Annotated in this window: 92 protein-coding genes and 6 pseudogenes (2 of these 98 running past the window's edge); 56 read left to right on the forward strand and 42 right to left on the reverse strand. The window is 60.1% G+C overall.

Going from position 1 to position 115,343, the window contains the following annotated elements:
• Together AYR47_RS21975 and AYR47_RS21980 are read left to right on the forward strand one after the other, a co-directional pair.
• Window positions 1-740: the 3' portion of a hypothetical protein gene (locus AYR47_RS21975; RefSeq protein WP_061436845.1), read on the forward strand. It extends 2,314 nt beyond the left edge of the window; the window shows 740 of its 3,054 coding nt (coding positions 2,315-3,054); the start codon falls outside the window, past its left edge; it ends in the stop codon at window positions 738-740.
• A 33-nt stretch (window positions 741-773) separates the two neighbouring features.
• A complete protein-coding gene (locus AYR47_RS21980) occupies window positions 774-2,921 on the forward strand; it encodes a TonB-dependent receptor (protein WP_061436846.1) in 2,148 nt (715 codons plus the stop codon).
• Window positions 2,922-3,040: 119 nt separating this feature from the next.
• Here AYR47_RS21980 and AYR47_RS21985 read toward each other — a convergent pair whose 3' ends face one another.
• Window positions 3,041-5,095 carry a TonB-dependent receptor gene (locus AYR47_RS21985; protein WP_082781523.1) on the reverse strand — a complete coding sequence of 685 codons (2,055 nt, stop codon included), beginning with the start codon at window positions 5,093-5,095 and terminating at the stop codon, window positions 3,041-3,043.
• Between the two features lie 232 nt (window positions 5,096-5,327).
• On the opposite strand from AYR47_RS21985, the gene AYR47_RS21990 reads away from it, so the two are divergent.
• Window positions 5,328-6,317 (forward strand): helix-turn-helix domain-containing protein, encoded by a 990-nt coding sequence (locus AYR47_RS21990; RefSeq protein ID WP_237142499.1) that lies wholly within the window; start codon window positions 5,328-5,330, stop codon window positions 6,315-6,317.
• A gap of 76 nt (window positions 6,318-6,393) precedes the next feature.
• Here the strand turns inward: AYR47_RS21990 and AYR47_RS21995 are convergent, their stop codons facing one another.
• Window positions 6,394-7,308, reverse strand: a complete 915-nt coding sequence (locus AYR47_RS21995) for a LysR substrate-binding domain-containing protein (protein ID WP_028616088.1) — start codon at window positions 7,306-7,308, stop codon at window positions 6,394-6,396.
• Window positions 7,309-7,555: 247 nt separating this feature from the next.
• Between AYR47_RS21995 and AYR47_RS22000 the strand changes: the two genes are divergently transcribed.
• The 4 genes from AYR47_RS22000 to pgm all read left to right on the forward strand — a co-directional run bounded on the left by AYR47_RS22000 (window position 7,556) and on the right by pgm (window position 13,849).
• Window positions 7,556-8,578 (forward strand): zinc-dependent alcohol dehydrogenase family protein, encoded by a 1,023-nt coding sequence (locus AYR47_RS22000; protein WP_033902139.1) that lies wholly within the window; start codon window positions 7,556-7,558, stop codon window positions 8,576-8,578.
• Window positions 8,579-9,286: 708 nt separating this feature from the next.
• The gene (locus AYR47_RS22005; protein WP_061436849.1) at window positions 9,287-10,696 is read left to right on the forward strand and encodes a hypothetical protein; all 1,410 of its coding nucleotides are present in this window, start codon (window positions 9,287-9,289) and stop codon (window positions 10,694-10,696) included.
• Complete coding sequence (locus AYR47_RS22010) at window positions 10,693-12,099, forward strand: aminotransferase-like domain-containing protein (RefSeq protein WP_061436850.1); 1,407 nt, start codon at window positions 10,693-10,695, stop codon at window positions 12,097-12,099. Before AYR47_RS22005 ends, AYR47_RS22010 begins: the two co-directional genes overlap by 4 nt.
• Before the next feature lie 106 nt (window positions 12,100-12,205).
• Complete coding sequence (pgm, locus tag AYR47_RS22015; protein ID WP_061436852.1) at window positions 12,206-13,849, forward strand: phosphoglucomutase (alpha-D-glucose-1,6-bisphosphate-dependent); 1,644 nt, start codon at window positions 12,206-12,208, stop codon at window positions 13,847-13,849.
• 41 nt (window positions 13,850-13,890) lie between these two features.
• Here pgm and AYR47_RS22020 read toward each other — a convergent pair whose 3' ends face one another.
• Window positions 13,891-14,586, reverse strand: coding sequence for a pirin family protein (locus AYR47_RS22020; RefSeq protein ID WP_061436853.1), 696 nt, complete (start codon window positions 14,584-14,586; stop codon window positions 13,891-13,893).
• 218 nt (window positions 14,587-14,804) lie between these two features.
• Between AYR47_RS22020 and AYR47_RS22025 the strand changes: the two genes are divergently transcribed.
• A complete protein-coding gene (locus tag AYR47_RS22025; protein WP_061436855.1) occupies window positions 14,805-17,252 on the forward strand; it encodes a UvrD-helicase domain-containing protein in 2,448 nt (815 codons plus the stop codon).
• Window positions 17,253-17,263: 11 nt separating this feature from the next.
• Here the strand turns inward: AYR47_RS22025 and AYR47_RS22030 are convergent, their stop codons facing one another.
• Window positions 17,264-17,536 carry a DUF1652 domain-containing protein gene (locus AYR47_RS22030; RefSeq protein ID WP_014718395.1) on the reverse strand — a complete coding sequence of 91 codons (273 nt, stop codon included), beginning with the start codon at window positions 17,534-17,536 and terminating at the stop codon, window positions 17,264-17,266.
• 257 nt (window positions 17,537-17,793) lie between these two features.
• On the opposite strand from AYR47_RS22030, the gene AYR47_RS22035 reads away from it, so the two are divergent.
• From AYR47_RS22035 to AYR47_RS22050, 4 genes are read left to right on the forward strand one after another with little or no spacing between them, the layout of a single operon-like run.
• Window positions 17,794-18,603, forward strand: a complete 810-nt coding sequence (locus tag AYR47_RS22035) for a helix-turn-helix transcriptional regulator (protein WP_033902144.1) — start codon at window positions 17,794-17,796, stop codon at window positions 18,601-18,603.
• 49 nt (window positions 18,604-18,652) lie between these two features.
• On the forward strand, window positions 18,653-20,059 hold the full coding sequence (locus AYR47_RS22040; RefSeq protein ID WP_033902145.1) for an NAD(P)/FAD-dependent oxidoreductase: 1,407 nt from the start codon (window positions 18,653-18,655) through the stop codon (window positions 20,057-20,059).
• Window positions 20,060-20,086: 27 nt separating this feature from the next.
• Window positions 20,087-20,428 carry a cupin domain-containing protein gene (locus AYR47_RS22045; RefSeq protein WP_033902146.1) on the forward strand — a complete coding sequence of 114 codons (342 nt, stop codon included), beginning with the start codon at window positions 20,087-20,089 and terminating at the stop codon, window positions 20,426-20,428.
• 60 nt (window positions 20,429-20,488) lie between these two features.
• Complete coding sequence (locus AYR47_RS22050) at window positions 20,489-21,568, forward strand: polyamine ABC transporter substrate-binding protein (protein WP_061436857.1); 1,080 nt, start codon at window positions 20,489-20,491, stop codon at window positions 21,566-21,568.
• Window positions 21,569-21,637: 69 nt separating this feature from the next.
• Here the strand turns inward: AYR47_RS22050 and AYR47_RS22055 are convergent, their stop codons facing one another.
• The gene (locus AYR47_RS22055; RefSeq protein ID WP_033902148.1) at window positions 21,638-22,423 is read right to left on the reverse strand and encodes a helix-turn-helix transcriptional regulator; all 786 of its coding nucleotides are present in this window, start codon (window positions 22,421-22,423) and stop codon (window positions 21,638-21,640) included.
• Between the two features lie 199 nt (window positions 22,424-22,622).
• Between AYR47_RS22055 and AYR47_RS22060 the strand changes: the two genes are divergently transcribed.
• The 8 genes and pseudogenes from AYR47_RS22060 (at window position 22,623) to AYR47_RS22095 (ending at window position 33,277) form a co-directional block, all read left to right on the forward strand.
• A complete protein-coding gene (locus tag AYR47_RS22060) occupies window positions 22,623-23,987 on the forward strand; it encodes an APC family permease (protein WP_033902149.1) in 1,365 nt (454 codons plus the stop codon).
• 9 nt (window positions 23,988-23,996) lie between these two features.
• Window positions 23,997-25,100: a DmpA family aminopeptidase gene (locus AYR47_RS22065; protein ID WP_061436859.1), complete on the forward strand. Its 1,104-nt coding sequence runs from the start codon at window positions 23,997-23,999 to the stop codon at window positions 25,098-25,100.
• 366 nt (window positions 25,101-25,466) lie between these two features.
• A complete protein-coding gene (locus tag AYR47_RS22070) occupies window positions 25,467-26,915 on the forward strand; it encodes a serralysin family metalloprotease (protein ID WP_033902151.1) in 1,449 nt (482 codons plus the stop codon).
• Between the two features lie 49 nt (window positions 26,916-26,964).
• Complete coding sequence (locus AYR47_RS22075) at window positions 26,965-27,333, forward strand: AprI/Inh family metalloprotease inhibitor (RefSeq protein ID WP_033902152.1); 369 nt, start codon at window positions 26,965-26,967, stop codon at window positions 27,331-27,333.
• A gap of 102 nt (window positions 27,334-27,435) precedes the next feature.
• Window positions 27,436-29,187, forward strand: coding sequence for a type I secretion system permease/ATPase (locus tag AYR47_RS22080; RefSeq protein WP_061436861.1), 1,752 nt, complete (start codon window positions 27,436-27,438; stop codon window positions 29,185-29,187).
• Window positions 29,184-30,497: an HlyD family type I secretion periplasmic adaptor subunit gene (locus AYR47_RS22085; protein ID WP_061436863.1), complete on the forward strand. Its 1,314-nt coding sequence runs from the start codon at window positions 29,184-29,186 to the stop codon at window positions 30,495-30,497. The genes AYR47_RS22080 and AYR47_RS22085 overlap by 4 nt, the downstream gene beginning before the upstream one ends.
• 2 nt (window positions 30,498-30,499) lie before the next feature.
• Window positions 30,500-31,829: pseudogene (locus tag AYR47_RS22090) on the forward strand (TolC family outer membrane protein).
• Between the two features lie 35 nt (window positions 31,830-31,864).
• Window positions 31,865-33,277: a polyurethane esterase gene (locus AYR47_RS22095; protein ID WP_061436865.1), complete on the forward strand. Its 1,413-nt coding sequence runs from the start codon at window positions 31,865-31,867 to the stop codon at window positions 33,275-33,277.
• A gap of 40 nt (window positions 33,278-33,317) precedes the next feature.
• On the opposite strand, the gene AYR47_RS22100 is transcribed toward AYR47_RS22095, so the two are convergent.
• Window positions 33,318-33,542 (reverse strand): YgdI/YgdR family lipoprotein, encoded by a 225-nt coding sequence (locus tag AYR47_RS22100; protein ID WP_033902158.1) that lies wholly within the window; start codon window positions 33,540-33,542, stop codon window positions 33,318-33,320.
• Window positions 33,543-33,728: 186 nt separating this feature from the next.
• Between AYR47_RS22100 and AYR47_RS22105 the strand changes: the two genes are divergently transcribed.
• From AYR47_RS22105 to AYR47_RS22115, 3 genes are all read left to right on the forward strand, one after another.
• Window positions 33,729-35,375, forward strand: coding sequence for a VRR-NUC domain-containing protein (locus tag AYR47_RS22105; RefSeq protein WP_061436867.1), 1,647 nt, complete (start codon window positions 33,729-33,731; stop codon window positions 35,373-35,375).
• Window positions 35,372-37,627: an ATP-dependent DNA helicase gene (locus tag AYR47_RS22110; RefSeq protein WP_061436868.1), complete on the forward strand. Its 2,256-nt coding sequence runs from the start codon at window positions 35,372-35,374 to the stop codon at window positions 37,625-37,627. The genes AYR47_RS22105 and AYR47_RS22110 overlap by 4 nt, the downstream gene beginning before the upstream one ends.
• Before the next feature lie 80 nt (window positions 37,628-37,707).
• On the forward strand, window positions 37,708-38,640 hold the full coding sequence (locus AYR47_RS22115; RefSeq protein ID WP_061436869.1) for an alpha/beta fold hydrolase: 933 nt from the start codon (window positions 37,708-37,710) through the stop codon (window positions 38,638-38,640).
• Here AYR47_RS22115 and AYR47_RS22120 read toward each other — a convergent pair.
• Together AYR47_RS22120 and AYR47_RS22125 are read right to left on the reverse strand one after the other, a co-directional pair.
• Window positions 38,603-40,069 (reverse strand): sensor histidine kinase, encoded by a 1,467-nt coding sequence (locus AYR47_RS22120; RefSeq protein ID WP_061436870.1) that lies wholly within the window; start codon window positions 40,067-40,069, stop codon window positions 38,603-38,605. The genes AYR47_RS22115 and AYR47_RS22120 overlap by 38 nt on opposite strands.
• The gene (locus AYR47_RS22125) at window positions 40,066-40,776 is read right to left on the reverse strand and encodes a response regulator transcription factor (protein WP_033902163.1); all 711 of its coding nucleotides are present in this window, start codon (window positions 40,774-40,776) and stop codon (window positions 40,066-40,068) included. The genes AYR47_RS22120 and AYR47_RS22125 overlap by 4 nt, the downstream gene beginning before the upstream one ends.
• 141 nt (window positions 40,777-40,917) lie before the next feature.
• Between AYR47_RS22125 and msrB the strand changes: the two genes are divergently transcribed.
• The 3 genes from msrB to msrA are packed head-to-tail and all read left to right on the forward strand — an operon-like array spanning window position 40,918 to window position 43,880.
• Window positions 40,918-41,418, forward strand: coding sequence for a peptide-methionine (R)-S-oxide reductase MsrB (gene msrB / locus AYR47_RS22130; protein WP_061436871.1), 501 nt, complete (start codon window positions 40,918-40,920; stop codon window positions 41,416-41,418).
• A gap of 32 nt (window positions 41,419-41,450) precedes the next feature.
• Window positions 41,451-43,169, forward strand: coding sequence for a cytochrome c biogenesis protein DipZ (locus tag AYR47_RS22135; RefSeq protein WP_061436872.1), 1,719 nt, complete (start codon window positions 41,451-41,453; stop codon window positions 43,167-43,169).
• A 15-nt stretch (window positions 43,170-43,184) separates the two neighbouring features.
• Window positions 43,185-43,880: a peptide-methionine (S)-S-oxide reductase MsrA gene (gene msrA / locus AYR47_RS22140; RefSeq protein ID WP_061436874.1), complete on the forward strand. Its 696-nt coding sequence runs from the start codon at window positions 43,185-43,187 to the stop codon at window positions 43,878-43,880.
• On the opposite strand, the gene AYR47_RS22145 is transcribed toward msrA, so the two are convergent.
• The 3 genes and pseudogenes from AYR47_RS22145 to AYR47_RS22155 form a co-directional block, all read right to left on the reverse strand.
• A complete protein-coding gene (locus tag AYR47_RS22145; RefSeq protein WP_033902167.1) occupies window positions 43,881-44,309 on the reverse strand; it encodes a nuclear transport factor 2 family protein in 429 nt (142 codons plus the stop codon).
• Window positions 44,310-44,417: 108 nt separating this feature from the next.
• A pseudogene (locus tag AYR47_RS22150) lies at window positions 44,418-45,369 on the reverse strand (alpha-E domain-containing protein).
• A gap of 2 nt (window positions 45,370-45,371) precedes the next feature.
• Complete coding sequence (locus AYR47_RS22155) at window positions 45,372-46,781, reverse strand: circularly permuted type 2 ATP-grasp protein (protein ID WP_061436879.1); 1,410 nt, start codon at window positions 46,779-46,781, stop codon at window positions 45,372-45,374.
• A 417-nt stretch (window positions 46,782-47,198) separates the two neighbouring features.
• Between AYR47_RS22155 and AYR47_RS22160 the strand changes: the two genes are divergently transcribed.
• The 3 genes from AYR47_RS22160 (at window position 47,199) to AYR47_RS33160 (ending at window position 48,127) form a co-directional block, all read left to right on the forward strand.
• Window positions 47,199-47,744: a hypothetical protein gene (locus tag AYR47_RS22160; protein WP_033902169.1), complete on the forward strand. Its 546-nt coding sequence runs from the start codon at window positions 47,199-47,201 to the stop codon at window positions 47,742-47,744.
• Between the two features lie 69 nt (window positions 47,745-47,813).
• A complete protein-coding gene (locus AYR47_RS32720; RefSeq protein WP_016975683.1) occupies window positions 47,814-47,981 on the forward strand; it encodes a hypothetical protein in 168 nt (55 codons plus the stop codon).
• 11 nt (window positions 47,982-47,992) lie between these two features.
• Window positions 47,993-48,127 carry a hypothetical protein gene (locus AYR47_RS33160; protein WP_256348987.1) on the forward strand — a complete coding sequence of 45 codons (135 nt, stop codon included), beginning with the start codon at window positions 47,993-47,995 and terminating at the stop codon, window positions 48,125-48,127.
• Window positions 48,128-48,130: 3 nt separating this feature from the next.
• Here AYR47_RS33160 and AYR47_RS22165 read toward each other — a convergent pair whose 3' ends face one another.
• Entirely contained in the window at window positions 48,131-49,051 is a 921-nt protein-coding gene (locus tag AYR47_RS22165) for a LysR family transcriptional regulator (RefSeq protein ID WP_033902170.1), read from the reverse strand.
• Window positions 49,052-49,164: 113 nt separating this feature from the next.
• Between AYR47_RS22165 and AYR47_RS22170 the strand changes: the two genes are divergently transcribed.
• From AYR47_RS22170 to AYR47_RS22200, 7 genes are all read left to right on the forward strand, one after another.
• The gene (locus AYR47_RS22170) at window positions 49,165-50,148 is read left to right on the forward strand and encodes an aldo/keto reductase (protein WP_061436881.1); all 984 of its coding nucleotides are present in this window, start codon (window positions 49,165-49,167) and stop codon (window positions 50,146-50,148) included.
• Window positions 50,149-50,208: 60 nt separating this feature from the next.
• Window positions 50,209-50,958 carry a CDP-diacylglycerol diphosphatase gene (locus AYR47_RS22175; protein ID WP_033902172.1) on the forward strand — a complete coding sequence of 250 codons (750 nt, stop codon included), beginning with the start codon at window positions 50,209-50,211 and terminating at the stop codon, window positions 50,956-50,958.
• Between the two features lie 158 nt (window positions 50,959-51,116).
• Entirely contained in the window at window positions 51,117-53,111 is a 1,995-nt protein-coding gene (locus tag AYR47_RS33195) for an aminotransferase class I/II-fold pyridoxal phosphate-dependent enzyme (protein WP_061436883.1), read from the forward strand.
• Between the two features lie 25 nt (window positions 53,112-53,136).
• Complete coding sequence (locus tag AYR47_RS22185) at window positions 53,137-53,991, forward strand: transporter substrate-binding domain-containing protein (RefSeq protein WP_025999693.1); 855 nt, start codon at window positions 53,137-53,139, stop codon at window positions 53,989-53,991.
• On the forward strand, window positions 53,991-54,695 hold the full coding sequence (locus AYR47_RS22190) for an ABC transporter permease (RefSeq protein WP_033902177.1): 705 nt from the start codon (window positions 53,991-53,993) through the stop codon (window positions 54,693-54,695). The genes AYR47_RS22185 and AYR47_RS22190 overlap by 1 nt, the downstream gene beginning before the upstream one ends.
• A gap of 7 nt (window positions 54,696-54,702) precedes the next feature.
• Window positions 54,703-55,401: an ABC transporter permease gene (locus tag AYR47_RS22195; protein WP_061436885.1), complete on the forward strand. Its 699-nt coding sequence runs from the start codon at window positions 54,703-54,705 to the stop codon at window positions 55,399-55,401.
• The gene (locus AYR47_RS22200) at window positions 55,398-56,396 is read left to right on the forward strand and encodes a DMT family transporter (protein ID WP_061436886.1); all 999 of its coding nucleotides are present in this window, start codon (window positions 55,398-55,400) and stop codon (window positions 56,394-56,396) included. Before AYR47_RS22195 ends, AYR47_RS22200 begins: the two co-directional genes overlap by 4 nt.
• Here the strand turns inward: AYR47_RS22200 and AYR47_RS33045 are convergent.
• Window positions 56,352-56,891 (reverse strand): annotated as a pseudogene (locus tag AYR47_RS33045) (TetR/AcrR family transcriptional regulator); the annotation flags it as partial. The gene AYR47_RS22200 and the pseudogene AYR47_RS33045 sit on opposite strands and share 45 nt — an antisense overlap.
• 90 nt (window positions 56,892-56,981) lie before the next feature.
• Between AYR47_RS33045 and AYR47_RS22210 the strand changes: the two are divergent.
• Window positions 56,982-57,980 (forward strand): succinylglutamate desuccinylase/aspartoacylase domain-containing protein, encoded by a 999-nt coding sequence (locus AYR47_RS22210; protein ID WP_061436888.1) that lies wholly within the window; start codon window positions 56,982-56,984, stop codon window positions 57,978-57,980.
• On the opposite strand, the gene AYR47_RS22215 is transcribed toward AYR47_RS22210, so the two are convergent.
• The gene (locus AYR47_RS22215; protein WP_033902180.1) at window positions 57,942-58,799 is read right to left on the reverse strand and encodes an AraC family transcriptional regulator; all 858 of its coding nucleotides are present in this window, start codon (window positions 58,797-58,799) and stop codon (window positions 57,942-57,944) included. The genes AYR47_RS22210 and AYR47_RS22215 overlap by 39 nt on opposite strands.
• Before the next feature lie 142 nt (window positions 58,800-58,941).
• Between AYR47_RS22215 and AYR47_RS22220 the strand changes: the two genes are divergently transcribed.
• Window positions 58,942-59,742 (forward strand): alpha/beta fold hydrolase, encoded by an 801-nt coding sequence (locus AYR47_RS22220; RefSeq protein ID WP_061436889.1) that lies wholly within the window; start codon window positions 58,942-58,944, stop codon window positions 59,740-59,742.
• Between the two features lie 32 nt (window positions 59,743-59,774).
• Here AYR47_RS22220 and AYR47_RS22225 read toward each other — a convergent pair whose 3' ends face one another.
• Together AYR47_RS22225 and AYR47_RS22230 are read right to left on the reverse strand one after the other, a co-directional pair.
• Window positions 59,775-60,563, reverse strand: a complete 789-nt coding sequence (locus tag AYR47_RS22225; protein WP_061436890.1) for an aldolase — start codon at window positions 60,561-60,563, stop codon at window positions 59,775-59,777.
• 3 nt (window positions 60,564-60,566) lie between these two features.
• Entirely contained in the window at window positions 60,567-61,271 is a 705-nt protein-coding gene (locus tag AYR47_RS22230; RefSeq protein WP_061436891.1) for a haloacid dehalogenase type II, read from the reverse strand.
• A 114-nt stretch (window positions 61,272-61,385) separates the two neighbouring features.
• On the opposite strand from AYR47_RS22230, the gene AYR47_RS22235 reads away from it, so the two are divergent.
• The gene (locus AYR47_RS22235; protein WP_061436892.1) at window positions 61,386-62,231 is read left to right on the forward strand and encodes a LysR family transcriptional regulator; all 846 of its coding nucleotides are present in this window, start codon (window positions 61,386-61,388) and stop codon (window positions 62,229-62,231) included.
• Here AYR47_RS22235 and AYR47_RS22240 read toward each other — a convergent pair.
• From AYR47_RS22240 to AYR47_RS22250, 3 genes are read right to left on the reverse strand one after another with little or no spacing between them, the layout of a single operon-like run.
• Complete coding sequence (locus AYR47_RS22240) at window positions 62,217-63,413, reverse strand: EAL domain-containing response regulator (protein ID WP_061436893.1); 1,197 nt, start codon at window positions 63,411-63,413, stop codon at window positions 62,217-62,219. The genes AYR47_RS22235 and AYR47_RS22240 overlap by 15 nt on opposite strands.
• Window positions 63,414-63,423: 10 nt before the next feature.
• On the reverse strand, window positions 63,424-63,807 hold the full coding sequence (locus AYR47_RS22245; RefSeq protein ID WP_016975699.1) for a response regulator: 384 nt from the start codon (window positions 63,805-63,807) through the stop codon (window positions 63,424-63,426).
• Window positions 63,792-65,132 carry a sensor histidine kinase gene (locus AYR47_RS22250; protein WP_033902189.1) on the reverse strand — a complete coding sequence of 447 codons (1,341 nt, stop codon included), beginning with the start codon at window positions 65,130-65,132 and terminating at the stop codon, window positions 63,792-63,794. The genes AYR47_RS22245 and AYR47_RS22250 overlap by 16 nt, the downstream gene beginning before the upstream one ends.
• A 281-nt stretch (window positions 65,133-65,413) precedes the next feature.
• Here AYR47_RS22250 and AYR47_RS22255 point away from each other — a divergent pair, with 281 nt between their 5' ends.
• Genes AYR47_RS22255 through xylB form a run of 5 tightly spaced genes read left to right on the forward strand, consistent with a single transcriptional unit; the run spans window position 65,414 to window position 71,369 of the window.
• The gene (locus tag AYR47_RS22255; RefSeq protein ID WP_061436895.1) at window positions 65,414-66,946 is read left to right on the forward strand and encodes a sugar ABC transporter ATP-binding protein; all 1,533 of its coding nucleotides are present in this window, start codon (window positions 65,414-65,416) and stop codon (window positions 66,944-66,946) included.
• A complete protein-coding gene (locus AYR47_RS22260) occupies window positions 66,939-67,916 on the forward strand; it encodes an ABC transporter permease subunit (RefSeq protein ID WP_016975702.1) in 978 nt (325 codons plus the stop codon). Before AYR47_RS22255 ends, AYR47_RS22260 begins: the two co-directional genes overlap by 8 nt.
• A gap of 29 nt (window positions 67,917-67,945) precedes the next feature.
• Entirely contained in the window at window positions 67,946-68,878 is a 933-nt protein-coding gene (locus AYR47_RS22265; RefSeq protein ID WP_028616135.1) for an ABC transporter substrate-binding protein, read from the forward strand.
• Between the two features lie 22 nt (window positions 68,879-68,900).
• Window positions 68,901-69,902 (forward strand): LacI family DNA-binding transcriptional regulator, encoded by a 1,002-nt coding sequence (locus tag AYR47_RS22270; protein ID WP_061436897.1) that lies wholly within the window; start codon window positions 68,901-68,903, stop codon window positions 69,900-69,902.
• 6 nt (window positions 69,903-69,908) lie between these two features.
• Window positions 69,909-71,369 (forward strand): xylulokinase, encoded by a 1,461-nt coding sequence (gene xylB, locus AYR47_RS22275; protein WP_061436899.1) that lies wholly within the window; start codon window positions 69,909-69,911, stop codon window positions 71,367-71,369.
• A gap of 98 nt (window positions 71,370-71,467) precedes the next feature.
• On the opposite strand, the gene AYR47_RS22280 is transcribed toward xylB, so the two are convergent.
• Window positions 71,468-72,319, reverse strand: coding sequence for an NmrA family NAD(P)-binding protein (locus tag AYR47_RS22280; RefSeq protein WP_061436901.1), 852 nt, complete (start codon window positions 72,317-72,319; stop codon window positions 71,468-71,470).
• Window positions 72,320-72,418: 99 nt separating this feature from the next.
• Window positions 72,419-72,859 (reverse strand): Lrp/AsnC family transcriptional regulator, encoded by a 441-nt coding sequence (locus tag AYR47_RS22285; RefSeq protein WP_061436903.1) that lies wholly within the window; start codon window positions 72,857-72,859, stop codon window positions 72,419-72,421.
• 109 nt (window positions 72,860-72,968) lie between these two features.
• Here AYR47_RS22285 and AYR47_RS22290 point away from each other — a divergent pair, with 109 nt between their 5' ends.
• The gene (locus AYR47_RS22290; RefSeq protein ID WP_061436905.1) at window positions 72,969-73,871 is read left to right on the forward strand and encodes a DMT family transporter; all 903 of its coding nucleotides are present in this window, start codon (window positions 72,969-72,971) and stop codon (window positions 73,869-73,871) included.
• On the opposite strand, the gene AYR47_RS22295 is transcribed toward AYR47_RS22290, so the two are convergent.
• From AYR47_RS22295 to fabF, 3 genes and pseudogenes are all read right to left on the reverse strand, one after another.
• On the reverse strand, window positions 73,849-75,828 hold the full coding sequence (locus AYR47_RS22295; RefSeq protein WP_033902198.1) for a peptidase U32 family protein: 1,980 nt from the start codon (window positions 75,826-75,828) through the stop codon (window positions 73,849-73,851). The two genes, AYR47_RS22290 and AYR47_RS22295, sit on opposite strands and share 23 nt — an antisense overlap.
• Window positions 75,829-75,898: 70 nt before the next feature.
• Window positions 75,899-76,279, reverse strand: coding sequence for a RidA family protein (locus AYR47_RS22300; RefSeq protein WP_061436907.1), 381 nt, complete (start codon window positions 76,277-76,279; stop codon window positions 75,899-75,901).
• A gap of 65 nt (window positions 76,280-76,344) precedes the next feature.
• Window positions 76,345-77,614 (reverse strand): annotated as a pseudogene (gene fabF, locus AYR47_RS22305) (beta-ketoacyl-ACP synthase II).
• A 107-nt stretch (window positions 77,615-77,721) separates the two neighbouring features.
• Between fabF and AYR47_RS22310 the strand changes: the two are divergent.
• On the forward strand, window positions 77,722-78,204 hold the full coding sequence (locus AYR47_RS22310) for a winged helix-turn-helix transcriptional regulator (protein ID WP_016975712.1): 483 nt from the start codon (window positions 77,722-77,724) through the stop codon (window positions 78,202-78,204).
• Here the strand turns inward: AYR47_RS22310 and AYR47_RS22315 are convergent, their stop codons facing one another.
• A complete protein-coding gene (locus AYR47_RS22315) occupies window positions 78,205-79,527 on the reverse strand; it encodes an OprD family porin (RefSeq protein WP_033902202.1) in 1,323 nt (440 codons plus the stop codon).
• Between the two features lie 373 nt (window positions 79,528-79,900).
• On the opposite strand from AYR47_RS22315, the gene AYR47_RS22320 reads away from it, so the two are divergent.
• Window positions 79,901-80,815 carry a LysR family transcriptional regulator gene (locus AYR47_RS22320; protein ID WP_033902211.1) on the forward strand — a complete coding sequence of 305 codons (915 nt, stop codon included), beginning with the start codon at window positions 79,901-79,903 and terminating at the stop codon, window positions 80,813-80,815.
• Here AYR47_RS22320 and AYR47_RS22325 read toward each other — a convergent pair.
• Window positions 80,800-81,573, reverse strand: a complete 774-nt coding sequence (locus AYR47_RS22325) for an SDR family NAD(P)-dependent oxidoreductase (protein WP_033902203.1) — start codon at window positions 81,571-81,573, stop codon at window positions 80,800-80,802. The genes AYR47_RS22320 and AYR47_RS22325 overlap by 16 nt on opposite strands.
• A gap of 215 nt (window positions 81,574-81,788) precedes the next feature.
• Between AYR47_RS22325 and AYR47_RS22330 the strand changes: the two genes are divergently transcribed.
• Window positions 81,789-84,398, forward strand: a complete 2,610-nt coding sequence (locus AYR47_RS22330; protein ID WP_061436909.1) for a hypothetical protein — start codon at window positions 81,789-81,791, stop codon at window positions 84,396-84,398.
• A 15-nt stretch (window positions 84,399-84,413) separates the two neighbouring features.
• Here the strand turns inward: AYR47_RS22330 and AYR47_RS22335 are convergent, their stop codons facing one another.
• On the reverse strand, window positions 84,414-85,448 hold the full coding sequence (locus AYR47_RS22335) for a D-cysteine desulfhydrase family protein (RefSeq protein ID WP_061436911.1): 1,035 nt from the start codon (window positions 85,446-85,448) through the stop codon (window positions 84,414-84,416).
• Window positions 85,449-85,742: 294 nt separating this feature from the next.
• On the opposite strand from AYR47_RS22335, the gene AYR47_RS22340 reads away from it, so the two are divergent.
• Window positions 85,743-86,624, forward strand: coding sequence for a LysR family transcriptional regulator (locus tag AYR47_RS22340; RefSeq protein WP_061436913.1), 882 nt, complete (start codon window positions 85,743-85,745; stop codon window positions 86,622-86,624).
• Window positions 86,625-86,638: 14 nt separating this feature from the next.
• Here AYR47_RS22340 and AYR47_RS22345 read toward each other — a convergent pair.
• From AYR47_RS22345 to AYR47_RS22355, 3 genes and pseudogenes are all read right to left on the reverse strand, one after another.
• Window positions 86,639-88,325: pseudogene (locus AYR47_RS22345) on the reverse strand (peptidoglycan D,D-transpeptidase FtsI family protein); the annotation flags it as partial.
• Window positions 88,326-88,334: 9 nt separating this feature from the next.
• Entirely contained in the window at window positions 88,335-88,598 is a 264-nt protein-coding gene (locus AYR47_RS32725; RefSeq protein WP_061436915.1) for a peptidoglycan-binding domain-containing protein, read from the reverse strand.
• 235 nt (window positions 88,599-88,833) lie between these two features.
• Complete coding sequence (locus AYR47_RS22355) at window positions 88,834-89,736, reverse strand: LysR substrate-binding domain-containing protein (RefSeq protein WP_208603909.1); 903 nt, start codon at window positions 89,734-89,736, stop codon at window positions 88,834-88,836.
• Between the two features lie 105 nt (window positions 89,737-89,841).
• Between AYR47_RS22355 and AYR47_RS22360 the strand changes: the two genes are divergently transcribed.
• Window positions 89,842-90,741 carry an alpha/beta fold hydrolase gene (locus tag AYR47_RS22360; protein ID WP_061436918.1) on the forward strand — a complete coding sequence of 300 codons (900 nt, stop codon included), beginning with the start codon at window positions 89,842-89,844 and terminating at the stop codon, window positions 90,739-90,741.
• Window positions 90,742-90,844: 103 nt separating this feature from the next.
• Here AYR47_RS22360 and AYR47_RS22365 read toward each other — a convergent pair whose 3' ends face one another.
• Window positions 90,845-91,714 (reverse strand): isocitrate lyase/PEP mutase family protein, encoded by an 870-nt coding sequence (locus AYR47_RS22365; RefSeq protein ID WP_033902205.1) that lies wholly within the window; start codon window positions 91,712-91,714, stop codon window positions 90,845-90,847.
• 190 nt (window positions 91,715-91,904) lie between these two features.
• Here AYR47_RS22365 and AYR47_RS22370 point away from each other — a divergent pair, with 190 nt between their 5' ends.
• Window positions 91,905-92,516, forward strand: coding sequence for a dTMP kinase (locus tag AYR47_RS22370; RefSeq protein ID WP_061436920.1), 612 nt, complete (start codon window positions 91,905-91,907; stop codon window positions 92,514-92,516).
• Window positions 92,517-92,899: 383 nt separating this feature from the next.
• Here AYR47_RS22370 and AYR47_RS22375 read toward each other — a convergent pair whose 3' ends face one another.
• The gene (locus tag AYR47_RS22375; RefSeq protein ID WP_061436922.1) at window positions 92,900-98,356 is read right to left on the reverse strand and encodes a WGR domain-containing protein; all 5,457 of its coding nucleotides are present in this window, start codon (window positions 98,354-98,356) and stop codon (window positions 92,900-92,902) included.
• Window positions 98,344-99,546 (reverse strand): M48 family metalloprotease, encoded by a 1,203-nt coding sequence (locus tag AYR47_RS22380; protein ID WP_061436924.1) that lies wholly within the window; start codon window positions 99,544-99,546, stop codon window positions 98,344-98,346. The genes AYR47_RS22375 and AYR47_RS22380 overlap by 13 nt, the downstream gene beginning before the upstream one ends.
• A 300-nt stretch (window positions 99,547-99,846) precedes the next feature.
• Here AYR47_RS22380 and AYR47_RS22385 point away from each other — a divergent pair, with 300 nt between their 5' ends.
• On the forward strand, window positions 99,847-101,538 hold the full coding sequence (locus tag AYR47_RS22385; RefSeq protein WP_061436926.1) for a DUF262 domain-containing protein: 1,692 nt from the start codon (window positions 99,847-99,849) through the stop codon (window positions 101,536-101,538).
• A 73-nt stretch (window positions 101,539-101,611) separates the two neighbouring features.
• Window positions 101,612-102,553, forward strand: a complete 942-nt coding sequence (locus AYR47_RS22390) for an SMEK domain-containing protein (RefSeq protein WP_061436928.1) — start codon at window positions 101,612-101,614, stop codon at window positions 102,551-102,553.
• Between the two features lie 445 nt (window positions 102,554-102,998).
• Here the strand turns inward: AYR47_RS22390 and AYR47_RS22395 are convergent, their stop codons facing one another.
• The 4 genes from AYR47_RS22395 to AYR47_RS22415 form a co-directional block, all read right to left on the reverse strand.
• A complete protein-coding gene (locus AYR47_RS22395) occupies window positions 102,999-104,207 on the reverse strand; it encodes a hypothetical protein (RefSeq protein ID WP_061436930.1) in 1,209 nt (402 codons plus the stop codon).
• Window positions 104,208-105,076: 869 nt separating this feature from the next.
• On the reverse strand, window positions 105,077-106,213 hold the full coding sequence (gene gapS4b, locus AYR47_RS22405; protein WP_061436931.1) for a GapS4b family protein: 1,137 nt from the start codon (window positions 106,211-106,213) through the stop codon (window positions 105,077-105,079).
• Window positions 106,214-106,217: 4 nt separating this feature from the next.
• Window positions 106,218-107,141 (reverse strand): GapS4a family protein, encoded by a 924-nt coding sequence (gene gapS4a / locus AYR47_RS22410; protein ID WP_061436932.1) that lies wholly within the window; start codon window positions 107,139-107,141, stop codon window positions 106,218-106,220.
• Between the two features lie 325 nt (window positions 107,142-107,466).
• Window positions 107,467-108,216 carry a glucose 1-dehydrogenase gene (locus tag AYR47_RS22415; RefSeq protein WP_033902871.1) on the reverse strand — a complete coding sequence of 250 codons (750 nt, stop codon included), beginning with the start codon at window positions 108,214-108,216 and terminating at the stop codon, window positions 107,467-107,469.
• Between the two features lie 104 nt (window positions 108,217-108,320).
• On the opposite strand from AYR47_RS22415, the gene AYR47_RS22420 reads away from it, so the two are divergent.
• Entirely contained in the window at window positions 108,321-108,680 is a 360-nt protein-coding gene (locus tag AYR47_RS22420; protein ID WP_033902872.1) for a winged helix-turn-helix transcriptional regulator, read from the forward strand.
• A 60-nt stretch (window positions 108,681-108,740) separates the two neighbouring features.
• Here AYR47_RS22420 and AYR47_RS33465 read toward each other — a convergent pair whose 3' ends face one another.
• Both AYR47_RS33465 and AYR47_RS33470 read right to left on the reverse strand, forming a co-directional pair.
• Window positions 108,741-109,604 (reverse strand): methyl-accepting chemotaxis protein, encoded by an 864-nt coding sequence (locus AYR47_RS33465; protein WP_420492073.1) that lies wholly within the window; start codon window positions 109,602-109,604, stop codon window positions 108,741-108,743.
• A 42-nt stretch (window positions 109,605-109,646) separates the two neighbouring features.
• Window positions 109,647-110,354, reverse strand: a pseudogene (locus tag AYR47_RS33470) (MCP four helix bundle domain-containing protein); the annotation flags it as partial.
• 157 nt (window positions 110,355-110,511) lie between these two features.
• Here AYR47_RS33470 and AYR47_RS22430 point away from each other — a divergent pair.
• Window positions 110,512-111,720, forward strand: a complete 1,209-nt coding sequence (locus AYR47_RS22430) for a multidrug effflux MFS transporter (protein ID WP_033902874.1) — start codon at window positions 110,512-110,514, stop codon at window positions 111,718-111,720.
• Window positions 111,721-111,773: 53 nt separating this feature from the next.
• On the opposite strand, the gene AYR47_RS22435 is transcribed toward AYR47_RS22430, so the two are convergent.
• From AYR47_RS22435 to AYR47_RS22445, 3 genes are all read right to left on the reverse strand, one after another.
• Window positions 111,774-112,388 carry a hypothetical protein gene (locus AYR47_RS22435; protein ID WP_033902875.1) on the reverse strand — a complete coding sequence of 205 codons (615 nt, stop codon included), beginning with the start codon at window positions 112,386-112,388 and terminating at the stop codon, window positions 111,774-111,776.
• A 39-nt stretch (window positions 112,389-112,427) separates the two neighbouring features.
• Complete coding sequence (locus tag AYR47_RS22440; RefSeq protein WP_061436934.1) at window positions 112,428-113,342, reverse strand: site-specific integrase; 915 nt, start codon at window positions 113,340-113,342, stop codon at window positions 112,428-112,430.
• 108 nt (window positions 113,343-113,450) lie between these two features.
• Window positions 113,451-114,263, reverse strand: a complete 813-nt coding sequence (locus tag AYR47_RS22445; protein WP_033902877.1) for a M949_RS01915 family surface polysaccharide biosynthesis protein — start codon at window positions 114,261-114,263, stop codon at window positions 113,451-113,453.
• Window positions 114,264-114,664: 401 nt separating this feature from the next.
• Here AYR47_RS22445 and arnC point away from each other — a divergent pair, with 401 nt between their 5' ends.
• Window positions 114,665-115,343, forward strand: partial view of an undecaprenyl-phosphate 4-deoxy-4-formamido-L-arabinose transferase gene (arnC, locus tag AYR47_RS22450; protein ID WP_061436935.1) — the 5' portion only. The gene runs 347 nt beyond the window's last position; 679 of the gene's 1,026 nt are visible here — the first part of the coding sequence; it begins with the start codon at window positions 114,665-114,667; its stop codon lies beyond the right edge, outside the window.

Consider the following 115,343-nt stretch of genomic DNA (forward strand, 5'->3'; position numbering starts at 1 on the left):
GGCAATGGCACGTCGAGATTGATGGACAGGACATCAACGGTCACAGCGCGGCGCCCTTGGATTTTGCTTACAGCTTGCAGGCAAAGGCGGATGCCAGTCGCCAGCAAACGGCTGTTGAAGTGCGCGAAGACCTGGACCTGATGAGCGCCTGTGTGGCGCGACGCCTGGGCAGTCGCCCGGTGGTGGAGGGCGTGAACCAGTGGCCGACCGGCATGGGCGACAGCCGCTTGAGCCACGGTCAGCTGTTGCTCGCCCAATCGCCGGATTGGGACGTGGCCGCGACCGGCGTCGGGCGTTCGGCACGCCGTGCGCATATTGCCGAGTTGCTTGCCCGCCGGGTGTTGATTGACGCCAGCGACCTGCGCCAGGTGCCGGGTTATCTGTGGTTGAGCCAGGGCGTGGCGGGCGCGATCGGCTTGCTGTGTGTGGCGGATGTAGACGGTCCTGAAGCGCGCGCGGCACTGGTGAAACTCATGGCCGATGACCTGACCCGTGCCCTGGGCAATGACGGCGAACCCGTCGGCACCCTGGCCGATGCCCGCGAACACGGCTGGGCCGCCACCTATGCAGCGCTGGCAAGCCTGGCATGGACTGCCGAACAAAGCCCCGAACAACTGACGGCAATGACCGCCGCCATCCGAAACGGCCAGGGATGGCCGGCTGCGATCCAGCCCATGTTGGGCGCGCCTGATCCTCACGCGATTGCCGCTGCGCTCGAGCGCTGGGGCCCTGCGCAATGAATTCGAACCATCCCTGCCTTTTGGAGCTTTGTCATGTCACCTGCACTGTTTATCCAACCGCTGCGCCGTCCCCTCGGCTGGCGGGCCAACGTCCTGACCCAGGCTATGGCGCTGGGCTTGTCCAGCCAGATGTGTACGGCCTATGCCGCTGACTATCAGCCGGAGGCCCCCGCGGAGGCCATCGAACTGGCACCGCTGACGGTCAGCGCACGCTTGAGCCAGGAGAGTGCCAAGGACATCCCCTTTGGCCTCTCGGTAATCGATGGGAAAACCCTGGAGACCAGGCGCCTGCGCACCCTTGAGGACGCGCTGCGCACCACGCCGGGGGTGGATGTGAACTCCTGGGGCGGTGCCAATGACGCCAATGTGCGTATCCGAGGCGTCGGCTCACTGAACCAGATGAGCATGGATGACGGCTCGGTGGTGTTGAATGTGGACGGCGTGCCGATGTCAGTGCGCAATGCCGCGCTGGCGACGCTCGACGTGCAGCAGGTGGAGGTGCTCAAGGGCCCGCAGGGCACATTGCTGGGGCGCAACAGCGAGGCGGGCGCGATCAACGTCACCACCCGCAAGCCGACGCGCGAGCTGGAGGGGTATGTGCGTGGCGAAGTCGGCAACCAAGGCCAGTTCATGACGGAAGGCGCCGTGGGCGGGCCTTTGACCGAATCGCTGGCCGGGCGTATCGCGGTGCGGCGCAGCGGCTTTGATAACTGGATCGATGACCAACAGGACGGCGACCCGCTGACCAAACCCCGGGACCTGGCCCTGCGCGGCAGCCTGCTGTGGGACAACGACCAGGGCACTACCGGCCTTTTGACCGCCGAGCGCCAGCGCGCCGAGCACTATGCGGGCCTGGAACTGTTGCGTCCGTTTGGCAATCGCCCGAGCCTGGACTACACGCCAGGCACCTTCGATGGCAACCAGAAGACCAACGAGCGTTACTCCTTCGAACTCAACCACGACCTGGCGCAGTCGCGCATCACCTCGATCAGCGCCTACACCAGCACCGACTTCAATGCCGTCAAAGGCTACGATCGCAACATCACGCGCGCGTTGTACGGTTCCCCGTTCGAATACCTGATCGAAGACTCGGCCCATGAGCGCGTGTGGAGTCAGGACCTGCGCCTGGGATCATTGGCGGATGCCGATGTGTTTTGGGTGACGGGGCTCAACTTGTCGCGCTCCGAGCGCAGTTTCGATTCCAACAACTTCACCAATGGCGCGCAGCAGATGCGCGACTTCAGCACCAACAGTTATGCGGCCTATGGCGAGGTGACGTACCCGATTGCCGAAGACTGGAAACTCACCACCGGCCTGCGCCACACCTGGGACCGCAAGACCTATGGTGCCGATTATTCCAGTGGTGGCGCACAGGTCAGCGACAGCCGGCGTTTGCAGGACAACTACAGCACTGGACGCGTGGCGCTGAGCTACGCGCTGACGCCGCAGACCAATGTGTATGCGGTTCTGTCACGGGGCTACAAATCGGCGGGGTTCAACGACTACGCCACGTCGATCAAGGACAGCGAGCCCTACAAGGCCGCCAAGGTGAATTCCGCCGAGCTGGGTTTCAAGCATGAAAGTGCCGGGGGCGAGTTGAGTCTGGAAGGCGCGTTGTTCATCACGCGCGTGCAGGACGACCACCTGCTGGGCTACGACTTCAACACCCTGGCGGTCAGCGCGGTGAATGCCGACACCCGCAGCAAGGGCGCCGAGCTGTCGACCACCTGGCACGTCACCGATGAACTGACCTTGGGCAGTGCCGTGAGCTACACCAATGCGGTGGTGACGTCGGATGCGCCGGGTGTGTCCGGCGGTGACGTGGCGGCGGGCAGCCGCGTGCCGGATGTGCCGCTGTGGAGCGGCAACTTCAGCGTCGCTTGGCAAAAGAACCTGGGGGCCTTGCTCGGGTTGCCGGCGCCACGCCTGAACACCTTGCTCAATTACCGCGTACAGAAAAACCGCCCGGCCGACCCGCAGAACCACTACGACCTCAAGGGCTACGCCAAACTGGACCTGCACCTGGGCCTGGAGAGTGGCGGTTCGGAGATCTACCTGTGGGGCGACAACCTGCTGGATGCACGCTACGACTTGTACGGCTCGTACTCCACCGACCAGGTACTGACCGGAATGCCAGGACGCGGGCGGTCGGCAGGCGTGGGATATAGCTACCAGTTCTGACCGACCTGTAGGAGCGAACTTGCTCGCGAAGAGCGCCTACGATGACGCACGCATCCAGAACAAATGCGGTGCCTGAGCGTTCTTCGCGAGCAAGCTCGCTCCTACAGTGAGGGGTGGGGTCAGAACTGATAGGTGTAGCCCACGCCCAAGGTACGACGGCGTGCCGGTGCACCGTAGGCCACCGGGTCACTGTAGAAACCGTAGGTGTCGTAGGTCTGGTTCAGCAGGTTGTCGGCGAAGGCATAGACTTCGCCAAACTTGCTTTCCAGGCCCGCGCGCAGGTCGAGTTTCTCGTAGTTGTCCAGGTTGAAATGGTTTTGCGGGTCGGCTGCGCGCTCGCCCACCAAGTGATAGTTCAGGCTGGTGTTGAGGGTGGTTTCGCCGAGTCTGGCGAAGGTGCCCAGCGGGTGTTTCCAGCTGGCGTTGAAGTTGCCACTCCAGCGCGGAACATCCGGGGTACGGTTGCCGGCAGCGACGTCACCGGCCTGGATGCCTTGCACGCCGCTGGTGATCCTGGCATCGAGGTAGGTGGCGCTGGCGGCCAGGGTCAGGCCGTAATCGAAGCGCCAGCTGCCTTCCAATTCGGCACCACGGGTGCGCGTGTCGGCGTTGAAGGCATTGGTGGCGAAGGTCGCCGCGTCATAGCCGAGCAGGTGATCGTCGTGCACACGGGTAAAGAACAGCGCGCCGTTGAGGCTGCCGCGACGGTCTTCGGTCTCACTCTTGAAGCCCAGTTCTGCAGCTTTGCTAACGGCAGCGTTATAGGGTTCGCTGTCGCTGACCTGCGAGGCGTAGTCATTGAACCCACCGGATTTGTAACCCCGCGCCAGTTGCACGTAGACATTGGTTTGCGGCGTGAGAGCGTAGCTCAGGGCCACGCGGCCGGTGCCGTAGTTGTCGGTCAGCTTGCGCGAGTCTTGCACCGCATTGCTGCCGGAGAAGTACTGACCGTCGTAGGTCTTGCGGTCCCAGGAGTGGCGATAGCCGGTGGTGAGTTTCAGGCGCTCCGTGACGGGGAAGGTGACTTCGCCGTAGCCGGCGTAGGTGGTAGTGGTGAAGTCGCGGTATTTGGCGCCGGAGGTGCCATAGGTATTGCGTGGCGTGTCGTAGCTGCGCTCGTTGCGGCTGGCGGCGAGGCCCGCCACCCAGAACACGTCGGAGTCAGGCAGCGAGCTCAGGTGCAGGTCCTGGCTCCAGCTGCGCTCGAAGGATTTGTCCACCACCCAGAATTCGCTGGGAGTGCCGTACAAGGCGCCCATGAGTTTGCTGTCGTAGGCGATCAGGCCTTCGAAGTCGGCGGTGCCGGTGGCGGTGGTGGAGGTCAGGCGACTGTTGGCGAAGTCGTGATCGACCTTGAGCGTATAGCGCTCGGTGGTCTTGTAGTTGTCGTCGAACAGGCCTGGGGTCAGGTCCAGGCTGGGGTCGTTGCCGTAAGGGCGCAACACCAGCGAGTTGGTGGCGCGCTCGGTTTTCTGGCGTTCGGCGCTGACCAACACATGGGTGTCATCGTTGAGGTCCCAGAGCAGGCTGCCTCGGTAGGCTTCGTTACGCGGCTTGGTGATGGGGTGGTTAGTCTGGTCGTTGTCGATCCAGCTGTCATAGCCGGCACGACGCACAGCCAGGCGACCGCTGAGGCTGTCGCTGATCGGACCGCCGATGGCGCCTTCGGTGAGGAACTGGCCTTCCTGGCCCACTTCGCCGCGCACATAACCTTCGAGTTCGCGGGTGGGTTGGCGTGTGGTGATATTTACCGCGCCTGCCTGGCCGATCGCACCGGACAGCGTACCCTGAGGCCCCTTGAGCACTTCGATACGATCGACGTCGAGGGTGCCGAAACCGAGGCTGCGCGACGACGCGGGCACACCGTCGATATTGAACGCCACCGAGCTGTCATCCATCGACATCTGGTACAGCGAGCCGACGCCACGGATCAGTACATTGAAGTCATTCGGCCCCCCGGACGAATTGACGCTGACCCCGGAAGTGTTGCGCAGTGCGCTTTCCAGCGTGTCGAGCCGCTGCGTGCGCAGTTGCTCTCCGCTGATCACGCTGAGGCTGATGGGCACTTCCTTCGGGTCTTCCTGCTCCATGCGCGCAGTCACTGTCGAGGCCGGCAGTTGCACAGGCTCGCTGGTGGCGGCGGCAAGCGCCGAATTGGCCAGTGTCAAACTCATGGCTATTGTTATAGTATTACGTTTATAGCAAGATTGGCGGGTAGCGGTCGTGTTGCATCGTGCAGACATGATGGGACCTTGACTGAGGATTCTGATCGGCGCGCGTTGCGGGGTGGCAGCGGCGATTTGGCGGAGCCTGTGCAGCGCGCCAGATGCTAATAATTATCAATTGCGCACTTCCACCCCGATGTGATCTGATTCGAGCCGTATCCGGTCAGCCAGGAGATTTACGATGTCAGCCGTTCAAGGAGGCGCAGGGGAGCCGATGCCGGTCTCGCGAATCATTACGGGAGGATATGGATGCGACCTCGGGCCAGGGGCGCACTGTCGCGTCACCCGCGTGTCGCTGCAGGACGGGCTGGACATCGTACGGTGGCAAAGCACCTTCGATCAGCCAATCGAATTACCCTTGCAGGACGACAGCGACTGCATCCATTTCAGCTTCACCAACCTGCTCAAGGGCAAGGCCTCGTGCAGTTTTCAAGAGGGGCGTCGGCAACGGCGCTATTCGATTGACGAGGGCGCCGGCAGTATCAGCTTTGGTCGTTGCCGCCACGGTCTTTACCACCAGCACGGCGAGATCGATAACATCACCGTGATGATTCGTCCTGAAGTGCTTGAGCAATGGGAGCTGAAACTCGACCCGCGGCTGAACAAAGCGCTGGCCTGTGACCATTGCTTTCTCGATGGTCACCGCAGTGGCGAAATGAGCGCGACTGCGCACCTGCTAGGCGCCGCCATGGACCAAGGTGCTGGCCTGACAACGGCCCAGCCGCGCAGCAACCTATGGCTTTACGGGCAGAGCGTTACACTGGTGAGCTTGTTCCTGGAAGTACGCCAGGACGCCGAATGCACCTGCCGCGTCAGCAACACCGACCGCCAACGGCTGGTACGTGCCCGTGAGCGTCTGCTTGAAGACCTGGGCAAGGCGCCGAGCCTGTCGGAGCTGGCGCGTGAGTCCGGGTTGAGCCAACCCAAGCTGACGCGCGGGTTTCGGCAACTGTTCTTCAACAGTGTCTACGGCGTATTCCAGCAAGCACGCATGATCCAGGCACGCAGCCGCTTGATGAGCGGCGATGAATCCGTGATGCGCATCGCCTCGGACCTGGGCTACGCCAATGCCAGTCATTTTGCGACGGCGTTTCGTAAGCAGTTCGGAATCAACCCGTCGACACTCAAGCACGGGGGGAGGAGCAAATCACTGGGTATTAATGCGTCATAAACGAAGATGTGCCTAAGCGCTCTGATTTCGTTGGACGCACAGGTGGGTGCGGCATGGAGCTGAGGCCAAGCATTTACTAGAGGCTGTCGGGGTCGCCAAAGAACATCTGGATTCTCGACCGCAACCACCGTTCTCCCGGATCATTATCCTGAGACCCCCGCCACGCCATATGCAGCTCAAAGCTGCGCACCGGCAACGGCGGATCCTCCGCACGCAAGCCACCCGCCGAGGTCAGCGCCTCGGCCGCATAGTCTGGCACGGTCGCCAGAATATCCGTGCCTGCCAGCAAAGTGCCCAAGCCGTTGAACTGCGGCACGGCCAATACCACGTGGCGTTTGCGGTCGAGTTTCTCGAGTTCTTCGTCAATAAACCCGCTCAAGTCACCGGCAAACGACACCAGCGCGTGGGGGCGGGCGCAGAAGTCGTCCAGGCTGAGGGAGCCCGGTACGCTGTCGGCGCGCAGCAGTTTTGGCAGGCTGCGACGCAGCACTTTGCGTTTGGCGTTGGCCGGCAGGTCGGCGGTGTAGCTGACGCCGATGGAGATTTCGCCGGAGGCCAGCAGGCCAGGCATGAGGATGTAGTTGACGCGACGCACCACCAGCACGATGCCGGGGGCTTCGGCACGAAGGCGTTTGAGCAGTTGGGGCAGCAGGGCGAATTCCACGTCATCGGACAGGCCAATGCGGAACACTGCCGTGCTGGTGGCCGGGTCGAACTCGGCGGCGCGGCTGACGGCGGTGGAAATCGAGTCCAGGGCCGGGGAGAGCAGGGCGAAGATTTCTACCGCCCGGGCCGATGGCTCCATGCTGCGGCCGGTGCGCACGAACAAAGGGTCATCAAACAGCCCGCGCAGGCGTGACAAGGCCGCGCTGATGGCCGGCTGGCCGAGGAACAATTTCTCGGCGGCGCGGGTCACACTGCGCTCATGCATCAAGGTTTCGAATACGATCAAGAGGTTAAGGTCGACACGACGCAGGTCGTTACGGTTCATCTTGTGTCCTGGAAGAGTCAGCAAACTTGACGAGAGCGGCCATATGTAAACAATGACCGGCATGAATCTTACGGGGAAAGGCTGGTACTCTGCACAGGATAATTGAGTTTTCCTACGATAGCTGAGGTCTATTCCTCACATGCGGAATCAATGACAGGCATGTCGACTATTAATGGCGACCGGTGGTCTTACCCGGAAAGCCCAGATAGAGTTCATGGCATTAGAGGTTACTTTGACGAGGTTTGCGATGTCCCGCACGATCCGTTTTCACAAGTTTGGTCCGGCCGAGGTGCTCAAATGCGAAGAGCATGCAGCCGCGCAGCCCGCACCGGGCGAAGTGCAGGTGCGTGTCGAAGCGATTGGCATCAGCTGGTATGACATTCTGTGGCGCCAGAACCTGGCGTCTTCCCATGCACGCCTGCCGTCTGGCCTTGGCCATGAGATGGCCGGTGTCGTGGTCGCCGTAGGCGATGGCGTGGATGATTTGACCGTGGGCGATAAAGTGGCCAGTTTTCCGGCCGAGAGCCCCAATGATTACCCGGTGTATGGCGAACAGATCGTCCTGCCCCGTTCGGCCCTGACCCGGTACCCGGATGTCTTGAGCCCTATCGAGGCGAGCGTGCACTACACGCCGCTGTTGATTGCCTACTTTGCCTACGTCGACTTGGCACGGGTCAAGCCGGGGCAGTTTGCCTTGGTGACTGACGCCAGCCACTGCGCCGGCCCATCCTTTGTGCAACTGGGCAAAGCCCTGGGTGTGCGGGTGATTGCCGCGACCAAAGACAGTGATGAGCGTGAATACCTGCTGTCCCTTGGTGCCGAGAAAGTCATCGTCACTGAAGAACAGGACCTGCTGATGCAAATCAACAAGTTCACCGACAACCGCGGCGTCGACGTGGTGTTCGACGGTTTGGGCGGCCCGCAGATGTCGTTGCTCGGCGATGTGCTGGCGCCCCGTGGCAGCCTGGTGTTGTATGGCTTGCAGGGCGGTAACCAGACGCCATTCCCGGCGTGTGCGGCGTTCCAGAAGAACATTCAGTTCTTCGTGCATTGTATCGGTAACTTCACCGGCAAGCCTGAACTGGGCATTATCCAGGACCAGGTCGCCTTGCAGCGGGCCTTGCGAGATATCAACCAACTGACCGCCGACCGCGTGTTGGTGCCGCTGAAAACCACGGTGTTTCCGTTCAATCAGTTCGTGGAAGCGCATCGCTACATGGACGAATGCCCGTGCCGCGAGCGCGTTGCGTTGCAGGTTGAGGCTGTTTAGGGTGTAGGAATATTCTCAAATGAGTATTCCTCGCTCCTACCTTGTGGGGCATATGCGCCATTTGAAAGGGCTGAAACTGTAGTGTTCCTCCACGATAAGGCTGGTGTTTTAACGCCTGAATCCTGACTTTTTCCCCCACGCCGCGCTGGATTCCAGCGCGGCGTTTTCGTGTGAGCGTGATTCAGGGAGTGTCCGCAAGTCATCTGCACTGGTTTTCGGCAGGGTTCTGTATCTATTAATCATTATTCCAGCACTGATAATTGCGCCTTCACTTTCATCTCAAGGACTGAGCAATGATTGAATATCCGACACCACCATTGCGAGTAGTTGAAACTAATCTCGTGGTAAGCGTCGGGCGCCAGGGAAATACATGCGCCCATGAAAAGACGCAATGCAACAAGTTGGAAAGTTGGTCGCAGTTATTTGTAAGACGCTTCCTTGAATAGTTGGTTAGATGCGTGCAAGGGTTTGTCGGAAAGATCCTAGGATCACGATTATGTTCGCCAGGCCCCAGCAAATACGGCGCTTCCGTGTGTTTGCAGGGCGTGCCCCCCCAATCCGATGGCACTGATGTCATTTTATTGCGTGGTGCTAGTGTCTAGTTATAACCGCACAGGCTGCGCGCATATTTCTTACACGTGTAATAGGTCGAGCAAATACTGTCAGCAGTTGCTTGAAACTGAATATCCAAACTCAGGTAATAGAACGATGAGCACTATTCACGAACAGGCTATGACTTATGTGTATCAGCAAGTTCTACAGCGCTTGATCGGGCACTTCGCTCGCGAAGAGCGCACGGCACTCCAGTTGTTGGTCCAGCGAATCGTTGTGGCGGCAGGTGGCATGGAGCAAGTGGGGGGCTACAAAGTGCTGGTAGTCCATGGCGGTGGCAAAGTGAGTAGCTACACGCTGGCCTTGTTGCGGGCCGCGCAATTGACCATCGCTGGTCGATCCCCCCGCACCTTTCAACTGCGTGTCGCGACATTACGCCATGCGGGAATGACCGAGGGCATGCTCGACGGCATCAACCAGGGCTACGGTCGCCTGTTTCTGCACGATGACCCAAGGGTTGACCTGCTGATGGTGGAAAACCAGGAAGTGTTGCCCTTCAACCACTTGCGACCTGTTTCCAGCGTTGGGCGAGAAATCAGCCAGCGCAACATGTTGATGGTGGGCCATTTGAGTTCAGGCGACTGCCGCGCCACCCTGTGCAGTGATACGTACCTGGCGCTGGGGGATTTCTACCAGCGCATCACGACCTGGAATGGTGGGGTGCACGCACTGGTGAGCGGTGACTCCCCGCGCAAGCAAAGTCAGTTCCTTGCCTGGCTCAAGAACACCGCGTTGGGCGCTGGTATCGCTATACCGCAAGGCTGGCCGTCGTCACTCACCGGTTTGTTCGCGCGCATGGATGAGTGGAGCGACGGGTATTACCGTGATGTGTATGGGGAGCATTATGTTGCAAGTGACAACCCCAGCAGAAACGGTCATCGCCACTTGGCTTACATTGGCGTTGCCGATTTGCTGGACGATGTCGACCTTTCATCCTCGGCCATGCTCAACGAATTCATGGCCTTCGCACCCGACCCGCAGGAATTTCACTTCAGTCATCCCGCGTATTCCAACCCTCGGCTTATGGCACATCTACGTGGGCTGCAAGCCCAGTGCTTGCGGGACCTGGATTACGAGGAGGGGGTACAGCGCTTTATCCAGCAGGTCCCACACTGCATGCCCGATGAACTGCTTGCGCAGGTGGGGGGGCGCGAAGGTCGCATCCAGTCAGGCGCCTACGCCCAGCAGTTCTTTGGCTTGGACGAGACTCAATTGATTTGCCTGCTGTTTTCGCCGTTTATCCATCACGGTGAACGCCTGGAAGGCTATTTGCGCCAATGCCACCCAGGCATGCTGGTGGCCTTGCCCGAATTGCACAAGGTCCTGCAAGGCAAGCCGTCCGCCGACATGCTGCAACAGTGGGTCACTGACACCAGCGGCTTGCCGATGACTTTGTTGCAACACCTCTATCGCAAACGTCCGCTGGGCTATGCAGGCGGCAAATTGCGCAATGTCGGTACTACGGCCCATGACAGCGCGCAGGCCTGTCAATTGTCCGGACGATGACGCTGCGCGGCGAGCGGCAGGCAGATTTCGCGTATCAGGCGGTCTATCGCTACATGATCAGCCTGATCAACGAAGTCAGTACTGACGCACGGGTAAAACTGCCCTCCCTGCGACAATTGGCGGGGCGCTTGAATGTGTCGATTTCAACCGTCCAGTATGCCTACTCGCTGCTTGAAAAAGAGGGCCGGGTCTATTCGGTGGCCAAATCGGGTTATTACGCCTGGCCGCTCTCGGCAAATCCGCTGGCAGGTGCCAGCGGTGACCTATTGGATCGGCTCTACGCAGCGGCACGGCGCCCAGGCATGGTGGTGCTCAGCGGCGATGAGCCTGCGCTGCTGGCTTCGCTGGATGGCACGCTGTTGCGCTTGGAGCGAGAACTGGTCCGCCAGTATCCGCAATATCTTCAACCCTGGTCCCAGCCTTGCGGGGTCTGGGAGCTGCGTGCAGCGCTGGCGGCGCGTTATACGTCGTCGCCGACCCGCTGCTGGCATGCCGATGACGTCTATATCGGCGCCGACCTGCGCGGCGTATTGGACATCCTCATCGAAGTGTTGGGCCTGAGGGGGGCTGCGGTGATTGTGGAGTCGCCGTGTGATTGGCTGGTCCTGCGCCTGCTTCAGGATGCCGGGGTGCGTATTATCGAGTTGCCCTGGACGCCAGAAGGGCGACTCGATCTGGTGTGCCTTGATCAATTGTTATGCGCCGAGTCGGTGCATCTGGTGTTGCTGTCATCCAGGGTCAGTGTGCCAGCCGGAGTTTCCATGCCGCCCCAGGATCGAGTGGCCATCGCGCACATGCTGGATCAGTACGGTTGCTGGTTGCTGGAGAACGACACCTTTGGCGAACTGGGTTTCCACGAGCCACAGCTCGCGCTGCGCGAGTTGGTGAACCCTGAGCGATTGATGGTGTTTTCCTCGTTCGAGAAAGTACTGGGCTCGGAAGCGCCCTATGGTTACCTGCTGTCTCGGCGTATGAACAGCGAACTGCAGCGCCATTTCCTGCTGCGCTCCTTTCGCTTGTCGCCGATTCGCCAGCGTGCCATTGCCCGTCTTTATCACAGCGGGCGAATCGACCAGCACCTGCGTGGGCTGCGCCTGCAGCTACGTCAGCAGGCAGACGAAATGTGCGAGCGCCTGGAACAGCATCTGGGGGAGCAAATGGCCTATCGTGCACCCGCTGCGGGAGCGGCGTTCTGGTTGAACGCCACACGACCCGTGGATATGCGCCAGGTCTTCGAGCGTCTGCTCTCCCAGCAAGTGGTGATTGCCCCTGGCGAACTGTTCAGTATCAGTGGCCTGCATCAGCAGCATTTGCGCCTGAGCCATACCTTTCAGGGGCAGCCGAACTTGGATATTGTCCTGGCGGCTCTCAGCGAAGCGTTGCGTAAGGCACAGATAGGATGATCGCGTGAAGTTTCTCTTACTGCTGTAGGATCGATAACGTCGCGCAGCAGTCCAACTCTCAGTAAACTGCCAATTTATTCCAAATCCTTCTTTCCGAGGTTTATGCATGACAATCAGTCCTTTTGCGGGCAAGCCGGCGCCAGCCCAACTGCTGGTGGATATCCCGCGACTGGTCACGGCCTACTACACGGGCCAGCCTGATGCAGCAATCTCCACCCAGCGCGTGGCATTCGGTACTTCCGGGCACCGTGGTAGCTCGTTTGAACTGAGCTTCAACGAATGGCACGTACTCGCCATCAGCCAGGCCATCTGCCTGTATCGCGAAGCCCAGGGCATCAACGGCCCGCTGTTCGTCGGCCTGGACACCCACGCACTGTCGACACCTGCTGGTGCCAGCGCCCTGGAAGTGCTGGCTGCCAATGGTGTGCATGTGATGCTGGCCGAAGGCGATGAGTACACGCCAACGCCTGCGATTTCCCACGCCATCATCTGCTACAACCGTGGCCGCACCAGCGGCCTGGCCGACGGTATCGTCATCACGCCGTCGCACAACCCGCCGCAGAGTGGCGGCTACAAGTACAACCCGCCGAATGGCGGCCCAGCCGATACCCACGTCACCAAGTGGATCGAAGCCAAGGCCAACGAACTGTTGGCCAACAAACTCGCCGGGGTCAAGCGCATCACCCACGCCCAGGCACTCAAGGCGGATACCACGCATCGCCATGACTACCTCAACAGCTACGTGGCTGACCTGGTCAATGTGATCGACATGGACGCCATCCGCAGCGCCGACCTGCGCCTGGGCGTGGACCCGCTGGGCGGAGCAGGGGTGCGCTACTGGTCGGCGATTGCCGAGCATTACCGCCTGAACCTGGACGTGGTGAATACCGAAGTCGATTCCACCTTCCGCTTCATGAGCGTCGACTGGGACGGCCAGATTCGCATGGACCCGTCCTCCAGCTACGCCATGCAGGGCCTGATTGGTCTCAAGGAACGCTTCGATGTGGCGTTCGCCTGCGATCCAGATCACGACCGCCACGGCATCGTCACGCCGTCCGGGGGCTTGCTTGCACCCAACAACTACCTGGCGGTGTCCATCGACTACCTGTTCCAGAACCGTCCTGACTGGCGCGCAGACGCCGCCGTGGGCAAGACCGTGGTCAGCAGCGGCTTGATCGATCGCGTCGCTGCGCGCATTGGCCGTCGTCTGTATGAAGTGCCGGTTGGCTTCAAGTGGTTTGCTGATGGTCTGTTCGAAGGGTCGTTGGGCTTTGGTGGCGAAGAAAGCGCCGGTGCTTCGTTCCTGCGCAAGGACGGCACTGTCTGGAGCACTGACAAGGATGGCCTGATCCCGGCGCTGTTGGCCGCGGAAATGACCTCGCGCAAAGGCCAGGATCCGAGCCAGATCTACCGTGGCCTGACCGACGCATTGGGCGAGCCGTTTGCAATTCGTGTGGATGCCAAGGCTACTCCGGCGCAGAAAGCCCTGCTGGGCAAGCTGTCGCCAGACCAGGTAACGTCTACCGAATTGGCCGGTAAAAGCATCCAACAGATCCTCAGCCATGCGCCAGGCAATGACCAGGCGATCGGCGGGTTGAAGGTGATGACTGAAAACGGCTGGTTTGCCGCACGGCCATCCGGTACTGAGGATATCTACAAGATCTACGCCGAGAGCTTTATTGGTGAGGATCACCTCAAGCAACTCGTGGAAGAGGCGCAGGTGCTGGTAGACGGTGCTATCAGCCAATAAGTAGCCCTTGCAGGAGCTGGCAAGCCAGCTCCTGCATACATTCAGGCGAGGTCGACCAACACAATTTCGCTGTCTTCAATTGCCGTTACTCGCAACACCTGCTCATCTTCAACCGCGACACCATCTTGAGCTTGTGCACGCAAGCCATTGATTTCAATCACCCCGGTCGCCGGCACCAAGTAAGCTCGACGCCCGCTGTCCAACCGGTATTCAGCGCTTTCCCCCGCCTTCAGGTTCGCCGCCACCAGGCGTGCATCCGCACGAATGCGCAAGCTCTCGCCGTCCCCGGCCTTACCACTCGCCAGCGTCACAAAACCCTCCCGGTCACCCTTGGGAAACGGCTTGGCGCCCCAGGAAGGTGGCAAACCGGCTTCGTTCGGATTAATCCAGATCTGGAAGATTTTGGTCGGCGTGTCCTCAAGGTTGTACTCGCTGTGGGCAATCCCGGTGCCTGCGCTCATCACTTGCACATCACCGGCTTCGGTACGGCCTTTATTGCCAAGGTTGTCGGCATGGCTGATCGCGCCTTCGCGCACATAGGTGATGATCTCCATGTCGCGGTGTGGGTGCTGCGGGAAGCCGGTGCCCGGCGCGATAATATCGTCGTTCCACACCCGCAGGTTGCCCCAGTGCATGCGCTTGGGGTCGTGGTACTCGGCAAACGAAAAGTGGTGATGAGCGTCAAGCCAGCCGTGGTGGGCGCCGCCCAGGGAAGTGAAAGGTCGAAGTTCAAGCATGATCGTCTCCTGTGAATGGCCCTATGATCCTGCAGCTCATGATCGATAAAAAGCGTAAAAACTGCCTGATTCCTATCAGTCGATTAGATTGGTTAGTGGCGCTTTGACTTTCAGTTCATCGCCTAACTGCATGACGGCAAAGCAATTGGCTGGAACTGAGCGTCGATTCCGGCGACCATGGCGCACTTGTTTGAACCCAGCTCATCGCAGGAGTCCGCGTGTCGCAACAAAAGCCTGATCTTCCTCCCGAACTGCGCCCTTTGGCAGACATGCCGCTATTCAAACGCCTGGCTGCGCGCCTGTTTGGCCACGGCTTGACCCGTTTGCGCGCCCAGCACCGGTTTTCCTGGCTGCACGGGCAGGCGGACGGTTTTCGCAGCGGGCATGAGGCGGGTGTGGAGTACGGCTATCGCGAAGGGAAAGCCGATGGCATCGAAGAAGGTCGCCAGGTGCTGTTGATTCGTGACTTCCGCCCGGATGAGCACCGTGCACCGGGTGTGGATGACAGCCTGTTCGATGATTGGCGCCTGCCGCTCACCGCCGAGCTGAAGAAACGCATGAAGGCCGACGTTGCGCGATTGCTGCCGGCTCATGCCCAGCCGAGCGCGGCGCAATGGAAGATGATTTTCAGCGAGACGCCCTCGACCTCCGTGATCGCCGGGGCCGGTGCGGGTAAATCCACGTCGCTGGTGCTGCGCATTTTGCTGCTCACCCATTACCTGGGCTTTGAGCTGAGTTCGATGACGGTGGTGACCTTCACCCGCGAATCGCGCAAGGACTTCATCAACAAGCTCATGGAGATTCTCAACCTTTGGGGCCAACCCCTTGGTATGAAAGAAGCGCAAGCCGTGGTGCGGACCTTTCACTCGCGCATTCTGCCCATGGTACGCAGCCTGCCGGGCTTTGAGCGCCTGCAAGCCTTCGAGAACCTGAATTCGGGTTTTGAAGACGCTGACAGCAACCCCTTTGACCTGCGTATCAACGACGCCCAGCGCCAGCAGATGAATGCCTGCTATCACCGGTTGCAGGGGCAGCACCCGCGTTTCCGTGAGCTGATTGCGCCACTGGCGCGCCACGGGCTGCAGCTCAAGGAGCTGGAGCGCGATCATCCGGACGTGCAAAAACGCGTGGCTGTGACCGAACTGGCGGCCAAACGCGACGAAGAACTCTGCGATGTGATCGAGGACCTGTGGTTTCGCGCAGGCGCGTGGCCAATCAAGGGCATTGAACCCAACCGCCAGACCGTGGAAATCAACGGTGCGCAATTTCACTGCCATGGCTACATTCCCGAGCTGGGTGCCTGGGTGGTGCTGGGCTTCGACTCACGGGAAAACGCGCAGACCAGCCGGCCAAACTCGAAGCTGTCGGTGCGCGCAGAATGGGCGGTAAAGCGCACGTTGTTTCAAGCTTTCTGTCGTAAGCCTTTGATATGGCTAGATAGCTACGAATCATCAAAGCGCCTGCTAAGCAGCCTGGCCGGCGATGCCACCGCCGGCCCCGGCTTTGATTACAAGGTCAAAGGCGAGTTGGCTTCAGCGCCGCTGCTGGACAGTTTTGTGATGGCCGCCGGATTCATCGAAAACCTCGGCCTGGACGTACCCACCGCCGTTGGGCAGATGAGCTTTGCCAAGGATGACCCGGACCGCTTCTTCTTCGAAGCCCTGAGTATTTTCTGGAAAGCCCTGGAAGATCACTTGCTGGACCAATCGCCACCGATCATGACCTATAACCGGATGTTCTCGCTGTTTGGCGAAAACACCCCGGAAAATTTGAAGCTGCTGAGCGATCCGCTACTGCGTCCCCTGTCGCACTTGATGATCGACGAGTTCCAGGACGTTTCGCCGCAGATCGTCTCGTGGATCCGTGCCAGCCTGCGCGAGATCCGCAGCCGTGGCCCAGCCATGCATGTGGGGCGCGGGGCGCAGCGCTCATCCTTGCTGTGTGTGGGGGATGATTGGCAGTCGATCTATGGCTGGCGCGGCAGTTCGCCCAAGTACTTCATGGAGTTCGACAAGGAGTTCCCATCGCCGTCGACCACCCGCGTGATGCTGGGCGAGAACTACCGCAGCCACCAGCACATCATCGATGCGGCCGAGCACATCGTGCGCGCCGCACCGGCGATTCCTGGCAAGAAGGCCAAGGCCAGTGGCGCGCCCAAGACATTGGTGCCGGTCAAGGTGTTGGAGCGCGACGATGCGGCATTGGGGCGGCAGTTGTCGGAGCACTATCAGAAGGGTGAATCGATCTTGATGCTTTATCGAAAAAGTAGCGATAAGCTATTGATTCAAGAGCATATTCAATCTGTAGTTAATGTGGATTCTAGCTTGCAACCGCAGGCGCGCAGGTTGAAGCAGTTGACCTATCACAGTGCCAAGGGGCTTCAGGCAGACGCGGTGTTTCTGCTTGGGGATTGCCAGCATGTCACCAGCTCGCCGTACAAAAATCAGGTCTACCGCATGGCGGGCCTGGGCAAGGCTGGCGACAGCGAGCCCTATGACAATGCGCAACGGGACGAAGTGCTGCGCCTGGCGTACGTGGGCATAACCCGCGCCGTGAGCCATTGCTACTGGTACGTGGAAAAGCCTGAAGGCCAGGCCGTGAACGTGCCGAGGGCCTCGGAGCGGGTGGATGGCAAGAAGGCGTTTTTCGATGATCAGCGCGTTTAGGCGCTGATCACTCAGGCCCGCAATGATACCGGCGGCACAAACGACTCCAGCTCATCCTCCACTGCCTCAATGATGCGCTCCACATCGGCGGCATTCATCACGGTGGCGCAGGGGATGCCGGCGATGGCGATCAGCGTCTCGCCGCTGGCGCGGTCGAACAATCGGGCGATCATACTGCCAGGCGCATCCATGCTGCCCTCAAAACCCATCGGATGAAAATGCCAGCGCATCAGCTGGCAGGCGTTGGGGAACGTCACTTTGTTCATGTTGCCCACCTTGTTCATTGAGCGCTTCCTTTAGCTCGCGGCAGGGGGCCAAGACCTTCACTGGTCGTGGCATCTAAGAACTTAAAAATAGCATCCGTTCGCACACGCAAGGTGACTTTTTTGGGCCCGTTCGGCGGTTGTTTTTCATAAGTTTGATGTGGGTCATGTCCTACTAGGAATTGGGCAAAAGGCCATTAGTCAGAAGTACCAATTCGCCATTGAAGCCCCCAGCAAAATTCGGCAATCTCCAAGGTTTACCCGCCGCAGAGCCTTCCATGCCCGACATCGCCCAAGACGATGAGCCCCAGCAGTCCCACGCCACACGCGAATTGGTGCTGCGTCACCACCTGTGTTGGCGTCATCGGGATCTGGAGGGCGTCATGTCCTACTACCATCCGGACATCCAGTACCACGACTTTTTCCAGAACCGTGTCGTCGGTTACGCCGAGCTGCGTGATTACCTGCAAGCTAGCATGCCGCGCGAGGCCGATGAAGCCATCGAGCACAGCGACCGCATCCGCGCCGATGGTGATACGGCCTTCATCCAGTACCGCATCACCTTGCGTGGCGGCCACGGCCTGGTGTCATTCCGCACCAGCGAAGCCATCACGGTGCGCGATGGGTTGATCTGGCGTGTCAATGAATACGCCTCCCTGGTGCACGAGCAACCTATCCAGGCCGCGCGGCCTTCGGTCAGCCGCTTGGGCTTGTCGCCCCAGCAATTGGGGCATATGGCCAATGACCTGCAGCAGTATTTCGAACGCAAGCAACCTTATCTGGACCCGGAACTGGACCTGCAGCGCGTCTCCAAGGAGTGCGGCTACAGTCGTAATCAGATTTCCTACCTGCTGAACCAAGTGCTGGGGCAAAGCTTCTATCGCTACGTCAACCAGGCCAGGCTCCAGCACCTGCTGGCCGCACTGGACAAGGCAGCACCGCCGATAAAGGTCGACGACCTGGCCTTTGCCGCCGGTTTCAACTCACTGTCAGCGTTCTACAGCGCATTCCGTCAGCACACGGGCCAGTCACCCAAGGCCTACGTCAAACAAATTTCCCTGCGTGCACGCGCGCAAGACAGCTCCTGACACCGCGCTCTAGGATCCACCCTATCGAAACGAGGTAGGGGAACCCGGCATGCCGGCATGGCGCAACATCAGCTTATGGATGGACCAGTTGGATGACCCGCTGCTCGCGCGGCCATCGCTGGAGCAGGACCTGGACGTCAACGTGGCCATCATCGGCGCCGGTTATACCGGGTTGTGGACCGCGTATTACCTGAAACGCCAGGCGCCCGAACTGAACATCGCGATCATCGAGGCGCAAACCGCCGGCTTTGGCGCCTCCGGCCGCAATGGGGGTTGGCTGATGGGCAACCTGCTGGGCGAGGACCGCTTGTTGGCAGGCCTGAACCCCGAACAGCGCCGCGCCTCGTTTGACCTGCTGCATGCGATCCCTGATGAAGTCGCCCAAGTGCTGGCGCGTGAAGGTATCGACTGCGACTACCGCAAGGGCGGCGCGCTGTACTGCGCCGCGCGTTACCCCGAGCAGGAAGGCAGCCTGCGCAGTTACCTCGACAAACTCTACGCCCAGGGCCTGACCGAAGCCGACTATCGCTGGCTCAGCCCGCAGCAACTGGCTGAACAGATTCGTATCGCCAAGCCTTATGGCGGTATCTATGCACCCCACGTGGCGACCATTAACCCTGCCAAGTTGGTGCGTGGCCTGGCGCGGGTGGTTGAGAGCATGGGCGTGACGATCTACGAAAACAGCCCCGTGACCCATTGGCAATCCGGCGGCCTACGCACGGCGAAGGCCGGTGTTCGTGCCGCTTGGGTGGTGCCGGCAGTGGAGGGCTACGCCAACACCTTACCGCCCCTGGGCCGTTATCAACTGCCGGTGCAAAGCCTGATCGTCGCCACCGAGCCGTTGCCGGCCAGCACCTGGGATGAAATCGGCCTGAGCCACGGCCAAGCCTTTGGCGAAAGCAGTCGCCAGGTGACCTACGGCCAGCGTTCGGCGGACAACCGCCTGGTGTTCGGCGCCCGTGGCGGCTACCAGTTTGCCGGAAAGCTACGCCACAACTTCGATCTGACTGACAGCGAAGTGGAGCTACGTCGCTACCTGTTCGGTGAGCTTTTCCCACAGCTCAAGCACGTGAAGATTACCCATTCCTGGGGCGGCAACCTGGGCATGTCGCGCAATTTCCGACCGCACATGCTGTGCGACCACAAGACCGGCATCGCACTGTCCGGCGGATATGGCGGGGAGGGCGTCGGCGCCACCAACCTGGGTGGCCGCACCCTGGCCGACCTGATCCTCGGCCGCGACACGCCGCTGACCCATCAACCCTGGGTAATCCGCGAACGCGGCCTGGACGCCCTCAAGCCCTGGGAGCCCGAACCCTGCCGCTGGCTGGGCTACAACGCGATCATTCGCAGTTTTGTCCATGAAGACCAAGTGTTGGCCAACCCCAATACCGCCCCTTGGCGCCGCAAGCTGGCGACCGGCGTGGCCGGGTTCATGGAAGGTTTCATGCACTAAGTCGTTTCACTCACACGGGAAAACCCCATGAGCATCACGCAATTCAAAGACACGCTGAACGCCCACCTGCCGGACTCGTCGCCCGTCGCCGTGCCGTTGGGCGAGCCCATTGCCGTGGCCTCGACCCTGAGCGTCGAGCGCAACGATGGCGTCGAAACCGGCATCTGGGAATGCACCCCAGGTGTCTGGCGTCGACAGATCAAATCCCAGGAGTTTTGCCACTTTATCCAGGGCCGCTGCACCTTCACCCCTGACAGCGGTGAAATCGTCCACATACAAGCCGGTGACGCACTGATGTTGCCGGCCAACAGCACCGGCATCTGGGACATCCAGGAAACCGTGCGCAAGACCTACGTATTGATCCTGTAACGCTTTGATCCTTGATCGCCTGCCATAAAAACAGCCCTAAAACCGCCAGGAAATCGAACCATGAAAGCCATTGCCCTGTTGCCCTTGATGTTGGTGGCCTCTATCAGCCAGGCCGCTGAGACGGTGAAAATCTACAACTGGTCGGACTACATTGCGCCGGACACCACCAAGAACTTCCAAAAAGAAACCGGCATTGGTTTCACCTACGACGTGTACGACAGCAACGAAACCCTCGACGGTAAGTTGATGACCGGTAAATCCGGCTACGACGTGGTGTTTCCGTCCAACCATTTCATGGCCCGGCAGATCCAGGGCGGCGCGTTGAAGAAGCTCGACAAGAGCCAGTTGCCCAACTGGAAGAACCTGAACCCGGTGCTGCTCAAGGCCCTGGAAAACAACGATCCGGGCAATGCCCATGGTTTCCCGTACCTGTGGGGCAGCACCGGCATCGGCTACAACATCGACAAGGTCAAGGCGGTGCTGGGCGACAATGCGCCGGTCGATTCCTGGGACCTGATCTTCAAGCCGGAGAACATGGCCAAGCTGCAAAAATGCGGCGTGGCCATTCTGGACAACGGCCCGGAACTGCTGCCGGCGGCACTCAATTACCTGGGCCTGCCGCACCACAGCAAGAAGCCTGAGGACTACAAGAAGGCTGAAGACTTGCTGATGAAAGTGCGCCCTTACGTCGCGTACTTCCACTCCTCGAAATACACCGCCGACCTGGCCAACGGCGATATCTGCGTGGCGGTGGGCTTCTCCGGCGACATCCTGCAGGCGGAAAGCCGTGCCAAGGAAGCCAACAACGGCGTGAACATCGGCTACAACATTCCCAAGGAAGGCGCCGCGATCTGGTTCGACATGGTCGCCATGCCTGCGGACGCCCCGGATGAAACAGCCGGGTATGCCTTCATGAACTACCTGTTGCGCCCGGAAGTGATGGCCAGCATCACCAACTATGTGCATTACGCCAACGGCAACCAAGCCGCCGACAGCCTGGTGGAGCCCGCAATCAAGGCAGATACCAAGGTGTATCCGAGCCCGGAAATGATGGGCAAGTTGTTTGCGCTGGAGGCGATGCCATTGAATATCGACCGGGTGCGTACGCGGGTGTGGAACACCATCCGCACCGGTAAATAAACGTTACGCATCACTCATGTGGGAGCGGGCTTGCTCGCTCCCACATTTAAACCGAGTGCAACCTCGGGCTCAGGGGTGTTCCAAATCATGCCCCAACGACTGGATAAACAACGAAAACAACTCTGGCTGTGACGATATATCCAGCTTGGCGTACAAATGCCGACGGTGCACCTTCACCGTGTCCGGCGAGATATTCAGCCGCTCGGCCATAGCCTTGGACGAGAACCCGCGCAACACCAACCGGGCGATTTCCAGCTCGCGGTCCGACAGCACACCACAACCGAACTGGCTCAACGCGTCCCTGATCTGACTGTCCATCGCCGGCGCACGCTGGGTGCTTTGCTGCCAGTGTTGCTGCATCAGCGGCAATACCCAGGCGGCCACGGTGGTCATCAGCCCGGTCTCATCAAAACTGAAACGCCGCTGCATGCCCAACGACAGCGACAACGTCCCCGCGCCCGGCAATTGCAGGATGAACTGCACCTCGTCTTCCAGCACGTTGTCATGGAAGTAATTGAGGAAGTATTCACTCTGGCGAAAATGATCCGGTGCCACTTCCTCCAGGCGGTACACGCCGCTGGCATAGCCCTCGCGACAGGCCTGGAAAAACGGGTCGAGCAAATACAAGCCATTGAGGTACACCAGCATCGACGCAGGTTTGCTGCTGGGCTGCGCGTCGTATTCTTCCAAGGCCTGGGGCGGGCCATCCACCGGGTAGAAGATCGCCAAGGCGTTATCGAACGGCAGGCACTGGTGCAGCAACAACACCAACTGTTTCCAGAAATGCTCGGTGCCGATGTGTGCGACGGTGCGGCCCAGGCCGGCGTGCATGCCGACTTCGCGAAACAGGCTCATGTGGCAGGCTCCCACCCGCAAAAGATCGGCCAAGGGTTCGGCTTTTGCCCGGTGGCGTCAAGGGGAGTACGCCAATAGGGGAATTGGCTGACATGAACGCCCTGTTTATGGTTGCCATTATTCAGCGGGAAATATATCCCGCGATATTCAGACGTTTCGTTTCTGCCTCACACCAAGAACAACGACAGAGGATAACGATATGAGCACTTCCCCCACGCTCGACGGCGTGCTGAAACCCACCTTGAGTGTCTTTGATGTGGTCGCCATCACCGTGTCGGCGGTGACGCCGGCCAGTTCCGTGTTTGTGATTGCGCCCTTTGCCATCCAGCAGGCCGGCAGCGGCGTGTTCCTGGCGTTTGTGATGGCAGGCTTGCTCGCGCTGATGTTTGCCTTTTGCTACGCCGAACTGGGCCGCGCCCACAACAGCGCCGGGGGCGAGTATGTGTACGCCAAGCGCGTGTTTGGCGGCATGGCCGGCTATGCGACATTCCTGACGGTGCTGGTGATGTTGCTGTTTATCCCGCCGGTGCTGGCCACAGGCGCCGCGACTTATCTGAATAACGCCTTGGGCACGAAGTTCGACTCCCAGACCGTCGCGCTGGTAATCGTGGTGTGCAGCTACGCCTTGGGCATCCTCAATATCAAGCTCAATGCCTGGATCACCGGTACGTGCCTGCTGCTTGAAGTGGCTGCGCTGCTGGTGATCGTGGTGATCGGCTTCGGCAACCCGGTGCAACCGGCCAGTGTGTTGTTCCAGCCGCAGATCGTCGAAAACGGCGTGCTGCACCTGGCGCCGTGGGCGCTGGTGATCGGCGCGGTGGGTATCGGTCTGTTTTCCTACAATGGTTACGGCCCGGCAGTGTTGCTGGCCGAGGACATGAAATGCGGCGGCAAAGGCGTACACAAGGCGGTGCTGTGGTCCCTCGGCCTGGTGGTGATCATCGAGCTGGTGCCGATCACTGCGCTGTTGATCGGTGCGCCATCGCTGAGTGAGATGATCAGCAGCCCGGACCCTATCGGCTACCTGTTGACCAGCCATGGCAATGAGACCTTGTCGCGGCTGGTCAGCGCCGGGATCTTCCTGTCGGTGTTCAATGCGATTGTCGCGATCGTGATCCAGATCGGCCGCGTGGTGTTCAGCAGCGGGCGCGACGCGCTGTGGACGCCGAGCATCAACAAACTGTTCACGCGTATTCATCCACGCTGGGATTCGCCCTGGTTGGCTACGCTGTTCCTGGCGATTCCTTCGGCGCTGTTGAGTTTCAGCTCCAACCTGGCCGACCTGACCTCGTTCAGCGTGTTGCTGATCATGCTGGTGTACCTGGTGGTGGCGTTGAGCGCGTTGATGAGCCGGGTGCTGCTGCGTGATCGCGAGCATCCCTATCGCATGCCGCTGTGGCCGCTGCCGGCGTTGGTCGCGGTACTCGGGGCGGGTTATCTGTTGGTCACCCTGGTGGCGGCGGCTTCGATCCGCGACATCATGATCATCATCGGTTTGCTGGCGCTGTCGGTGATTCTGTATTGCATCAGTGGCCGGTTGAGTCCGGTCTTCCAGAAATTGTAAGGAGTGGTTATGCGCGCACGTCAATTGGGCATCACGTTGGGGCTCGGCACGCCCGGTGAATGGAACGCCATTACCGATGTGCCCGGTGTCCGGGTCGGGCACAGCACGATCAAGACGCTGGTCGACGGCAAGCACGTGCGCACTGGCGTCAGCGTGATCCAGCCGCGCGCCGGCGAAGCCCGCCAGCAACCGTGCTTCGCCGGTTATCACGTGCTCAATGGCAATGGTGATGCCACCGGCCTTGAATGGATCAACGAAGCGGGGCTGTTGACCACGCCGTTGGCCATCACCAACACCCACAGCATCGGCATTGTGCGCGACAGCCTGATCGCCCTGGAACGCGAGCGCCTGGCAGACCCGGCGGTGTACTGGTGCATGCCGGTGGTGATGGAAACCTATGACGGCCTGCTCAACGACATCTGGGGCCAGCACGTCGGCCCCGAGCATGTGCGCGAAGCCGTGGACAACGCCGAAACCGGCCCGGTGCAGGAAGGCGCGGTCGGCGGCGGCACCGGCATGATCTGCCATGAATTCAAAGGCGGCATCGGCACGGCCTCGCGGCGCCTGCCGGCGGAACAGGGCGGCTGGACTGTCGGCGTGCTGGTGCAGGCCAACCATGGCAAGCGCCAGGAGTTGCGGGTGGATGGCTACCCGGTGGGGCGCCAGTTGATGGAGATTGCGTCGCCCTTTGCCGAGCAAGGCACGCCGGGCATGGGCTCGATCGTGGTGATCCTGGCCACCGACGCGCCGCTGTTGCCGCACCAATGCCAGCGCCTGGCGCAGCGCGCGTCCATCGGCATCGCCCGCACTGGCGGCGGCACCGAGGATTCCAGCGGTGACCTGTTCCTGGCCTTTGCCACCGGTAACCAGGATCTGCCGCCAGCGGATTATGGACGCAAGGGGCTGCCATTCAGCAGCGCGTTGCAGATGGTCAACAACGATCATATTTCACCGCTGTTCAGCGCGGCGGCGGAGGCGGTGGAAGAGGCGATCATCAATGCGATCCTGGCCGGTGAGGACATGCTCACCGATCAAGGTGTGCAGGTACCCGGATTAGACGGTGAAACGCTGTTGGCGGTATTGCACAAGACGGGTTGGAGTGTGTCCCGGTAATAGGGGGCACCTTAAGTTATTAATACAAGTAGTGGCTGTTTAATGTTGCTAATGACACCCTGCCAATATATTGGATCCATTAATTAGCGACGCCGCTCTACTTGAGCGGCGTTAGTGCTATTTAATATTTAAATATGAGCCAGCTGTTTTTTGTCGGACAAAACCGCTGCCACCCAATAAACACGGCACAGGACTTAACTAAGTTGTTGTTCGAGTGGTTTAGAGTGCTGGAAAAGATGTAGACGAAAGATTTCAAGTTGTGTCAGTTTTCTTACGCCTTCAAAAGAGGCGAGTGATAGGACGATCTCGCCCGCGAGGTTCCTATCGAACAAAGACTGATGCACTTGCAAACAAGGAAGTACGTTTATGTCAAAAGTTAAAGACAAGGCTATCGTGTCGGCGGCGCAAGCCAGCACCGCTTACTCGCAAATCGATAGCTTCAGCCACCTGTATGACCGTGGCGGCAACCTCACGGTCAACGGTAAACCTTCGTTCTCGGTGGATCAGGCAGCTGACCACCTGTTGCGCGAGAACGCGGCTTATCGTGACCTGGATGGCAACGGCAAGATTGATCTGACCTACACCTTCCTCACCTCGGCGTCCTCGGCAACCATGAACAAACATGGCATCACCGGGTTCAGCCAGTTCAACACCCAGCAAAAAGCACAGGCCGTATTGGCCATGCAATCCTGGGCGGATGTGGCCAATGTGACCTTCACCGAGAAAGCCTCGGGCGGTGACTTCCACATGACGTTTGGCAACTACAGCGGTGGCCAGGACGGCGCGGCCGCGTTTGCCTACCTGCCGGGCACCAACGACAAGTACCACGAAAGCGGCCTGGACGGCACCTCCTGGTACCTGACCAACAGCAGTTACACGCCGAACAAAACGCCGGACCTGAACAACTACGGCCGCCAGACCCTGACCCACGAAATCGGCCATACCCTGGGCCTGGACCACCCTGGCGACTACAACGCCGGGACCGGTAACCCTTCCTACAAAGACGCGGACTATGGACAGGACACGCGTGGCTACAGCGTCATGAGTTACTGGAGCGAGAGCAACACCAACCAGAACTTCAGCAAAGGCGGCGTCGAAGCCTACGCGTCCGGCCCGCTGATCGATGACATCGCAGCGATCCAGAAACTCTACGGCGCCAACTACAACACCCGCGCCGGTGACACCACCTACGGCTTCAACTCCAACACCGGGCGTGATTTCCTCAGCGCCACCTCGAATGCCGACAAGCTGGTGTTCTCGGTGTGGGACGGCGGTGGTAACGACACCTTGGACTTCTCCGGTTTCACCCAGAACCAGAAGATCAACCTCAATGAAGCGTCGTTCTCCGACGTTGGCGGCCTGGTGGGCAACGTGTCCATCGCCAAGGGCGTGACCATCGAGAACGCCTTCGGCGGCGCCGGCAATGACTTGATCATCGGCAACAACGCGGCCAACGTGATCAAGGGTGGGGCCGGCAACGACATCATCTACGGCGGCGGCGGTGCGGACCAACTATGGGGCGGCGCGGGCAACGACACCTTTGTGTTCGGTGCCAGTTCCGATTCCAAGCCAGGCGCTGCGGACAAGATCTTTGACTTTATCTCGGGTTCGGACAAGATCGATTTGTCGGGTATTACCAAGGGCGCAGGCCTGACCTTCGTCAATGCCTTCACCGGACATGCCGGCGATGCTGTACTGACCTATGCCGCAGGCACCAACCTGGGCACCTTGGCAGTGGACTTCTCCGGGCACGGCGTGGCGGACTTCCTCGTCACCACCGTCGGCCAGGCAGCTGTCAGCGACATCGTGGCGTAATGCACGGGCGCGGCGCTTCGGCGCCGCGCTTTAGCGATGGAGCGTGAAGATGCAGCGTTTTTTCAAAGTGATCACCGGCGTGTTGCAGGTGATGTTCGTATCGGCAGGAGCCCACGTGATGGCGAGCAGTCTTGTATTACCCACCAGCGCCCAGTTGGCTGGCCACTGGCAATTGCACCAGCAGGATCAGGTGTGCGCACTGGACTTGCTGGAACAGGCGAATGCCTTGGGCGGCGACGTCGCCTGCGCGGCGCAATGGCTCGGTGAAAAACCACTGACCTGGACGCCGACACCGGATGGCATCTGGCTGATGAATGCCGAAGGCAGCGGGATAACCCACCTCAACCGAGAGCAAGAGGGCGAATATAAAGGTCGCACGCCTACCGGCCTGGAAGTTGTATTGCAACGCACACCTTAGTTGTCGCTATAAGTTTATAACTGAATTTATTAGTTGACCGCTCCGTTGTTTGGGGCTGGGGAAACTATTGCGCGAAATTTGTTTCAGGGAAGATCAGAAGCCATGGCGAAGTCCCATGCCGTCGCGCCGTTATTCAAGGCGTTGGGTGAGTACAAAAGTATCTTGATCAGTGTGGGTTGTTTCACCGCATTGATTAACCTGCTGATGCTGGTGCCATCGATTTACATGCTGCAAGTGTATGACCGCGTGCTGTCCTCCCAGAATGAAACCACCCTGGTGATGTTGACGCTGATGGTCGTCGGCTTCTTTGCGTTTATTGGCACGCTTGAGGTGATCCGCAGCTTTATCGTGATCCGTATCGGCAGCCAGCTGGAGCGGCGTTTCAACCTGCGCGTGTACAAAGCCGCCTTCGAACGCAACTTGAAAAGCGGGCAGGGGCATGCAGGGCAATCCCTGGGCGATTTGACCCACATCCGCCAATTCATCACCGGGCCGGCGCTGTTCGCGTTTTTCGACGCGCCGTGGTTTCCCATCTACCTGTTTGTGATTTTCCTGTTCAACGTGTGGCTCGGCCTATTGGCCACCGCGGGCGCGGTGCTGTTGATCGGCCTCGCCTGTCTGAACGAATACCTGACCAAAAAACCGTTGGGCGAGGCCAGTGGTTATTCCCAACAATCCACGCAACTGGCCACCAGCCACTTGAACAATGCCGAGACCATCCAGGCCATGGGCATGCTCGGTGCGCTGCGCCAGCGCTGGTTTGCGGTGCATTCGCAGTTTCTCGGTTTACAAAACAAGGCGAGTGACACCGGCTCGGTGGTGACGTCTTTGAGCAAATCCCTGCGCCTGTGCCTGCAATCGCTGGTGCTGGGCCTGGGGGCGTTGCTGGTGATCAAGGGCGATATGACCGCCGGGATGATGATCGCCGGTTCCATCCTGATGGGCCGGGTGCTCAGCCCCATCGACCAGTTGATTGCGGTGTGGAAGCAATGGAGTTCGGCCAAGCTGGCCTACCAGCGGCTGGATGATTTATTGCGTGAGTTTGCGCCAGAAGTCGAGCAGATGAAGCTGCCGGCGCCCAAGGGCCAGGTCAGCTTCGAACAGGTCAGTGCAGGCCCGCCGGGGCGTCGGGTGGCGACCTTGCATCAAGTCAGCTTCAACCTCGGCGCGGGTGAAGTGCTCGGCGTTCTGGGTGCATCAGGCTCAGGCAAATCCACGCTGGCCCGTGTGCTGGTGGGCGTGTGGCCGACGCTGGCCGGGACGGTGCGCCTGGATGGCGCGGATATTCACCGCTGGGACCGCGATGACCTCGGCCCCCACATCGGCTATCTGCCCCAGGACATCGAACTGTTCAGCGGCAGCATCGCCGACAACATCGCGCGTTTTCGCCAGGCTGATCCCGAACTTGTAGTACATGCCGCGCAGCAGGCTGGCGTGCATGAGCTGATCCTGCGCTTGCCCCAAGGCTACGACACGCTGTTGGGTGACAACGGCGGCGGCCTGTCCGGCGGCCAGAAACAACGGGTGGCGTTGGCCCGCGCCCTGTACGGCGGGCCGCGCCTGATCGTGCTGGATGAGCCCAATTCCAACCTCGACACCGTCGGCGAAGCCGCGCTGGCCAGTGCCATCGTGCAGATGAAAGCCCAGGGCAGCAGTGTGGTGCTGGTCACCCATCGCTCGTCGGCGCTGGCCCAGGCCGACAAATTGCTGGTGCTCAGCGAAGGGCATTTGCAGGCATTCGGCCCGAGCCAGGAAGTGCTGCGGGCGTTGTCCGGCCAGCAGGAGCCGCCCAAGGAGAAACCGGGCGTGAGTTTCAGTCGTCATTACCAGGCCGGAAGGAATCCAGGCGCATGAGCAGCCTCACTGTTGAACCTCGCTTCAAAGAACACGACGCCAATTTCTTCGCCCGCATGGGCTGGCTGCTGACGGTGGTCGGCGCGGGTGGCTTCTTCCTGTGGGCCAGCCTGGCGCCCTTGGACCAGGGCATTCCGGTGCAGGGCACGGTGGTGGTGTCGGGCAAGCGCAAGGCGGTGCAAACCCTGAGCCCCGGCGTGGTCAGCCGGATTCTGGTGAAGGAGGGCGAGCTTGTGAAACAAGGGCAGCCGTTGTTCCGCCTCGACCAGACCCAGCACCAGGCCGACGTGCAATCCTTGCAAGCCCAGTACCGCATGGCTTGGGCCAGCGTGGCGCGCTGGCAGAGCGAGCGCGACAACCAGGCCAGCATCCGCTTTCCGGCTGAACTGAGTGCCAATCCCGACCCGGCCCTGGCGCTGGTGCTGGAAGGCCAGCGCCAATTGTTCAGCAGCCGTCGTGAGGCCTTTGCCCGTGAGCAGGCGGGTATCCGTGCCAATATCGACGGCGCCACCGCGCAGTTGGGCGGCATGCGCCGCGCCCGCAGCGACCTGACCGCCCAGGCCCAGTCCCTGCGTGATCAATTGAGCAACTTGCAACCCTTGGCCGACAACGGCTACATCCCGCGCAACCGGCTGATGGACTACCAACGGCAGTTGTCCCAGGTGCAACAGGACCTGGCGCAGAACACCGGTGAAAGTGGCCGGGTCGAACAGGGCATTCTTGAATCGCGTCTGAAACTGCAACAGCACAGCGAGGAATACCAGAAGGAAGTGCGCAGCCAGTTGGCCGACGCGCAATTGCGCAGCCTGACCCTTGAACAGCAACTCACCTCCGCCGGGTTCGACCTGCAACACAGTGAAATCAATGCCCCGGCGGATGGCATCGCGGTCAATCTCAGCGTGCACACCGAAGGCGCCGTAGTGCGTGCCGGTGAAACCCTGTTGGAGATCGTGCCCCAGGACACGCGCCTGGAAGTGGAAGGGCGTTTGCCGGTGCATTTGGTCGACAAGGTCGGCACGCACTTGCCGGTCGATATCCTGTTCACCGCCTTCAACCAGAGCCGCACACCGCGTGTGCCGGGGGAGGTCAGCCTGATTTCCGCCGACCAGCTGCTCGATGAAAAAACCGGCGCGGCCTACTACGTGCTGCGCACCACGGTCAGCGAAGCGGCGTTGGAAAAACTCCACGGTTTGGTGATCAAACCCGGCATGCCCGCCGAGATGTTCGTTCGCACCGGCGAGCGCTCGCTGCTCAATTACCTGTTCAAGCCGCTGCTCGACCGCGCCGGCTCCGCGTTGACCGAGGAATAGACATGAAGTACATGTTTATCGCCTTGCTGTTGACCAGCGCCAGTGCCCAGGCCGCCATGGGCCCGTTTGATGTGTACGAACAGGCTTTGCGCAACGACCCGGTGTTCCTCGGAGCGATCAAGGAGCGCGACGCCGGCCTGGAAAACCGCGCCATCGGCCGCGCCGGGCTGTTGCCCAAGCTCTCGTACAACTACAACAAGGGCCGCAACAATTCACAGGCCACCTTGCCGGACGGGCGCGGCGGCAATTACCACGATGACCGCAACTACAACAGCTACGGCTCCACCTTCAGCCTGCAACAACCGCTGTTCGACTACGAGGCCTACGCCAACTACCGCAAAGGCGTGGCCCAGGCGCTGTTTGCCGACGAAAGCTTTCGCGACAAGAGCCAGGCGTTGCTGGTGCGCGTGCTGACCTATTACACCCAGGCCTTGTTTGCCCAGGACCAGATCGACATCGCCCGCGCGAAGAAGAAGGCGTTCGAGCAGCAGTTCCAGCAGAACCAGCATTTGTTCCAGCAAGGCGAGGGCACTCGCACCGACATCCTGGAAGCTGAATCACGCTATGAACTGGCCACCGCCGAAGAGATCCAGGCCTTGGATGAACAGGACGCGTCCCTGCGGGAGCTGGGCGCACTGATTGGCGTGCAAAGCGTCAACATCCACGACCTGGCCCCGCTGAATCAGGGCTTTGCCGCCTTCACCCTGACGCCGGCCAACTACGACACTTGGCATGAACTGGCGATCAGCAATAACCCTACGCTCGCCTCCCAGCGCCAGGCGTTGGAAGTGGCGCGTTATGAAGTGGAACGCAACCGCGCCGGGCACCTGCCCAAGGTCACGGCCTATGCCAGCTCGCGCCAGCAGGAGTCCGACAGCGGCAACACCTACAACCAGCGCTATGACACCAACACCATCGGCGTCGAAGTCAGCCTGCCGCTGTATGCCGGTGGCGGTATCTTCGCGTCCACGCGCCAGGCCAGCCGCGCCATGGAGCAGGCCCGAGTACGAACTGGAGGGGAAGACCCGCGAAACCCTGATCGAACTGCGTCGGCAGTTCAGCGCCTGCCTGTCGGGGGTAAGCAAGTTGCGTGCGTATCAGAAGGCCTTGGTGTCGGCCGAAGCGCTGGTGGTGTCGACCCAGCAAAGCATCCTGGGGGGCGAGCGGGTCAACCTGGATGCGCTGAACGCCGAACAGCAGCTCTACAGCACGCGGCGCGACCTGGCCCAGGCGCGGTACGACTACCTGATGGCCTGGACCAAATTGCATTACTACGCCGGCAACCTGCGCGATACCGACCTGGCCAAGGTGGATGAGGCGTTTGGGCGTTGATTTTGGGTGTTCACAACAATAAGAGAGGCACTGACATGGGTATCTTTGACTATAAAAACCTCGGCACCGAGGGTTCCAAGGCGTTGTTCGCCGACGCGATGGCGATCACGCTGTATTCCTATCACAACCTGGACAACGGCTTTGCCGTGGGTTACCAGCACAATGGCCTGGGGCTGGGCTTGCCGGCCACGTTGGTCGGCGCGTTGCTCGGCAGTACGGATTCCCAGGGCGTGATCCCCGGCATTCCCTGGAACCCGGATTCGGAAAAAGCCGCGCTGGACGCGGTGCAAAAGGCCGGTTGGACGCCTATCAGCGCCAGCACCCTGGGCTACGGTGGCAAGGTCGATGCGCGAGGGACGTTCTTCGGTGAGAAGGCCGGCTACACCACGGCCCAGGTCGAGGTGTTGGGCAAGTACGATGACGCCGGAAAACTGCTGGAAATCGGCATCGGCTTTCGCGGAACCTCAGGGCCTCGGGAAACCTTGATCAGCGATTCCATCGGCGACCTGGTCAGTGACCTGCTGGCCGCACTGGGCCCCAAGGATTACGCCAAGAATTATGCCGGGGAGGCCTTTGGCGGTTTGCTCAAGAACGTTGCTGACTATGCCAGCGCCCACGGTTTGAGCGGCAAGGACGTGGTGGTCAGCGGCCACAGCCTGGGCGGGCTGGCCGTCAACAGCATGGCGGATCTGAGCAACAGCAAATGGGCCGGCTTCTACAAGGATGCCAACTACGTGGCCTATGCGTCACCGACCCAAAGTGCCGGCGACAAGGTGCTGAATATCGGTTATGAAAATGACCCGGTGTTCCGTGCGCTGGATGGCGCGTCCTTCAACCTGTCCTCCCTGGGCGTGCATGACAAGCCTCATGAGTCGACCACCGACAATATCGTCAGCTTCAACGACCACTACGCCTCGACGTTGTGGAATGTGCTGCCATTTTCCATTGTCAACTTGCCGACCTGGATCTCGCACCTGCCCACGGGTTATGGCGATGGCCTGACGCGGGTGCTGGAGTCAGGTTTCTACGAGCAGATGACCCGTGATTCCACGGTGATTGTCGCCAACCTGTCGGACCCGGCGCGGGCCAATACTTGGGTGCAGGATCTCAACCGCAATGCCGAACCGCACAAAGGTAATACTTTCATCATTGGCAGCGACGGCAATGACCTGATCCAGGGCGGCAAGGGCGCGGATTTTATCGAGGGCGGCAAGGGCAATGACACGATCCGCGATAACAGCGGGCACAACACCTTTCTGTTCAGCGGGCATTTCGGCCAGGACCGGGTGATTGGCTATCAATCGACGGACACGCTGGTGTTCAAGGATGTGCAGGGCAGTGTGGATTACCGTGAGCACGGTGGGGATACGGTGATCAGTGTGGGCGGGGATTCGGTGACACTGGTTGGGGTGAGCGGATGGTCGGGGGAGGGTGTTGTCATCGTCTGACAGACACATGTGGGGGCCAGGCCCCCACATGATTGCTCAATCAGTCTTCCTTGCGCACGGTGGCCACATCGTCGGCCTTAACCCGTACACGCTTGCCGGCGATATCAGTGAATTCGTAGAAACCGTCGGCGGTCTTGGTTTTCGGGGTGTCCTTGGTCAAATACTGTGTGCCGTTTTGCAGCGTCACTACGGTCTGCGTCGCGCAACCGGCCAATACCAGAAAAGTGAGTGCAACCAGTGGCAGACCCAAATTCTTCATGTTCATAACCCTTACCTTTAACCTTGAAAAGTCCCACGCCAGAGGCGCGGGCAACAAATGTTACGCCATCGGCTCACCCATCTGATCACTTTTATGTGAAAAGTTGCAGGCGCCATTTATCTATTAGCCATTGCAACCTGGCCTTGGTGACGGCACTCTGTATGCATAACCAGTATTTGAACGCTGCACGCCATGGCCAACCCCCTCGAAGACCCGCTCTATTACCTGCATAACTTCCGCCAGGTCCTGCATTGGCTGGGGCAACGCTATGCGGACCTGCTGGATGCGGACGAACAGCATTTCATTCAGCGATTTGACAGGTTGCCGCAGGCGTCCCAGGCGCTTTTGGTGCGCATGGTGATGCGCAAGGGTGTGCATTTTCGGGCAGGCAAGCTCAATTACTTGGAGATCGGCTGCACCCATGCCGCGGCGGCACCATTGCTTGAATTAGGCTGGGTCGACAATCAGTCCCCACTGGCCTTTGAAGCGCTGTTCGGCTTGCTGCAAAAAGGCGAGATACTCGGCGCGTTCAAGCCCTGGATCGACCAGCCCAAGGGCAAGAAGTCCGATTGGTTGGAAGGGCTGGCGGCGCAATTCACCGACAGCCGCAGTTTTGCCAACTGGTGTCCGGACCTTGCGGACACCCTGTACAGCCTCACCGTCATGGAGTTGTGCGATCGCCTGCGCCTGATGTTCTTCGGCAACCTGCATCAGGACTGGTCGGAATTCGTGCTGGCCGACCTGGGCATCTACACCTACGAAAAAGTCGAATTCTGCGCAGAATCCCGTGGGCTGCGCAGCCGTGACGATGTGCACGGCTTCCTGTTCCTGCACCAGTGCCAGCAGGCCTTTGAAGCCGGTGAAGCGTTGGAGGAGGTACTTGTCAGGGTCGCAACCCTGAGTACCGACAACCCCTGGCTGGAAAAACGTCGGGCCAAGTTGTTGTTCCAGGTCGGTCAATACTGCGAGCGCATTGCCGAGTTGGTGTTGGCGGAACAGATTTACCGCGCCTGTACCTATCCTGGTGCTCGCTCACGACTGATTCGCGTGCTGGAGCGCCAGGAGGACTACGGCCAAGCCATGGCCCTGGCAACTGCCGCCCAACAGGCCCCGGAAAGCGCCGCCGAGCAGCAACACTTATTGCGTGTCGTGCCACGCCTGCGCCGCAAACTGGGTGAACCTGCGTTGCCCAAAACGAAGCCACGTCCGGTCACCCGACTGGACCTGGCCCTTGCACTGCCCGAGCCGCTGATGTCGGTGGAATACTGCGTGCAGGCCCACCTCAGCGAGCCCGATGGGCCAGTGCACTACGTTGAAAACGGGCTGATCAATTCACTGTTTGGCCTGTTGTGCTGGGACGTGATCTTTACGCCGCTGCCGGGCTCATTTTTCCATCCGTTCCAACGCGGTCCAGCGGACCTGCACAGCGAAGACTTCCACCAGCGTCGTGCACCGCTGTTCGCCGCGTGTTTCGAGCAATTGCAGGACGAACGCTACAAAGCCACCATTCGCCAGCGTTACCTCGACAAGTGGGGGATCCAGTCACCTTTCGTGTTCTGGAACCTGCTCAGCGAAGAGCTGCTGGAACAGGCCCTGGCCTGCCTGCCCGCCGAACACCTGCGCTACTGGTTTGAACGGCTGCTGCTGGACATCCGCGCCAACCGCGCCGGCATGCCCGACCTGATCCAGTTCTGGCCAGCGCAAAAAACCTACCGCATGATCGAGGTCAAGGGACCTGGCGATCGCCTGCAGGACAACCAGTTGCGCTGGCTGGAATTCTGCGGCGAATACCAGATGCCGGTGACGGTCTGTTATGTGCGTTGGGCAGAGTCCGCTTGAGCTACAACGTTGCCGTGCGTGCACTGTGTGAGTTCACGGCCAAGGTCGGTGACCTGGACCTGCGTTTTACGCCGTCGCCCAGCGCCCAGGAAGGCATTGTCGGCCACCGCACCGTCGCCTCGCGGCGCAGCGCGCACTACCAGAATGAAGTGGCGCTTGAGGGCGAGTACCAGCAGCTCAAGGTGCGGGGCAGGGCAGACGGTTACGACCCTGACGCGAACCGCCTGGAAGAAGTGAAGACCTATCGCGGCGACCTCGACGCCCAGCCGGCCAACCATCGGCAGCTACACTGGGCCCAAGTCAAAGTGTATGGCTGGCTGATGTGCCAGAAGCTCAACCTCTCGGAAATCGACCTGGCGCTGGTGTACTTCGACATCGTCGGCGAAGGCGAGACAGTGCTCAACCAACACTTTCAAGCCGCCGAGCTGGAACCTTTCTTCAACCAGCAATGTGCGCTGTTCCTCGGTTGGGCCGAGCAGGAAATGACACACCGCGAAGCGCGCAACAGCGCCGCGCAAACCCTGGCGTTTCCCCATGCTGGTTTCCGTCCTGGCCAGCGTTCGCTTGCCGAATCGGTGTTCAAGGCGGTCAGCACCGGCCGTTGCCTGATGGCCCAGGCACCGACCGGTATCGGCAAGACCATCGGTACGATTTTCCCCTTGATCAAGGCCCTGACGCCCCATCAACTGGACAAGCTGTTCTTCCTCACCGCCAAGACCCCCGGTCGTAAGCTTGCCCTGGATGCCGCTCAAGTGCTGCATGCCAGCAGCCCGGAGCTGCCACTGCGTGTGCTGGAGCTGGTGGCGCGGGACAAAGCCTGCGAACACCTGGACAAGGCCTGTCATGGCGATTCCTGCCCTTTGGCCAAGGGTTTCTACGACCGTTTGCCCGCCGCACGCATCGCCGCCGCCAAGGTGCGCCTGCTCGATCAGCGCAACCTGCGCGAGGTGGCCCTGGCCCATGACGTCTGCCCCTATTACCTGAGCCAGGAAATGGCGCGCTGGGCCGACCTGGTGGTCGCCGACTACAACTATTACTTCGATTTTGGCGCCATGTTGTTCGGCCTGGCCCAGCTCAACCAGTGGCGCGCAGCCGTGCTGGTGGACGAGGCGCACAACCTGGTCGAGCGGGCCCGCTCGATGTACAGCGCCAGCCTCGACCAGTACCACCTCAAGACCCTGCGCGACACAGCCCCGGAGCCCTTGAAGAAACCCTTGCAGCGCCTCAACCGTGAGTGGAACGCGCTGCATAAAGACCAACTTGCGCCGTACCAGGCCTACAGCGCCCGCCCCGAGAAACTGCTGCAGGCCCTGAGCCTGTGCGCGAGCGCCATGGGCGAATACTTCAACGATCACCCCGAATCCCTCAGCGGCGACCTGCAAAATTTCTACTTCGAGGTGCTGCAATTCGGCAAGGTCGCCGAGCTGTTCAACGAACACTTCATTTTCGACATCAGCAAGCGCCAGCTCGGCGGCAAACGCAGCAGCTCGACCCTGTGCCTGCGCAACGTGGTGCCTGCCGAGTTCATCCGCCCACGGTTGACGGCGGCCCGTAGCAGCGTGTTGTTTTCCGCGACCCTGAGCCCCCGTCATTACTACGCGGATTTGCTGGGCCTGCCGACGGACACGGCGTGGATCGATGTGGAGTCGCCGTTCAAGGCCGAGCAGTTGCAGGTGCACATCGTCGACGCAATCTCCACGCGCTTCGTGCACCGCGAGGCCTCGCTGGAGCCGATCGTTGCGTTGATCGCTAGCCAGTACCGGCAACAGCCGGGCAACTATCTGGCGTTTTTCTCGAGTTTTGATTATCTGCAGCAGGTGGCGCAGTTGCTGGCCGAGCGACATCCGGAGGTCGCGCTGTGGCAACAGTCACGCGGCATGGCGGAGGGCGAGCGCCAAGCCTTTCTGGACCAATTCACCGAGCACAGCCAGGGCATCGGGTTTGCCGTGCTGGGCGGCGCGTTCGGCGAGGGCATCGACTTGCCCGGAACCCGTTTGATCGGCGCATTCATTGCCACCCTTGGCCTGCCCCAGTTGAACCCGGTCAACGAACAGATGAAGTTGCGCATGGGCGCGATCTTCGGCGCGGGCTACGACTACACCTACCTGTACCCCGGCATCCAGAAAGTTGTGCAGGCGGCGGGTCGGGTGATCCGCAGCCAGCAGGACCAGGGCGTGGTGATGCTGATCGATGATCGATTTGGTGAGGCTCGGGTACGTCAGTTGTTGCCGCGTTGGTGGGCGGTGGCTTGAGTCATTCCTGCCATCAATGATGCTGGTGGCTTCAGCCGCCATGGTCCACGCTGGAGAAAACCTTCAAATAGGTCATGCCCATGCGCCAGCACCTCATCAGCGTCAACGGTATTGAGTTAAGCGTTCATATTGCGGGCCCAGAACAGGGGACGCCGATCTGGTTGCTTCACGGTTTCCCTGAGTGCTGGCACTCCTGGCGCGAACAGATTCCCGCACTGGCAGCGGCGGGTTATCGCGTATTTGCCCCGCAAATGCGTGGTTATGGCCAGACAAGTTCGCCCAGTGAAATTGCCGACTATGACCTGTTGACCCTATGCGGCGATATCCAGCAAGCCATGGACCATTTTGGGCATACGCAGGTGGTGATGGCCGGCCATGACTGGGGCGCTGTGGTGGCGTGGCACCTGGCGTTGCTTGAGCCTGAGCGTGTCACACACTTGATCACGATGTCAGTCCCGTTCGCTGGGCGCGCACGGCGGCCGGTGATCGAAATCATGCGCGAGCTGTACGCCGGCCGCTTCAATTACATCCTGTATTTCCAGGCGCCGGGCGTTGCCGAGCAGGAGTTGAATGCTGATATCGAACGGACTTTGCGCCTGTTCATGCAGGACCAGGATGTGTTTCTACAGCGCAAGCCAGCCAGCGCCACCTTGCTCGAAGGCGTGTCGGCGCCCGGTGCATTGCCGCATTGGTGTTCCCAGGCGGACTTGGACGTGTATGTGAACACTTTTGCCGAGCACGGTTTTCGTGGCCCGCTGAACTGGTATCGCAACTTTGAACGCAACTGGCAACGCACTGAGTGCCTTGCGGGGCAGCAGGTCCTGCAACCCACGTTGTTCCTGATCGGCGACCGCGACCCGGTCGGGGTCTTCGAGGCCCACACGCTCAAGCGCATGCCGGATTCAGTGCCGCAGCTTGAGCAGCACGTGCTGGCCAACTGTGGTCACTGGATCCAGAACGAACAAGCCCAACAGGTCAACGCGCTGATGCTCGGGTTTCTAGGGAAAACGTAAAGGTCGCGCCTCGACCCGGTTGATCCACCAGGCGGATGCTGCGCCCATGCAATTGCAGGATGCGGTGCACGATGCGCAGGCCCAGGCCACCGTCGCGACGGGCACCGCCAATGGTAAACGCGCGCAGGAACAAGCCTTCGCGCAGCTCGGCGTCGATGCCTGGGCCGCTGTCGCTGACGGTGATGGCGACAGCATTGGGTTCCGGCGACAACGTCACCTCAATTTCGCCGTTCACCGGGGTGTGGCGCAGGGCGTTATCCAGCAGGTTGGTCAGCACTCGCTCGATCAGGCCCAGGTCCGCCAGCACCGTGGGCACTTGCGGCGGCAAGGTCGCGGTGAGCGTAATACCGCGTGCTTCGGCGGTCAGTTCAAATTTCTGGAAGATGTCCTGCACCAAATCAGGTAATGAAAACCCTTCGATCACCGGCTGGACAAAACCGTGTTCCAGACGCACCAGTTCGAGCAATGACTGTGCCAGTCCACCCACTTTGCGGCTCTGGTCCAGGGCAATGCCGAGGTAACGGCGGCGTTCTTCGGGGCTGAGGCTGGCATCCTTGAGCGACAGGGTTTCCAGGTAACCATGCAGCGAGGCCAACGGCGTACGCAGGTCGTGGGAGATATTCGCGACCATTTCGCGACGTTCCTGGTCCTGATGGGTGATGGCGCGCCATTGTTCGCCCAGGCGGTTTTCCATCTGCACGAAGGCGTGGTCGAGCACGGCAATTTCATCGCCGCTGGTGAGTTCCGGCGCAGCGGTTTCAGCCGCTTTCGGTGCGCCATTGATGTCGAACTGGCCGACTTTGTCGGTCAACTGGCGCAGCGGTCGGGTGATCCAGGCGAACGCAACCAGGCCGGCCAACAAGCAGAGCAGGGCGACCAGGCCGATGGACCACAGCGCGATCTTCAACGCCATGCCGGTGGCATCCTTGGCGTCATACACGTCGTGGGCTTCACCCAGCAGCACCACATACAGGAAACCGGTCTGCTGGCCGCCTGCCATAAGAGGCGCCGCGCTGAACACCTTGCGCCCATCGAGGCTGCGCGGGTCATCGCCGAGGATCGGCAGCATGAACCCGGCCAGGAAACGTCGCACGGGCGCGAGGTCAACCCGATCACGCAGCAAGTGACCACTGGGCGCGGCGTTGCCGACCACGCGGCCGTCGATGTCGAGCAAGTACACCTCGACGCTCGGGTTGACCAGCATCAACTGGCTGAACAGGTTGCGCACCGCGTCGGGCTTGAGGCCATCGGCGTCCATCAGTTGTGTGTCGCGGGCAATGTGCGCCGCCAGGTCGCGGGACAGGCCTTGCACCACCTCCAGCTCATGCATGCGGTTGGAGCGCACCTGCAACCAGGCCGAGGTGCCGCTGCAGACCAGCAGCAATACGGCGAACACCACCGACAGGCGCTGGGTCAGGGTCAGTTTCATGGTGGGCTCTCGGCAAACTTGTAGCCGCGACCCCACACTGTGAGGATGCGCGCCGGGTTGGCCGGGTCGTCTTCGACCTTGGCGCGCAGGCGGTTGATATGGGTGTTCACCGTGTGTTCATAACCCTCATGGCTGTAGCCCCACACCGCATTGAGCAGGTCCATGCGTGAGAACACCTTGCCAGGCTGGCGGGCAAAGAAGTACAGCAGGTCGAATTCCCGTGGGGTGAGGTCCAGGCGCTGGCCTTGCAGGGTGGCGTCGCGGGTCAGCGGGTTGATGAACAGTTGGCCCAGATCGAGGCTGCCGGCGTCCATCTTCAGGTTACGCGCCATGGCGTCGACCCGGCGTAACAGCGCCTTTACGCGAGCAACCAGTTCCGGCATGGAAAAGGGTTTAGCGAGGTAGTCATCTGCGCCCAGCTCCAGGCCGAGGATGCGGTGCAATTCGCTGGAGCGTGCGCTGGTGATGATGATCGGTGTGTAGCGCGTCATGGCACGGGCGCGGCGGCAGATCTCTAGGCCGTCGACGCCGGGCAGCATCAGGTCGAGGATCAGCGCATCCCAGCCGCCTTGCTCCAGCAGGCGCAGGCCTTCGGTGCCGTCGGCGCTGTGCACCACCTGGAATTGTTCATCACGCAGGTGCAGGCAGATCAGGTCGGCGATATGGGCATCGTCCTCAACCACCAGGACACGTTTTGGCTGATCCATGTAAGAGAAACCTTCGCTTGTAGTCCGCGCATTGTGCGGGTTTTGCAACAGTGTAGTTATCACGAATTGTTTAACTCTGCGTGAGGATTCCGCGACCGGCCAGGGCTCAGGATGGTTTCAATGTTTATGGAGGAATGCCCCATGTACTCACGCCGACAATTACTCCTCGCCAGTGGCGGACTGGGTGTCGCCGTCCTGGCCGGCGGGCTGCTCAAACAGCTCGACCTGGTCACCGAAGCCGAAGCCGCCGAACCCTTCGAAGTCACTCACATCGACGCGCAATGGCGCAGCCTGCTCACTGCCGAGCAGTACGAAATTCTGCGCGAGGAGGGCACCGAGCGTCCTTACACCAGCGCGCTGAACGATGAACACCGTGCGGGCACCTTCGCCTGCGCCGGTTGTGCCTTGCCGCTGTTTTCCTCAGCCACCAAATTCAACAGCCACACCGGTTGGCCGAGTTTCTGGCAGCCCCTGGACAACGCCGTGGCCAGTCGCAGAGACACGTCCTACGGCGTGGTGCGCAAGGAAATCCACTGCCGTCGCTGTGGCGGTCACCAAGGGCACGTGTTCGATGACGGCCCGCAACCCACCGGCCTGCGCTACTGCATGAACGGCGCCGCCATGACGTTCACGGCGGCTTAAGCCGATGTCTTTCTCTTATAAGGTTCCCTGCCATGTGGCTTCTGGTTCTCGCGTACCTGGGCGGCGTGCTGACAATCGTCAGCCCGTGCATCCTGCCTGTTCTGCCTTTTGTCTTCGCTCGCACCGGGCAGCCGTTTTTGCGCAGTGGCTTGCCGCTGTTAGCGGGGATGGCGGTGACATTCGCCCTGGTGGCAACGCTCGCGGCGGTGGGCGGCGGCTGGGTGGTGCAAGTCAATCAGTACGGTCGCTGGCTCGCGTTGCTGTGCGTTGCGCTGTTCGGCTTAACGCTACTGTTGCCGCAGCTGTCGGAACGTCTGACGCGTCCGTTAGTGGCCGCCGGCAGTCGCCTGTCGGAAGCCGCCGGGGCCGATGCCAGGCCGCGTCCGGGCGCATCGTTCCTGATCGGCGTGGCAACCGGGTTGCTGTGGGCGCCGTGCGCCGGGCCGATCCTGGGGCTGGTGCTCACCGGCGCCGCACTGCAGGGTGCCAGCATCGGCACTACCTTGCTCTTGCTGGCTTACGCCGCCGGGGCTGCTACCTCCCTCGCGCTGGCCTTGTTGGTCGGCGGTAAAGTCTTTGGCTTCATGAAAAAGTCCCTGGGTGCCGGTGAATGGCTGCGCCGAGGCCTGGGTGCGCTGATGCTGGCCGGGGTGGCCGCCATTGCGCTGGGCCTGGACACTGGTGTGCTGTCGCGGTTATCGACTGCCTCCACCGGCGGCCTGGAGCAACGCCTGGTGGACACCCTCAGCGCCAAGCCGGAACAAAAGGGCGGGGCGATGATGGCGGGGGGCGCAATGATGGCCGCCGCCAACCACAGCGACACACTGCCCATCGAAGGTGCGCTGCCGCCCCTGGACGGCGCCGTGCGATGGCTCAACAGCCCGCCACTGAGCGCCGAAGCGCTCAAGGGCAAGGTGGTGCTGGTGGATTTCTGGACCTACTCCTGCATCAACTGCCTGCGCACCTTGCCCTACGTGAAAGCCTGGGCCGAAAAATACCGCGACCAGGGCCTGGTGGTGATTGGCGTACACGCGCCGGAATTCGCCTTTGAACGCGACGTGAACAACGTGACCAAGGCCATGAAAGACCTGGGCATTACGTACCCGGTGGCCATCGACAACAACTACAAGGTCTGGCGCGCGTTCAACAACCAGTACTGGCCGGCCCATTACTTTGCCGATGCCAAGGGGCAGATCCGCTATCACCACTTTGGCGAGGGCGACTATGCCGAGTCGGAGCGGGTGATCCAGCAGTTGCTGCGTGAAGCCGGAGCCCAGCACGTCGCAGGCGGCTTGATCGAAGCCGACGCCAAGGGCGTGCAGCAAGCGCCGGACATGAACGAAGTGCAATCGCCGGAAACCTACCTGGGCGCCCAGCGTGCCGAGAACTTCGTCAAATCCGGCCCCCTGGCCCTGAACAACTGGACCCTGGAAGGCCAATGGAACGTCGGCGGCCAGCAGGTCACCCTCGACCAGGCCGGCGGGCGCATCGCCTACCGCTTCCATGCCCGTGACCTGCATCTGGTGCTCGGTCCTGGCGCCGATGGAAGACCGGTGCGCTTCAAAGTCACGATCGATGGCCAGGCCCCAGCCGACGCCCATGGCACCGACGTGGCCCCGGATGGCAGCGGCACCGTCACCGAACAACGCTTGTACCAGCTTGTGCGTCAGCCGGGCGCCGTGCAGGACCGCACCTTCACCATCGAATTCCTTGACCCCAACGTGTCGGCGTATGCCTTTACCTTTGGTTAACCCGGAGTGCTTGCCATGAATGTATTCAAATACCTGCCCGCACTGGCCTTCGCCGCCTTCGTCGGCCAAAGCTCAGCCTTCTCCTTCAGCGCCGCCGACGATGCCGTTGTCATCGCGCCGCCGGCCCTCGACCTGCCTGCAACCTCAGGCAACCTGCAAACCGCCGTGTTCGCCGGTGGCTGTTTCTGGGGTGTGCAGGGGGTATTCCAACATGTGCAAGGCGTGAAAAACGCCGTCTCAGGCTACGACGGTGGGGCGGCGAGTACCGCGCAATATGAAGCGGTCAGCGAGGGCGATACCGGCCACGCCGAGTCCGTGTCCGTCACCTACGACCCAAGCACAGTCAGCTACGGCAAACTGCTGCAGATCTACTTCTCGGTCGCCCACAACCCCACCGAACTCAACCGCCAGGGCCCAGACACCGGCACCCAATACCGATCTGCAATCTTCGCGCAGAATGCCGAGCAGCAAAAAGTCGCCCAGGCCTACATCGCCCAGTTGGATGCCGCTAAATCCTTCGACAAACCCATCGTCACCCAGATCGAAATGGGCAAGGCGTTCTACCCGGCGGAGTCCTACCATCAGGACTTCCTCACCGAGAACCCGTCCTACCCCTACATCGTGATCAACGACCTGCCGAAAGTGGCGCAACTGAAAAAGCTGTTTCCGACGCAATACAGCGCCGAGCCGGTGCTGGTGAAAAACCAGTAATCAGCCTTTGGCCTTGGCCAGGTAAGGTGCCAGGCGCCGGCCCATTTCCTCACCCAGGGCTTGCAGCCCGCTCAACGGGCGGACCATCACTTCAAACTCAATGATCTGCCCGTGTTCGTTGAAGCGGATCAGGTCGATGCCCTTGAGCTGCTTGTCGCCCACGCGTGCGCTGAATTCCAGCACCACACTCAGGCCATCGCCGGTAGCGAGTTCACGGTGATAAGTAAAGTCTTCAAAGACGTTGATTACCGTATTGAGGATCATCGACACCACCGGCGCGCCGGGGTAGGGCGTATGAGCCATAGGTGAGCGGAAGACGGCGTCGGGCGCCAACAGTTCGGGCAGGGCCTTGAGGTCACGATTGGCCAACATGGCATGCCAGCGTTGCAGGGTGTGTGCCGCTGCAGTGTTGAGCGTGAGTTCGGACATGTTCTGTACCTGTTCTTATGGTGGGAAGGTATTTCACCTGCCCAACATAAGAGCGGTATCCAAACAGGGTCAATCACCCTAACTTACAGATAAGTGACCTAAGCGCACTTAGACCATCTCCAGGTACGAGCTGTGAATCGCCCGCGCCAACTCGCGCACGGTGTCGATAAAGTCCGTGAGACGGGCGTGCAATCCCTCCTCAAGAATCTCATCGATACCGGTATACCTCAGCCGCGCCTCGAACTCCGCTGCCAAACGCTGCGCCGTGCGCCCATAACTGCCGGGCAGGTCCGCCAGGATATGGCTCAGTTCTTCGATGCAGGCATGCAACGAACGCGGCACATCACTGCGCAACAGCAGCAACTCGGACACGGAGCGGGCATTCAATGCATTCGGGTACAGCTCGGTATACGCCTCGAACGACGACAACGCGCGGAGCAGGGCGCTCCACTGGTAATAACCGCGTGCCGACAAGTCGCTGACTTCTTCCGACTCCTCGCCAAACATCTCGTACCGCGCATCCAGCAGGCGCAGGGTGTTGTCGGCGCGCTCGACAAAGGTGCCCAGGCGGATAAACCGATAGGCGTCATTGCGCATGATCGTCCCGGACGTCGCCCCCCGGAACAGGTGCGAGCGCTGCTTGACCCAATCACAGAAGTGACTGATGCCATGCCGCGCCAGGCCGCCGGCGGCGATGCTGCGCATTTCCAGCCAGGTGGCGTTGAGGTTTTCCCACATGTCGGCGGTGATGCGCCCGCGTACCGCGTGGGCATTGCCGCGTGCGGCGCGCAGGCAGTTGTAGATGCTCGCCGGGTTTTCTTCGTCGAGGGCGAAAAAGTGCAGCATGCGCTCGGCGTCCAGCTGTTTATGGCGCTCCAGGTAACTGTCCAGGGTGCCGCTGCTGAGCAACGACATGGCCAGCTCATCGAGGCCGTCACTGCGCCCGGCCCTGGGGCATCAATGACAGGGAATAACTGACTTCGAGCATGCGCGCCAGGTTCTCGGCGCGCTCCAGGTAACGGGACATCCAGTACAGATCTGCGGCGGTTCTACTCAACATACTCAGCCCTCCACCACCCAGGTGTCCTTGGTTCCGCCGCCTTGCGACGAGTTGACGATCAACGAGCCTTCCTTCAGCGCCACGCGGGTGAGGCCACCGGGCACCAGGCGGGTTTCCTTGCCCGAGAGTACAAACGGCCGCAGGTCGATATGCCGTGGGGCGATGCCGCTTTCGACAAAGGTCGGGCAGGTGGAGAGGCTCAACGTCGGCTGGGCAATGTAGGCGTGGGGCCTGGCCTTGATGCGTTGGCGGAAATCCTCAATCTCGGCGGCGCTGGAGGCCGGGCCGACCAGCATGCCGTAACCGCCGGAGCCCTGGGTTTCCTTGACCACCAATTCCGGCAGGTTGGCCAGCACGTGGGACAGTTCATCCGGCTTACGGCACTGGAAAGTCGGTACGTTCTGTAACACCGGTTCTTCGTCCAGGTAGAAACGGATCATTTCCGGCACATAGGGGTAGATAGATTTGTCGTCGGCCACGCCGGTGCCGATGGCATTGGCCAGCACCACATTGCCTGCGCAATAGGCGGCGACCAGACCGGGCACGCCGAGCATCGACTCAGGGTTGAAGGCCTTGGGGTCGAGAAAAGCGTCGTCGATACGCCGGTAGATCACATCCACTGGCTTGGGGCCGTCGGTGGTGCGCATGAACACCTTGAGGTCCTGCACGAATAGGTCCGCACCCTCAACCAACTCAACGCCCATTTCACGGGCCAGAAACGCATGCTCGAAGAACGCGCTGTTGAAGCGACCGGGCGTCAGCACCACCACGTTGGGGTTGTCCAGGCGGCTTGAGCTTTTCAGGGTCTTGAGCAGCAGGTTGGGGTAGTGGTCCACCGGTGCGATGCGCTGCTTGGCGAACACCTCGGGGAACAGGCGCATCATCATCTTGCGGTCTTCGAGCATATAGCTCACACCGCTGGGGGTGCGCAGGTTGTCTTCCAGCACGTAGTAGGTGCCGTCGCCATCGCGCACCAGGTCCACGCCGGAAATGTGCGAATAGATGTCGCGGTGCAGGTCCAGCCCGACCATGGCCTTCTGGTAACCCTCGTTGCCCAGCACCTGGTCTGCCGGAATGATCCCGGCCTTGATGATGCGCTGGTCGTGGTAGATGTCGGCGAGGAACATGTTCAGCGCGTTGACGCGCTGGATGCAGCCGCGTTCGATCACGCTCCACTCACTGGCGGGGATGCTGCGCGGGATGATGTCGAAGGGGATCAGGCGCTCGGTGTCTTGCTCGTCGCCATACAAGGTGAAGGTGATTCCGGCGCGGTGGAACAGCAAATCGGCTTCACGGCGACGCTGGGCCAGCAGTTCCGGCGGCGTATTCGCCAGCCAGCGGGAAAAATCCTGGTAATGCGCACGGCACACGCCGTTTGCGTCATTCATTTCATCAAAGAAAGATCGAGCCATTCCAGTACCTTGTCAGTGCCGAGGGGAACAGGTGGCACTGCCGTTTCAAAAAACGCATTTTTTATGAGCCCGTGGCGGTGGGTGCCAATGGGCCTGGTCCTTACTTTCTTATGGGGGTCGGCTCTGGGTCGGGGGGTAACCAATGCTCCTGTATCCGGGCAGATGAATGGATAAAGCAATGCTTGTGCCGGAAACCCTATTCAAGCTGTCCAGCTGACAGGCTTTTGTAGTGAGCGGGCTTGCCTCGCGCTGGGCTGCGCAGCGGCCCCACCAAAAGCGGGAGCGCTACGCACTCCAGCGCGGGGCAAGCCCGCTCACTACAGTGCACCCCATGCTCCGACTTGGTGCACGAACAAACTTGAACTTCATCCGCCCGCGATTCTTCTAACAGCACACGAACCTGCATGGAGCACCGACGTGCCCAGAATCATTTCACCAGAGACACCGGAATCGAGCCTGCCCGATCACAGCGAACACAACGCCAAGATCTTCGGTTCGCCCAAGGACCGCCTGGACTTCTACCGGCGTGAAATCCAATACGAAACCACCATTCTCGCCAACCGTACGGACGCCTATCTCACCGCGCAGTCCTTCCTGGTGATCGCCTTCGTCTCCGGCATGGGCAACCTCAACCCCGAGTGGGGCAAGCTGTTCACCGTGGTGGTGCCGATTTTCCTCGCGGCGCTGGGCATCCTCAGTTCCCTCAACGCCTGGCCAGGGATACGCGCGGCGTATGACATCATCGACCACTGGCACTTCAAGCAAAGCGAGTTGTTGCGCAGCGAGCCGGTAATGGGCATGGCGTACGACGAGTCACCGCTGTTTTCCGAAATGGAGTCGTCCCACAAGGGCTATCGCAAGTCGCTGCTGTTCTCCATGCGCGCGCCGTGGCTGTTCATGGTGTTCTGGGTATTGCTCGCCGCTTATGCGTTTTACATTCAGGTCGACAACCCAGGGTCGTAAGCCGATGGAACTTCACCGCCCTGGGCATGACCTTAACTCTACCCAGGCGATATTTTCCGAGAGGTAACCATGAGCACAGACAAACAACCCGCCACCGGTGCGGATGCGCCCAAAGACCCGGTTCCGGCCAAAGACCCCAAGGCCAAGGAAAACGACTACAGTCCAGACTTCAAGCCCAAGCCCAAGCCTGAGCCCAAGCCTGAAACCGATGCCGATATCGACACCCAAGGCGGTTAGAGGAGACGGTCATGTCCAAAGAACTCGACGATGAACTCAACGACCCAGGTAACGAAGACCCGGGTTCACTGATGGACGATGCAGAAGTGCCGCTCAACGATCTGGATGACGCGGCGGATGTGGGCAATACCGAAAACCAGGACTGAGCGTCACTCGATCATCTGTGAGCCAATGGTTTTCATCCGGATCATATCCATCAACTGCCGCAACCCCGGCTGTGACTGGCGCCGGCTGGGGTAATACATGCACAGCGGCTCGCCCATGCAGGCCCAGTCAGGCATCACCTCCACCAGGCGCCCCTCTTTCAGCTCCTGCTCCACACGATTGGACAGGCAGTAGGCAATCCCCACCCCTTGCAGCGCGGCATTGACGATAGTCTCGGTATCGGCCGCGCTGAAGTGGCCGGGCACGTCGATGCGTTGTTGCCGTGTGCCGTTGCCCAATTCCCACTTGTAGGTGGTCTTGTCGCCCAGGTACATGCGGATGCAGGCATGCTCCAGCAAGTCCTTGGGGGCCTGGGGCGTGCCCCGTCGGGCGAGATAGGTGGGGGAGGCGACCATGATCCAGCGCAGCTCAGCCGTCAGCGGTACAGCGACCATGTCCTGGGGCACGGTGGCACCGTAGCGGATACCCGCGTCGTAACCTTCAGCGATGATGTCGATCATCTGGTCCTGCACGATCAGGTCCAGGCGCAGTTGCGGGTAAGCCGCGCAAAAGTCCCCAAGAATCGGCGCCAGCAGCAAGACCGCCGCGTCCCGTGGCACATTCAGGCGCAGGCGGCCGATCGGTGCCTCGCGGTACAACTCCAGGGTGTCGAGGCCGTCCTTGATGGTGGCAAACCCCTGGAGGAGTTTTTCCGCCAACAGGGAGCCCGCATCGGTGGGTTCCACGGCGCGGCTGGTGCGATAGAGCAGCTTGACGCCCAGGCGGGTTTCCAGGTTGCGCATGGTGTGGCTCAACGCCGAGGTGGTCACCCCCAGTTCATGGGCGGCGTGGCGGAAGCTGCGGCGGCGGATGATCGCCATGAACACGTTGAGATCAGCCAATTCGGAGCGGTTGAAAGCAGCCATTTCAAGTCTCTTGAGCGGGAATTCGGCTGTATGCGGCGTTGAGCCCGATTCAACCGTAGATGATTTAGAGTAATTGTTTTTCTAAGCATTATTGCGCGCCATGGGATTTTTTTATGCACGTTGAGACCATCAGAATTGCCGGCATCGACCAAACGGTCTCGCGGATTGCCCTCGGCACCTGGTCCATGGGCGGGCACCTGTGGGGTGGGGCGGATAATGAACAAGCCATCCGCACGCTGCGCCATGCCCTGGCCATCGGTATCAACTTGATCGACACCGCGCCCGTGTACGGTTTTGGCCTGTCCGAAGAGCTGATCGGCAAAGCCCTGCGCGGCGTGCGCCACAGCGCGGTGATCGCGACCAAGGCCGGGCTGCAATGGGACACCGGCACACCCCGGCGCAACGCCACGGCCCAGCGCATCCGCAAGGAAGTCGAAGATTCCCTGGTGCGCCTGCAAACCGACTACATCGACCTGTACCAGATCCACTGGCCCGACCCGCTGGTGGCCCAGGAAGAAACCGCTGATGAACTGGAACGCCTGCGCCGTGAAGGCAAGATCCTCGCGGTCGGCGTGAGCAACTATTCTTCCGCGCAAATGGACGATTTCAGCCAGTACACCGCACTGGCCACGGTGCAGCCGCCCTATAACCTGTTCGAACGGGCCATCGACAGCGACATCCTGCCCTACGCCAAGCAGCATTCGCTGGTGGTGTTGGCCTACGGCCCGCTGTGCCGAGGTTTACTGAGCGGCAGCATGCACTCGGCCACCCGCTTTGTTGGCGATGACGTACGCAAGCTCGACCCCAAGTTCAAGGCGCCGCGTTTCGAACAATACCTGGCCGCCGTGGCCGCGCTGGATATGTATGCCCGCGAGTGCCACGGCAAATCGGTGCTGGCCCTGGCCCTGCGCTGGGTGCTTGATCAAGGCCCGACCATCGCCCTGTGGGGCGCCCGGCGACCTGAGCAGTTGAAAGGCTACGAAGAAGCCTTCGGCTGGCACCTGACGCCCGAAGACCTGACGCATATCGACCGTATTCTGGCCAGCACGATAAAAGATCCGATCGGCCCGGAATTTTTGGCCCCGCCCAAGCGTTAACCCTGCGACAGGGATGTCGCCAGCAACACACACAACATCCCTGTACGTCGAGGTTTTTGCATGAAGCGCGGTTCCGTAGTCACGATCGCTGGTGGTTTGCTCTGTGGGTTGGTGCTCGTGGGGGCCTGGAAGTGGCGGGGAAACCCGGATGCCTTGTGGCAGACCGTCAGCCAGCAATGTGTGCCCCACCAGCAACAGCAGCTCAAGCCCGACCCCTGCCTGGCGGTGGACCTGGCCCGCGGCTACGTCCTGTACAAAGACCGCAACGGCCCGCTGCACAACCTGCTGATGCCGGCAGACAAGGTCACCGGTATTGAAGACCCGGCCCTTGGCCGCGAGCTGCTGCCGCATTACTTCACCCAGGCCTGGCAACATCGGCGGGTGTTGTCCGAGGGCTTGAAAAAACCCATTGCCGATCAGTTCGTCTCGGTGGCGATCAACTCTCGCTACGGCCGCTCCCAGAACCAGTTGCACGTGCATATCGCCTGCCTGCGCCCGGACGTCTATAGCACGCTCAACCAGCAAGTGCTGGATGAGCAATGGCGCACGCTACCGGTGCAGTTGATGGGGCACACCTACAGCGCCCGGCTGCTGTCGGCGGCCGATGCCGAGCTGCGCGACCCACTGGCAGTGTTGCGTGATTATGTGGACGCCCAGGGCGACTCGATGAGCCAGTACAGCCTGCTGATGGCAGCGCGTGCCGATGGCAATTTCGTGCTGCTGAGCACCCATGTCACGTTGAGCGAGCTGAACCTCGGCTCGGCCGGCGAATTGCAGGACTATCGCTGTGACCTGATGAGCCAGCTGTAAACCGACAAAAATCACCACAACGACCTCTTTGGAGCATAAACGACACCGCCGCAAACTTACCCATTGAACGACTGTTCAGTTTGAACTATGTTGACCGCATCCACCCGTTTGTCACGTAACGGGTTCGCGCTGTTTCTTCTTGAACGAGAGGCTCTGGCATGCGGTTTTCCCCCTTCGTCGAACGAATTGCAGGGCAGGGCGTAGCCGCCTGGGACATCCACCACGCCGCATTCCAGGCGGCCAGCCAGGGCGATGACATCATCATCCTCAGCGTTGGCGATCCGGATTTCGCCACGCCCTCCTTCATTACCGACGCCGCCGTGAGCGCCTTGCGCGAAGGTGACACCCACTACACCGAAATTCCCGGTCGCCCGGCATTGCGCGATGCCATTGCGGCACGCTACAGCCAGACCCTGGGCCGTCCGTTGAACGCCGACAACGTGATCACGGTGGCCGGTGCACAGAACGCGTTATTCGTGACCTCCCTGTGTCTGTTGCAAGCGGGTGATGAAGTGCTGGTGCTCGACCCGATGTACGTCACCTACGAGGCCACGCTCAAGGCAAGCGGTGCGACGCTGGTGCGTGTGCCCTGTTCGCCGGAATCCGGCTTTCGCCTCGATGCCCAGTTGCTCGGCGCAGCCATCACACCGCGTACGCGGGCAATTTTCTTCTCCAACCCGAACAACCCGACCGGCGTGGTGCTCAACCCGCACGAACTGCAAGCCATTGCCGACCTGGCCATCGCCCACGACCTGTGGGTGGTGGTGGATGAGGTCTATGAAAGCCTGGTGTTCGACGGTGAGTACCACAGCCTTGCAGCACTGCCGGGCATGGCCGAGCGCTGTGTGGTGATTGGCAGTCTGTCCAAGTCCCATGCCATGACCGGCTGGCGCATTGGCTGGATCATCGCCATGCCGCAGATGGTCGCCCACGCGGAAACCCTGGTGCTGAGCATGCTCTACGGGCTGCCGGGCTTTGTGATGGAAGCCGCCACCGCCGCCGTGCTGGCCCATGACGAGGTGACCCAGGGCATGCGCGAGATCTATCGGCGCCGACGCGACCTGGTGGTGAGGGAGCTGAGTGCGTGCCCAGGCATCCAGGTGCAGGCACCGCAAGCCGGGATGTTTGTGCTGGTGGATGTGCGCGGCACCGGCCTGGGTTCCCTCGACTTTGCCTGGCGCCTGTTTCGGGAAGCCGGGGTTTCGGTGCTCGACGCCGCCGCCTTTGGCGAGCCGGCCCAGGGCTTCGTGCGCTTGTCGTTCACCCTGGGTGAAGAGCGCCTGAGCGAAGCCTGCCAACGCATCGTGCAATTTGTCGCCAAGCTGGCCGGTGAGCCGCGTGTTGCGGCGGCGCCCAGGATCGAAGGGGTGCCGCCGGCCGCAGTCAAAAAGATGATCGAGGTCATCGACCTGCACAAACGCTTCGGCAATATCGAAGTACTCAAGGGCATTTCCCTCACGGCCCACGAAGGCGACGTGATCTCGCTGATCGGCGCCAGCGGCTCGGGTAAAAGCACCTTGCTGCGCTGCATCAACATGCTCGAAGTGCCGGACCAGGGCAGCATCCATGTGGATGGCGAAAGCATCAAGCTCAACTACGGTCGGCCCGGCGCGCCCCTGGTCGCAGATGCCAAACAGCTGGTACGCATTCGCTCGACCCTGGGCATGGTGTTCCAGAACTTCAACCTGTGGCCACACCGCACGGTCCTGGAAAACCTTATCGAAGCCCCCACCCAGGTCCTGCGCGAAAGCCGTGCCGAGGCCATCGAACGCGCCGAAGCCTTGCTCGACCGCGTCGGCCTGGCCGCCAAGCGCAACGAATACCCGGCGTTCCTCTCCGGCGGCCAACAGCAACGGGTGGCGATTGCCCGTGCGCTGGCCATGCGTCCCAAAGTCATGCTGTTCGACGAACCCACCTCGGCCCTCGACCCGGAGCTGGTGGGCGAAGTGCTGCGGGTGATCCGCTCCCTGGCCGAGGAAGGCCGCACCATGATCCTGGTCACCCATGAAATGGCGTTCGCCCGGGATGTGTCGTCGAAAGTGGCGTTTCTGCACCAAGGCATGATCGAAGAAACCGGCTCGCCGGATGCGGTGTTTATCGACCCACGCAGTGAACGTTGCCGACAGTTCGTCAACGCGCATCAAACTCGCTAACTCCATAAAAAGACGGGGCAAAATCATGAAATCCAAGCGTATGGCAACGTGGTTGAGCAGTGCTGTGTTGATGTTGGCTGCAGGCTTCACCCAGGCGGCGGAAAAGCCCATCGTGTTTGCGGTCGCCGCGGAACCCTATCCGCCCTTCACCGTTAAAGGCGGCAACGGCCAGTGGTCCGGCTTTGAAGTGGACTTGATCCACAAACTCTGCGAAGGCATGAAAGCCGAGTGCCAGATCAAGGAAGTGGCGTGGGACGGCATTATTCCCTCGTTGCTGGCGAAGAAGATCGACGTGATTTTTTCGTCGATGTCGGTGACCGATGAGCGTGAAAAACAGATCGCTTTCAGCCGCGCCTACTACGATTCCCTGTTGGGTGTTGCCGGCCCTAAAGGCAGCGAAGTCGAGATCTCCCCGGCGGGCCTCAAGGGCAAGTTGATCGGCGTGCAGATCTCCACGGTCAGCGCCAACTACCTGAAGAAGTATTACGAAAACATCGCGGACCTGAAGTACTACGACACCCAGGAATCGGCCAACGCCGACCTGATCGCCGGGCGTATCGACTACATGATGGCCGATGACACCGCCATCGCCATGATGGTCAAGACGCCTGAAGCCAGCGGCCTGGCGCATATTGCCAGCGTGCCCTATGACCCGATCATCGGCCGAGGTGTCGGCGCCGGCCTGCGCAAGGAAGACACGGCGCTCAAGGCGCGGCTGGATAAGGCCATCGGCGAATTGCTGGTGAGCAAGGACTACGACGACCTGTCGCAGCACTATTTCGGGCTGTCGGTCAGCCCGTGCAAGCGCGGTGACACCCCGGCGTTTGTCAGCAAGACCTGTGACAGCCCCTATCAACAAGTCGCCCAGAAGACCGAATAATGCTCGACCTCTTAAGCTTCGGCGAACAAGGGTGGGGCAATGCGTTGCTCAAAGGGTTATGGATGACCCTGCAAATCTCCGCCGGCTCGTTTGCGGTGGGTGTGTTGATCGGCCTGGTGGTGGCCTGCGCCAAGCTCAGTGCGCCACGCCCGATTGCGCTGCTGATGCGCGGCTACACCACGGTGTTTCGTGCGGTGCCGGAACTGCTGCTGATCCTGCTGCTGTATTACGCCGGCTCCATGGGCCTCAACGCGCTGATGCTGGGGATGGGCTTCGAGCAGATGAACATCAGCGGCCCGCTGGTGGCGATCCTGGTGTTGGGCCTGGTGCAGGGCGCCTACGCGTCGGAGATCTTCCGCGCGGCGATCCTGGCGATTCCCCACGGCCAGATCGAAGCGGCGCGGGCGTTTGGCTTGAGCGGGTTTGGCCTGTTCCGCCGGGTGACCTTGCCGATCATGGCGCCGTTCGCCCTGGCCGGCATGTCCAACCTGTGGATTAACCTGATCAAGGACAGTGCCTTGATCAGCGTGGTCGGCACCAACGAATTGCTGTACACCGCCAAGCAGGCCGCAGGCTCGACCCGCCAGTACCTGCTGTTCTACCTCACGGCCGCCGCCTTGTATTACCTGGTGACGCTGGCTTCCAACTACCTGTCCGGGCGCCTGGAGCGACGAATCCGTCGCTGGATGCCGGTTGTCGAGTGAACGGGCCATGCCTGAATGGATAAGTTATTACGCCGGCCTGATCGCCAAGGGCTTGCAGACCACCTTGTCGCTGCTGGTGATCTCGGCGGTGTTGGGTTTTGCCCTGGCGGTGCTGGTGGCGTTGGCGCGCTTGTCGCGGCGCAAATGGCTGGCCCGTGGCGCGCTGGCCTACACCAGTGTGTTGCGCGGCACGCCGCTGCTGATCCAGATCTACATTTTCTACTACGGACTGGGCAGCCTGTTTGCCCAGTTCCCGATGATTCGCGGCAGCTTTCTGTGGCCGTACCTGCGTGACGGTTACTGGTACATCGTGTTTGCCCTGGTGTTGTCGGTGGGTGCCTACGTCGGCGAAGTGATCCGCGGTGGCCTGCTGGCGGTGCCCAAGGGCGAAATGGAAGCCGCCTTGGCATTCGGCATGACGCCGCGCCAGGCCTTATTGCGCGTGCGTTTGCCACGGGCGATGCGCCTGTTGTTGCCGACCTTGGCCGGGGAGACCGTGATGTTGCTCAAATCCACCGCGCTGGCCTCGACCATTGCCGTGGTCGACCTGTTGGGCGCGGCCAACGTGGTCCGCGCGCAGACCTTGCAGATCTATCAGCCGCTGCTGCTGGTGGCGGCGGTCTACCTGTGCCTGACCTTTCTCATCGAAGGCGTCTACGCCATCGCCGAACGGCGCGGTACGCCGCTGCGCAGGTCGGCCGGATGAAACAGGACCGCTCGTTGCAAGGGATTGCCCTGTGTTCGCTGGCGTATTTGTTCCTGGCGTTGCAGGACGCGGTGGTCAAGTGGCTGGTGGCCGATTACTCGGTGTTCACCATCCTGTTCTGGCGCAGCCTGGTGGTGGTGGTCACATGTTTGATCGCCGGGCGCATGGGCCTGGTGCGCAGTGCCTGGACGTCGGTGAGCCGGCGCTTGCTGATCATTCGCGGCTTGTTGTCGTTGCTCGCATGGTTGCTGTACTACACGGCGGCCAAGGACCTGAGCCTGGCGGAAATGACCACGCTGTATTTCTCTGCGCCGATCATGGTCACGCTGCTGGCCGCACTGATTCTCAAGGAGCGCGCCAGCCGTGGTCAATGGATCGCGTTGATCATCGGCTTTGTCGGGGTGGTGATCGCCTGCCGTCCTACGCATATGCTCGACCCGTGGCCCATCGCTCTGACGTTGGGCGCGGCGTTGTGCTGGGCGTTTACCTATATCCAGTTGCGCCAGGTCGACCCGAGCAGCTCGGTGCTGGAGCAAATGCTGATCACCAACGTGGTGTTTGTGCTGTGCATGGGCGTGACCTTGCCCTGGACTCACACACCGGCGCCCGCGCCGGCCTGGCTGGGCATGTTGGCGGCGGGCTTGGTCGGCGGTATCGGGCAATTCCTGCTGTTTGCCAGCTTTCGCCGCGCCACGGCAACATTACTCGCGCCATTCGAATACACCGGGCTGATCTGGGCGTTCCTCCTGTCGAGCCTGGTGTGGGGCACATTGATGGATGGCTCGCTGATCATCGGCGCGGTGTTGATCGCCATCAGCGGCACCCTGGCCATGCTCAGCGCACGGCATCCGGTGTCACAGGACGTGGTCGGCGCCGAATGCACCCTGACGCAACCCCTGTACCCAGCAGCGGCAGATGTGCAGCCCGTTGGCGGGGCTGAAGGTGCCGGGGTTGAGGCACCCCTCGAGCCAGAGTCCGTCGAGCATCGCCGATAAGCCGATGGCGGCCAGGTGGCTGTCGTGGATCAGCAGGTTTTCACTGCGGGCCAGATCGTCCAGCAGCTGTTGGATCAATGCCAGGTAGGCGTGGTAGCTGTTTTCGTGGGACTGGTTCACGTGGGGCGAATGGCGGATCAGGCTCCAGAACACCACCCACACGCCCAGCAGGTCGGGGTCCATGACCCGGGGCGAGAACGAGGCGCTGAGGAATGCATCCAGGCGCGCGGCAGGGCCTTCGGCCTGTTCCACGTGCGCCCAGAGGGCACTGGTCAGTTCGTTGGCCAGCTTGTGGTAGGTCTCGGCAATCAGCGCATCGATGCTGCCGAAATGGTGGTTGAGCAACCCCACCGACACCCCGGCCTCGGAAGCGATACGGCGCACGGAAATCCCCGCATGCCCATCGCGCGCCAGGCAGGTGAGGGTGGCAGCAATCAGCAGGTCCCGGCGTTCGTCGGGATCGGCACGGCGCAGTTTGGGCAGCTCGGGGGTCATGGGCAGGCCTTGGATGGAACAGCACAGCGCTCAGGTTAGTTGAACATGTGTTCAATCTCTACCGATTAATTGATCAGAGGAGGGCAAGGCATGGCGAAAGACCTTTCGTGGCAGGTGACGGGCGATTCCGGCAATGTGCTGCACATCGGCGCCTGGCGCTTCGACGGCGACGGCCGCGGACCGAAGGTGCACCTGCAGGCCGGTGTGCACGCCGACGAAATCGCCGGGATGCTGGTGCTGCATCAACTCCTGCCGCGCTTGCAGGCGTGCGCCGAGCAGGGCCGGCTCAAAGGCACGGTCACGGTGGTGCCCCAAGCCAATCCCTTTGGTATCGGCCAGTTTCGCCAGGGCCGCTTGCTCGGGCGCTTTCACGAAGCAACCGGGCAGAACTTCAACCGTGCTTTCGATTGTTCGCTGGCCATGGCGCGCCCGGCGAGCAACCTGGCGCAATGGCAGAAACGCCTGGTGCAACTGGCGGCCGATGCCGACTTGATTCTGGACCTGCACACCGACGACGAGGCGTTGCCCTACCTCTACATCCACCGCAGCTTCTGGCCCGAACAAGGCCTGGCACTGGCGGCGGCGTTGCAGGTGGACCTGGTGATTGTCTGGGATGAAGGCGGTGATGGCTCCTTTGAAGAAACCCTGATCAACCACGCTTCGCCGCAACTGGCGGCAACCATTGAACTGCGCGGGCAGGCGGACGTCAGCGATGCCCTGGCGCAACAGGACGCGGATGGGCTGTGGGCCTGGCTGTGCATCAACGGTGTGATCGATGAGGTGGCCGACATTGGCGAATGGCAAGGCGACGTGGTCGATATGGGCTGCATGGAAACTGTTCTGGCGCCCTGCGCTGGCGTACTGGTGTTCGAAAAGGGCCTGGGCGACGACCTGGAAGAAGGCCAGCGTTTCGCACGCATTATCGGCCGCCCCGGTGACCCGACCTCCGAAGTGACCCTGCACGCCGCCCAGGCCGGACGCATGGTCACCGGCCACCGTGAGCGCCTGGTGGCACAGGGCTCGGTAGTCGCCAAGTTCACCGGCACACGCTTATCCGACAGCTACAGCGGCGGCGTGCTGGACCCGTAGCGGCGTCTGCAACTGCAGCCACTCGCGCGGGCTGGTGCCGATCTTGCGCCGGAACGCACGGGCCAGCGCCGAGGGGCTCTCGTAACCGACCTCATCGGCGATCAGGGCGATGGGGCGACCTTCACGCAGGCGTTTCTGCGCCAGGCTCACGCGCCAGCTCAGCACATAGTCGGCTGGCGTCTGGCCGACCACTTTATGGAAGTGCGCGGCGAAACTGGCCCGGGACATGTTCGACTCAACCGCCATTTCCTGCACGGTCCACGGGCGTTCGGGGTTGTTGTGCAACAGGGTCATGGCCCGCGCCAGGCGCAGGTCAGCCAGGCCCGACATCATGCCGGTGGTCATGCTGTGATAGGCCATCATGTGGCGCAGGAACTGAATCACCATCAGCTCGAACAGCCGGTTCATCACCGCCTCGCGTCCGCAGTGTTCGGCGAAGGCTTCATCGAACAGCCAGTCCAGCGTGCCGGCGATCATCGGGATCTGCTTGAGCGGCATCACGATGGTGTCGGTCAGCGCCACGGACAACGGGTTATCGATCCCCCCATCAAAACGCAGCGAAGCCGCTACCACCTGGGCGCCATCGGCTTTGGCCGCCACAAGCCGATGGGGCAGGGGACGCGGCACCAGCACCAAACTGGGTTCGGGAATGCGCAGGGTGCCGTCGGGCATTTCCAGGCTGGCCTGGCCGTCCTTGAGCAGGTAGACCCGGCCGCGCTGCTGCAGATCGCGGGTATCGAGGGCTCCGTGCAGCGGCCCACTGTGAAAGGTATCGGCACCGATGCCGAAGTGCACCAGCAGTGTGGACAAACGATCCATGACTCACCTGATTTCAATTAACGATCTGTTTAGACGATCTGCGCCATATCGTCGACTATTAGCCTCCATTTGTAAAACACGCTTCGGCATCATGGCCTCACGTTCAACGCCTTGAGCGCCCCCCCCAACGGAGCAAACGTTCATGAAAACCTTCAAGTTCTCTCGCGTCGCCGCCGCCCTGATCACCGGCGCCCTCGCCCTCGGTGTCGCCACTGCCAGTGTTGCCGCCCCACAGAAAGCCACCGTCGTGCTGGTGCACGGCGCGTTCGCCGACGCCTCCAGCTGGAACGGCGTGATCGCTGGGCTCAAGGCTGAAGGCTACCCGGTGGTCGCCGTGGCCAACCCGCTGCGCAGCGTCAAGACCGACTCGGACTACGTGGCCGATATCGTCGAACACACCCAAGGCCCGGTGATTCTGGTCGGCCATTCCTACGGTGGCTCGGTGATCTCCAACGCCGTGCATGGCAGCAGCAAGGTCAAGGCGCTGGTCTACGTCGCCGCCTTCGCCCCGGAAAAAGGCGAGACCGCGTTTGAGCTGTCCGGCCGTTACCCTGGCGGCACCCTCGGCCCGACCCTGGACAAACCCGTGATTTCCAAGGACGGCGTGACCGACCTGTACATCCAGCAAGACAAGTTCAACAGCCAGTTCGCCGCCGACGTGGCGCCCAAGGAAGCCCAGTTGATGGCAGCCGGGCAACGCCCGATCACCGAAGCTGCGCTGAAGGAACCCTCGGGTGACCCGGCCTGGAAAACCGTGCCGTCCTACTTCATATACGGTTCAGCGGACAAAAATATTCCCGAGGCCGCGCTTAAATTCATGGCTGACCGTGCGGGCTCCAAGGAAACCGTGGACGTGAAGGGCGCTTCCCACGTGGTAATGGTGTCGAACCCGGCTCGGGTGGTGGCGATCATCAATGATGCGGCCAAGGCCAACGCGCAGTAACCAAAAGAGTGGGGGCCCAGGCCCCCATTTTGTTATTGATCGAACAGTGAACCGCGCTGCTTCAACCGCCGCATCGCACTGTCCAGATGCGCCCGCGCGCTCGCCGGGTCGCCTTCACGCATCTGCTCATAGGCCAATTGCGCCACTGCCGGGTCAATCGGCTTGAGCGGCTGCCCGCTGGCCATGGCTTTCAACTGCACCTCGGCCGCCCGCTCCAGGTAGTACAGATCATCCCAGGCTTCGGCGATGTTCGGCGCAGCCACCATCACTCCATGATTCTTCAGGAACAGAATGTCGGCATCGCCCAACGCTGCAGCGATACGCTGACCTTCACCGTTATCCAACGCCAGGCCGTTGTAATCCTCATCCACCGCCGTGCGCCCATAGAACTTCAACGCCGTCTGCCCCAGCCACAACAAGGGCGGGCCTTGCAGCAGGCACAGTGCCGTCGCATTCGGCATATGGGTATGGAACGCCGCCTTGATGCGCGGCTGCTGTTGATGCAACTGGGCGTGGATGTAGAACGCCGTGGCTTCCGGCGTGCCGTCGCCGTCGATCACGTTGCCGTGGAAATCACACACCACCAGACGGGACGCAGTGATTTCCTCAAAGGCGTAGCCGAACGGATTGACGAAAAACACATCGTCATGCCCCGGCACCGTCGCTGAAAAGTGATTGCAGATGCCTTCTTCCATGCCATGCAGCGCCGCCAATTGCAGGCAAGCCGCGAGTTCTACGCGGGCGTCGATGGCGGCCAGGCTATCGAGATTCAAGCGCCCGGCGCGCGGGCCAAGGGAGGAGGGCGTGAAGGTATGGGCCATGGTTCACCACCCCAAGGACTTGAACAGTTCGGGAACGCCGTCGAGGGTTGGCAGGATCGCATCGGGTGTGTAGTCGGCCAGCAATTGGCGGCCGGTGCCACGATCGATCCATACGCAGCGAAAACCGATATCGCGCGCGGCGGCGTGATCCAGGTGCGGGCTGGCGCAGATGTGCACCACCTCATCCAGGCTCACGCCCAGTTGTTCATGGGCATAGTCGAACAGGCGGCGGTTGGGCTTGTAGGCACCGGCTTGCTGGGCGGTGATCACCCGGTCGATGTAGCCACCCAGTTGCGCCACATTGCCGGCGATCACGTCATCGTCGGTGTTGGAAACGATGCACAGTTTGTAGCCCAGGGCCTTCAACTGTTTGAGCGTATCCACCACTTCGGGAAACGGTGGCATTGCGCTGATGCTATCCGTTAGCGTCGCACCATCGTGGTCATTGGCAGGCAAGCCCAGCTCCTTGAGCGCGAGTTGCAGGCTCAGCCCGGCCAGGGTGCGAAAGCTGCGGTGCGGTGGGGTTTGCTCCAGGGCGTGTTCGTGGTGGTCGTAGACGCTGAGCAGCGTTTCGCGGTCGACCTGATGTTCGCCTTTCTCATCCAGGATCCGGTCGATGGCGACACGCAGGCCTTCATCCCATTGGATCAGGGTGCCGTAGCAATCAAAGGTCAGCCACAACGGGCGAGGGGAGTGTTCGAGTGGCATGGAGCACCTGTAAAAAGAGTGGGTGGTCGATGCAGCATAGGAAACCTCGCTCTTAGTAGGAAATTAAATTAACCTCTACATCACAGTTGAATTGTCGATAAGAAGGTTGCCGCCATGTTTGATCTGGAACTCTTGCACACGCTGGTCTGCGTGGTCGACGAAGGCAGCTTCACCCGTGCCGCCGAGCGCGTTCACCGCACCCAGTCCACGGTCAGCCAGCAGATTCGCAAGCTGGAAGAAAGCGTCGGCCAGGTGTTGCTGGTGCGCGACCGTTCGGGCCAGCAAGTCAGTGCCACCGAACACGGCGAACTGCTGACCCATTACGCGCGCCGTCTGTTGAACCTGTCCCGCGAAGCCCGCGATGCCTTGGACACTGAGGCCAGCGTAGTGCCGGTGCGCCTGGGCGTGCCCGAGGATTTCGACGCGACGCGCATGGCGTCGATGCTTTCGGGTTTCGTACGTGCCCGCCCCGAGGCGCGGCTGGAGACGGTCAGCGGCATGAGCACCGACCTGCGCCGACAATTGGAAAGCGGCGAAATCGACATCGCCCTGGTCAAGCGCGAAGCCGGCAGCGGCGAGTGCCACGCCAGCTGGCCGGAGCCCTTGGTGTGGGTATGTGGCCAGGGCCAGGATATGCAACTCGACACCTTGCCCCTGGCGCTGTTTCCCCAAGGCTGCATCTACCGCCAGCGCGCCATTCGCACCTTGGACAAGGCCCGGCGCAGTTGGCGAGTGGCGTTTGGCAGCCACAGCCTTACCGGGATCCAGGCGGCGGTCACGTCAGGGTTGGGCATCAGCATCCTGCCGAAAAGTGCCGTACTGCCCAGCCACCGCATCTGCACCGAGCTTCCTCCTGTGCCGCCGTCGGAACTGGCGTTGGTCAGCGGCGCCGAGCGCCTGAGCGCGACTCACCGTGGATTGATCGAGTGCCTGCGCGAGGAGATTTCACGGAGTCTCTGAACGCTCCAGCAGCAGCCGCTCCAGGGTGGCCACCGGCAATGGCCGGCTGAACAGGTAGCCTTGGATCTGATCGCAGCCGGCGTCCTTCAGGAACGCTAATTGCGCCTGGGTTTCCACGCCTTCGGCGACGACCCGCAGGTTTAGACTGTGGGCCAGCTCAATGATGGTGCGGGTGATCGCGGCGTCCTGGGGGTTGCTGGTGACTTCGCGGATAAATGCGATGTCGATCTTCAGCGTGTCGATGGGAAAACGCCGCAGGTACGCCAGGCTTGAATAGCCGGTGCCAAAATCGTCGATGGAGATTTTCACGCCCATGGCGTGCAAGCGTTGCAGGCTGGCGATGGTGTGCTGGGTGTTTTCCATCAGCGAGCCTTCGGTCAGCTCCACTTCCAGCCAGTGCGGCTCGACGCCGGTTTGCGCGAGGATACGTGCGATATCGGCAATCAGGTCGCCTTCTATGAGTTGATGGCCGGAAACGTTGACCGACACCTCCACGGCGCCAATGGCACTGCGTTGCCAGTCCGCAATCTGTTGGCAAACGGCTTCGATCACCCAGCGTCCCACCGCTACGATCAGGCCGAGGCTCTCCAATACCGGTACGAATACCGCCGGGGAAACGGCGCCATGACCCGGTCGGTCCCAGCGCAGCAGGGCCTCAAGCGCGCAAAGCTGGCCCGTCGCAAGCTCGACTTTAGGCTGGTAGTGAACAATGAACTCATTGCGTTCCACGGCCTGGCGCAGGGCGGTTTCCAGGTCCCGACGGTCGACGTCAGGTTGCAGGGCTTGGCGTAGGTTATCCGCCCGCTCGCCGTGAGCGGTGAGCCGCAGCAGGTTGCGCACGCGCAGGGACAGTTCGATACGCTCGATCGGTTTGCTGAGGAACTCTTCGGCACCGCTCTCCAAACCACTGACGCGCGCACCAGGATCACTGAGGGCCGACAGCATGATAATGGGAATACCCGCCGTAACGTCGTCACTTTTCAATTGGCTGGCCACCTCATACCCATCCATCCCCGGCATCATGATGTCCAGCAGGATCAGGTCGGGCGCCTGTTGCGCCACCACCTGCAGCGCCTCTTCGCCGCTGCTCGCGCTGACGGTCTGGTAGCCTTCGTGGTGCAACAGCGTTTCCAGGAGCTTGCGCACCTGAGGTTCATCATCAACGATCAGCAGCGTGGCCATGGGTGCATTCTCATCTGAGAGGGTCGTTGTGGGTTTGCAGCAGCGTATCGATCACCTGATACAGCTCCTTGTAACGCAGGGGTTTGATCACATAGGCGTCGCAGCCGGCCAGCCGGGTCTTTTCACGGTCTTCCTTCATCGCCATGGCGGTCAGGGCGATCACCGGAATGTGCGCCGTCAGCGGGTCCTGCTTGAGCAGAGCCGTGGCGGCCAGGCCGTCCATGCCAGGCAGTTGGATATCCATCAGGATCAAGGCCGGTTGCTGTTCGCGGGCCTGGGTCAGGCCGGTCTCGGCATCGGGCGCCCACACGGTTGTATGGCCGGCGTTCACCAGCAACAGGCGCGCCAGGCGCATATTGGCTTCATTGTCTTCAACGATCAGGACGTGGGCCATGGAGCCTCCGCCGCGCGGTGCAGTGGCAACCACGCCACAAACCGCGCGCCACAGCCTTCGCGACTGGCCACCGCAACACTGCCGCCGTGCAAGTCGGCCAGTTGCTTGACCATCGCCAACCCCAGGCCCGTGCCTTCGAATTTGCGCGCCAGGCTGCTGTCGATCTGGCTGAAGGCCTTGAACAGCTTGCCCATATCGTCCTCGGCAATGCCGATACCGGTGTCGCTGACGCTCAACTCTAGGAATTGCTGCTGAGGGCTCGCGGGCAAGGCAAAGCGATACACCGGCCAATCGCCGGGAATTCGCCCGACCTGTTCGCGGGTGACCTGGCGCACCGTCAGCGTTACCGAACTGCCGTGTTCGCTGAACTTCACCGCGTTGGCCAGCAGGTTGTAGACGATCTGCTTGGTCTTGCGCAGGTCCAGTTCCAGGTGGCCGAGGTCGTCGGGGCATTCCAGCTTCAATTGGATACGTTGCAGCGCGGCTTTTTCCCGCACGATCAGCAAGCTATTGGCCAAAAGGCCCGCCAGCTCAACGCTTTCCAGCTCCAGTTCCATCATCCCGGCCTCGACCTTGGACAGGTCGAGAATGTCGTTGATCAACGACAGCAAGTGCTGGCCGCTGGTGAAGATGTCACCGATGTACTCGCGCTGGGTCTCGCTCATGTCGCCGACTAGGCCGTCCTTGAGCGCCTCGGAAAAGCCAATCACCGCATTCAGCGGCGTGCGCAGTTCGTGGGACATGGTGGCGAGGAACTCGGACTTCATGTGGCTGGCGTGCTCCAGCTCCAGGTTCTTTTCTTCCAGGGCGCGCTCGAAGCCTTTGCGCTCGGCTTCTTCCTGCTTGCGCGCGGTGTTGTCGGTGCCGATCAGCAGGTAGCCGATGATGGTGTCATGCCGGTTGCGCAGGGCGGTCACCGAGACCATTGCCGACAGGCGACTGCCGTCCTGGCGGATGTAGGTCAGCTCGTAGATGTCTTCGATGCCGCGGGAAGCCTTGAACACCAGGGCTTCGAAACCCGGCGTAATCGGTGTGTCCAACTCAAGGCTCAAGGCAGCGGCACGGGTGATCAGCTCGACAGGGTCGGAAATATCGGCGGGGGTGATGCGGTTGACTACGTCGGCGGCGGCATAACCGAGCATGCGTTCGGCACCGACGTTGAAGATCTGGATCACGCCTTTTTCATCGGTGGCGATGCTGGAGAAGTAGGCGCTGTTGAAGATGGCATCTTGCAGCGCGCCGGTCTTGAGCAGGGTTTTCTGCCGTTTGAACTCGACGATTTTTTCGGCGCGCGATTGCGGCTGTTCGGGTAACGGTGTGTCCATCGCTTGGGCGTTCCGTGACGTTCAGGCCCGCCACCGTCAACCGACAATGGCGCAGAGCATGCTCACAGAAGATCGCTTGGGGGCGATGAGGAGGAGATGAGGTCCTTGGACAATAGCAGACAAACGGTAAAACCGATGCTTTGCGTGCCTATTCAATAAATTGGCTTGATGAAACGTTTCTTCATGCACAAAAACCGATAGGCAAGCGCTTGCGTAAAGAAATGTTTCTACATTAGAGTCGGCCCACTGACGACAAAAATAATAAAACCAGGAGCTCATTCATGAGCCTTGAACCCTTGCTTGAAATGCAGGGCATCAGCAAAACCTTCAACGGTTTGCGCGTGCTCAAGAATGTCGGCCTGAAGGTCTACCCCGGCGAAATCCACGCCTTGATGGGGGAGAACGGCGCCGGCAAGTCCACGCTGATGAAAATCCTCTCCGGCGCCTATCAAGCCGACCCCGGCGGTGAAATCCGCATTGCCGGTGAACCCATTACCTGTTTCGACCCCGCCACCGCGAAAACCCTCGGCATTGCCGTTATCTATCAAGAACTAAGCCTGTGCCCCAACCTGAGCGTGGCCGAGAACATCTACCTGGGCCGCGAACTGCGGCGTGGCTGGACCATCGACCGCAAGGGCATGGAGGCGGGGTGCATCGAGGTGCTGCAACGCCTCGGCGCCGAGTTCACACCCGCCACACGGGTCAGCAGCCTGTCGATTGCCGAGCGCCAGTTGGTGGAGATCGCCCGCGCCCTGCATGCCCACGCCAAGATCCTGGTGATGGACGAGCCGACCACGCCGTTGTCATCTCGCGAGACCGACCGGTTGTTCGCGCTGATCAAGCAACTGCGCAGCCAGGGCCTGGCGATCATCTACATCAGCCACCGCATGGCCGAGATCTATGAGCTGTCGGACCGTGTTTCGGTGCTGCGGGACGGCCAATACATCGGCGAGCTGACCCGCGACGCGCTGTCGGCCGAAGTGCTGGTGAAAATGATGGTGGGCCGCGACCTGTCAGGTTTCTACAAAAAGGAACACGCCGCCTACAACCCTGGCAACGTGGTGATGCGCGTGCGCGACATGGCCGACGGCAAGCGCGTGCGCCATTGCAGCTTCGACCTGCATGCCGGTGAAGTGCTGGGCATTGCCGGGCTGGTCGGGGCAGGGCGCACCGAGCTGGCGCGGCTGATCTTTGCCGCCGACCCACGCACCTCGGGCACCTTGGAAGTGGTCGGCAAGACCGTCACCCCACTGCGCACGCCGGCGGACGCGATCCGTGCCGGCGTGGTCTACCTCACCGAAGACCGCAAGGCCCAGGGCCTGTTCCTCGACATGAGCGTGGCGGACAACATCAACGTCTGCGCCTGTGTGCCGGATGCGCATGCCGGTGGCGTGCTGGATCGCGGGCATGCCTTGCAGCGCTCGAATGACGCGATCAAGTCGCTGTCGATTCGCGTGGCGTCGGGCAAGGTGAATGTCGGCGCGCTGTCCGGTGGCAATCAGCAGAAGGTGTTGCTGGCGCGACTGCTGGAGGTCAAGCCGCACGTGCTGATCCTCGACGAGCCCACGCGGGGTGTCGACATCGGCTCCAAATCCGAGATCTACCGCATCATCAATCAATTGGCCCAGGCCGGTGTCGGCATCGTGGTGATCTCCAGCGAGCTGCCGGAAATCATCGGCACCTGCGACCGCGTGCTGATCATGCGCGAAGGCCAGCTCGTCGCTGAAGTCGGCGGCGCCTCCGGCCAGGCTATTTCCCAGGAACGCATTATTGACCTCGCCACCGGTGGCGATCAGGTGGTTGCCCATGGCTGAGTTGAATATCGCGACAATCGGTAAAGCAGAACGCGCACGCGAGTTGATGCGCACGGTGGGCATGTTGCCGGTGCTGATCCTGCTGCTGGTGGGGTTTGCCCTGGCCAGCGAAAACTTCCTGACGGTGCAGAACCTGTCGATCATCACCCAGCAGGCGTCGGTGAATGTGGTGCTGGCGGCGGGCATGACCTTTGTGATCCTCACTGCCGGTATCGACTTGTCGGTGGGCGCGATCCTGGCTGCTTCAGCCGTGGTGGCGTTGCAGGCGTCGATGTCGCCGCAGTTCGGCATGTTCGGGATTGCTGCCGGTATCGGCTTTGGCCTGCTGCTGGGGTTGGTCAACGGCGGCTTGATCGCGTTTATGCGCCTGCCGCCGTTTATCGTCACTCTCGGCGCGCTGACGGCCATGCGCGGTCTGGCACGGCTATTAGCGGACGACAAGACCGTATTCAACCCGGACCTGCCGTTTGCCTTTATCGGCAATGACTCAGTGCTCGGCGTGCCCTGGCTGGTGATCATTGCCGTGGCCGTGGTGGCGCTGTCCTGGTTCATCCTGCGCCGCACGGTGATGGGCGTGCAGATCTACTCGGTGGGTGGTAACCCGGAAGCGGCGCGCTTGTCGGGGATCAAGGTGTGGAAAGTGCTGCTGTTCGTCTACGCCATGTCCGGTGCGCTGGCCGGATTGGGCGCAGTGATGAGCGCTTCGCGGTTGTTTGCCGCCAATGGCCTGCAACTGGGGCAATCCTATGAGCTGGATGCGATTGCAGCAGTCATTCTCGGTGGCACCAGTTTTACCGGCGGCGTCGGCACCATCGGCGGCACGTTGATCGGCGCGCTGATCATCGCCGTGCTCACCAACGGCCTGGTGCTGCTGGGTGTGTCGGATATCTGGCAATACATCATCAAGGGCATCGTGATCATTGGCGCGGTGGCGCTGGATCGTTATCGCCAGTCCGGTGCGCGGACCTGATTCCTACAACAATCACAAGAGAGACCCGCATGAACCTTAAACGTATCTTTCCCGTCATTGCCTTGGCTGCCCTGATGTCCCAAGCCGTCGAAGCCCGTGAGTTGAAGGCCCTCGGCATCAGCATGGGCTCGCTGGGCAACCCGTATTTCGTGACCCTGGCCGACGGTGCAACGGCACGGGCCAAGGAGCTGAACCCCAACGTCAAGGTGACTTCGGTGTCGGCTGACTACGACCTGAGCAAGCAGTTTTCGCAGATCGACAATTTCATTTCGTCCAAGGTCGACCTGATCCTGATCAACGCCGTCGACCCCTCTGCCATGGCCTCGGCGATCAAGAAAGCCCGCGATGCCGGCATCGTAGTCGTCGCCGTGGATGTGGACGCCAAGGGCGTGAACGCGACCGTGCAGACCGACAACGTCGAAGCCGGCAAGCTGGCCTGCCAGTACCTGGTGGACAAACTCTCCGGCAAAGGCAACGTGATCATCCAGAACGGCCCGCAAGTCACCGCCGTGACTGACCGCGTCAAAGGCTGCAAGGCCGCGCTGGCCGCCGCGCCGGATATCAAGGTGCTGTCTGATGACCAGGACGGCAAGGGCTCCCGCGAAGGTGGCCTGAATGTGATGCAGGGTTACCTCACGCGCTTCCCGAAAATCGACGGCCTGTTCGCGATCAACGACCCACAAGCCATCGGCAGCGACCTGGCCGCCAAGCAGCTCAAGCGCAGCGGCATCATCATCACCTCGGTGGACGGCGCACCGGATATCGAGAACGCGCTGAAGACCGAGACGCAGATCCAGGCGTCGTCCAGCCAGGACCCGTGGGCCATGGCGCAGACCGCCGTCAATGTGGGCAATGACATTCTCAATGACAAAGCCCCGGCCGAAGCGGTTACCCTGCTCACGCCCAAACTGATCACCCGTGACAACGTCGCTACGTACAGCGGTTGGTCGAGCAAACATTGATCCACTGAGAAGGAACAGCGTCGTGGTCACCATGGATGACGTGGCAAGCAGGGCGGGGGTGTCGACGTCGACGGTGTCCCACGTGTTGAACGGCACCCGCAAGGTCAGCCCGGCCACCGTACTGGCGGTGCAGCAGGCGATCCAGGCGTTGGGCTACATCCCCAACACCCTGGCGCGCTCGTTGGCCCGGTCGAGCACCAACACGATTGGCGTGGCGATCTCGGCGTTGTCCAACCACTATTTCAGTGAGACGGTGCACGCGATTGAAACCGCGTGCGCCCAGCACGGCTACATGATGCTGTTTGTCGACACCCATGATGATCCGGAGCAGGAGCTGAAAGTGGTCATGGCGCTGCATCATCGGCGGGTCGATGGGATTGTGCTGGCGCCTTCAAACGGCTCAAAGGCCCTGGATTATCTGCGCACCAACGAAATTCCAGCGGTGCTGGTGGACCGCATGATGAGTGAGCACTTCGACCAGGTTGGGGTGGAGAATGCCCAGCCTACCCAGGTGCTGGTTGAACACCTTATCGCCCATGGTCATCGGCGGATCGGCTTTATCGCCGGGCGCGAGGGGTTCAGCACCACCGATGAGCGTGTCGCCGGTTACCGCGCCGCATTGCAGGGGGCGGGGCTGGTGTTTGATCCGGAGCTGCTGGTCAATGGCGGCTCCAATACTGAGCCTGCGCGCCAGGCCACGGTGCAGTTGCTGGGCCTGGCGGCACCGCCGACGGCGATCATGGCCGGCAACAACCTGATGACCCTGGGCGCCATGCAGGCCCTGCGTGATGCGCAGATCGACGTGCCGGCGCAGATGGCGCTGGTGGGTTTTGATGATTTCGACTGGGCGGATTTTTTCGTGCCGCGCCTCACATTGATCGCACAGCCGGTGCAGGCACTTGGCGTCCAGGCGGTGAACCTGTTGTTGCAACGCATGGCATCGCCCCACTCGCCGACCCAGAGTCTGCGCTTGGCGCCGACCCTGCAATGGCGTCATTCATGTGGCTGTAATGGAGTGGAATGACCCCGTATGAGCAATCCCGTTTCCCTCGGCATCGACCTCGGCACCTCGGAACTCAAGGCCATCCTCATGGACCTCGACGGTAAGGTGCTGGCCCATGCCGGCGTGCGCTTGAGCGTGTCGCGGCGTCATAGCGGCTGGTCCGAGCAAGACCCGCAGGATTGGTGGCAGGCCTGTTTGCAAGCGCTGGCCCAGTTGCGCCTGCATGAGGCATTTGCGCGTGTGGACTGTATCGGCCTGTCCGGGCAGATGCACGGCGCGGTGTTGTTGGGGGCGGATGATCGGGTGTTGTACCCGGCGATTCTGTGGGATGACTCCCGTGCGGTCGCCGAGGCCGAGCAGTTGGGCCCGGAACTCTCCGGCATCACCGGCAGCTTGCCGATGGCCGGGCTGACGGCGCCGAAACTGCTGTGGCTGCAACACCATGAACCTGAAGTGTTCAGGGCCATTGACTGTGTGCTGTCACCTAAGGACTACCTGCGGTTGCGCCTGAGTGGCGAACGCATCAGTGAGATGTCGGATGCTGCCGGCACGTTATGGCTGGATGTGGCACGACGTGCGTGGTTCGCTCCCATGCTGCGCGCTACGGGACTTGCGCCGGAGCAAATGCCCCGGTTGATCGAAGGCGGTGCCGCGAGCGCTTGTTTGACGGCGATGGACCTTGGGTTGTCGGCTGACGTCGTGATCGCTGGCGGCGGTGGCGACAACCCGGTGGCGGCTGTCGGAATCGGTGCGATCAATGCAGGCGACGGCTTCATCACCCTCGGCACCAGCGCAGCCATCGTCGCAATCACCGACCACGCCGCCGGCAACCCGGCCAGCGCCGTGCACAGTTTCTGCCATGCGCTGCCGAACCGTTGGTACACCATGGGCGCCATGCTCGCCGGGGCCAGTTGCCTGCGCTGGGTCACTCGGCTGACGGGCACTGCGGATGAGCAAGCGTTGCTGGACCAGGTGCAGGCACAATTGCCGATCGAACAACCCGTGCCACTCAGCACGCCCTTGTTTCTGCCGTACCTTGCCGGAGAACGTACACCCCACAATGACCCACTGCTGCGCGGCGGTTTCATGGGCTTGGGCCACGACTGCACACCCGCGATGCTGGGTTATGCCGTGATGGAAGGCGTGGGTTTCGGTTTGCTGGATGCGCTGCGCGCCGTGAAATCGGCCGGCACCGACGTCGGGGCCTGCGCCTTGGTGGGCGGCGGGGCGCGCAGCGAATATTGGGCGCAGTTGCTGGCCAACATCCTGCAGCGGGAGATCTTCACGTTACACGGCAGTGAGTTGAGTGCCTGCATAGGGGCTGCGAAGCTGGGGTTTCTGTCGATCGGGCAGGGGGAAGGGTTGTTGGAGGCGGGGATGGCGGTGAAGGCGCGATACTTGCCGGATGCCAAGCAGCAGGCGGTACTGGAAGTGCGATATCGCAAGTTCCAAGGCTTGCTTGCTGCGGCAAAAGCGCTGCATGGCTGAGGGCTGCTCTCTCTGTCGAGCGGGCTTGTTTGTGGCAAGCCTGCTCGCCACAGGAAACCTGCTCACCACAACAAGCCTGCTCACCACAGAAAACCTGTTTATTTATTCATCAGCTCGCGCAATACGGTTTGTAACGGCGTCGCCCCTTTAAGCACCTGATCATGCTCAAAACAAATCCACCCTTCATTGAACCCATCCACCATGCGCATGCGCGGCAGTGGGTTCTGCGCACCTTGCGAACGTAGCAGCGCTTCCCAGGTGTCACGCTCAACCACCTCGGCGTGCACGTCGCGGCCCAGCAATTGCGCAAGGGTGCGGGCGATGTCGTTGGGGCTCACCCATTGGCCTTCCAGTTCCACCACACGCTGGCCGGCCCAGTCCTGTTGCAGCAACTGCGCCGCTACGCTGCCGATATCCGCCGTGGCGATCATCGGCACGGCTTTGTCCAGCGGTTGCAGGAAGCTATGGATCACGCCGGTGTCGCGGGCTGAGATCACGTCGTACAGCGAGTTCTCCATGAACCACGCCGGGCGCAGGAAGGTAACGGGGATGTAGAGGGCGCTGAGGGCTTGCTCCATCAAGGTGCGCTGGGTCAGCAGGTTGACCTGCTCAGCCTGGGCGCCGATGGTCGACAGGCACAGCACTTTCGGCGGTGCGGCGGCTTGCAGGGCCTGGCTGACCGCGCTGATCACGGCGCGGGCCTCGGGGAAGCCGGGTTGCGGATCAAAGCCTGGCGGCGGCAGGATGAACACGCCGGTCGCGCCGGTGAATGCAGCCGTCAGCGCTTGAGCATCTTCCATCTCTGCAAACATGACTTCGCAGCCCAGGTCAGCCCAGTAGGTTGCCTTGCCTGCATCACGCACGACCGCGCGCACCGGCTGGCCCGCCTTGATCAGATTATGCGCCAGAGCGCCGCCGACTTTGCCTGTGATTCCCGTAATGACGTACATGAGCGTTCTACCTGTTGTTCCAAAGAGTGGCGCCAGGATAAACAGCGCTCAGTCATGACGGAATGCTCGCTCAGGCATTGCACTAGTGACTCAAAATCACTAATCCCCCAGCGGCGGCAGGCGGCGTTTCACCGGGGTTTTCTTGACGATGGCAGTGTTGGTTTCGGCGTAGGCATTCAGCTTGTCGAGAAGGCTGTCCAGATGATCCATGGTGCGCACATGCAGGCGTGCGATGAAGCAGTCATCGCCGGTCACCTTGTCGCACTCGGTGAATTCGGGAATCGCCTGGATCTGCCGTTCCACCTCATGCAATTTGCCGGGCAGGGGGCGGATGCGCACGATGGCTTGCAGCAGGTAGCCGAAATGCTTGGGGTCGATGTTGACGGTGTAGTGGGTCAGCACGCCGCGTTCTTCGAGACGGCGCAAACGTTCACCGACGCTGGGCGAAGACAGCCCGGTAATGCCGGCCAGGGCCTTGAGGGACAGGCGCGAGTCGTCCATCAAAGCCGCGATGAGTTGCTGGTCGATGGTGTCAATCATGGTGTCCACCTAATAAGTAAAGGCAATCCAGCGTTTTGGCCTTTTTTAGGCGCTGGAGCCGCTGCTGAGCAGATTGCCATAATTGAGCCTCACTTGAGGAGCTTCAATCATGGACACATCCATCCGTCGCGGGTCGTGGGAAATGATCGCCGCCATGCTGATCTCGGGCACCATTGGTTGGTTTGTATTGGTGTCTGGCGTGTCGGTGATCGAAGTGGTGTTTTGGCGGTGCGTGATCGGCGGGCTGACGCTGTTGCTGGTCTGCGCACTGCTGGGTTACTTGCGCCTGGACCTGCTGAGCTGGGCCAAGCTCGGCCTGGCGATGCTCAGCGGCGTGGCGATTGTCGGCAATTGGTTGCTGCTGTTCGAATCCTATTCCCGTGCGTCGATTGCCATCAGCACGGCGGTGTACAACGTGCAGCCGTTCATGTTGGTGATGCTGGCGGCGGTGTTCCTGGGAGAAAAGATCACCGTGCAGAAACTCGCGTGGTTGAGTGTGGCGTTCCTGGGCATGCTCGCGATTGTCACCGCCCATGGCGATCAAACGACCGGCGACGATTACCTCACTGGCATCGCCCTGGCGCTGGGCGCGGCCTTTCTGTACGCGATTGCGGCGCTGATCATCAAGCGTCTTAAAGAAGTACCGCCGCATCTGATGGCGTTGATCCAGGTGACCACCGGCGCGCTGTTACTCGCGCCGATGGTGCCTTGGAACAGTCTGCCGGCCACCCCCAATGCCTGGACGGCTTTGGTGACGCTGGGTGTGGTGCATACCGGTTTGATGTACGTGCTGCTGTACGGTGCGATCCAGAAACTGCCCACGGCCATTACTGGCGCGCTGTCGTTCATCTACCCGATTGCGGCGATCTTCGTCGATTGGATCGCCTTCGGGCATCGTCTGGGCTGGCTGCAATGGCTGGGTGTAGCGGCGATTCTACTGGCGGCGGCGGGGTTGCAGCGGGGCTGGTGGTGGCCCCGCTCCCAGAGGGTCAGTGCGTACCCTGGAAAATGATGTTTTCCGGGTTGAAGTGCTCCACTGCGCTGCCCGGCTGCGGCAAGCCAAGGATGTGGCCCTTGATCTTGCCCACGACGTGCATCTCGCACGGCTTGCAGTCGAACTTCAGGGTCAGCACTTCATCGCCGTGAATCAGTTGCATCGGCGCGACCTTGGTCTTCACGCCCGTGACACCCTTGGCCTGTTTAGGGCACAGGTTGAACGAGAAGCGCAGGCAGTGCTTGGTGATCATCACCGGCACTTCGCCGGTTTCTTCATGGGCTTCGAAGGCGGCGTCGATCAGCTTCACGCCGTGACGGTAATAGAAATCACGGGCTTTCTGGTTGTAGACGTTGGCCAGGAACGACAGATGCGCTTCCGGATAGACCGGCGGCGGGGTGGTCTCGGCTTTGCGTCCACCACGCGGGTGAGCGGCCACACGGGCAGCGGTCAGCGCTTCGATCACTTCGCGGCGCAAGGCCTTGAGCTGTGAGTTGGGGATGAAGAACGCCTGCGGCGCATCCAGTTGGATGTTGGTCGCATGGTATTCGGTGGTGCCCAGTTGGCCGAGCAGGTCGCGCAAAGTATCGAGCGCCTGCTCCGGCTTGTTGGCCACGCCGAACGGGCCGGGCAGGGTGACGCTGGCACTGATGCCTTCTTCGCTTGTAGCGGTGACTTCCAACTGTTCTTCACGCAGGCGCGCGGCCCAGGTCAGGCCGATACGACGCTCGGATGAGGTCTTGAGCAGCGCCTGTTGCCAGTTGTGGTCCAGGTTACGGTTCAGCGGATGATTCGGGCGCAACTGGTGCAGGCCGGCCGGCATTTCATTCGGCTCTACGCGGTAGCGGTAGCGCTTCTCGCCGTCTTCCTCGAACTCGCCTTTAGGCTCGGCGATGTTGGCACGGAAACCCACCACTTCGCGCTTGATCAGCACGTTCAGGCCGTCGCCATTGGACAGCGGCTCATGGGTGACCACTTGCAGGTCACGCTTGCCGGCTTTTTCCACCACACCCACCGGCAGGCCGGTGAACGTTGGGGTGTCGAAGGCGCCGATGTCGACCTTGCGATCGGTAACAAAATAGTCAGTGCTGCCACGGTGGAAGGTTTTTTCCGGGTCCGGCAGGAAGAAGTGCGCGGTGCGGCCGCTGGAGGCGCGCGCCAGGTCCGGGCGGTCTTCAAGCACGTCATCCAGGCGCTGGCGGTAATAGGCGGTGATGTTCTTCACATAGCCCATGTCCTTGTAGCGGCCTTCGATCTTGAACGAACGCACGCCCGCTTCGACCAGCGCACGAATGTTGGCGCTCTGGTTGTTGTCTTTCATCGACAGCAGGTGCTTTTCAAAAGCCACGACGCGGCCCTGGTCATCTTTCAAGGTGTACGGCAGGCGGCAGGCCTGGGAGCAATCGCCCCGGTTGGCGCTGCGGCCGTTCTGTGCGTGAGAGATGTTGCACTGCCCGGAAAACGCCACGCACAAGGCGCCGTGGATGAAGAACTCGATGGCGGCATCGGTTTCGTCGGCGATGGCACGGATTTCCTGCAGGTTCAGCTCACGGGCCAATACCAGCTGCGAAAAACCAGCCTGGTCGAGAAATTTGGCGCGGCCCAGGGTACGAATGTCGGTCTGGGTGCTGGCGTGCAGCTCGATGGGCGGAATATCCAGCTCCATCACGCCCAGGTCTTGCACGATCAGCGCGTCGACGCCAGCGTCGTAGAGCTGATGGATCAGCTTGCGCGCGGGTTCCAGTTCGTTGTCATGCAGGATGGTGTTGATCGTGGTGAAGACGCGCGCGTGGTAACGGCGGGCGAATTCCACCAGGGACGCGATATCGCTCACGTCGTTACAGGCGTTATGGCGCGCGCCGAAGCTCGGGCCGCCAATGTACACGGCGTCGGCGCCGTGCAGGATAGCCTCGCGCGCGATGGCGACATCGCGGGCAGGGCTGAGCAATTCCAGGTGATGCTTGGGCAAGGACATAGTTTTTTTAGTCAGGCTTGTCACGGTTGAGGCGCGCATTGTAGCTGTGAAATGCCTGACCGGCACCCACTCAGGCTTGAGCGGCCATCGCAGTGACTTCCACGCGCATGCCCTCTACCGCCAACGCGGCAACGCCAACCGCCGCACGCACGGGCCAGGGCTTGGCAAAGAAGCGCTTGTAGACCTCGTTGAAGGCCGCGCGATCAGCCATATCCGTCAGATAAATGGTCAGGTGCATCACCCGGCCCATGGAGCTGCCGGCCTTTTCCAGGGCGACTTTCAAGGCTTGCAGGGTGCATTCGCTTTGCAGGGTGATATCGCCCAGCTCCAGGCTGCCATCGGCGCGGGTCGGGATCTGGGTGGACACCAGGATGCCGTTGAAGCCGATCACATCCGAAGAAATCGAGTCGGCATCGGGATCCGGGGTGTAGTGCAGGTCGTGGTTGGCCATGGGCGCCTCTCATTGGCAGGTTCAGAAAGGCGCCCATGGTCCCCGAAAAATACCGCAGGGGCAAACTACGCCCAGCGGCGGAACAACACGCTGGCATTCACGCCGCCAAAGCCGAAGCCGTTGGACAGCGCGTATTCAATCGGCATCGGCCGGGCTGCACCGCGCAGCAGGTCCAGGCCATCCGCAAGCACGTCGGGGTTTTGCAGGTTGAGGGTGACCGGGGCGACCTGATCACGCAGGGCGAGTACGGTGAAAATGGCTTCGATACCGCCCGCAGCGCCCAACAGGTGCCCGGTGACAGATTTGGTCGAGCTGATCGCCGGGCTGCCGTTGGCGCCAAATACCGTCCTGATCGCGGCCAGTTCGCCTTTGTCGCCTACCGGTGTGGAAGTCGCGTGAGCGTTCAAGTACTGCACCTGGGCCGCCTCGATTCCGGCCTGGCGCAAGGCTTGCTGCATGGCGCGTCGCGCACCGTCGCCGTCTTCCGGGCCGGCCGTCATGTGGTAGGCATCGGCACTGGTGCCGTAGCCCACCAACTCCGCAATCGGTTGTGCGCCACGCGCCAGGGCATGCTCCAGTTCTTCGATAACGAGGATGCCGGCACCTTCGCCCATGACAAAACCGTCGCGCGCCTGATCGAATGGCCGCGAAGCCAGCTCGGGTGTGTCATTGAAGTCGCTGGACAGGGCTCGCGCTGCGGCAAAACCGGCCAGGCTGACCCGATGAATCGCCGCTTCCGCGCCGCCGCATACCGCTACATCGACTTCACCGGCACGAATCATCCGCGCCGCGTCGCCGATAGCCTGCACACCAGCAGCACAGGCGGTCACCGGCGCCCCCAGCGGGCCTTTCAAACCGTAATTGATCGACACATGCCCAGCGGCCATGTTGCTCAAGAAGGACGGGATGGTAAACGGCGATAAACGCCGTGGGCCTTTGCTGTCAGTGGTGCGTACTGCATCGGCAATCGCCGGGAAACCGCCGACGCCAGACGCAATGATGGTCGCCGTGCGCTCCTGTTGTTCCACTGTGTCCGGCGCCCAGCCGGCCCTGCTTCAAGGCTTCATCCGCCGCCGCCAGCGCGAACAGGATAAAGCGGTCCATCTTGCGTTGTTCCTTGGTTGCCAGCAGGCGATCCGGGTCAAATCCGGCTTCAGGGTCCTGCAGGTTGCTTTGTACCTGGCCACCGATGCTGACGGCCAAATCCCCGATCAACTCTTCCGGCAGGCGACGGATGCCCGATTGCCCGGCCAACAGGCGGCGCCAGGTGGATTCCACGTCAGCGCCCAACGGCGTCAGCGCGCCCATGCCTGTCACAACGATGCGTTTACTCATGATCAATCGACTCCGGTTGCGGTGAGGGAACAGACCCTATGGACGTCACTATCATCATGAAAGTAACATGGCATCACACACATTTGCACTGACCCACAGGAAACGCCATGCAACGCAAGTCCCTCATCAGCGACGAATGCCCGATCGCCCGCAGCCTTGAGCGGGTAGGGGAGTGGTGGAGCATTCTGATCATGCGCGACGCCTTGCACGGCCTGCGCCGCTTCGACGAGTTCTCGCGCAGCCTGGGTATCGCGCCGAATATGCTCACGCGCCGTTTGAATGGCTTGGTGGAGGCGGGGATGTTGGAGCGTCGGCCCTACAGCGAGCGACCGCCACGCTACGAATATGTGCCGACGGCCAAGGGTGAGGATTTCAGCGTGGTGCTGATGTCGCTGGTGGCCTGGGGCAACCGGCATTTCGCCGAAGAAGGCCACAGTGTGGAAGTGGTAGAGCGTGCGACCGGGTTGCCGGTGCAGCCGGCGATGGCGAATGCCGCAGGCCAATGTGTGCCGTTGGACCAGTGCACGATCCAAGCCGGTCCAGCCGCCAGCGCAGGGATGCGCCAGCGGTTGGGGGCGATGCCGGATTGATTAGAGCAAGGTGAACGGATAGTCGACGATCAGCCGCAACTCATTCAGGTCACCATCACGTTGGTCGGCGTTCGATGCCACGATCGCATCGCGGACACGCAACGACAGGTTTTTCGCCGGGCCACTCTGGATCACGTACTTGGCCTCCAGGTCGGTTTCGTGGTGCGCGCCGTCGGCGCCGTAGTCGCCCACATAGGCGCTGTGATCCGGTGTGTGGGTGCCATTGATGTCCGAGCCGTTGATGTAGCGGCCCATGAAGCTCAGCCCTGGCACGCCATAACTGGCCATGTTCAAGTCATACCGAATGCCCCAGGACTGTTCGCCCGGCCCGTTGAAGTCCCCCCACTGCACCGAGTTGGCCAGGTACACCGAATCGCCGCCTTCGCCCGCGCCGTTGTTGCCGGTGCCGATGTAGTCAAACGGCGTGTCGCCATGCACTTTCTGGAACGACAGCGTCAACGTGTGCGCCTGCAGGAACGAGTACGCCGCCGCTAGTGAGTAGGTGGTGTTGTTGATCGCGCCGGCCTTGGCGCTGCCAGTATCGAGGGTGCGATAGAGGTTGCCGTCCAGCGCGAGTGACTGGTCATGGGCCAGCGGGATCACGTAGTTGAGGTTGGTGTAGTACTGGCGCCAGATGTCTTCCAGTTCACCGGCATAAACGGTTGCGCTCAGGGACGGGCTGAAGGTGTATTTGCCACCGACGAAACTGGCACTGTTGGCGGCGATATTGGCGTAGGTCGCGTAGATATCGTGGTCATGGTTGCTGGTCATGCCACTGTTGGTGCTGGTGAAGTGTCCGGCTTCCAGGTCCAGGCCGGCGATTTCACTGCTGGTCAGGTCGAAACCGGTGGCGGTCTGCGGCAACAGGCGGGTGCCGCCGGTGGCGAAGACCGGGGCGGTGGGTTGCATGTCACCGAATTTGAGCTGGGTCTTGGAGATCTTGATCTTCACCGCCGCACCCACGGAGCCGTAGGCGTCTTCGGGGTCGCCATGCCGGTCGGTCGGTAGGTTGCCGGTGCCGGCGTCCGCGTGGGTGGCGTCCAGTTTCAGCCCGCCGTAGGCGTAGGCATCCACGCCGAAGCCGATAGTGCCCTGGGTGAAGCCCGAGGCGTAGTTGAGCATCGCGCCCTGGGTCCAGTCTATGTTATCGGCCCGGCCACCTTCGCGATTACGGTTCATGTAGTAGTTGCGCAACAACCCGGTGACGCTGCTGCCTTCGATAAACCCCTTGGAGTCCGCCTGGTCGGTGACCGTTTCGGCAAACGCCAGTTGACTGATACTGGCACACACCGCCAGTGCTAACAGGCTCGACTGTTTAATCATGTTGTAACTTCCCCGGGAGAATGAACGCGCGCACAGAAACACCGCACTGATTGGAGGGTGCATAAAGGTGTATGGGCAGATGTTTGCAGGTGAGCTGTTACGGTTTTTTATTGTGTTCGGCGTGGTTGCCGAGCTTGATTCTAAGCCCAGTCTGCGGGGCCTGTAGCGGGCCAAGGGATGAAACTCGATTAATTAAACTTCACTATTTTTAATCGACTGCGGGTGTAGCGTGGACGCTGTCTTAGCCGCTCTGCTTCGACAAAATCCTTTGGTTGCCGCCGCAGATTCTGCGGCGGATTTTTTTGCGTGGCCGGGTTAGTTGAACTCACCTATGCTGCGCGACACCATTGGCATCCACCCTTCGAGACGCTGCATGAGCCTGAAATCCACCCACCTGCCGGCCTTGATCGCGTTCGAATGCGTGGCCCGTCATATGAACTTCGCGCGGGCGGCGGCCGAGATGGAGGTCACGCCCACGGCGATGTCCAAGACCATCAGGCAGCTCGAAGCGCAATTGGGCGTGCGCCTGTTCAACCGCACCACGCGCAGCGTGGCGTTGACCGAGTCGGGCAGCCAATTGCTCGACACCTTGGCCCCGGCCCTGGAGCAGATCCGCTTCTCGGTGCAGCAGGTACACGACACCGCCAGCCGCCCGTATGGCGCGTTGAAAATCAACAGCTCCTACGTGGCCTACGCCTCGCTGATCGAACCCCATGTGGCGGCGTTTCTCGCGCAGTACCCGGACATCAGCCTGGATATCGCCCTGGACAATGGCTTGAGCGACATCATCGGCGCAGGCTTCGACGCCGGTATCCGCCTGGGCCAGGCTTTGCAGCGTGACATGATCGCGGTGCCGCTGGGGGCGTCGCAGCCGATGGTGGCCGTGGCCACGCCGGAGTACCTGGCACGCTCGGCGCCGTTGAACACACCTGAAGACCTGCTGGCCCACGACTGCATCCATCAGCGTTTGAGCAGTCGCGGGCCGCTGATGGATTGGACGTTTCGCATCGGCAAGGCCAATGTCGAGCTCCAGGTGAAGGGACGCCTGGTGCTGGATGAGATGCGCACCACCTTGTCGGCGGCGCGCCTGGGGTGTGGCGTGGCCCTGGTGTTCCGGCCGTTTGCCCAGGCGGACATCACCAGCGGCGCGTTGGTAGCGTTGCTGGAAAAATACGCGGCGCCCGCCGAGACCTTCCACCTGTATTACGCCAACCGTGCGCAAATGCCCGGAAAGCTCCGGGCATTTATCGACTTCTTCCAGGCGCGTAACCGTCAGGCCACCGAGTAGCCGCCGTCGGCCAGCAGGGCGTGACCGGACACGTAGCTGGCATCTTCCGAGCCCAAGAACGCCACGACCGTCGCCATCTCTTCAGCCGTGCCGAAACGACTGGCGGGCGTGCTGGCGGCGAACGCCTGCTGGGCTTCCACCGACGGCCAGATCCCGCGATGGTGGAAGGGTGTTTCGATCAGCCCTGGGCACAGCGCATTCACCCGTACCCCTTGCTTGAACCACTCGATGGATGCGGTCTTGGTCATGCCCACCACGGCGTGCTTGGTGCCGATATACAGCGCGGCATTCTCGAAACCGATCACGCCGCCCATGGATGCATTATTGATGATGCTGCCACAGCCCTGTTCCAGCATCACCTTGGCTTCGTACTTCATGCAGTTGAAGACGCCACGCACATTGGGTTCGAACACCAGGTCGAAGCGCGCGTTGTCCTGCTCGATCAGTGGTGCGAACACGCCTTCGGTGCCGGCATTGTTAAAGGCGATGTCCAACTGGCCGTAGGTGTCCACGGCAAACTGGACCATGGCAATGATGTCGGCTTCGCGGGTCACGTCGACCACGATAGAGGAAGCGATACCGCCCTGGGCGGTGATCTCGGCAACCACGTCGTCCAGCTCGCTCTGGCGGCGGGCAGCGGCAACGATCTTTGCGCCGCGTTGAGCCAGGACAACGGCGGCCGCACGGCCAATGCCAGAGCTGGCGCCGGTGATCAGCGCGACTTTGCCTTCAAGCTGGCGGGGAGTGGATAAGGTCATGGAAAGCTCCGTTTGTGTGCTGCGCAATGCGGTGTGCTTGCGCTATGGGCACAGGTTACGGTGAGGGATTGCCTCCGATAATCCACGCAAACACAAACGAGTTATGCGCTTGAAGTTCATAATTGCCTGGGATGTGCCGATCGTCCGCATGTCACAAGACTGTTGCACTCACCCTTCAATAATCCCTGTCCCCACGCCCAAACAGGAGATAGGTGATGCAGGTCAATCCGGTCGACAGCAAACCCACCGCAGGCGCCAACGTGAACTGGAACAAAGCGGTATCCAGGGCGGTAGACAATCAACCGGGCGACAATGGTCTCGGCCCTGACACCCGACGCCCAAGCGGGGACTTTCGTTCTGCCCAGCAGATCATCGACGACAACCCGTTGCTGAAAAACCTCGGCAACCAGAGCGGTGTGAAGGACAAGCTGCGCGAGCGCGTCGGTGATTTCGAACATGACCCAGACGCCGCCTACCGCGCCAGCCGCGTGCTGGAACACATCGAGAAACTCGACGAGAACGGCAAGCCGACAGTCAAGCGCGCCGAACTCAATGACGCTGGCAATGGGCGTATCGACGGGTTCACCAAAGGCGGCGATGCCCGCCACGGGACAGAGGCCGGGCGCCTGCAGGACTTTGGCAAATACGGCTGGGACACGCTCAAGGGCGAACTGCCGCAACCCAAGCCGAAAACGCCGCCCAAGGGTGACGCACCGTCCAACCACCTGCCACTGCCAGGCGAAGGCCGGCCGATGGGCGATACCCGCAGCGCACAACAGATCATCGATGACAACCCGCTGCTGAAAAACCTCGGCAATCAGGGCGGGGTCAAGGACAAGCTGCGCGAGCGTGTCGGTGATTTCGAACACGACCCCGATGCCGCCTGGCGTGCCGCCCAAGTACTCAACTATGTCGAGAACTACGACGAAACCGGCAAGCACATCGACGGCGGTGACGTCGGCAACGGCCGCATCGACGGCTTCACCAAGGACGGTGAAGCCCGCCATGGGACCGAGGCGGGCCGTCTGCAGGACTTTGGCAAGTACGGCTACGAGAACCTCAAGGGCCTGGACGGTAACAGTGCCGACGACCAGATCAAGGACCTCAACGCCAAGGCCACGGAAGACGCGGTGAAGGCGGCTGGAGGGGACGCGTCCAAGGTCGGCGCCGACTATTTCACCACCGGCAAGACCAGCGCCAGCGGCGCCGATAAAGTCGCTGCGATCATCCAGCTGTCTACAGGCTTGGCCAACTACAAGGCCGGGGCGGATGCCTTCGCCCACCAGGGGCCGGATGCCGCCAAAGAGTGGTCAGGCGAGGGCAAGTCCCCAGGCGAGCAACGCGAAGACTTCATCAAAGACGTGCAAAGCCGCATCGACACGCTGAGCAAGGACCCGGACGTACAACAATTCCTCAACACCCAGGGCACCGCGCAACTGCAGAAAGTGGTCGCCGCCGACCCGGCACTCAAAGCGGAAATGGAGCGGCGCCTGGAAGCCTCATCCAGCACCGATGCCTTGGAGAGTGCCTTCGCCGCCAAGGGCGCCAGCACCACCGACGCACTGTCGAGTTTTATCAAGTACCCGGACTTCTACGCCCAGGCCCTGGGCAAGCAGCCGGACTACAAAAAGGCCTTGGACAACGCGCCGCAGGCGATCAAGGACAAGGTCCAGGCCGAGTACGCACACATCACGTCCGGCAAGGAAATGTCCGACCTGATTGCCAGTGGCATGCCGGCCGACAAGGCGGTGATCCAGTCCGGGGTGAACAAGGTGATCTTCGACGCGGTGCTCGATGACAAGACCGTGCAAGCCGGCACCTCGACGTTCAACGACGCTGCCGCCAAGCTGGGTCGCGAGGACTTGCTCAAGGGCCAGACCATCGATGACTTCTACCGTGGCCTGGGTGTCAGCGGCGCCAATGATCCGCGCCTGGAACAGGTGATCAACGACAACATTGCCGCGTTCACGCCTCCGGGAGAAGCTCCGCCGAAGACCGCCGATATCATCAGCGGTATCCGCGCGGTGGACGATGCGATGCGTGGCGGCGCCAAGTTCGACGATGCGATCAAGAAAGTCCAACTGAGTTGGGGCGGTAACCTCCCGTCCGGGGTCAGCGATGCGTATAAAACCGGGGTGATGCACGGCGTGTCCGGCGTGTTGCTCGCCGGGGCTATCGGCACGCGTATCGCCAGCGGTAAGGGCGGCAGCACGGCGCAGACGGTGGGCCAGTCATTCCAGGCGGCGGGTCTGTTCCTGGAGGGCGGCGCCAAGTTTGTCCAGGATCAGTTCGACCGCACCAAACAAGGCACCTACAAGTTTGACGCGCCCAAGTACGTGAAAGACGTGGAAAACATCGGCAAGAGCCTGGGCGGCGTGGCGGGTAACGTGCTCGGCCTGGTGACCGGGGCGATTTCTGCGAAGAACTCCGCCCAGAGTGGTGACAAGGTCGGCGCAGGCTTCCAGGGCACCTTTGCCGGGCTCAATGGCCTGTCGGCGGTGGCGGGCGCAGTAGAAGTGGCCACGTACGTGGTGCCGCGAATCACGACCGTGGCGGCAGGTGTCGCCGAAGCCGCAGGTGTTATCGGCGGTGCCGCAGGCGCCTTGGCCGGTGCCGTGGGCGGTATTGCTGCAGTCGGCGGGCTGATCTACGCGATCATTGCCGACATCAAGGCCGACAATGCACGCAAGAAACAGCAAGAGGATTGGTACACCGGGCTCAAGGACCAATTGGATGATTTTGGCGTTACACCGCCGCCCTTGGACGTGATCATCGCGCCGAAGAACGGCTATATCGAGGTGGGCAACCCCAGCGCCAACTACTGACCGACGGAAGGGCGCTCACGCCTGGGTCAATGCCGCGCGGTAGGCAAACAACCCAGGCGTGCCACCCGTCATGACGAACAACACATTGTCGCCACGGCGAAAACGACCTTGGCGCAGGTCGGCCAACACCCCGGCAAACGCCTTGCCGGAGTACACAGGGTCGACCAGCAAGCCCTCAAAACGGGCCATCAGGTGCACGGCGTCCACCATGGCCTCAGTGGGCACGCCGTAACCTTCGCCCAGTTGACCGCCGTCGACATGGATAACCGCTGCGTCGAGGTCGGCCTTGCTGCCGAGCAAGGCCAGCGTCTCCAGCGTCAATTGCAAGGTTCGGTGGGTGCTGGTCTGTTGATCATGGAGTACGGAAAACGACTTGACGATGGAAGCGCCCCTGCCCAGTAGCTCAAAGCCCGCAGAGAGCCCCGCGTGGGTGCCAGAGCTGCCGTTGGCCACCACTACTTGAGTAAAGGCGAGATCGAGTGACGCTTCCTGGCGAACGATTTCCGCAGCGCAGCGCGCATAACCCAGGCTGCCTGCCGCCGTCGACCCTCCGGTTGGAAGCACCAAGACCTTGCGGCCTTGTTCGCGCAGGTGTGCCGCCCTGGCCTCGGCCCCGGCCAACGCGTCAGCGCCCTTGGCCAGCACATGCATTTCGGCACCAAACAGCTGGTCCAGCAGCACGTTGCCGTTGAGTTCATACTCGAGCTCCGTCTTGGGCACCGAGCGTGTGAGTACCAATTCGCAGGCGATTCCCAGCCGTGCGCAGACGGCCGCGGTCAAGCGTGCATGGTTCGACTGAATACCGCCCACGGTGATAATCGTGTCAACGCCTTGTGCAAGCGCAGCCCCCAGGTGAAATTCCAGCTTGCGCAGCTTGTTGCCACCACCGCCGATGAGCATGTGGTCATCACGCTTGAGGAACAGGCCAATGCCTTGTTCGACCAAGCCCAAGTGCTGTTCCAACCGAGACGCCCGCTGAATCGGGGTTGGGCCTTGCAGCAGGTCGGCCTTGGGAAAGGCGCTGAGTGCGGTATCCAGTGGGGTTTGCATGGGGAAAGCCTCGTCGCTCAGGGTGATGACGGATGACTTTATGCACAAACGCGCCAGCAATAAATGGACCGGCCGTTTGCTGTCTACTAACCTGAGGTTAGCAATCCAGCCTTTGCGCTTCAAAGTAGAAAAGTAGCGTGAGTTAGTAATAGTCGAACCCGAAGTACTTAATACGCCGCTATCTAACTTATAAAGTTATCGCTCCGATAGTGAGTGTTGACGAACTTAACAAGCGTGCGTATTTTTCTGCGGCCTTGTTGTTAGCGTCGTTTTTTAAGGTGTGAAGATTCGCTCATGAGCAAACTCAGGCAGATGGAAGTATTTGTGGCAGTGGTCGAAGCTGGAAGTTTCGCCGACGCTGCTTTATTGGTGGGTATGTCAGCCGTCATGGTAGGCCGTCACATTCAAAGCCTGGAAACCACACTCAACACCAAATTGATTCAAAGAACAACGCGACGTCAATCGGTGACGGGCGAGGGCCGGCTGTTTTACGAGGAAGCCAAACTCGCGTTGGAGCAGGTCAAGTATGCCTACAGCCTGGTCGAGGCCTCCACCGGCAAGCCCAGCGGGTTGTTGCGCATCACCGCGCCCATGACATTGGGGGTTTCCCTGGTGGCGCCGTTGGTCTCGGACTTTATGCGCGCTTACCCGGACATCCAGATCGAGTTGATCCTGAGCAACGAGGTCATGGACCTGTATGAAAGCTCATTCGATATAGGCTTCAGGATTTCCGAACTGATCGAAGCCAATCTGATTGCCAAGCCGCTTCCGCCTTATCGCATGGTGATCTGTGCGGCGCCTCAGTACCTCCAGGCGCGGCAAACACCCACCTCGCCCGAGGATTTGCGTACGCACGATATTCTGACGCACACCTCCTGGAGCAACACATTTGCCTGGTCGCTGAAAAGCGGCGATGCGGAGTTTCCCTGGCCAGAGCGCGCAGTGCTCAAGAGCAATGACGGCCAGGTGTTGCTCCAGGCCGCCATTGCAGGTAACGGCATACTGATGCAGCCCGACTTTCTGGTCGCCAATGCCGTTAAAGACGGCAAGCTGGTCAGCATCATGGAGGCATTTTTGCCTGAGCCCAAGCCGGTACAAATTGTGTACCCGCGCCAGAAAAAGTCCCTGCCCAAGCTGGCGGCTTTTGTCGACTTCGTCATGGCCCGCCTGGGCTAACGCGCGTTTTCGCCCAGGTTGTCAGGCGGGATGTTGTACATCCGCAAGGCTTCTGCCATGACCCGACTGAACACCGGAGCCGCTACCAGCCCGCCAAAATAGCCGTTTTTGCGTGGGTTATCGATGACCACCACAATGGCAAACCGAGGATCCTGCACGGGCGCAAAACCCGCGAAGACGGAGCGGTAGGCGTTCGCTGTATAGCCCTTTACGCCGGTACTGGTTTTGCGCGCCGTGCCGCTTTTACCGGCCACATGGTAGCCAGGCACCTTGGCCCGGAATATGCCCTTGGGGGCTTCGATGACTTGTTGCAGCATGTGCTTGAGGGTATCGGCGACCGTTTGTGGGATCACCTGCACCGGGGCCGGCGCCGATGACCGGCGTAGCAGGGTGATCGGCACACTTTTGCCACCGTCTGCCAGGATCGCGTAGGCCTTGGCTAATTGGACAGCCGTGACAGACAACCCATACCCATATGAAAGCGTCGCGGTCTCGGGCCGGGCGCCATTCCCGGTAATTGGGCAAGTTGCCGGCGCGCTCACCGGGAAAACCCAGCCCGGTGTCTTGCCCCAGGCCGACACGGCGCATCAGGTCGAAGACCTTTTCACCGCCGATATCGAATGCCACCTTGCTCATTCCCACGTTGCTCGAGCGGATCAGGATGCCGGTCATGTCCAGCACCGGCCCCTGGGTCCTGGACAGGTCTCGGATCGTATACCGGCCAATCTTGAGGATCCCCGAACCGACCTCGACGGTATCGGTAGGCTTCCAGCGCCCGGACTCCAGCGCCGCGCTCATGGAAAAGGGCTTCATCGTCGAGGCCGGTTCAAACACATCAATCAAGGCCCGGTTGCGCATCATCACCGGTTGGAGATGGCTTCGGTTGTTGGGGTTGTAGGTGGGGTAATTGACCATGGTCAGCACCTCCCCGGTGCGGACATCCATGATGACCACGCTGCCTGCGAAGGCATCATTGGCGCTGATGGCGTCCTGAAGCTCCCGGTTTGCCATGTATTGCAAGCGCAGGTCCAGCGACAACGCCAGGTCCTGCCCTGGCCTTGCCGGCTTGGCGGTACCCAGGTCGCGGATGAGGCTGCCACGCCGGTCCTTCAGGACTTGCTGGCGTCCCGCAACCCCTTTCAACACATTGTCGAACGCCAATTCGATGCCTTCGCTGCCTTTGTCGTCGAGATCGGTGAACCCCACGACATGGGCGGTCAGAGCACCTGCCGGATAGAAACGACGGGATTCCTCCAGGCTGTACACGCCGGGGATGTGGTTGTCATGGACCCCGTGGGTGATCGCATCGGCTTTGTCCGGTGGCAGGCGCCGGCTCAGGTAAACAAACTCTTTATGCGCGTTTTTTTTCAGGAACGCGGCCAGCCGTGGTACAGGTATCTCCAGCAGCGCCGCCAGCAACGGCCATTTGTCTTGCGCAATGGCAAGCTCCCGGGCATTGGCCCAAAAGGAAATGACGGGGGTACTGACAGCCAGCGGTTCGCCATTTCTATCGGTGATCAGGCCGCGCTGCGCGGGAAGTGGGAGATGGCGCAGGCTGCGGGCATCCCCTTGTTTTATCAGGAACTGCCGGTTGATGACCTGCAAATCGAGGATGCGCCAGGAGATCAAAGCGACCAGCGCTGCAAAGAGTGAGATGACCACTCGAAAGCGCCAGGGGAATTCAGTGACAGGCAGGTTCATAGAAATGGCTTACTGGCTAAACCATTCAGGTGTGTCGATATTGAGTTTTTCCAGGGTGGCGGAGTTAATGCTGCCGGTGATATTCAACTCCAAGTCCATTTGAAACAGGAACAGCGCGGTTTCGGTCTCCTGCCCGACGATGCCATCGATCTCCCCGGTGTAATACTCCCGCTCGGCCAGGGCCTTTTGTACGCAAACAACCAAGGCAACGCCCTGGCGTGAGGCCAGTGCATCAGACAGTAAGTAAGGGGTCGTGTAATACGGCTGTTGCATGTTCTTCTTTAGTGAATCGGCAACGTTATACAGCCCATAGGCAGGGACAGGTGCCTGGGAGGCCTGAGTGCATGTCGCAACTAACAAACACCCAGACAGTACAGCGCCGTGAACCCTAACCTTGTTGCATATCCTATTCACGGTACTGCCTCGTTGCGTTGATTTGAAAGCGTGTATCGGTTTTACGATACAGCAGGGATACACGCTAAAAAACGCAGCACGGGTACTTTTTGAATTAACCGTTGGTTTGGAATGAGTGCGAGATAAAACGGCGGCGTCTGCCAATGTCCTTGACGGACTCGACCAAGGTCCTGAGGGGGCCTTCGGCTTTGTCGTAAAAGGCATAGAACCGTGCGCAGGCCAGGGGCGGTAGACCTTCAGCTGCCCCCAGCTCTTTAATACCTTCGCGCAGTTGGCTACGGGCCAAGGGTGCAACGGCAAAACCGGCCAGGGCGGCGGAAATGCACCCGGCCATGCTGCTGCTCTCGAATGCTAGCCGCCAATGCCGCCCTGCACCTGACAATGCGCGGATGGCGGCTTCACGATACACACAGGGCTCCGGGAATACCGCCAGTGGAACAGGGCTGTCATCAGTGAGTACGGCCTTTGAATTGAACGCCCACACCAGCGGTTCTTCCCACAGCAGATCGCCTTCATCCGTCACTCGGCTGCACTGTTTGCCGAACACCACATCGAGTTTGCCTTGCTGCTGCTGTTGCAGTAGATCAGAGGTGATGCCGACTTTCATTTCAATGGCCGTGCGCGGAAAACTGCGCCCGAAGACTTGCAGTACCTCGGCCAACCACGTGCCTGCGAAATCCTCGGAAGAGCCAACACGGATTCGGCCCTCGACATTCGAGCCGCGCAACTTTGCGCGAAACTCCCGTTCCAGCGAGGTGATGTTTCGCGCATAGGTGTAGAGCAATTCTCCCTCGGGGGTCAGCGCCAGACGGCGGGTTGTCCGGGTCAGCAGCCGGACCCCGACGTCGTCCTCCAGACGCTTGATATGGCCACTGACGGCCGAAGGCGTGATGGCCAGCACCTCCGCTGCTGAGGCGAAACTGCTTGAATCGACCACCGTCAAAAAGGTCCGCAGCAGGGAGAGATCCAGGGAAACGGCGGCATTGTCCAGGCTCACGGCATTCACCTCAAAAAGTTGTCAATCAGTCGTAATTCATCATGAATCAGTTTGTTTCGCGGCGATAGCATCTGTCTGAGCTAATCGCCTGGAGCCTGAACCACCATGAATTACGCCTTTGTGTCCACACCGCTGTTGAACGTCGGTTATCTGGAATGGAACCCCGGCTCGAACAGAGTCGCCGTACTGGTGCATGGCTGGCCGGACAGTCCTGAAACCTGGATGCGCACCGCAACAGCCTTGGCCGATGCCGGCTTTCGCGTATTGGCGCCGGCACTGCGGGGGTTCGCGCCCACCACGTTCCGTGACCTCGACACACCACGCAGTGGCGCATTGGCAACCTTGGGGCTGGACCTGCTGGATTTCATCGACGCCCTGGATTTGCAAGCGCCCGTGCTGGTCGGCCATGACTGGGGAGCCAGGGCTGTTGCCAACGCCTGCGGGCTCCGGCCGGGTGTTGCTTCGGCCTTGGTGATGGTGTCGGTGGGCTACGGGACCAATGATCCTCATCAACCCATTTCCCTCCAGCAAGCGCGAAATTACTGGTATCACTGGTTTATGGCGACACCCAGGGGGCGCGAAACAGTTGAACAGAATCGGCATGAATTCGCCCGCACTCTGTGGGAGACCTGGTCACCTGCCGGATGGTTTACGGAGGACGATTTCCAGACCGCCAGCCGTGCATTCGAGGGGCCGGATTGGGCGGAGGTGGTGTTGCATTCCTACCGCCATCGATGGGGATTCGTTGACGGCGATGCGGTATCGGATGCCGCAGATTTGAAACTGATTCCAGCCCCGGTCCTGTCGCTACCAACCCTGGTCCTGCATGGCGGTGCCGATACGTGCAACCACCCAGACAGCTCCAAAGGCCGTGAAGCGTTCTTTTCCGGGCACTACGAACGGGTCGTTATCGAGGGGGTGGGGCATTTTCCACAGCGCGAGGCGCCTGAATTGATTGCCTATGAAATCTTGAGATTTCTGCAGCAAGCCACCCGGGTCGGTTAAACCCTGCGGTTCCATTCAGTTTTGTTCCAGCGCACTCGACAGCCATTGATCAACCGGGGCGTTGGAACTTTTTTTGCCAGCAAGGAAAGCGGAGCGGGGCGCTTTACTCCTTGACGTCCATGAATTCTTCAGCCCACGCCACGTAGTTTTCCGGCAGCGTGTAGGTGTGCGTCAACTCGGTGGCACTGAGGTTATCGGTGCTGTGGGTCAACTGGCGTTGGGCACGCAGGCTGTCATAGGTCGCCTTGATCGCGGCAAAGTAAGCGCCGTGGCCGGCAACCACCACACGCACGCCGAGACTCGCCAAGCGCTTGGCGTCATTGAGCTTGGGATTGCCGTAAGTCACCAGCATCAGTGGCACCGTCAGGTTCTCTGCAATCTTCTCCAGATGCTCGAAGTCCGCTACACCGACCATGCAAATCCCATCGGCGCCGGCTTTCTGATACGCCAGGGTGCGCTCGATGACGGCTTCGGTCGGCAACACACCGGCATTGGTCCGGGCAATGATCGACAACTCAGGATCAACACGGGCTTCCAGCGCGGCGCGGACCTTGCCGATGCCTTCTTCAATGGAGATCAGGTCGGTGGACTTGCGGCCAAACTGCGCGGGCAGCAACGTGTCTTCAATGGTCAACGCGGCCACACCGGCACGCTCAAGCTCTTCGACGGTGCGCATCACGTTCAGCGCGTTACCGTAGCCGTGGTCGGCGTCGGCAATGAACGGCAACTGGGCAACACGCCCGATACGGGTGGCTTGCTCAACGAACTCACTCAGGGTGATCAGCGCGAAATCGGGTGCGGCCAATACTTGTAACGACGCAACGGAGCCACCGAGGATGCCGACTTCAAAACCCAGGTCAGCGGCAATGCGCGCCGACATCGGGTCAAAGACGGATGCGGTTTCAACGCAGGTTGGGGTGGCAAGCAATTCACGGAATGTGCGGCGCAGGGCTGAGTGAGAAATCTTTGGCATGGGCTTTCCTGGTTCTGGTCATCGTCTTGTGACGATCAATGTCTATTCGTGGTGGGGCGAGATTAACATGCGGGTGGAGGGGAGATGATGACGTTTCAGCATTAGGGTGGGGGCTAATGCCAGGATGAGCTGATTGAATTCCAGAAATGCAGTTAGAGTGGTCAGCATTGCCTCAAGTGCTGCGTGAAAAATGAACTCTCCGCTTTTTGTTTCTCTGGACGGGCCTAAAGGCACCGGCAAAACCACGCTGCTGGAGGCCGTAACGGCAGCGCTGAGGGCAGACAATATGAAAGTCATCCGGCTGTGCGAGAGAAAAAGCGATCCGTACAGAAGGGAAACCATGGCGCTTGTTAACGAACTGGCCAGGAATTCTTCGCGGGACATGGAATGGGCTGTGTGCGAACGCTTTGCTGACAGTCGTAGCTGGATTTCCCGGAACGTGCTGGCCCAGCAGCCGCGGGGCAGCATTATCCTGATGGATCGCTGGTATCCGTCTGATGCTGCGTTTCGACACACCATCCCATTTGCAGAGATTCTCCAGATGAATCTGGGGCGCAACGTGCGAGTGCCGGATCTGCATGTTGGAGTCGTCACCGCGCCGGATATTTCATGGGCAAGGGCAACGGCACGATCACGTGGATTGGGTGGCACGGTGATCCACAAGTACTCAGAGCATGTCGTGTGTACCGAGAGGTTCGAGAGAGCCGTTGCGGATCATGGTTGGGTGCTGTGCCGTAATGAAGGTACGGTCGAAGATGCGGTGAAGCAGGTGGTGGCTGAGATCCAGAAAATAGTGCGTTGATATGAACAGCCAGATACGTAATTTTACAAGTGGGCGATGTCAGATGTTCATGTATCGGTCAAAGCGCTGTTATAGCTGGTTAGCTTTCTATGAATGGGAGTGGGTGTTCATCTATATGTGTTCATGAAGCTTGTTCGTCAAGTACAACGGCAGCAGCGTCTGCTTGGAGATGGGCAACCTCAAATAGGAGGGAAAGACATTGCCGTGGTTCACGAAGAGTCCCGAAATCGCTATGTCCAGCGCCTTGCTCAAATTGTGGAGCCGAATGTTCATAAATTGATGCTCATGACAGACAGCTCTCTAGGGGGCCGCCCCCTTTTTCGGACCGCTGCAGCGCGTTCAGATTGAACGCGCTTGTCTGATTCATGCTGGACCGACTGAGCTCACCCCGAGGTGATTGAACCCGCCTGCTCTTGATACCCTTTGCGCAGTTTCTCCGTGATCAGCTTTTCCGCTTCACGCAAAGCACGTTCAGGGCTGTCGAGGGACTTGATCAGGGTCTGACCCTTGGTGCCGATACGGCCAAAATGCACCGTCACCTCGGCCTCTGCGACACCAATACGCCAGAACTTGTTTGAGTTGCCTTCACCGAAGGTGAACTCGCGCATCAAGGGTGTCGCTTCAGCGGTGACAGGTGACTCAGCCTCGATCTCGACGCTTTCCTCTACCTGTTCCGGTTCTGGCAGCGCAGGGGCTTCCTCACCTCGCAGGAGCGATTCGATGCGATTGAGTACGTCCTCCGGATCGCGCAGCCAGTCATGGCTAAGCACGTCGATGATCTTCCAGCCGAAACTGCGCAGCACCGTCGGGCGGAAGATGTAGCGCTCACGCACGTCCGTGGCCGCTGCGGTGTCGCCGTCCAGCAGCACGCCGAGGCTGAAGTGTTCGCCGCTGGCGTCACTGATCGCCAGGTCACAGCGGAACTGCGAACGCCCGACATATTCCTGGACCGAATGCCCGCGTTTGCGCAACGCGGCGGCGAGGGCGCTGCGCAGGTGGTCCTTGGGCAGGCTGACGGCAAAGGATTGCTTGGCGCCTGGGTTGAGGTTGGCGAGGATGCCTTGGGAGCGCGGCGCATCCCCAGTGGCACTGGCCTGGGCAAACTGCAGGAACGCACGCAATGCAGCGGCACCATCGTTGTGGGTGTTGGTGATGGCCTCGGACTCAATGCTGGAGACGATCGCCATGCGCTTGCGGGCGCGACTGAAGATCACATTCAGGCGTTTTTCCCCGCCACGCTGATTGATCGGGCCGAAGTTCATCAACATCTTGCCGTTCGGCCCTGGCGCGTAGCAGATGCTCAGGATGATCACATCACGCTCGTCCCCCTGGACGTTTTCCAGGTTCTTGACGAAAAGGCCATTGAATTGCCCGGCATCTTCACGCACATACTCGCGCTCAAGCCGTGTGGCAAAGGCCGAGTCGCTGCTGGCCAAGTCTTCCAACGCCTGCTCGATGGCGCCTTGCTGGGCCTCGGAAAACGCCACGATGCCCAGGCTCAGGCCGGTCTCGCGTTGCAGCAGTTCACGCACCAGGTTGGCGATATAGCGTGCTTCGGCCAGGTTGCTGCGGCTGAGATAGACACCGTCGCTCATCTTCAAGAAGCTGATCGGGCTTTCCAACAGCGTGTCGGCACCTTGGATCACGGCCTCGGTATCCGTGGAGTCCAGTGCGGCGTGGGCCGGGGCAGGGCGCTCGATACGACGGTCGGGAATGGTGATCAACCGCCCTTCATAGAACGCTGCGTTGGAGAAACTGATCAAGGCTTCGTGGCGGCTGCGGTAGTGCCACGCCAGCAGGGTCGCCGGCAGGTTACGCGCGGCTTGGCTGAGCAGGCTGTCGGCATCCAGGTTGATAGCGATCTGTTCGCCGTCCTCCATGGCAATCAGTTCGTTATCGTCCTGGTCGCCGGCACTGGAGAAGAAGTTGGTCGGTGGCAACTGCATCTCGTCACCCACCACAATCACCTGCTGCGCACGGCTCAGGGCCGGCACGGCTTCTTCGCTGGGTATCTGGCTGGCTTCGTCGAAAATCACCACGTCAAACAGGTCCGGCGTCAATGGCAGGGTGTCGGACACCGACAGCGGACTCATCAACCAGATGGGCTTGAGGTCGTTGATCACCCGGCCACTGTCACCACTGGCCATTTCACGAATGGAGCGATAGCGCATGGTCTTGCCCAGCTCATGCTCCAGTTCACGGCGACCCTTGGCGTAGGCTTTCTTGAACTCGCGCGCCTGGGCGTCCAGTTGCGTCACCGACATCGCCGATTGCTTCACATGCTCCAGAAAACGCTGGTGCAGCGTCGCGCTGAGCACATGAGCGTTGCCTTTGAGCAGGTTGCTTTCTGCCTGGCTGACCTGGCGCGCGGCCAAACTCAAGGCCGGGCCATCGAAGCGGGCCAGCTGTGGGTTGGCGCGGTACAGGCGGGTCAGGTTTTCCTGGGCAATCAAGCCGTCCAGTGCACGTTGCGCCAAGGCGTACTGTTGCACGACCGCGAGGCAGACAGGATTGGCCTGGTGCAGCTCATTGAGCAGGGGCAGGGTATCGGGCAGTTCGTCGAGTTCTTCACGCAGATCGCGCAGGTATTCCGCCAACTCGCCCAGGCTTGGCGCGAGGTCGAACACACAATGTTGCGCGACCAGCTCGGCCAGGCGCGCCAACGGCTGACGCAGGCTGGCTTCCTGGCGCACGCCGGGGAGGGCGTCCGGGTTACCCCGCAGGCTCTCGACCCACTGGCGCAACAGCGGTGATGCGCTGAGCTGCTGGAGCAGGGCTTGCAGGTTGTGCACGAACAGGTCGATGTCCGGGATGCCATAACGGCTTTGCAAGCGTTGCTGCTCGGCGTGTAACTCGGCCGTGGCGCGGTGCTCACCCGCCAGGTTGTCGAGCACACTGCGCAAACTCGGGCGAATCGCGTGCTGGCTGAAGTCGTAGCGTCGTTGCAATTCACCGCGCAGCCGCCACCAGGAGGGTTGCAGCCAACGCAGCGGCGAGCTTTCCAACCGCTGTACCAGCTCAAGGGCCGCCTGGGTGTCTTGCGGCGCCAGTTTTTCACGCCAGTGGTGGGTGGATTCGCGGGCGTTGTGTTGCTGTACAGCCAGTGCCTGCAACGCCGCCTGTTCCGCATGCAGCGCTTGAGAGCCTGATGAGCCAGGCTCTAGCAGATCGAGGTGCGCGGCCAGGTTGGCGCTGGTCAGTTGCTCGGCGGCCTGGGTCAGTACGCACGCATCTGCCAGGCGAGTATTCCCGGACAGTAGGCTCGACGATGACTCCAGAAACAGTTCGACACTGTCCATCAACCCACTGGCTTCATCCAGGAATGCCTTGAGTTGACCATACGCATGTTCATGGGTAATCAGGCTTGAGGCCAAGCGGCTGAAAGGATGCCGTGCAAAGCTGTCAAGGCCGAAACGTTCTTTGATCGCCTGATACACGCGGCCGGTCAGCTCGCTTTGGGCCTGCCAATGACGCCATTCGGGCAGACGCTCCAAGGCTTCGGGTGGTAGCTTGGCAACCACGGGCGGCAGCTCGATCAGATGACGCACCAGCTCGCGTACCGAGCATGCCAAGGACTCCGGCACGCCCGTCATGGCCTGTTCAAAACGCTCGATCAAGCCCAGCTGTTGGCTCAGGCCGGCCAGTAAGGTGTCGCGCTGCGCTTGCAACTGCGGCGACTGCGCATCGCCGGCGATCCAACGCTCATAGCACTCGCGCAGGTTACCCACGAAGGCTTTCTTATCGGTCTGGGAGTCATGGATCAGGCAGCACAAGTCGCCCAGTTCACTTTGTTGCAGGCGATGGAATACCACGTCCAGTGCCGCACGTTTCTCGCAGACAAACAGCACTCGCAGGCCGCGACCGGCATAGTCCGCGATCAGGTTGGTGATGGTCTGGGATTTACCCGTGCCCGGCGGCCCCTGAATAATGAAGTTGCGTCCGGTGCGGGCCAGGCTGACGGCAGCATTTTGTGTCGCATCGCCGGCCACCACGTTCCACTGTTCCGGGAGTGGGATAGGGTCGGGGGCCTGGACCTCGACATCGCGAGGCTCGATGGAGAACATCCGGTCAAACGCTTCGTTCTGCGCCGGCTCGTCGATCAACTGCGCATAGTCACGCACCAGCGACATCTTGCGATAGTTGAAGTTGGCCAGGGTCACCTGGGTCAGGTCGATGTCCCAGGCGTAGCGATGCCCCTGGTTCTCGGGCAGGGCGAAGGTGCTGTTTTCGGCGCTGCTCGCAACCATCTGAGGATGTTGATTGCGCAGCACAGGTTTGGCGCCTACGGCCAGGCGCAGCGGCAACTCACTGGGCAGGACCTTCTGCTGGAACCATTGCAGGCCCAGCGGACGGAAATCTTCGCGGTCGTAGCTGAAATCCGGTTTCACCAAAGGCGTCGACAGGCGCTGGCGGGCACGACGGCGTTGGAAGTGGTGCAGATGCTGCACGGCCTTCTGGTGGATCAGCTCGATTTGCGGTTTGCTTTGCAGGCGTAACTCGACGCCGGGTTCGGTCAGTTTGATCTGGCGCGCAATATCGGCGTGGATGTCTTCCAGCGAAGTCTTTTGCAGGTCGACGGTTTCCGGCAACTGGATATCGTAGAGCTGACGCAGTTGATGGCGCAGGACCGGGTTGAATTCGGCCTCGGTTTCGTCGCACTGCAACACGAACTGGTCACGCACGCCTTTTTTGCGACTCAACTCCACTGGAAGCCACAGCAGCGGGGTGACGATGCGTTCTTCCGGCGTGTCCTTGAGGTTGTGCCAGCGCATGAAGGCCACCACCAGGCGCAGGTTGCTGAAGCCGAACTCGGCACGGTCGCGGCGGGTTTCCTGAATGATGCGCTCCAGCGACGCCTGCAACCAAGTCTGGTCTTCAAAGCGCAGCCACTGTTGCAGGCCAACGGGCTTGCCGCTCAGCACTTGTTCGGAAAACCCGCCGAAGGTCGGCTGCCAGGTGCACAGCGCTTCAGGCCGGATGCTTTCAATGCGCATCACTAACGGCACGCTGGCCACGGTCAGATTGACATTGGCCTGGGTCGGCCGGAAATACAGCAAGCGATTGCGCCGCGATAGGTCAAACAAGCGGTTGCGCAGATGTTCCAGCACCACCGTACGCCGCGATGCCGGGCCTTCAGCCTGGGCCAGCACACGCTCGACATCCAAGCTGGCCGGCTGTTCGCGCCAGGACTCCAGGCGCCGCGCCAGCGAGCCCACATCCGTGGCACGTTCGTGGCGGTTGAGCTCCGTCATCTCGACGATCAGGTTGGCCAGCACCGGGTTGAGCCGGCCATTGAGCTGGAACAGATTGCGCCGGTGCCGGGCAAACGTCTTGACGTCATTGATATCGGCAAAATCCAACCCGCACGCCAGGCACGCCAGCAACTGGCCGAGCTGGAATATGTCGGTGATCTCATCGTGGTGCCCGAGGCGATGCTCCCAACTGTGCAGGTCCGGAAGGAACACCGGGTGGTCGATGGCCTGATGCAGGTCCTCCTGGACCTGCAGGTCGGTAATGGCCACGCCGCTTTCCGAATCCCGGGTCAGGCGGACTTTGCCGACGACGTTCAGAGCCGATTCCGGATTGGGCTGCACTTGCTTGATCGCATCCAGCGCCAGCCGTGGAGGCACGCCTTCAGGGTTACGCAGTTGCAGCGTGCGTTCCGGCCCTTGCAGCACATCGAGATAACCGAGCTGGGCGACACGTCCCAGTTCGTGCAGCTGTGCCACCTGACGCAGCAGTGGCAGCGCCAGGAACAATACATCGTCGATGGGCACGGCGGCGCCATCGTGGCTCTGCAGCAATTGAGTGAACGTGACGGGTTGGATTACTGGGTCCATGTGTCGACCTCCGCTTTGAGCGCGCGAACGAGCGGGTCGAGCTCACGTTTGGGTAGTTTGATATCGCGCTTGAGCACGCTGATAAAGTCATCGGCGCTGCCGAGTTTCTTCGCGGTGCGCGCGGCATGCAGCAGAGCCTCGTCCCGCAAGTCGCGGTCCACCAGGCTCAGGTCGAGCATGATGAAGTGCAGGTATTCATGGATGCTGGTGTCGATGCGCTCGGAATTCAACGTCGTCAGGTCGAGCGGCGTTTCGTTGTCTTTCCAGTCCGGGAAAAATCCACGTACCTGATTGAGCACAACCTCGGATTGCAACAGCGGGGAGCCGATGAAATGGGCCATAAAGCCGCGGGTGAGGGTGGTCAACTCGACCTGGTCGGTCACATCCAGGCGATTGAGCGACAAGGGCCCGCGCAACCGGCGATCCAGCCAGTTATCCGTCTGCGGGAGTTGCTGCCACCAGCTGTCCACCGCCTGGGAGCGCAAAAACGTCTCCGGATGGGAGACGCCCTGGGACAGCTGGGCATCCTTACCATCCAGCTCGCGGGCCTGCTTCAAGTAACTGGCCGCATCGACGCTGACGATGCCGGTGTGAATCTTGACCAGCGAGGTAATCGACGCCTCTGACCCGTTGGCCACCAGTGCTGCGCCGCGGTCGGCATAGATTTCGGTGTGCAGGCTGTACAGACGTGCAGTCTGTTCCAGGCTGGGCGGCGTATTCACGTCGGCCATGGCGTGATTGAGAATCCGCTCGGCGGTGAGAAAGTCACCACCGTGCTCCGACCACAGCCGGTAATGAGCCAGCTCATGCCCGAGCAATGCCAGCAGTTCCTGGGCGTCGAGACGCTCAAGAATCGGCCCATAAAACACCACATGCACTTCTTCGGCCAAGTAATACAGGCTCGCGTTCATCGCGCCGTCGCCAGCTTGGTAAAGGGTGGCGGGTGCCTTGATCTGCAAACACTGCAATGCGGTTTCACAGGCCTGATAAGCCTGCGGATGGGTCTCGGGGCTCAAGCGATAAGTGTCACGCAGCAATTGCGCACGTACATCCTGGGCGTGTTCCTGCTGAACGCCCAAGGACGAGGCCCATTCCCACACGGCAGGTTCATGGGTTTTCAGGTAGTCGACCACACGCTGGTGGTATGGCAATGGCGTCAGGCTGCTGATATCCAGCGCAGGGGTACTCATCGTATTCAAACGTCCTTGAGAGGATACGGCTCCATACACTGCGTGGGCAGCAGAGACTGGGTTGGTATCCCGGTATCAGTGATCGGCAATAAACGCGGAGCATACCTAGGGGTGGGGGAAATTACTTGTGAAAGTGCATTGAGGGGACAGGGATCAATGTAGCGACCTTTCCTGTAATTCCACCGGCCTAGACTGATGTATCGGGTGGTGGCGACAGGTTGGGGGAGGGGACGAGTGGGGTATTGTTGGAATATCATGGCGCATGGCCATTGCCGCCTACCCACCATAAGGATATGTCCGTTGCAATCGTCCCTGAACCTCCAGAGCCTATTAGCTGACAAGCAAGTCATCGTTCCCGACTATCAACGCGCCTACGCTTGGGAAACGCCTTCAGACAGTAGCCGGTCTTCGCAGGTCGACGTGTTTCTTGCTGACCTTGAACGCCATCAACTCAGCCATAGCTGTTCGCCCTATTACTTAGGGCATTTCCTTTTCGAGCGCACTGACGACAAGCTCCACATTATCGACGGTCAACAACGGCTAACGACCATTACCCTTTTTCTTCAAGCATTGTTCACTCAGTTGCGCAGCCTTCGTGAACTGAACGACGATGAAAAACGCTGCTTTTCCGACCTGATCCGTTGTGGACATATGCTACGTTTCCAAACGGTTAACTATGATCGTCAGTTGATGAACGCCGTAGTACACGGTGGAGAAAAGGTTGATGTTAGCGGGCTGGAAACCAAATCGGCTCAGCGTATTCTGCGTGCCTTCAATTATTTTACTGAGCAACTGCGTCACCAGCCAGAAGCCTGGCTGGTGACGATGCTCAGAGTGTTGTCTCAAGCCCGTTGCACGGCACATATCGTGCGAGACAGGGCAGAGGCCATTCAGATGTTTATTTTCCAGAACAACCGGGGGAAACGCCCTTCGAATCTCGAGGTCACCAAGGCACAATTTATGTATGCAGTTCATCTGCGCGCAGAGGATGAACATCTCCGAGAAAACATGATTGAGGACATCAACACTCGCTTCGGGCGTATCTACAAGTCCATCGCATCTATCGGCTATCGGATTGATGAAGACGATATTCTGCTTTATACCTTGCGGGTCTACCGCAATTCGCTCTGGGAAAGCACCCCACTTGAAATGATTGAGCAGGCGTTGGTCGGCGACGAACCGCTAACCTTCATCCAGAAGTTTGTACAGTTACTGGAGTCGAGTTTTATTTACCTGTCAGTTTTTTTCGGCAAAGACGAGAAGGCTCATTTCGCGATTCACTCCCTGGTCAGCCTCGGTTCGTTGGCGATCGCGCTGCCATTCATCATCAAGGCATATCGCCAAGTCATGCCTATAACAGACATTACCGCATTGTGCTCGGCTTTCGAGAGTCTGTTATTACGACATCGTCTGATAGGCAGCCGCGCAGATCTGACATCACGACTCAACGATGTCTTCGAACTATTTTGTGAACAGGATGCGGATATCCAGCCGTTGCTGAAGCGTATCGCGTATTTGAAAACGGTGGAAAGAGGCTGGTGGGCATACTGGAATGACATGAAACTTGAAGAGGCGCTACACGGTGAAATCAGCCATGCCACTGCCCGGCATTTGCTGTGGAAGTATGAAGTTTATCTGGGAGGAAATGGTCAGCGTGGTTACCGCCCGCATCGCTTCGACCGTATAGATAGACCGGAATTAGAGCATATCGCTCCACGCAGTGAACCAGTTTGCACGCCTCATGGTTACGGAGAATATAGTGAAGACTTCAAAAGCGGATATCTGAATTGTCTGGGTAACTATTTGTTATTGTCGAAATCGCATAATTGTGCAGTAGGCAAAATCGCCTTTGCAAGCAAGTTGGCGACCTATAACCACAGTGCTCAACAGCGCGAGATATTGGCATTCTTGACCGAAGACAGATTATGGGGGATGGATGCCATTGATAAGCGTCATGAGCGGATTGTTCGGGTGCTGATGGCTCAACTGTAACCCTGTAGCGCAGGACGGAATGTAAGAGCCTGCATTAAGTGCTTCGACTGCTGATCACCCTTAGAGGAATCCCATGCTAGCTCGTGAACAACTGCTTAAACGCATCGCCGAACACCTTTCCCGTCTCAGCGTGCAAACTGAACTACTTGGAAAAATACATTTCTTCGACCTTAATATCGCGGCAGAACACTTTTATGCGAGTCTTCTTAATCAAGTGTATGGGTGTGATCTTGTCAATCTCAATCATGCCCAGATGAACGCCGCAGCGATCGACTTGGCCGATCAAAGCCGGAGTCTGGCAGTTCAGGTTACATCCCAGCGTAGTGCGCAGAAGATCAAAAAGACGTTGGACAAATTCGCTAAACATGGACTGGGAACCAGCTACACAACTTTGAAAATTGTGATAATAGGCAAGCGAACAGGCACCTACAGTACTGTATCAGTTCCGACCGGTGTCGCCTTTGACGGCAAGGCTGACGTCATCGACAATGTGTCTTTAATCAAAGATGTTTCCCTGAAGTCGGTTAGGGAGCTCCAGTGCATCCTAGATCTAATGGAGAGTGAGCTCAACTATAGTCAGGCTGCTGCATCCATCATGGATAAAACTGATAAAGATGCTCTTTTATGTTTGCGTAACTTAATGGACCGATCCGCCTTCCAGGACCCATGGGACTTAGAAGTAAGTTATCCAAAATTCCGGAGTACTATCACCGACCTTATTGAGACAATCAATACAGGGCGATCCGAAGGGGTGCTAATCACCAAGCCTCGATTTGTCTACGAAGATCATGCACTTGCTGAACACCTGAATGCGCTCTGCACTCAGCTGCGAGCGCTACGTCAGTTGTTTCAGCTTCATGTCAAAAGCGGCGAAATTGACTTAAACGCAAATGCTTGCAAGTTCCATATTCCTGAGTCTGGAGCGGCTTTCGATGCGCAACGTAATGCAATCATCGCTGGATTCAATGCCATAACGGCGCCGTACGGCCTCAAGCCATTACCCAACATTAGCTGACTCGCAATACCTAGACCACGCGTTGACGTGCCGCTGTAGTGCAGTACGTGCGGAAATTAAAGGTGAATGGAGAGAACGGGATGAAATCCAAGGACTCGACATTCACACGAAGGGCATAGCCCGTTGAGAGAGTGGAAGTCAGAAGTGGCTTTGTCGAATCCGCGAGTTAACACGCTCATAAACATATCTGACCTAATACACTATTTAACCTATGGGCGATGCGTCCCGTTCACTAGCGTCCAAGCACGTTATTAAGCTCAGCTTTTTCATCCATTGAGGTGCGAGAAGCTCATCAAATCATGTTCATAGCCGAGAAACCGCTCTCCGTCGTGATAGCCTCAACAATGTCTATCAGGTCTTGAATCATCAGCCACAATAATCCCTGACTAGCGATAGAAACTATCACTCTCTCCAACCATACAAACTCACGGTTGCCTGACCACCACTAAACCACATCGTCAGCTGTTCCAATATCTTGATGTATGCGCAAGTAAACCTTCCCGGCGATCATGTCCACGCAGCGTACCAAGGTAGTAATGGCCTGAGCATCAAAGCTGCGGTGCTCTGGGTTTTCCATGCGAATCGCATAAATTTCAGTCATATTGAAGTCTTGATGGATGACTTCTGATGTGAATGTGTACACGGTGTCATAAAAGCTTCGCCCGAGCGGGGACATCTGGGCTTTGTTGCTGACATTATTCAAGAAGTCATAGCAGTACCTCATGCTCTCAGCCCACACCTTATTTCGCTTTGTATTATCGGAGCGCGAGGCTAGGATTAGAGCCGCGTCGAACCCTCTGCGATCGACTGCAGAATGGGTCTGCAGCCAGAAGCCGACCTGCTCTGGGGCTAGCCAATCGACATAGAAGTCCAACGATATTTCATAAACGGATCGAAGCAATGCGACCGCTTGGTAATAGAAGCTGTTTTTGATCAGCAGCCTGATCGCTTGAATATTTTCACTCAGACGATAAAGGACGGAGAACAGTGTCTGATGGTAATGGATGCCGGCGCTATAGGCCCCGTTAAAGTTTTTCAGGCGCCCCGTCAGGGCGTCAATGGTGCTTTGAAGGTGCTCGAACTTTGAGTCGTCATCGGTGAACTCCTTTTTGCCGAGAAGTGAGTAATACTCGCATTTCTCCGGTAGGGGCATCGTGGAACAGATGAATCCGCCCAGATTTTCTTCGTGGAAAAACTGGTGCCTTACCTGAAATGCACTTTCCACAAGATCGGCAGAGGTCTCCAGGATGACCACGGGTACTTTGTGAATCCCCAGTTCCTTGTAAGCAAGGTAGACGTCGCTGTCGTCAGGCGCGATGAATTTAGCGTCTGAGTCTGAGTTTATGTTCTTGTAGACATAGAGCGCTGGTCGATGCCCGGATCTGATCATCTCCTTGGCATGGTCAACCATCTCTCTACGGACAGGGTCTTCGACAAGGTCGAATCGCCCGTTATTTCTCTGGAAAAAGCCATTGAGGATGTTGTCCAGCGGTAGGCGGGAGAGCAGTGCTTGTTTCTTACCATTGCTGAAGGTCAGATATTTCTTCAGGAAGATTTCGTCATCAACCAAGTCATCACGGCACAAAATCTTGTCGGCGCAGATTGTTGTGGTGATAGGTCGGCGTACGAGCTTTTTTGATTCAGTTTTGAGCATTGGTTGCTTCCTTTCAGTGTTTGCGTGCCACCGTCACCACAGAGGTAGAGTACGCAGTTTCATGCAAGCGCATCGGTCAGATCCTATCGGTTGAGGTCGCCGGTCGGACAAGGAGGATAAATTGTAAGCGACTATTAGCTACTTTCACGCCGCCGTTGTTGCGTTGGTCATCAACAAGGGAAAAAGCTGGAAGTACGCACAATTACATCCCTATTGCGATTCGTGCAAAGGGAAATGAGTAATATCGCTGAGATCTTCGATTACGCCGCAAATCTCATGAAAGACCTCGAAATGTTCTGCCAAAAGCCTAGCCTAAGACTTGACGGAAGGATCTATGAACTCAGATTTGACATGTACAAGTTCGTTTTCAACATTACGAACACTATTGCGGACAAATGCCGAAAATCCCAGAGCTCTGCGAAAAGAAGGTAACTCAGAAGCTCAACTGGCCTTATCGTGCCGAAAATAACATTGGCAAACACGACGTTTTCTGCAGCCCGTCTAACATACCAATCACCACCATCGAAGGTTTCGTGTACGCCAAGGATATTGATCTGCTTCGTTAATTTACTTGCTGTGAACCGCCTGCTTTCACATGCCGAGCAATCAAACAGATAAGGTCTAGGAAACAGGGTGCACAGCGAGTTCCAGCAGCCAACGATCGTCGAACATCTATTTCAACCCAAGACACGACCTATGTCCTGATGGACCCCGGTAAGCGGGGGCGTGCACCCCGAGCAGCCCCAAGCAATAAGGGTGATCGCGTCCGCAAAAATAGGAGGACACATTTGCCCTTAATGCTGGAGTTTGGAAGGAGCGCTCACCCGGCGCTTCCGTTCAGCCAGCTCATAGCGGCCTCACCCCGAGGACTACGGCGCAACCACACCGCCGGCAGGAATCGAGAGGGTCTTGAAGGTCTCGGTTTTCTCGGACTCCAACTCTTTCAGAATCGTTTCCTTCGCGTCATTCTTGTCGATGGATCGGCCCGTGTTGTCAAAGCTGATCTGCTTGATCCTCAATTCGATCTCACTGTCTTTTTTCTGGGCCGTAGAAAACTCTGGGAAGCCAAGCGAGATCACACAGTCACCATCGAGGCCCGAGGTGCTGAATCGGAATTTGGCATCGATCCTGTGCAGGAAAAGGCTAGGGCGGTAGGACACCTCCGAAAGAAAGTCGGAGTGCTCAAGGCTGAAGCCCTTCAAGTCCAGGTTTCGAATTTTCTCCTTCATCCAGTCCAAGGCTGTAGGGAGAATGATATCTGGATCGGGAGAGATCCCGATATCGACGACCTCTACAAACGACAAGGCGATCAACCTGCTGTGTTGCGTGAGCCCCAATAGATAGTTGAACCTGTTTTGGTTGGTGAAATCGCAAAAACGAATCGAGGTCGCCTGCTCACTTTCACTGATCTGCTTGACCGATTTAAAATGTGAAATCAGATGCCTGGACATCGCTTTGTTGGTCGTCCGTGTTTCCGGCGCAGTGTGTGTGAAGATCAGGGTGAGCTCGTCCTGAGCCTTGTTTTTCTTGATCTCGATGGAGCCTTTGAAATTTTTGCGCGAGTCAGCCCAGCTCTTGGAACGGTCAGTCCGCTCCAGCAGGTAGTCCATCCGAATCGTGTCGAGGTCTTTGTTGACCGGGTAGAACTCCGGCGTCCCCAAGACCTTGAAGTTGACGAAGTCAAGATCCAGCAGCTTGTTGACGTCCATGACGGCAGGTATCGCATCCAGCAGGGTATCCTCACCTTGCCACTTGATCGTCTGGGTGGTGATCTTGGGGTTGTCTTCCTTGGTCGTGTAGGCAAGCTGGAGCTTAGAAAACTCGCTGGGGCGAATCAGGGACAGAGTAAGGGCAGGGATGGAATGCTCTTTCTCTGAGCTGCTGATGAAGACGCCTCGGCTCTTCAGAACCGTTTTGATATCGCCGGCACCGATGTAAGGCTGAGCCAGATAAGTACGCAGCGCCTCACCCTGGGGAAGGATAGAGTCAATATTTTGATTACTCACTGCATCATCCCCTGAAATCTGCTTGATAGGATTCGAATTCGACGATTGAAGCGAACTCCTTGTTCGCGATCGACAGCTTTGCAATGTCTGCGATTTCCTCATGAGCTACGTAGTTGTAGTCAGGGAACGCGAGGGCCACCTTGTGGGGAAATTCCATGGCGATATCCATCGAAAAGCCGATCATGCGTTTCACCGCTTCGATGCTGAAAAGATCCTGGCAGCAGATAAGCAAAGATTTCCTTTCGTGCTCCTGGATGAAGAAGGGGATCAAGCCACTGTTGAGGTATTCGGGAGGCAGTATTGTCCCGTTTGTGACTCTCTGAATGGGGCTTACGTTTTTCCCAGTCGAGGGGTAGAGGAAGCGAACATTCTCTGCACCGAAGCGATTTCTTGCGTACGTGATGGTATCGAATAGAAAACTGGCTCGATGATTATCAATGACGTAGATCGTGCCGTAGTTGGCGCTATCCAGATTCCGCGAACCCGCCACTTGGCTGACCACATCCGCCTCTGCGTCCGATGCGGCGCTGAACCAGCAAAGGATGCCTGCAAGCGACTGACCACTCGCGCCGGGATAGCCTAGGTTGACCGACCTTTTCAGCGGCGAGCGATTGAAGCATTCGACTGTCGTTGCAAGGTCGGCGAAATGCTCTTTGAATATTGTGCCAGGTGAAGTCGGGTAAGGGCCCGATGTAAATTTCGAAGAAATGACGAGGTGCTTGAGGACGCCATCTTCCAGTGGGGATAGGCAGCTGAAGACAAAATCGGCACCATGAGTTTTTCTGGAATTGCCGGTCGTGCTATGGGGGACAGGTTTTACACAGTCGAACTCGTGCCCCTTGAGTGCTGCCTTCCAACCTATCAGGTTGAGCAGCGCCTCCGTGATGTTTTCACCGCGCTCGCCCAGCTTCTTTGACCATTCGCCCATCACACGTCCCTTGAATAATGAATGTCTTGCAACCCAATGCCGCCAGAACGCTACGGAGGTTGAGGCATCATGTCTAGTGGCAATTTGTCAGCAAATCGACGATGGATTGTCTGGTTCGAGCGATAATGGCTATATGAACAGGAAGGACATGGCCCGTTGAGAGAGTGGACATCAGAACCGGATTTGTCGAATCAGCGACTTAGGTGGCCCATAAACATCTATAACATAATACTTTATTTAACATAATATACATTATGCGTAATATGGTATTGCGTAATCAGGGGCAGTGCCCATCAGATTTCAACAGGCAAAACCCCTATCTCACTCAAACCTGAGCAAAGCCTCCATCGACAAACATTTCACTGCCAGTCATGAAGCTGCTCTCATCCGATGCCAGGAACAACGCTGCCGCTGCAACTTCTTCCGGCTTGCCAATGCGGCTCAACGGAACCTGCGCGGTCATGTCGTCGATGATTGCGTCTTTCTGGCCTGTACCTGAAAGCGCCAAGTCCAGACCCGGTGTCGAGATCGGCCCTGGTGAAAGTACATTCACACGAATGCCGGTGCCTTTCAGGTCCAGTGCCCAGCTCCTGGCGAAATTACGCAGCGCCGCTTTTGTGGCGCTGTACACGCTGAATGCTGGTGTGCCCATGGTGCCTGTGGTCGAACCTGTGAGGATCACCGAGCTGCCGGCGCTCATCAGTGGCAAGGCTTTTTGTACGGTGAACAACGTGCCTTTGACGTTGATGCCGAAGGTACGGTCAAACGATTCCTCCGTGATCGAGCCGATCGGCTGGAAATCCCCCAGGCCTGCATTGGCAAACAGCACGTCGACCCGGCCTTTGGCGGCTTTGACTTGGGTGAACACCCGATTGAGGTCGTCCAGTTTTGAAATGTCGCCTTGTATGGCGATGGCTTCAGGGCCGATCAGTTGCAGCGCCTTGTCCAGTTCCTCTTGTCGACGGCCTACAATGACGACTTGAGCGCCTTCCGCCGCGAAGCGAATGGCGGTTGCCAGGCCGATGCCGCTGTTGCCACCGGTTATGACTGCGATTTTTCCGTTGAGCCTGCTCATGGTGAACTCCAATGAATAAGGTTGAGGCCCAACTGTAGATCCGTGCTATTAATTTGAATAGTATGCACCTTTTAGTAAGTACCCTATGTGGAGTCAGCTCGATCATGGCCAACAACTCATTCAATTGCGGGCTCGAGGCCGCCCTGGCGGTGATTGGCGGTAAATGGAAGCCGTTGGTGCTGTTCAACCTGGCGCAAAATGTTCATCGATATGGGGAATTAAGACGCGCGATTGGCGGCGTAACCGATAAGGTGCTGATCCAGCAACTCAAGGAACTGGAGCGCGACGAGATCATCTCCCGCGTGGATTTCCAGGAGATACCGCCCAAGGTCGAGTACTCGCTGACACCGTTCGGGCGGTCCTTGGCGACGGCGTTGGGCGGGCTGTGCCAATGGGGTACGGAGCATATGCAAACCGTTGAGCGTATCGCTGAGCGGCGTACTGCCACCCTCTCCCAGTCTTGAGTCCCCTGCCCTGATAGCCAACTCAACTAAATGACTATTTAGTTGAGTTAAATCAATAGGTTACATCTTGAATCGATCAACCGACTGCGACAACTTCCCGGCCAGGTTGGACAGTTCATCGGTGGTCGACGCCGTCTGCCCGATCACTCGGCTATTGCTCTCTGACATCCCCGCAATCATCTCCACCTGGTGCGCAATTTCATTGCTGGCCAGGCTCTGCTCGCCGATGGTCCGCGAGATATCGTTGACCATTTCCGTGGTATTCAACGTCGCTTGGAGAATCTCGCGAATCGCCCGCTCCACCTCGGCGGTGACCGCCATGCCTTTGTCCACCTGAGCAACGCCCTCCTCCATGCTGGTCACCGCTTCCCGCGTGTTCTGCTGGATACGCCCGACCATGGCGGCAATTTCCTGGGTCGACGCGCTGGTGCGTCCAGCAAGGCTGCGCACTTCATCAGCAACCACGGCAAATCCGCGCCCCTGCTCGCCCGCACGGGCGGCCTCGATCGCGGCATTCAGGGCCAACAGGTTGGTCTGGTCTGCGATCCCCTTGATCACCTGGATAATGCTGAAAATGGCCTCGGACTCCTTGTCCAGTGTGCGGATCACCTGGGCCGATTGCTGCGCGGAACGGGCAATGCCATCCATGTCACTGACTACCTGATGAATCACCCGGCCGCCGTCTTTGGCCAAGGTTTCCGCCTGGTTGGCCATGTCCAGTGCGCGTCCGGCGTGCCGGGTGATTTCCTCGATGCTTGCGGTCATTTCACTCGCTGCGGCGGCCATGGTGCTGGCGGCGGCGCTCTGTTGCTGGCTGCTGCTGGCCACTTCATGGCAGCCACGGCTCAGTTGCTCGCTCATGCCATTGACGCCATGGGCGTTGCTGCGCACCACGTCGATCATGCCGCGCAGGTCCTTTTGCATGGTGGCGAGGCTGCGGATCAAGGCGCTGGCTTCATCCTTGCGTTGGGGCTCGACGATGGGTTCGCTCAAGTTGCCACGCGCGATGCTGGCAGCAATGCGGCTAGCCGCTTGTAGTGGGCCCATGATGCTGAGGATCACCCAACGGCCCTGGGCCAACAGCAGTAGAAGACTGGCAATCAACACCACGCCCAGGGTGACGTTGGCGTTGCTGATGGTCTGCCGGGTGCCCATGCTGGTCTGCTGGTTATTGGTTTCGATCAACTCGCTCAGGCTCGCCATTTGATCTTCCAACTGGCTGAACGCGGCGTTGAATGTGCCTAGTTCCCCGCGCGCGGCTTCAGGATTGTCCAGCGCCAGGGCGACGATGCGCTCACCAGTAGCGATGTAGTTATCCAGGCTGGGTTTGATTTTTTCCAGGCTTGCCTTGAGCGTAGCGTCCAGCGGCAACTTGAGGTTGTCCTCCAAGACCTGCCGGAAGTGTTCGGCATGCTCTTTCAAAGAACTGTCGACTTCCGCCTTGCTGCTGGTGCTTTTGCCCAGGCCTACCAGCATCGCCGACAACACGTCAGCGCGCAGGGCGTCGTGCATCATGTCGGCTTCCATGTGGTTGCGCAGCACTGTCATGCTCACTTCGCTGTCTTGCACGGCAGTGCCCATCCGGGTATTTCCCAGGTAGCCGGCCAGGCTCATGATCAAGGCGGCGAGCAATCCGGTCGCTATCAACAGCATCAAGCGTAGTTTGATCGTCATGCTGGTATCCCCGTGCCTGGTCAGCCGGTTGGGAACCCAACCGCAGAAGCCCCGCTGCTCATGTTATCGGCCATCCCTACTGCTTATTGAAGCCTAAGTTTGCGGATCTGCGCGTATCCCTTAAGCTGACCGACCCTTGCTCCGCCCGGAACTGCTCATGTCTCGAAGTATCGCCCACCTCGCCCTCCTGCTGGGCTTGATCACTGCCGTCGGCCCGTTCGCCATCGATATCTATCTGCCGGCGCTGCCAACCCTTGGCGCGAGCCTGCACGCCTCGCCGGCGTTGGTGCAGATGAGCCTTACCGTGTTCTTCGTCATCGTCGGCGTATGCCAATTGTTCTACGGGCCGATCAGTGATGTGTTCGGGCGCAAGCCGCCGATTTACGCCGGCCTGGTGATTTTTGCCGTGGCCAGTGTCGGTTGCGCACTGGCGCCGACGATCGAATCACTGATCGCCTTTCGTGCCCTGCAGGCGTTCGGTGCGTGCGCGGGGATGGTGATTCCACGCGCCATCGTGCGTGACCTGTACACCGGGCATGAAGCCGCGAAACTCATGGCGTTGCTGATGCTGGTGATGAGTGTTTCGCCGATCCTTGCGCCGCTCGCTGGCAGCCTGGTCATCTCCTTGTGGAGCTGGCGCGAAGTGTTTGCCGTACTGGCGGTGCTTGCGGTGGCGTGCCTGGTGATGACCATCGTGCAACTGCCAGAAACCCATCCCGCCGAACGGCGCTTGGGCAAGACCCTGGGCAACGCTTTCAGCAGCTACGGCGCTTTGCTGCGTGACCCGGTATTCATCGGTTTGTCGGTGGTGTGCGGATTCGGTTTGGCGACGTTCTTTGTGTTCATCGGCAGCGCGCCGTTCGTGTACATCGAACATTACGGCCTGACGCCCACGCAGTTCAGCCTGGGGTTTGCCGTGAATGCTGCGTCGTTTTTCGCCATGAGCCAACTCACCGCGCGCCTCAGCGCACGCTTTGGCCTGGCGCCGCTGATTCGTTGGTCGGTGGTGGCCGTGGCGGCGGTTATGAGCGTGCTGGCATTCACCACACTATGGATCGATAGCCTGGCCGTGATGATGACGTTGCTGTTTTTCGGCTTTGGTTTTCTCGGCCTGCTGTTGCCGGCTGCCGGCGTGTTGTCGCTGGAGGACCACGGCGCGGTGGCCGGTTCTGCGTCGGCCTTGCTCGGGGCAATCCAGATGATCACGGCAGCCGTGTCCATGACGCTGGTCGGTGTGTTTGCCGATCACACACCAGCGCCGATGCTGATGGGTATTGCGCTGTGCGCTATCGCCGCGATGCTCACCACCCTGTGGACCTTGCGCCGCCTGCCGGCTCACTTGGCCAGCGCCCCGCCCTCCTCCTGATCATTGCCCATGGCGGCCCGTGTGGGGCCGCGTATCAGAGGGGGCGGAGTGCGCTATGACGTGGGCGGTTTAGCCGGCTCGGCTGATGACGGGAGATGGTATTCGACAGTGAGTTCTTCATGTTTCCAGCCTTTTAAGCCGAATGTTCGCGTTACTCGGCTTTCGTTACGCCTGACCAAGCTGTACTTCGGCGGATCTTTCTTGAGTAGCCCATCGGTAATCAGGTTAACGCCCAATGCACCACCCAAAAGCCCGAGGACTAAACCAATGATTTCAACCACTTTATCCAGTGAGTGGTGCAGTGGTTCGCTATACACAGAGAGCTTGACTCCTGGCTGCGCGGGTGGGCACGGCTGGGTCTTGTCAGGGCGTCGGTCGCAGTTCTTTTTATAAGTGTCGGCGTTCCTTCTATCGACTTCGTCTTGCAGGGCCTCAGTTTCTGCGCTCTGGTAAGTCTTGAATTGATCGACTTGATTCCATGAGTAGGTCGACGTCGATACAGACGCCAGCACTAGCAGCAATCCCAGAACCATATTCTGACGCGCGGCCGTCCAATTTCCGATCAGTCTACCGCTTCGAATCCAGGCGCAAATCAATACAGCCACCACCACCCATAGCAGCAGCGCCCCAAGTGTAAGCACCGATACCCTTTCAAGCGTTGTATGCATTCCATCCTCCTTAATTAAATGACGCCATCATCCGAAAAATTAGAGATCAAACCGATCCACCGCCCGGCGCCGCTCATTGTCGTCACGCACGTCATAGCTGGCGGTGGTCTGGATATTGGTGTGATGTGCCAGTTTCTGTGCAATCGACAAGTCATGCTCTTCAATCACCCGTGTAATGAACGAGCGGCGGAAGTCATGGGGCATGATCTTCACGCCTACCTGTTCGCCGCGCTGGCGGGCGATGTAGTAGATCGCGTGCTTGGTGATGCGCTCGCGGGTGATATGGCTGCCGCGGCGGATGCGGTTGAACAGGAAGCTGTCGTCCTGCTCGCCTTCCTTGAGCTGCTCGCGGCGAAACGCCAGCCACGTCTGCAACTTGGTAAACGCCCAGTCCGGCGCATACTTGATCAACTCCTTGTTGCCCTTGCCGATCACCCGCAGGCTGCGCTCTTCGAAGTTGATCTGTGCCAGGTCGAGGTTGACCGACTCCGACTTGCGCATGCCGGAACCATAGAGAATGCCGATCACTGCGGCATCCCGCAGGCCCTGGGGCCGAGGGTCGGCGGCGCAGACTTCCATCATTTCGCGGATCAGACTGCGCCGCAGGTTGCGGCCCTGGCTCAGGCGTGTGCCCGGCGCAGCCTTGACGGTGCGCATGCGCAGCAGGTGTTCCTGACTGATCAGGTTCAGGCGCCAGGCCTCGTTCATCACCCCGCGTACCGCGTTGACGTACAACGATGAGGTGTTCGGCGCGTAGCCGTCCTCACGCAAGGCGGCGACCAGGGCAATCACGTGTTCGGGTTGCAGCAGGTGCCAGTCGATGTCGTCGAGGTTGATGTCCTCGAAGCCCAGGCGGTCGGCCGCGTCTTGCAGCACGTAGCGCATGGTCAGTTGGCTGGAGGGGGCCAGGCGGGTGAGGTAAAGGGTCAGCGGGTTGCGGATAGACTCAGTCAAGTTATGTCAGCCTTTGGCTTAAACACCTCGAGCAAGCCTTTGATTAATCGAGGTATTTAGTGAATTGGCGAAGGCCGAGTCTAACCCAGGACCGGCCCTGGCACAAAATCACGGGGCGGTGTCGTCATCTTCGGTAGGGTCCTGCGGCTGGACCTGGGTCTGGCTCCAGTCGCTGTCTTGTTTCTGCATCAGCGCGAACCAGTGCTGGCGCATGAACGTCAGGTAGGCGTCGGGGGCCTTGGCAAAGTCCTTCTCGTCGCCGTAGCAACCGGGCAATGGCAACTCGGTGCCCTGCTCCTTGTACTGGCTGACCAACGCTTGCTGCCCGGCCACGCTGCAATCCTTGGGCAGCGGCATGCCGCGTAGGGCGCCGGCCTCTTCGTCCCACCAGGCCGCGCCGACCCGGTCGACACCGCGCAGACGGTACTTCTGCGACTTTCCGACATGCATGATCAGCTTGAATTCGTTAGGGCTGACATCACTGGTGCAGGTGCGCGAATAGCCCACGGTGGCCTGGGTGATGCCATCGCCAGTCAGGTCAGTAACCTTGGTTGCAGCCCGGTCGAAGCGCAGCGAGGCGTCGAACTCGCAATGCTGCACATCGTCGTAGAGCATCCATACGCGCTTGGGGCGGTTGCCATCGATCAGGTACTGGGCCGCGTACACAAACGCCGACTGAGTGCCGTCGTCGTCACGCTCGCTGACCTGCTCGGCAAGCACCAGCAGGTTCTTGCCTTGCTTGTCGTCCCAGGTGTAAGCGGCGATTTGCTTGCCACGCACCTCGACACCGTCCGGCACCTGATCAATGCTCGTGAGCGCGACCCCGTCGTCGGCTTGTACGGTGGTGACACACGCCACGCTCATCAACAAACCCATCAACACTGGCCGCAACTGGCCCCGTAAACGCTGCACGCTATTCATCCGATCACCCTGGCAAGAGACGGCTTACTTTACCGGCACTTGGGGCGTATTGCAGAGAAGATTCTTCACTAAATGGGGTGGCCGAGGTCGCGCGTTCAAGTTGAACCAAACGCACGCCGAACCGTTCCTATTTCGCCTGCCAACTAAGCGTTAGTTCCCTAGCTGAACCCTAGCTGTCTACCTGTCAAATAAACGAGTTTTTCATCTGCCTTTCATATCTGTTCCACATTTTTACGCTTAATCTTAATCGCAGCACTTCATAGCAAACCGCGCTATATCGTCTAACCTCTTGATTACGCTTCACCTTTGGTTCCGCTTTTTAGCCTGCGGCCTGGACTTTCGCCTAATGATTGCTGCTGTTTCCATGCTCCAAGTTGCTCTAACCCCGAGGTCATGAATCTTTGAAACCCTACCCTATTCATTGCGTGTCGATCGTTATCCCGGTCTACAACGAACAAGAGAGCCTGCCTGAATTGCTGCGTCGCACCACTGCAGCCTGCAAGCAACTGGCCTACGAATACGAAATCATCCTGGTGGATGACGGTAGTCGCGACAATTCGGCCCAACTGCTGGAAGACGCCGCTGCTGAAGACGGCAGCAACGTGGTCGCGGTGATCCTCAACCGCAACTATGGCCAGCATGCGGCGATCATGGCCGGTTTCGAGCAGTGCCGGGGCGAAGTGGTGATCACCCTCGACGCCGACCTGCAGAACCCGCCCGAAGAAATCCCGCGCCTGGTGGAACAAGCCGCCCTCGGCTACGACGTGGTCGCCACCGTGCGCAACAATCGCCAGGACTCGGCCTTCCGCCGCTGGCCTTCGCGCCTGATCAACCTGGCCGTGCAGCGCTCTACTGGCGTTGCCATGACCGACTACGGCTGCATGCTGCGCGCCTACCGCCGCACCATCGTCGACGCGATGCTGGCCTGCCGCGAGCGCAGCACCTTTATCCCGATCCTGGCCAACGGCTTTGCCCGCCACACCACCGAGATCCTGGTGCACCACGCCGAGCGTGAACACGGTGAATCCAAATACAGCGCCATGCGCCTGATCAGCCTGATGTTCGACCTGCTGACGTGCA

This window comes from Pseudomonas azotoformans (assembly GCF_001579805.1).
GTDB lineage: Bacteria > Pseudomonadota > Gammaproteobacteria > Pseudomonadales > Pseudomonadaceae > Aquipseudomonas > Aquipseudomonas azotoformans_A.

What these genes read in the sequence shown, in the direction of transcription:
- AYR47_RS21980 (WP_061436846.1), top strand. Translation starts at nt 774, where the DNA reads ATGTCACCTGCACTGTTTATCCAACCGCTGCGCCGTCCCCTCGGCTGG.
- AYR47_RS21985 (WP_082781523.1), bottom strand. Translation starts at nt 5,095, where the DNA reads ATGAGTTTGACACTGGCCAATTCGGCGCTTGCCGCCGCCACCAGCGAG.
- AYR47_RS21990 (WP_237142499.1), top strand. Translation starts at nt 5,328, where the DNA reads ATGTCAGCCGTTCAAGGAGGCGCAGGGGAGCCGATGCCGGTCTCGCGA.
- AYR47_RS21995 (WP_028616088.1), bottom strand. Translation starts at nt 7,308, where the DNA reads ATGAACCGTAACGACCTGCGTCGTGTCGACCTTAACCTCTTGATCGTA.
- AYR47_RS22000 (WP_033902139.1), top strand. Translation starts at nt 7,556, where the DNA reads ATGTCCCGCACGATCCGTTTTCACAAGTTTGGTCCGGCCGAGGTGCTC.
- AYR47_RS22005 (WP_061436849.1), top strand. Translation starts at nt 9,287, where the DNA reads ATGAGCACTATTCACGAACAGGCTATGACTTATGTGTATCAGCAAGTT.
- AYR47_RS22010 (WP_061436850.1), top strand. Translation starts at nt 10,693, where the DNA reads ATGACGCTGCGCGGCGAGCGGCAGGCAGATTTCGCGTATCAGGCGGTC.
- pgm (WP_061436852.1), top strand. Translation starts at nt 12,206, where the DNA reads ATGACAATCAGTCCTTTTGCGGGCAAGCCGGCGCCAGCCCAACTGCTG.
- AYR47_RS22020 (WP_061436853.1), bottom strand. Translation starts at nt 14,586, where the DNA reads ATGCTTGAACTTCGACCTTTCACTTCCCTGGGCGGCGCCCACCACGGC.
- AYR47_RS22030 (WP_014718395.1), bottom strand. Translation starts at nt 17,536, where the DNA reads ATGAACAAGGTGGGCAACATGAACAAAGTGACGTTCCCCAACGCCTGC.
- AYR47_RS22035 (WP_033902144.1), top strand. Translation starts at nt 17,794, where the DNA reads ATGCCCGACATCGCCCAAGACGATGAGCCCCAGCAGTCCCACGCCACA.
- AYR47_RS22040 (WP_033902145.1), top strand. Translation starts at nt 18,653, where the DNA reads ATGCCGGCATGGCGCAACATCAGCTTATGGATGGACCAGTTGGATGAC.
- AYR47_RS22045 (WP_033902146.1), top strand. Translation starts at nt 20,087, where the DNA reads ATGAGCATCACGCAATTCAAAGACACGCTGAACGCCCACCTGCCGGAC.
- AYR47_RS22050 (WP_061436857.1), top strand. Translation starts at nt 20,489, where the DNA reads ATGAAAGCCATTGCCCTGTTGCCCTTGATGTTGGTGGCCTCTATCAGC.
- AYR47_RS22055 (WP_033902148.1), bottom strand. Translation starts at nt 22,423, where the DNA reads ATGAGCCTGTTTCGCGAAGTCGGCATGCACGCCGGCCTGGGCCGCACC.
- AYR47_RS22060 (WP_033902149.1), top strand. Translation starts at nt 22,623, where the DNA reads ATGAGCACTTCCCCCACGCTCGACGGCGTGCTGAAACCCACCTTGAGT.
- AYR47_RS22065 (WP_061436859.1), top strand. Translation starts at nt 23,997, where the DNA reads ATGCGCGCACGTCAATTGGGCATCACGTTGGGGCTCGGCACGCCCGGT.
- AYR47_RS22070 (WP_033902151.1), top strand. Translation starts at nt 25,467, where the DNA reads ATGTCAAAAGTTAAAGACAAGGCTATCGTGTCGGCGGCGCAAGCCAGC.
- AYR47_RS22075 (WP_033902152.1), top strand. Translation starts at nt 26,965, where the DNA reads ATGCAGCGTTTTTTCAAAGTGATCACCGGCGTGTTGCAGGTGATGTTC.
- AYR47_RS22080 (WP_061436861.1), top strand. Translation starts at nt 27,436, where the DNA reads ATGGCGAAGTCCCATGCCGTCGCGCCGTTATTCAAGGCGTTGGGTGAG.
- AYR47_RS22085 (WP_061436863.1), top strand. Translation starts at nt 29,184, where the DNA reads ATGAGCAGCCTCACTGTTGAACCTCGCTTCAAAGAACACGACGCCAAT.
- AYR47_RS22095 (WP_061436865.1), top strand. Translation starts at nt 31,865, where the DNA reads ATGGGTATCTTTGACTATAAAAACCTCGGCACCGAGGGTTCCAAGGCG.
- AYR47_RS22100 (WP_033902158.1), bottom strand. Translation starts at nt 33,542, where the DNA reads ATGAACATGAAGAATTTGGGTCTGCCACTGGTTGCACTCACTTTTCTG.
- AYR47_RS22105 (WP_061436867.1), top strand. Translation starts at nt 33,729, where the DNA reads ATGGCCAACCCCCTCGAAGACCCGCTCTATTACCTGCATAACTTCCGC.
- AYR47_RS22115 (WP_061436869.1), top strand. Translation starts at nt 37,708, where the DNA reads ATGCGCCAGCACCTCATCAGCGTCAACGGTATTGAGTTAAGCGTTCAT.
- AYR47_RS22120 (WP_061436870.1), bottom strand. Translation starts at nt 40,069, where the DNA reads ATGAAACTGACCCTGACCCAGCGCCTGTCGGTGGTGTTCGCCGTATTG.
- AYR47_RS22125 (WP_033902163.1), bottom strand. Translation starts at nt 40,776, where the DNA reads ATGGATCAGCCAAAACGTGTCCTGGTGGTTGAGGACGATGCCCATATC.
- msrB (WP_061436871.1), top strand. Translation starts at nt 40,918, where the DNA reads ATGTACTCACGCCGACAATTACTCCTCGCCAGTGGCGGACTGGGTGTC.
- AYR47_RS22135 (WP_061436872.1), top strand. Translation starts at nt 41,451, where the DNA reads ATGTGGCTTCTGGTTCTCGCGTACCTGGGCGGCGTGCTGACAATCGTC.
- msrA (WP_061436874.1), top strand. Translation starts at nt 43,185, where the DNA reads ATGAATGTATTCAAATACCTGCCCGCACTGGCCTTCGCCGCCTTCGTC.
- AYR47_RS22145 (WP_033902167.1), bottom strand. Translation starts at nt 44,309, where the DNA reads ATGTCCGAACTCACGCTCAACACTGCAGCGGCACACACCCTGCAACGC.
- AYR47_RS22155 (WP_061436879.1), bottom strand. Translation starts at nt 46,781, where the DNA reads ATGGCTCGATCTTTCTTTGATGAAATGAATGACGCAAACGGCGTGTGC.
- AYR47_RS32720 (WP_016975683.1), top strand. Translation starts at nt 47,814, where the DNA reads ATGAGCACAGACAAACAACCCGCCACCGGTGCGGATGCGCCCAAAGAC.
- AYR47_RS33160 (WP_256348987.1), top strand. Translation starts at nt 47,993, where the DNA reads ATGTCCAAAGAACTCGACGATGAACTCAACGACCCAGGTAACGAAGAC.
- AYR47_RS22165 (WP_033902170.1), bottom strand. Translation starts at nt 49,051, where the DNA reads ATGGCTGCTTTCAACCGCTCCGAATTGGCTGATCTCAACGTGTTCATG.
- AYR47_RS22170 (WP_061436881.1), top strand. Translation starts at nt 49,165, where the DNA reads ATGCACGTTGAGACCATCAGAATTGCCGGCATCGACCAAACGGTCTCG.
- AYR47_RS22175 (WP_033902172.1), top strand. Translation starts at nt 50,209, where the DNA reads ATGAAGCGCGGTTCCGTAGTCACGATCGCTGGTGGTTTGCTCTGTGGG.
- AYR47_RS33195 (WP_061436883.1), top strand. Translation starts at nt 51,117, where the DNA reads ATGCGGTTTTCCCCCTTCGTCGAACGAATTGCAGGGCAGGGCGTAGCC.
- AYR47_RS22185 (WP_025999693.1), top strand. Translation starts at nt 53,137, where the DNA reads ATGAAATCCAAGCGTATGGCAACGTGGTTGAGCAGTGCTGTGTTGATG.
- AYR47_RS22190 (WP_033902177.1), top strand. Translation starts at nt 53,991, where the DNA reads ATGCTCGACCTCTTAAGCTTCGGCGAACAAGGGTGGGGCAATGCGTTG.
- AYR47_RS22195 (WP_061436885.1), top strand. Translation starts at nt 54,703, where the DNA reads ATGCCTGAATGGATAAGTTATTACGCCGGCCTGATCGCCAAGGGCTTG.
- AYR47_RS22200 (WP_061436886.1), top strand. Translation starts at nt 55,398, where the DNA reads ATGAAACAGGACCGCTCGTTGCAAGGGATTGCCCTGTGTTCGCTGGCG.
- AYR47_RS22210 (WP_061436888.1), top strand. Translation starts at nt 56,982, where the DNA reads ATGGCGAAAGACCTTTCGTGGCAGGTGACGGGCGATTCCGGCAATGTG.
- AYR47_RS22215 (WP_033902180.1), bottom strand. Translation starts at nt 58,799, where the DNA reads ATGGATCGTTTGTCCACACTGCTGGTGCACTTCGGCATCGGTGCCGAT.
- AYR47_RS22220 (WP_061436889.1), top strand. Translation starts at nt 58,942, where the DNA reads ATGAAAACCTTCAAGTTCTCTCGCGTCGCCGCCGCCCTGATCACCGGC.
- AYR47_RS22225 (WP_061436890.1), bottom strand. Translation starts at nt 60,563, where the DNA reads ATGGCCCATACCTTCACGCCCTCCTCCCTTGGCCCGCGCGCCGGGCGC.
- AYR47_RS22230 (WP_061436891.1), bottom strand. Translation starts at nt 61,271, where the DNA reads ATGCCACTCGAACACTCCCCTCGCCCGTTGTGGCTGACCTTTGATTGC.
- AYR47_RS22235 (WP_061436892.1), top strand. Translation starts at nt 61,386, where the DNA reads ATGTTTGATCTGGAACTCTTGCACACGCTGGTCTGCGTGGTCGACGAA.
- AYR47_RS22240 (WP_061436893.1), bottom strand. Translation starts at nt 63,413, where the DNA reads ATGGCCACGCTGCTGATCGTTGATGATGAACCTCAGGTGCGCAAGCTC.
- AYR47_RS22245 (WP_016975699.1), bottom strand. Translation starts at nt 63,807, where the DNA reads ATGGCCCACGTCCTGATCGTTGAAGACAATGAAGCCAATATGCGCCTG.
- AYR47_RS22250 (WP_033902189.1), bottom strand. Translation starts at nt 65,132, where the DNA reads ATGGACACACCGTTACCCGAACAGCCGCAATCGCGCGCCGAAAAAATC.
- AYR47_RS22255 (WP_061436895.1), top strand. Translation starts at nt 65,414, where the DNA reads ATGAGCCTTGAACCCTTGCTTGAAATGCAGGGCATCAGCAAAACCTTC.
- AYR47_RS22260 (WP_016975702.1), top strand. Translation starts at nt 66,939, where the DNA reads ATGGCTGAGTTGAATATCGCGACAATCGGTAAAGCAGAACGCGCACGC.
- AYR47_RS22265 (WP_028616135.1), top strand. Translation starts at nt 67,946, where the DNA reads ATGAACCTTAAACGTATCTTTCCCGTCATTGCCTTGGCTGCCCTGATG.
- xylB (WP_061436899.1), top strand. Translation starts at nt 69,909, where the DNA reads ATGAGCAATCCCGTTTCCCTCGGCATCGACCTCGGCACCTCGGAACTC.
- AYR47_RS22280 (WP_061436901.1), bottom strand. Translation starts at nt 72,319, where the DNA reads ATGTACGTCATTACGGGAATCACAGGCAAAGTCGGCGGCGCTCTGGCG.
- AYR47_RS22285 (WP_061436903.1), bottom strand. Translation starts at nt 72,859, where the DNA reads ATGATTGACACCATCGACCAGCAACTCATCGCGGCTTTGATGGACGAC.
- AYR47_RS22290 (WP_061436905.1), top strand. Translation starts at nt 72,969, where the DNA reads ATGGACACATCCATCCGTCGCGGGTCGTGGGAAATGATCGCCGCCATG.
- AYR47_RS22295 (WP_033902198.1), bottom strand. Translation starts at nt 75,828, where the DNA reads ATGTCCTTGCCCAAGCATCACCTGGAATTGCTCAGCCCTGCCCGCGAT.
- AYR47_RS22300 (WP_061436907.1), bottom strand. Translation starts at nt 76,279, where the DNA reads ATGGCCAACCACGACCTGCACTACACCCCGGATCCCGATGCCGACTCG.
- AYR47_RS22310 (WP_016975712.1), top strand. Translation starts at nt 77,722, where the DNA reads ATGCAACGCAAGTCCCTCATCAGCGACGAATGCCCGATCGCCCGCAGC.
- AYR47_RS22315 (WP_033902202.1), bottom strand. Translation starts at nt 79,527, where the DNA reads ATGATTAAACAGTCGAGCCTGTTAGCACTGGCGGTGTGTGCCAGTATC.
- AYR47_RS22320 (WP_033902211.1), top strand. Translation starts at nt 79,901, where the DNA reads ATGAGCCTGAAATCCACCCACCTGCCGGCCTTGATCGCGTTCGAATGC.
- AYR47_RS22325 (WP_033902203.1), bottom strand. Translation starts at nt 81,573, where the DNA reads ATGACCTTATCCACTCCCCGCCAGCTTGAAGGCAAAGTCGCGCTGATC.
- AYR47_RS22330 (WP_061436909.1), top strand. Translation starts at nt 81,789, where the DNA reads ATGCAGGTCAATCCGGTCGACAGCAAACCCACCGCAGGCGCCAACGTG.
- AYR47_RS22335 (WP_061436911.1), bottom strand. Translation starts at nt 85,448, where the DNA reads ATGCAAACCCCACTGGATACCGCACTCAGCGCCTTTCCCAAGGCCGAC.
- AYR47_RS22340 (WP_061436913.1), top strand. Translation starts at nt 85,743, where the DNA reads ATGAGCAAACTCAGGCAGATGGAAGTATTTGTGGCAGTGGTCGAAGCT.
- AYR47_RS32725 (WP_061436915.1), bottom strand. Translation starts at nt 88,598, where the DNA reads ATGCAACAGCCGTATTACACGACCCCTTACTTACTGTCTGATGCACTG.
- AYR47_RS22360 (WP_061436918.1), top strand. Translation starts at nt 89,842, where the DNA reads ATGAATTACGCCTTTGTGTCCACACCGCTGTTGAACGTCGGTTATCTG.
- AYR47_RS22365 (WP_033902205.1), bottom strand. Translation starts at nt 91,714, where the DNA reads ATGCCAAAGATTTCTCACTCAGCCCTGCGCCGCACATTCCGTGAATTG.
- AYR47_RS22370 (WP_061436920.1), top strand. Translation starts at nt 91,905, where the DNA reads ATGAACTCTCCGCTTTTTGTTTCTCTGGACGGGCCTAAAGGCACCGGC.
- AYR47_RS22375 (WP_061436922.1), bottom strand. Translation starts at nt 98,356, where the DNA reads ATGGACCCAGTAATCCAACCCGTCACGTTCACTCAATTGCTGCAGAGC.
- AYR47_RS22380 (WP_061436924.1), bottom strand. Translation starts at nt 99,546, where the DNA reads ATGAGTACCCCTGCGCTGGATATCAGCAGCCTGACGCCATTGCCATAC.
- AYR47_RS22390 (WP_061436928.1), top strand. Translation starts at nt 101,612, where the DNA reads ATGCTAGCTCGTGAACAACTGCTTAAACGCATCGCCGAACACCTTTCC.
- AYR47_RS22395 (WP_061436930.1), bottom strand. Translation starts at nt 104,207, where the DNA reads ATGCTCAAAACTGAATCAAAAAAGCTCGTACGCCGACCTATCACCACA.
- gapS4a (WP_061436932.1), bottom strand. Translation starts at nt 107,141, where the DNA reads ATGGGCGAATGGTCAAAGAAGCTGGGCGAGCGCGGTGAAAACATCACG.
- AYR47_RS22415 (WP_033902871.1), bottom strand. Translation starts at nt 108,216, where the DNA reads ATGAGCAGGCTCAACGGAAAAATCGCAGTCATAACCGGTGGCAACAGC.
- AYR47_RS22420 (WP_033902872.1), top strand. Translation starts at nt 108,321, where the DNA reads ATGGCCAACAACTCATTCAATTGCGGGCTCGAGGCCGCCCTGGCGGTG.
- AYR47_RS33465 (WP_420492073.1), bottom strand. Translation starts at nt 109,604, where the DNA reads ATGCAAAAGGACCTGCGCGGCATGATCGACGTGGTGCGCAGCAACGCC.
- AYR47_RS22430 (WP_033902874.1), top strand. Translation starts at nt 110,512, where the DNA reads ATGTCTCGAAGTATCGCCCACCTCGCCCTCCTGCTGGGCTTGATCACT.
- AYR47_RS22435 (WP_033902875.1), bottom strand. Translation starts at nt 112,388, where the DNA reads ATGCATACAACGCTTGAAAGGGTATCGGTGCTTACACTTGGGGCGCTG.
- AYR47_RS22445 (WP_033902877.1), bottom strand. Translation starts at nt 114,263, where the DNA reads ATGAATAGCGTGCAGCGTTTACGGGGCCAGTTGCGGCCAGTGTTGATG.